The sequence below is a fragment of the Candidatus Zixiibacteriota bacterium genome (assembly GCA_034003725.1).
GTDB lineage: Bacteria > Zixibacteria > MSB-5A5 > GN15 > FEB-12 > WJMS01.
On record JAVEYB010000011.1, the window covers coordinates 1 to 115,343 of the forward strand.

A 115,343-nucleotide genomic window follows, 5' to 3' on the forward strand; every position below is an offset into this window, starting at 1 on the left:
TTCCATACACGACGCTCTTCCGATCTAACCAACCCCCCAAACACAAGAACCTCGTGCCCGTGACCTTGTTCACGGTGAACCAACCTCCCAAGCACAAGATCCTCGTGCCCGTGACCTTGGTCACGGTGAACCAACCTCCCAAACACAAGATCTTCGTGCCCGTGACCTTGGTCACGGCGAACCAACCCCCAAGCACAAGATCCTCGTGCCCGTGACCTTGGTCACGGTGAACCAACCTCCCAAGCACAAGATCCTCGTGCCCGTGACCTTGGTCACGGAGATCCAACCGTGACCAAGGTCACGGGCACAAGCACGAGCCACAACGAGACCGTCAGTCGCTACCCAGAATGTCCGGGCGAAATTCATCCAATATGACAGTACCGTTGCCCTTCCCGATACGTGCCGCGGCACTGGACCACGCCCATTCTGTGGGATTCGTGACCAATTGCCGTCTGACCGGGTTGTTCTCAATGTACTCGATTGTCCGGACTGCCGAATCGTAATCGGTGATATTGCGATCGAATCCTCCCCCCGCCTGCCAGAATCGTCGTACCGACCTCTCTCCGACTTGCACGCGGATGCTCGCAATCGTGTCGGGTTCAGTCTTCTCCCAGTGCGCATTCACCCGCCTGGCGAACGGCTCCTTGATGTGCCGGAGAATGTTTCCGATCGAATATACTTCGTTGATCGGATGGACCATCAAATGAACGTGCTCCGGCATGAACACGTATGCATACACGCGAATCAAACTCATCGTCCGACACCGATTGAGCCCGTCGGCCAGCCATCGGCACAGCAACGGATCGACCAGCAACTGTCTTCGCTGAAAACACGAGAAAGTGAGAAAATGCAAGTGCCCTTGGATGTTGTAGTACTTTCGCTTCATCTCCTTCCACCGATTACACGCTTGCTCATGAAAACTCAATCACATGCACATCGCAAATCGCCGAACGATTGACTACTGCCAAGTCTGCACAGTCCCCTCGTTCCTCGTGCCCGTGACCTTGGTCACGGTGAACCAACCTCCCAAACACAAGATCCTCGTGCCCGTGACCTTGGTCACGGCGAACCAACCCCCCAAACACAAGATCCTCGTGCCCGTGACCTTGGTCACGGCGAACCAACCTCCCAAGCACAAGATCCTCGTGCCCGTGACCTTGGTCACGGCGAACCCACCTCCCAAACACAAGATCCTCGTGCCCGTGACCTTGGTCACGGCGAACCAACCCCTCCCCCACACTTTCCCTACCACTTCGATGGAAAAAATGCCCGGCCCCCCTTGGTAAAGACTCCTCTCACACGAGGCGCAAAAACGATGGCACTTGTGTATCGCGACAGATCGTCAAATACCCGCTCAAACATGGGTTATTCCCCTGCCGGATATCAAGATTGGAGGAAAAGAAAAAAAATGGGTCCCTATAAAAATGACAAAACAAACCCATTTCCCCGTAACTCACACGCGGTCAGGCTTGTACGATGAAAAACCTGTCTGGGACCGTTCTGTCGGATGCTTTCCGCCAGAGGCGGATACATCCGACAGTGGCTTCAGCCTGGGAAAAGCTCCTCACCCCATCCGCGACATCAGGTACGCCGCGTCTTCGGCCCGATAGTCGAAATCCTCTTCCTTGATCGCATCCGGCGGACTCACGCGCTCCCATTCGACCGTGCGACACAATGCCTCCGCGCGGTCGATCGGCTCCGTATAGCCGAGTTCCTGTCTGATGCGACTGCTGTCGGCGTCCAGATGATGCCGATAATCGAGCGGCTGTTTGAGATGTCGTGGGAGATGCTCTTCGGGTACACCGACAATCTCGCCGTTCCATCCGGCGGCGCGGCCGATCGCCTTGATCCAGTCGCGTTCGGTGAGCGCTTCCGGCTCGCCGACATTGTAGACACGTCCGGTCGCGCGATCATCGGTGACCGCAAGCACGATCCCCTGCGCGACATTCTCGACATACCCGCGTATCCAGCGCGCGCGTACCTGCCGTTCGTCGAGCAGGATAAACGGCCGACGGTCGTCCATGCGCTTGAGGTAGTCGAACAATCGGTGCTGACGGTCGCTCGGACCGTACACCATCGGCAAACGGAGAACCGTCCAGCTCAGCCGGTCCTGTCCGGTCACGACGCGCTCCACGAGGATCTTGTCGTAGTCATACATCCGGTCGGACTTGTCTCTGACGTCGGCGCGATACGGATAATAATTCCGGCGAAGCGGCGAATCCTCGGTCAGTCTCCCGGCGACGACCGGGCCTTCGTCTTTCATGCGGAGAAGGTCCATGTTGCGATAGACGTCGACACTGCTGACGACCACGTAGCGGTCGGTTCGGCCGCTCAGCGCGTTGACCGTGCGCACCGCCTCCGCCTCGGTCAACAGGATCATGTCGAGCACGACATCGGGAGCGAATCGCCCGATCTCGGACACATGCTCGCCGATTCTGCTGCGGTCGGCGTGTATGTGTTCGACACCCTCGGGCAGCCTGGTGCGGGATTCGCCCCGGTGATAGACCATGACCCGGTGCCCCTGGGCGTGCAGTATCCGGATAACGTGCGGCCCCATGAACCGGGTGCCGCCGATCACGAAGACATTCATGGCGGAGTCCGTCCCGGGAAGCTAAGACGACGACAGCGCCGCCTCGCGCGCGAGCGCTTTCTGCCGGACATACGCGTAGGCCGGACCCATCGTCTCGTTGAAGTGCGCGGCCTTATGATACCACGACCGCGCCTCGAGCATGTTGCCCAGTCCTTCGTACGCCTGCCCGAGACGGTAAAGATTGTATGGACTATAGAGGTTCGCCTGTTTCAGGTCGGTTATCGCCGCCTCATACCGCCCTTCGGCCAGCGCGATGATGGCGGACAACTCGTGCGATATCCTCGCCAGTCCGGGGTTCTGCGTCCGACGCGTCCACGTGGCGTACTCCCCCTGGAGCCTGCGGGCAGTGTCGAAGTCGCCGCGCCCGACCGCGATCCGTGCGCCGAAATAGTATCCGTTAAGCGCGCTGTTCTCCTTGACCTGGTCGGAAACGTCGGCGTTGCGAATACACTCCCCTGCCGTCTCCAGCAGCCGCGCCGCCGTGTCAAAATCGCCCATCTCGATATGCACACTGGTCAGAAGAAGCAGATCGCCCGCCATGGCGCTGGAATCGTGACTGGCTCTGCCGAGCTCGAGCTGTCGATCGAGATAGACCAGCGCGGAATCGAAATTGCCTTCGTCAATGAAGCTCGCCGCCAGCGCGGTCAGCGCCTGGCGACGACGACCGTCGTTGGCCGATGCTTCCAGCATCGTGCGCAGTTGCTGCCGGGCCGAGTCCGCGTGCCCCTGCAGCAGCAGCGCGCTCGCAATCCCCAGATGCGAGAATACGAACTCAGGACTGATCTCGAGCGCCTTGCGATACGTCTCGATCGCCCTGTCGAACTTGCCCGACTTCAACAGCAACTCGGCGTACGAATCGTACGGATTCGGATCGTCGGGAATAAGCGATGTGTACCGCTGAAAAGCCTCTTCCGCCTTGTCGTATTGCCCGAGGTAGCGGTAGGCGTAGCCCATCTGGTTGAAAATCGGCGAGTACTCCGGGTCGATCTGCTCGGCCTTCTGGTACTCCGCGACCGCACGCTCATAATCCTGCTGCCCGAAGTAGTAGTTGCCCAGAAGCGCCGCCACCCGAACGTCACGCGGATACAGCTCCACCAGGCGTTCGAACAGCTCCTTCTGTTTGCGGGAATCGCCGTTCACCCCCGCCTGCGTCGCGAGAATCACCAGTTGCTCGCCCTTACTCACGTTGTCCAGCAGCGACACCGCGCGATTAAAACTGGCGAAGAATTCCTTTGGGGTCTGCTGCGCGTTCGCGAGCATCAAATGCGCCATCGCGAATCCGGGATCGGCCTTCACGGCACGTTCAAGGTGCGGAATCGCCTCCTGCGCTCGGAGCTTCTCCAGGAGCGCACGGCCCTCGATATACTCCCGACGGGCTGCATCCGAAGACGTCGTGATCGGCATGGTGCCGTCGTCGCGGCCCCCGCATCCCAACACCCCCAGCGTCAGACAAATGCCGATGACGACAATCAAGGTACGCTGTGGTCGCATTCTATCATCCCTTTCCAGACGTCCCGACAGCTGCCGGTTCCCGCCGCAACGATCCAGTCCGGATCGCGGGCAACCGTCGTCGTCGGTCGTTCGGTGCGCCCCAACATAGAACGCTGCCCCGGAATATACAAGAGCAACCTGAGCGCGCTGCTGACACAGCAACACGAAGCTATCCTATGTGGACCACACAATACAACATTAATACGGGCAATCACCTCCATGAGTTGCAATGGATTAGCCCCGGGCGAGTTCAACCGGCGATCCGAATGTCATGGCAATGTCATCGAATCCGTGCCCGCCTACTCTGTCACCGAAACCGAGATCGGGAAGTGATCGCTGTAACCATCGGGATTGTAACCCGACGACGGTCTTCCGAATCGAATCGGCGAAGGATAAGCGCCGCTTGCTGTCATCTCCGGAAATCGCTCGATGGCAACCGGATAAGAACCGTCAACCGATGCGCGAACGGTCAGGCCGCTGCCCCCGGTCAGCAACCCTTTCGAGACAAGGACCTGATCGAGCACATTCGGAAAGTTTTCAAAATAGTGCGTGCCGATCGCCTCTCCGAGAAACGGCCACATCAGATTCAGGAAACGGGGCGTTCGCGCCATCGTGACTTTTGTTCGAATGTTGCCCGAGAGCGCATAGTTCGTCATCGAACGGTTGAACGGTTCATCGTTGAAATCGCCCATGACCAGTACGGAAGCGTCGGTGCCGACAATCTCGGTAATCCGCTCGTGCCAGTACGCGAGCGTTTCGGCCGCCATGATGCGGTACGGCTCGGATTCCCACTCCCCGCCCGATCGCGACGGCCAGTGGTTGCCGATCGCGATCAGCAGATTGCCGGCCGTCGTGCGAAAATTCACCTGGTAGAGGTCACGGGTCGCGGTGCGTTTCTGGATGACGTGAAAAAACTCCTCTTCGGCGGTAAACAACGCGCTGTCGTAAATGAAGCCGACGTCGATACCACGCAGGTCCGATGCGTCGTGGTGCGCAACACGGTAGGCGCGCCCCAGCGGGCCCAGCGACTGGACCAGCAGTTCCATCACCGTCTTGTTTTCGACCTCGCAGACGCCCAGCAGGTCCGGCCCCACGCCCCCGTTCAATCGGCAGATGATGCTCGACAGTTGACGGATTTTTCGATCCCGCACGGTCTTGGTCCACCCCTGGAGTTCGCGGTTGAGTTCCGCCTGCAGCCACGCCGGGCGGTCGGGCGCATTGTTGACGTCGAACAGGTTCTCCAGATTCCACCATGCGACGTAATAGGTGCTCATAACTCACCTCGTATGAGTCTGTCGCCACCCCAACCCGAACGCGGAATTATCCGCAAGTGGCGTGTGATTGATGCGTGCGATGTCCTTCGGATGTTGTCCCCCGCGAAAAGCAACCTACGAGATCGTGCCGGTGGAGTCAAGTGCGGCACGAGGAGAAATCAGGTGCGAGGACAAAAAGGAATGCCCGTGGCGATTACCACGGGCATTCCCTCCAAAGAATATCGATTGTGGCGGAGTCTACATCGACTCCTTCTGTATCGCGCGGATCATACCGAGAAACTGCGACGTCATCATCGCCGCGGTCCTGTCGGGACCGGTCAGCTTGAAGAAGACGTTCCCCTGCGGACCCTCGAGCACGACACCGGTCATCCGGTAGTTCGGCTTTGCCACGGTGTTGCCGGACATCGGACCGCCCATCGACGCGTTGTACGAGCCGATCGCCTGCACGACATGAGCGGTCATACCGTCGACCTCCAGCGTACTCATCGAAGGTTCGCTCCTGTCGGCGAGCTCCATCTGCCCTACCCACCGCGCGATGTTGTCCTGTACGCCGCCGCCCTGATCCGGTCCGAAATAAAACACGTTCACGGTCGCCGAGTCCATCTCACCGTCGACTGCGCTCAGGCAGAAATCCGCCGCGCGCATACCGGACGGACCGAGGTCGGTCCAAGTCTGGTCCGGATAAAACGTAACCCCGGCCACCGTCGTGCCGGTTGCGGCAGCAACGTACGCCGTGGTATCAGCAGCCGACGCCGCCGACTGCGATGCCGGCTTGTCGGCCGTGTTGTCCGAAGTGCAGCCGGCCAGAAACAATGCTGCGATTGCCCCGATGGCGAGCAACCGCGAGGTCACCGTGTTGTTCATCTTCGTCCTCTCTGTTTTCGCTCCCTCCAGAACAGACATCGCAAACACTATAAGATAGTCGGCGTGCGGCGGGGCGCAAGCATCGAGTCTGATGGTCCACATTAAAGACACCGGCGCAAACACGAAAAAGGATTAATAAAAAACGTCCCGAGCCGGGGGGGAGGGGAACGGCACGGGACGGAAGAGCAGCCAGTTGTCGGATCCCGATGCAGTGCCGGCTGCTACTTACGGTAACCAAGATAATGAGAAAGAAGTTTCAAGTCCAGACGGATTCTTCATCTTTTTTTCCGAAACTCGCTGTTTTTGCGAATAGTTCGTGAGACAACCAGTTATCAAAGACTTACTGGACCATTTCACTACGCTTTTGTCTAACTTCCGCATAGCTTGCGGAAGGATTTGTTCAAGCGCGATGCCCGAGCGGAAACGTTTCTGCGACGATTTCTGACGACGCGGGTTTTTTGGGGTTTTCCTGAATCGGATTGGCTATAATGAAATCAAATGAGTGAAATTGAAATTGTCAGGCGGGCTCAGGCCGGAGACTTTGAGGCGTTTACTGAACTGGTCAACGCGCACAAAGACAAATTGTACGCGTTCGTTCGAAAGTTGACCGGCGACCCCGAGGATACGAACGACATCGTACAGGAGACCTTTCTCAAGGCGATTGACAAGATCGACCAGTTTCGAGGTGAGGCGTCATTTGGTACCTGGTTGACCAGTATTGCGTTAAATCAGGCACGGGCGATGTTTGCGAAACGGCGACAGGCCGACCTGAGACCGCTTGAGGAGTACCTCCCGGCAGGCACATCGAGCGGGCCGAACCCGCTGGAGAATGCAGCGTTGTTCGACTGGCGTGATCCGCATACGGAGCTCGAAGCGGCGGAGATCACCCGCCTGGTCGAAGAGGGTCTGGCAGAGATACCGTTCGTGTATCGAGAGGCATTTTTACTGCGTTATGTCGAAGAGATGTCAGTCAAAGAGGTTGCGGCCGCCATCGGCCAGTCCGAAGCCGCCACCAAGTCCCGTATCCTACGGGCTCGACTGGCGCTCCGCGACTTCCTCTCCAAACGGTTCGAGGCGAATTATGGCGAGAAAGTGCGAAAATTTCATTAGCGGCTTGGCTGATTTTATCGACGGTGAGATGCCGTCGGAGCTTTGTGACGAGATCGAGAAGCATATCGGTCAGTGCAACAACTGCAGGATTATGGTCGACACGATGCGGCAGACGGTGCACCTTTGCCGCGAAGGGAAAGAAGAGAAGCTTCCCCCAGCCATCGAGGCAAAGCTGATTGGCCTCCTTAAGGCTCGATGGGACAAGAAGTTCGGCCACTCCTGAGCTGTTTTTAACTCCCATTCGCATCCCGTCCCCTTCTTTTCAGCCTTGCGCCGAAGCGCGATCCCCGGTATGGAATTCGGGTTCAGGTCACTCTACGTATAGATGGCCTGGATCATGGCCGAAGTCCCGGGCGACAAATCCTGAATCATTTTCCCGCTCGGCCTGTCTAAGTCGGCAAATGCTGGAACAAATCAGGTGAAAGGTTTCCCGAATGAGACAGGCGCTCACTGAGTTTTCAATCAAACGTCCCTGGATTGTCATCGGACTCGCCGTCATCGTCACGGCGTTTTTCGCGATGCAGTTCCCCAATATCAAGATTGACACTGATCCTGAGAACATGCTTCCGACCGAAGAGCCGGTGCGCGTGTTTTATCAGAACGTGAAGGCTGATTTCGCCCTGTACGACTTCATTGCGGTGGGCGTGGTAGCGCCAGGCGGCGCGTTCACTCCGGACCTGCTCAATCGCATTTACAGAATCACCGCAGAAATCGAAGATATCGACGGCGTGATTACGCGCGACATCATGGCGCCATCGACGGTTGACGATATCAGGCAGGGCGAAGGCGGCGTATTGATCATAGAGCCGTTGATGGGTGAGGAAATCGAAACCCAGGCGGCCGCCGATTACATTTTCTCTCGCATTCAAGACAACCCGATCCTTCGCGGTAAGCTGGCGTCCGATGACGGCAAGGCGATAGCCATATTTGTACCTATAGAATCAAAAGACATCAGCTACCGCGTGGCGGGCCAGATCACGGAGATTACGGGGCGTCTCGGCGGCAACTACACCTATCACATCGCCGGCCTTCCGGTCGCCCAGGATTCGTTCGGAGCCGAGATGTTCTCCCAGATGGCGTACTCGGCCCCGGCCGCCATGATCATCATCATGCTGCTGTTGTTCATCTTCTTCAGAAAACTGAAGATCATCATTGCGCCGATGATCGTGGCGATCATGTCGGTGGTGTGGGCGATGGGACTGCTCATCCTCAACGGAAACACCGTGCATATCATGTCGTCGATGATCCCGATCTTTCTGATTCCAATCTCGGTGCTCAACTCGATTCACATCATTTCCGAGTTTCACGACCATTACAAGCGCTACAAACACAAGGACGCAACCATCCGGCATTCGATCGGCGAGTTGTTCATGCCGATGCTGTTCACGTCCTTGACGACTGTTGCCGGGTTCGCATCGCTTGCGCTCACGCCGATTCCCCCCGTGCAGGTGTTTGGCATCTATGTCGCCTTCGGCATCATCGTCGCCTGGTTCCTCTCGCTCACGTTGAACCCGGCGATCGCCATGCTCATTTCAACGAAAACCCTGCGCAACTTCGGAGCAGTCGACGATGAACACGGGGTGCTGTCGAGGATCATGCACGGCTTCCGAGGGTTTGCGCGCAGCCACTACCGGGCGGTAGTCGCCGGCTCGGCTGTCGTCATCATTCTGGCGGCCATCGGCTTGAATATGATCGTCGTCAACGACAACCCGGTCAAGTGGTTCAAGCAGTCGCATCCGATTCGCCAGGCCGACGTGGCCATGAACGAACACCTTGCCGGTACCTACATGAACTTTCTCGTCTTTACGGCAGACGACGACGACCGGATGAAAGACCCGGAAGTCGAACGGTACATTGAAAACATCCAGCGTGATCTCGAGAAGGAAGAGATAGTCGGCGCAACCACCGGCCTGCCGGACATCATCAAGAAGGTCCGTTACGAGTTGTATGGTGCTGACTCTTCGAAGCTCTCCTTGCCCGACAATTCCGACGAGATCGCACAGTTGCTGTTCCTGTTCGAGATGTCGGGCGGCGACCCGGACGACCTGTTCAAGTTCGTCACGCCCGAGTACAACAAAGCCAACCTCTGGGTGCAGATGTCCGACGGTGACAACCAGGCGGTTTCGAAGGTCGTTAGGCGCGCCAACGATTACATCGCATCCAACCCGCCGCCGCCCGGCGTGGAGGTCCAATGGAGCGGCCTGCCGTATATCAACATCTTCTGGCAGGAGAAGATGGTTCACGGCATGGGTTCGTCGCTGGCCAGTTCGTTCCTGGTAGTGCTCATCATGATGATCTTCCTTTTCCGTTCCATCAAGTGGGGATTCATCTCGATGCTGCCGTTGACCATCACGATCATGGCTATCTACGCCTTTATCGGCTACATCGGAAAGCCCTACGACATGCCGGTCGCCGTGCTATCGGCGTTGACGCTGGGGCTGTCAATCGACTTTGCCATTCATTTCATCCAGCGAATGCGGATGATATACGAACGAACCAACGATTTCGACCAGTCTTATCACGAGATCTTTGAGGGTGCGGGACGGGCGATCAGCCGCAACGTGCTGGTCATCGCAATCGGATTCGTACCCATGCTTTTCTCCGATCTCGTCCCCTATATCACGGTCGGCAGCTTCTTCCTGGCCATCATGCTCGTTTCAGGATTGGTCACGATGCTGCTGCTGCCGTCGATTACCCTGACCTTCAAGAAGGGTCTCTTTAAACCGGGGAAGGGCTCGCCTGCCCATACGCACGCGGACACCTCGGCCCAGGTAAGCTGAAAACGTGAATACGAATAGAAAGGAACCAACGATGAAAGGCATGACAAAATCCATAGTCCTCGTGATGGCTGGACTCTTCTGGCTGGGATCAACCGCCTCGGCGCAGCATACCGCCGATGACATCATGAAGAAGTCCCACATGGCATATTACTATGCCGGCGATGACGGTGTTGCCGAGGTCACCATGACCCTGGTCAGCAAGTCGGGTAAAGAACGCGAGCGCGAATTCACCATGCTTCGTCTCGACAACGAGGATGGCGGTAATCAGATGTATTACACATACTTCAAAAAGCCGTCGGATGTCGCGCGCACAACTTTCATGGTGCACAAGAATGCCGAAGGTAACGATCTGCGCTGGATCTACGTTCCGACGGTGGACCTGGGGCGTCCGATTTCCGCCGATGACAAGAGTTCAAGTTTCGTCGGGTCTGACTTCTCCTATGAGGACGTGTCCGGGCGTCACTGGAGCGTCGACACCCACACGCTGACCGGCGAGAGCGAACTTGACGGCAAGAAGGTCTGGGTCGTGGAATCGGTTCCAAAACAGGAGGACAGTTTCTCCAAGAAAGTATCTTACATCGATCAAGCTACCTACCTTCCGCTGCAGGAGGAATACTTCAGTAAGAAGGCAGAGTTGGTTCGCCGTTTCACCTCCGTCGCAATTGAAGAGGTCGACGGATTCACGACCATGACGACGCGCAAAATGGAGAACCTCGAAAAGGGAAGCCATACTATCGTAACGTTTTCGTCAATTGACTACAACGTCGGGTTGAACGCGGACCTGTTTACCGAACGTTACCTGAAGAACCCTCCGCGCGAGTTTATCAAGTAGTTTGCCGGGGAGGGTACTCATGAAACGTATCGTGAAGACTACGGCATTCGGGCTGCTGCTGCTCGCAGCGGCAGCCTCCCCGGGGCAGGCCGACGTCAGCCTGCACGGATTCCTGCAGGGACTGTGGGGTGGACGACTCGATCAGAACAATCCGACCGCCACGGAGCAAACCGCCTCGGAGACCCGAATGCAACTCCGGGTCGAGCATTTCGGTGACAACGCCGAGGTTTTCGGGCGATTGGATTTTTTCTGGGATGGCGCCGATACGGCCGACTACGATTGGGAACTCCGTGAAGGCTACCTCAAATTCCGTATCGGCAGCAATATCGACGTCAAGGCGGGCCGCCAGATCCTGACCTGGGGGACCGGCGACCTCATTTTTATCAACGACGTCTTCGCCAAGGACTACCGGTCATTTTTTGTGGGCCGTGACGACCAGTATCTCAAGGCGCCTCAGAACGCCTTGCGCGCGGAATACTACAATTCTCTGGGCAGTTTCTCGGTCGTGTGGACTCCACGCTTCGAGCCGAACCGGCTGCCGACCGGAGACCGTTTGAGCTACTACAGCCCGTTTGACCGGAGAATCGTCGGCACCGGATTGAGCCCGGCCTACTATTTCGACCCGCCGACTCCGGAGCCGAAGTTCGAAAACGGCGAGATTGCGACCCGATTCCAGCGCACCATGGGCCCGTTTTCGGCAGCCCTGTACTTCTACAAGGGCTTCTATAAGAACCCGCTCGGAGTACGGATGGTGATGATTGATACTACCGTATTCCCCATGCCCGTCTATCCAAAGTTGAATCTCTGGGGAGCGTCGCTCCGGGGCACCGCCATAGGCGGTATCCTCTGGGTCGAAGCCGGATACTATGATTCGCGGCAGGACAAGGACGACGACAATCCGCTGATGCCAAATTCGTCGGTTGTTGGCCTGGCCGGGTATGAACGACAGGTAGCCACGAACCTGACAATCAACCTGCAGTGGCAGGTCGACTACATGTTCGACTATGACAAGTACCTCGACGGGTTCAGGGACCAGTCGAGCGGCGAAGTCATTGGCTGGGTACGCGATGAAGCGCGGCACCTGTTGACCACCCGTATTCGCAAACTGGTAAACTCCGAACTGATATTGCTGGAAGCGTTTTTGTTCTACTCGCCCACCGACGAAGATGCGTACCTGCGGCTGCTGACTGAATACAAATACACGGACGAAGTGACGTTGGCGATAGGCGCGAATATCTTTGATGGACAGTATGAAGCCAGCGAATTCGGTCAGTTCCAGCGAAACGACAACATATATGCCAAATTGACGTACGGATTCTAACGTGAAACCGAAGGAAAGCCTGTATATGTCGCTCGAAAACTCTATTCGCCTCTTGGCAGGCACGCTGGTGTTGCTCTCATTGGCGCTGTACTACTTTGTTTCCCCCTGGTGGCTTCTGCTGACAGCATTCGTCGGATTCAATCTGGTGCAGTCGTCGCTGACGGGGTTCTGTCCGGCCGAAATCATCCTGAAGAAGCTGTTTTTCGGGTCGAATCGCGGGACTGGTTCCAAGTCCAGTCCCGAGCCGAGCCGATAACGGCGGCAAGCAGCACGAATCTTGTATGGTCCCGGCCGATTCGTAGAGGAACCGCCGGAAACCTGTAAATCGGAGGCCTTGTTTATCCGATACAGGGAATATGGTTACAAGTTCCATTATGAAACGGTCGGCCGGCCTTCTTCTGTTGGCGGCGCTGACCATCTTATCCGGCTGTAACAGCCGGGGTACGGGGCCGACGATCAGTGCGTATCGGCTCACCGGTGCCATGGTGGTCGACCTCGACCGCGACTCTACGATTGTCGTCGTGCGCATCGAGCGCAACGACAGCATCTACACCGGCGCAACGATAAAAATCGATAACACGACGCTGCCCTACGCCGACATGAGTCTCGGCCTGGACTCCATTTATTCGTTTGTCGACGACACCGTGCAGGGGTACGTCAACGAGGTGCTGTCGGTCATTCTTCAGGATAGCAGCGCGTTTGCAGATACGCTGCTGGTGCAGTCGGCAGACAGTTTCTCGATCCTGATTACGGACCCGGCGCTTCGGCTGCTGCAACCGATCGGTAACGTGCAGCTCGAATGGACAGGCGCCGCCAATGCCGGTGGGTACGTTCTTTCGGCGGTTCATCGCGATTCCACCTACGCCGGATGGGGATACAGCATCCTGGCGGCCAGCGCGCAGGCAAACGCCGGGACTATACCTTCCGAGGCGTTTGTGCTCAGTGATGGTCTTAACCCGGACACCGGCTGGTATCACCTGTTCGTGTATGCGATGACCGGTTCGCCGGATTCGGCGCTCACGTCGGCGCTGCTGCCGGCTCCGATTCCTTCCCAGTTCGGCGACAATATCGCGGTCAGCGATGATCTTACCGGCCGGTTTGGCGTGCTGATTGTCAGCCGGCGCGATAGCGTGCGGTCCGCAGTCCAGCCGTAACGGAAACGAATGCGTGAAAAGGCCCATCCGCGGCACGACGCGGGTGGGTTTTTTGTTGGCTGAATCGCGGCGAGTATCTAGTTTCCCTCTATGTCTGATTTCGAAAAACTGATCGAACATCTCGGCCGTCTATCCACCGAGCAGTCCAATCCGATGACGGTCGATATCGATACTCTCTCGGCCCAACAGATCGTCAGGATAATCAACGACGAAGACAAAAAAGTCGCGGGCATCGTGGAGCAGGCACTTCCGAGTATCGCCCGGGCGGCGGAGCTTTTCGCCGAAACTCTCAGCCGAGGCGGACGCGTCATCTATATCGGCGCAGGAACATCGGGTCGGCTGGGCGTTCTCGACGCCGCCGAGTGTCCCCCCACGTTCGGCACCGATCCATCGCAGATTATGGGCATAATCTCCGGAGGATACTCGACTCTGGTGCTGTCGATGGAAGGTGTGGAGGACCGGCAGGATGCCGCCGTACTCGACCTGCAGCAAAACCGTCTGGGGTCACAAGATTTCGTCATCGGACTGGCGGCCTCCTCGCGCACACCATATACGCTGGCAGGGCTGGCGTACGCGAAGGAGATCGGATGCCGGACGGCATTCATTATCTGCAACAAAAGCGAACGGTTGGAGATTACGCCTGACGTTCTGATCGAACTGCCGGTCGGCCCCGAAGTCATAACCGGATCGACTAGAATGAAGTCGGGGACGGCCCAGAAGATGGCGCTCAACATGATCTCTACCACCGCGATGGTCCTGCTGGGGAAAACCCTCGGCAACCTGATGGTCGATTTGCAGGTGCGGTCGGAAAAACTCGCCGCCCGGTCCCGAAAGATACTGATGGATTTATTCGACATCTCGCTCCCTGATGCCAACGACCTTCTGGCGCAGGCGGGGGGATCGGTCAAAACCGCGATAGTGATGAAGCAATACGGTTGCGCCAAAGAGGTCGCGGAGCGTAAGCTTTCCGATGCGGGTGGTTTCGTCCGTCGCGTTTCGCGGTAACAACATGACATAAAAGAGGCGGCTGTTCCCTGGCACAGAACAGCCGCCCCATCGCACACGACTTCCTCTTGCCGTGTCAATAACACTGCACGCCCGGCCCGCCAAGGAACAGGTGATTCACGAAGTGCGTGAGGTCCGACAGGTCAATCGCCTGATCCGGCGATCCGTTGACGTTGGCTGCCCATGCCGAATGCGGCGGATCGCCGCTGAGAAACAGAAATCCCACGAGAGCGATGAGATCCGAGAGATCGACCAGGTCATCTCCGTTGATGTCGCCGCACGGCAACTCGTCAACATCGATATTCCCGCCTGCGATGTGAACTTCGGAGGTGTCGAGTACGCTGGTGATGCGGTCCACGTATTCAACCGAATCGTACGGCGGAAGCGAGACCTGCTGCCAGTCAACACACTCGTCGCCGTCCCAGACAGTGCACCGGTAGAGATTCGAATCCGGAACTGTGTCGTGAGTTACCCCTATGGATTGACCCGTCTGATCCCAGACCCCGAACCACTGCGAGAAAGAAGAGATCAACTCGACATCCACGTTGTCAAGCTGGAAGAAGAGCGATGGTTCCTTCACGTCAAACACAAGATACACGAGCGGGGCGCCCTGGCTCTGCGGCGCAATCCCGTTTTCGAATCCCATCGGAGCAGACGTGCCACTGACCCGGACGTCGGTTCCATTTCCGACCACGCTCTGACACGTCAGCGCCGGCCAGGATTCGACGAGCGTGCCAAGCGACACGACTTCCGTTCTGAGCGAACAAAGATCCGGACTGGCGAGCCGGAACCAAAACGTAAATCCTGCAACCGTATCCTCGAAATTGTCCAGATACACAGGTAGCAGCACGCTGGTCTGACCGATATCGGCAATCACGGAATCGACGCGAATATCGAGCCTGAGCGTTTGAGAAGTCGGGCTCGCGACAAAGACGACAAAACACGCGATCACGATCACGCCGATGCGCAAGAAGGCATATGAACCCATACGCAGATTCCCCTTACGATAAGCGGTTGTGCTCGATTCAGAGACTCGTGAGCGAGAGTCGTATACGCAGAGGCTCCAATTAGGATAAGTACATAGATTCGGCGAGAAGTCGTCCTCGTGGGATTCATAACAATATACGGCGTTACGATCTGCTGTCAAGGCCGGTACCCGCTTTCAGATGTTCCCACCGGTCCACAGTGTACCAAATCGTACGTTTTCCCCCGTGTTCGAACCGTTATAGAGACTCTGTATTCAGCTGAACAACAGGGAGTTATGGCGATTTCGCGCCCTTGGCACGGGGATTGATCTCTCCATCCCGTGACCGATACTTCGATCCTGATATCAAAAACCGGAGAAGCTGAAGGAGAGATATGATGGTCCGCAAAGTCCTGTTCCCGCTGTTTGCCGCATTCCTGCTTGTCTGGGCCATAGGTTGTTCGGAGAAAGGCACCGACTCCGAAGCCGCCCCGACCACCAGCATAGATGAAGACTTCGGAGGCTTCACCGCGACGTCTGAATCGCCCGCTTTTGGAGATCCCGCCCTGATGGCGAGTGAGACCGAAGAGCAGGAGATCGACGATGCGCTGGCGTACAGCCCCGAGGTGCGAGCGCTCGAGTCCGACCCCTCGGCCGGCGTATTTCGTTTTCGCGCCGTCTGGGGCCATCTCCGGCTCGATACTTCGGAGACGGACATGACAGACTGGACGGGCTCCCTCACGATCTCGCGGGGCGCCGTGCTGATCCGGCGCGCGATCCGCTTTGAGCTTGCCCAGGACTATATTGTCCCGCGCACCGACCGCACATTACTCGAGTGGGTGTCCATGACGACCGTACACAATGACGGTATCGACGCTGATCTGCTGGTCCCACGACTGTCCCCGGTGATTGATACCACGATTGACTACGTAGTTGACACGTTGGGAGATACGACCGAGGTCATAGTGATCGATACGATTATGCCCGATCCGGAACCGGTAACGGTCACATTCACGACCGGCCCGTACAGCCGGACGTTTACGCTTAACGAACTTGTGGCGCTCGATACGGTGGTTGACCTCGACGACGGCAATCAGGTCGCATTCAGCGCCTTCCGGTACGAATGGTGCCCCAAGGGAGCGCTGGCCGGCGTGTGGGGGCACGATGACCAGGGCAACGGCGTTTTCCGCGGTCGCTGGATCTCGCAGGCCGGCCGTGTGGTGGGCTGGCTCAACGGCATGTACGGTGTGAATGCCAATGGTGAGCGGGTCTTCTACGGCAAATGGATAAGCCGTGACGGTTCCTTTGAAGGGCTCCTGGCCGGCACCTATCAGCCGCACCCCAATGAAAATGCGTCTGATGTAGCTCGCGGGCGCGCCGGAGGAAAATTCGAGGGCACTATATACTCCGCCGGACAAGTCCCTATCGGCGAGCTGAAAGGTCACTACAAAAGCTCTCAGCGTCTCGACGGAGGCTGGTTCCAGGGACGCTGGAAACTCGACTGTCGGGATGATGGCAGCGACGACGGGTCCGACGATGACGACGACGAGTAAGATAACCTGACATTGTCCGCTCAGATCCCATGGCCCACGCCAGTATCCGGTTCATCACCCGCGGCTCGAACCGGATATGCCAAAGGCCGATCATCTTCGGATGATCGGCCTGCATATTTCGTGGAGAATTGCCGTCAATTGGACAATGAGTCAACCCGGCGTTTTGTCAATGCGATCAGGGAATCGACAGGGTACGCACCGGCAACGAGCGATTGGACCGATTCGTACAGACGCAGGGCCTCCTGCTGCTTCTGGAGGTTTATCTGCTGTGAAAGCATGTTGGCCAGATTGATTTTCAGATCAACAGAAGCCGTATCCTCCGCAACGAGTCGCCTGAGAATCCGCTCTGCCCGGTTATACTGGCCCCCTGCGCCATACAACACGGCCTTGGCCGCAAGCAGTATCGGCCGGTCGCCGAATCGCGCAATAGCAGTGTCCAGATAGCGCTGGCCCACGTCAAGCGAGTCTACGGTCACGGCTACGTTGGCGAACGGTATATACTGCATGGAATCCTCGGGGTGTGAATCAAGGTACAGCTTGAGGAAGAGATACTCGTTGATGGGCCACCCTTCGTTTCGCCATAACTGCGCCTGCGTGAGATAGTGCTGTTCCGGTGGGTCGCCGGTATCAATCAGGGTCCGTGTGCATGAAAGTGCGATATCCCACAATTCCAGCGCCATCGCCACCTCAAGGCGCTGCTTCGCCACTTCGCGATCCCCTTGGTGCAGCACGGCGGCACGGTTCAAGTACACCAGTGCGGAATCATAGCGGAAATCCCGCTTGAACGCGGCCCCGGTGAAATACAGCAGGTCACGATCTGACGGCGCCCGCTGCAGGCCACGCTGAAGATACTCTCTGGCCTGAGCATAGTCGCCCTGCACGAAGGCGTCGATGCCCTTTTGTTTGAGGTCGGCGACCGAATCCGGTCCACCGCCGCATGCGGTCATCAGAACAGAAAGCAGCAAGCCCCCCAGAAACAGGCGTAGTGTCATCGTATCATGCATCTCCCTTCACCGGCGAAGTATACACTCAACTCGCTGGAAAACCAAGCGTCCGGCGACGAGTCTGCCCGCAGCGGGACTACTTGACAGACTCCGGGGCATCCGTACATTGCGTCATGCCAACTATTAGCGAGTACTCCCCCCGGGTCCATCTCGTGGCCCTGTGCACGCTGACAGGAGTCAGCCCGCGCCTGTTCGAATTGCTGTTCGCCCGGTTCGGCGATACCGAACGGATACTGAGGGCCGATGTTTCGGCCCTGACGGCGATAGGCGGAATGAGCGCTCCCCAGATCAAACGCATCGCCTCCGCCCGTGACCGGCTCGAAGACGCCCAGCGGTTCGTCAATCGATTGACCGAGCGGGAAATCCGCGTGATCTCATTCTTCGACGATGATTACGGCGAGTTGCTGACGGAACTGAACGACCCGCCTCCGATTCTCTACATACGGGGCGTTATGCCGGATCGCAGCCGAAAATCCGTAACGGTCGCAGGCGCGCACAACGCCACCGCAGAGGGGATCGAACTAACGACCAATCTCGCCCGCCGGTTCGGTCAGGCCGGGGTGCAGGTGATATCCAGTCTTCGGGGCGGGATCGACTCTGCGGCGCATCTCGGCGCCAAATCCGGCGGCGCCCCTTCGTTTGCCGTGATCGACACCGGCTTCGACCAGTTGACTGCACCATCGGCCATGCCGCTCGCCATTGACATCGTCGAACACGGCGGGGTGATCAGCGAGTACGCCCCGGAACAGATTTCCACGCACGAGACGCTGGAGCAGTCCAATCGGCTTCTGGCGGGCCTGGCGCAGGCGGTTGTCGTGACCGAGGTGTACTCGGATTCGGAAGCTACGCTCGATTTGCTGGCGTTCTGCAGGATGATCGGCAAGCTCGTGTTTGTCATGGCTGATCCTCACAAGGGCGCGCTGGCCGATGAGTCCGCGATGGCAAAAGCGCTCGAGGCGGGGGCTATTCCGATGAAAGGGCTGGAACACACCGACGATATCGTGCGTGCTCTCGTGTGAGGGTATCGCGACGTGGTTGATACATACCAAACCATAGCGCGCGAAGCACGCATCGAGTTCAAGGTCAAAGGCTCGCGGTTTATCGGAGAGTCTCGACTGACCGATGACGTAGAAGATGCGATTGGAAAGCTCGACGCCATCCGTCGGCGTGAGTTCGCCGCCACCCACCATTGCTGGGCTTATCGAATCGGCGCCGACGGCACGCCCGTTTTCAAGTACTCCGACGACGGCGAGCCGGGCGGCACGGCGGGCAGACCGATTTTCGATGCGCTGGAGGGTAATGCGATCACCAACTGCCTGCTTGTGGTTACACGGTACTTCGGTGGAACGAAACTGGGAACCGGGGGCCTCGCGCGAGCCTACAGCGAAACCGCCCGCCAGACATTGGATGCATCGGGCGTCAAGACCTGCTACCATGCCGTAGACTACGAACTGGCAATGGAGTTCCCTTTCTACAATCCGGTTCACCAACTGCTCGCCCGACTGCAGGCGGAGATTACTGAGTCGCACTTCACCGACCGCGTTCGGCTCAGAATCGCGGTGCGCCGCTCACTCGCAGAGAGACTGGAACAGGAGTATGCCGAGTCAACACAGGGCAAAGCCACGATCATCCGCCTCGGCCCGACCAGCGCGGGTTGACTGCCTTGGCCTGGGTATCATGCCGCTCGATCTGCTGATGGAGGTTCCCAGCTACCCCAGAGCCGGCAGCAAGCTCAACGCGATGCGCATGATCATACAGGGAGGCGGCCCGGCCCCAAACTGTATGGCCGGTCTGAAACGGCTTGGGCTCCGCGCGGCAATCGTCGCTGCGGTCGGCAACGACGTTATTGCCCGGCTTACGCGCGAAGAACTTCAGCGTGACGGTATCAGCGATCGATACCTGGTCGTCAGGAAATCCTCCTCCGATCTTGCCGTGGGCTTCATCGAACACACTACCGGTGATCGCACCCTCGTTTTGCACCGTGGCGTATCATTGCAGCCGCGCGACATCAACACCGCCAGACTCCCGATTCCCAAAGTTGTTCATCTCGATGGCCGCGATCTGCCGGCGTGTATCAAACTGGCCAGATGGGCCAGGAGAATAGGGGCACAGGTCTCGTTTGACATAGGATCATTGCGAAATGATGTCTCGGCCATATTTCCGCTGGTCGATCACCTGGTTGTCGCTGACGCCTTTGCGTTACCCTTCACGAAAAGCCGATCGATAAGCGCCGCGTGCCGCAAGCTGGCGGAGCGCTGCCCCGGCACCATCGTCGTGACTAACGGCATTCACGGTCAGATGGCGTATGAAAACGGCAGCGTTCACCGGCAGCGCGCTTTCGTGGTGAAGGCTGTCGATACGACCGGAGCGGGCGACGCGTTTCATGCCGGATATCTCTACGGGCTAATCAGAGGGGAATCACTGCCGGTTCGGCTGCTGTTGGGATCGGCGGTCGCGGCGCTGAATTGCACAAAACTCGGCGCCCGCGAGGGGTTGCCGACTCGGGCTCAACTGCGGAAGTTCCTGACGGGAAAGCCGAGGCTGTATGCTTGAGTGGCTTATCGAGATCGACCGTGCGGTGTTCTTTTTCCTGAACGTCACGATCGCCAATCCGGTGACCGATGCCGTCATGCCGATTGTCACCAGCGATAACATCCTGCGAATCTTGTACGGATTGGCCATGTTGTTGTGTCTGTGGCGCGGCGATGCGCGCTTGCGATGGCTGGTGCTGTTTTCCGGGATCGCGCTGGCTCTCACCGACCAATCGGCGGCCAACTTCCTCAAACACGCGATCGAACGACCCCGCCCGTGCCACGACGGCCAGTTTCTGACACCCATAAACCTGCTGGTGCACTGCGGTGGTGGTTATTCGATGCCGTCGGCACACGCCGCTAATTCGTTTGGTCAGGCGCTCCTGTTCGGGCTTGCATATCATCGCGTCAGGTGGTATCTGATCGGCTTCGCCGCTATCGTCTCGCTGAGCCGGGTGTCGGTCGGCGTTCACTATCCGGGTGATGTCCTGGTCGGCGCCGCTGTCGGCTCGCTTGTGGGGTCGGTCGTATTCGTCGTTTTTCAGCGGGTGCGCCCATTTCTTCCGCCCCGTTCGCGGGTCGTCGAATCGTCGTTACCACACGAGAGAGGAGACTCCTGATGGCCGTCATTCTGGAGGTGGTCCGAGGGGACATTACATCAACGAACACCGATGCAATTGTCAACGCCGCCAACAATGAGTTCTGGATGGGCTCAGGAGTCGCCGGAGCCATCAAGAAAGCCGGTGGTGAGGTCATCGAACAGGAGGCCATGGCCAAAGGTCCGGTAATCCCGGGGGAAGCGGTGTTTACGAGCGCTGGCCGTCTGCGCTTTCGCTACGTTATCCATGCGGCGGTCATGGGGCAGAACCTCCGCACGAGCGACAAGCTGATCAGGCAGAGTACGATTGCGGCGCTGCGACTGGCGGACGAACTGAAATGCGAGTCGATTGCCCTGCCGGCCTTTGGAACCGGCGTGGGAGGTTTCCCGATGAAAGCCTGCGCTAACATCATGGTCACCTCCGCCCGGGCGTTCGGTGACCGTGCGACTCACCTGGCACGAGTCCAGTTCTGCCTGTTCGATGATGTCGGGTATAAGCTGTTTCGCGATGCAGTGGGATGATCAGTATATCCGCGCCCGAAACTCGCCGTCATATGAAACGTGTGAACCGGCGCGATTAGTGAACAGGCCCCGCAGGGTCGCATACAGGTAGCCATCCGCCAGAGAATCAACAATCAGCCGCCCGGTCTCATCGGCCAGAAATACCTTATCTTCCACGCTCAGTTCATACCGACCGCGAATTTGAACCATGCCGTTTCCCTCAAGCACGATCGTATCGGCCCTCGGAACCGCCGGCAGTTGCAGGTAGATCTGGCACATGAGGTTCTCGTCGAATTGCACGAATTCCTGCAGAAACCTGGTATTTACCGTTTTCCCCCGTGTCTGAGTCGTTAATACCAGGCAGCTGCCCGCTCCGGGCGATACCTTGGGATCGCCGTAAGGGTTGTCCAGTCGCACGCCCTGCAGATACTCGGTTGTGACGACCTTGACTTTGCGACGGTCCTCCCCGCTGGTGAAATACAGATCTTTGCGGTAACGGCTGGTGCAGCCGATCGTCACGCAAAGGGCGAGGAACATGGTAACCACGATCAAAACAATACGGCTCATACTGGAAGATACGACCGGACAGCGGTATTTGTCCAATATCAAACGGTGTGGCGGTGTGCGGAGGGGCAATCAGATGGGCATTTCTACGATACGATAGCGCTTATAAACCTGGGCGCCCATTTGCGTAACGGCGCTGATAACCAGGTGGTTAGACTCCAGAATCCAGGACAGCTCGGCCCATGTATAGCCTTTCTCGACGCCCTTCTTGAACATTGCAACGTACATCATGGAGTCAATCGCGCGCTTCTGGAATTCGGGGACGACTCCCATGGTGATCATGCGCAATCCGGTGATCTTATTGCGTATCTTGGTATGCCAGAGAAGCTTGATCAGTCCCAGCGGAAACAGATGGCCGTTGAGATGGATCAGCGCCTGGTTGATATCGGGCAGGGCAAGCAGGAAGGCGACCGGGCGGCCGTTATGCTCGGCCATGAACACCAGATCGGGATCTACGATCTGCTTCATGTTACGTGCAATATACGAGAATTCATCGTCCTCCAGCGGCACGAAGCCCCAATTGTACTGCCAGGCCTGATTGTACACGTCTTTGACCAACCTGATTTCGTTTTCGAAATCGTTCATCCGTATGTTGCGAAGGGTGATACTCGACCGCTTTTGCAGTTTATCCACGACCCGAACCACGCGCGGTGCGAGATCGGCTTCCTTCACCAGCTTGAACGCCAGAAGGTCCATGACCTTTTTCATTCCAAACTGCTCGGCGAGGCGCGGTTGGTACGGATGGTTATAGGGCATCATAACAACCGGCGGCAAATCAAACCCGTCGATCAAGAACCCGATCTCGTGGTTCGTGGAGAAATTCATCGGACCGCGCATTTTCTCCATACCGGCCTTCTTCAACGTGATCATGGCCACCTTGAGCAGCGGGCGGGCCACTTCCATGTCGTCGATGGTGTCGAAGAAACCGAAGAAACCGGTTTTCTCCATGTGGAAGTTGTTATGAGCGAAGTTGATACAGGTGGCACAGCGTCCCACCACCTCCCCCTCTCTCAGGGCCAAAAACAGTGTGGCGGTAGCGCTCTTATAGAATGGATTCTTGTCTCTATCAAAAAAATCGAGACGTTCGGATACCAACGGCGCAACGTAATTCCGTTCGTTTGCATACAAACGATTGGGAAGGGTGATGAATTGCTTAAGCTGAGCCCGCGACTCAACTTCGATGACGTCCACCGCTGCCATGTGTTATGAGATCAGACCTTTTTCGCGCGCGACCGTACCAACGACCTCAACCACCCGATCGAGCTGCTGATCGGTCATAGTCGCAGTGTACGATGTGCGGATCATGGCCCGCCCCGGCTGGACTGCCGGCGAGATCACCGGATTGGTAAACACACCGCGATCATAGAGGGCCTTCCAGAATGCGAAGCACTCCAGGTCCTGTCCCACAACAATAGGTACGATCGGCGTCTCGGTCTCCCCGATGTCGAGACCGAGCGCCCGGAATTCGCGTTGCATTCGTCGAGCGTTTCGCCACAGGTGATCGCGGCGCTCGGGCTCCGCCTCGATGATCTCGAGTGCGGCCAGCACGGCGGCTGCCGACGACGGCGTGATGGAGGCGGAGAAAATGAGAGACCGCGCGGTGTGCTGAATGTATTCGATGACATCGGCGTCCCCGGCCACAAAGCCGCCCAGGGCGGCAAACGACTTCGAGAACGTACCGACAATGAGATCAGTCTGTTCTGTCACTCCGAAATGTTCGGCGGTTCCGGCGCCGGTTTTCCCCAGGACCCCTACCGCATGCGCATCATCAACCATCACTCGCGCGTTGAACTTGCGCGCCAGCTTGATCAATTCCGGAAGCTTGCAGATGTCGCCTTCCATTGAAAAAACGCCGTCGACCACGACCAGCAGCCCGCCGCGAAGGCCGTTGTTGCGGATATTGGTAAGCACTCGCTCCAGGTCGGCCATATCATTGTGTGCGAATTTGTGCAACTTGCCGTACGACAGCCGGGCGCCGTCGACAATACACGCGTGGTCCTGCCGGTCGATGAGAACGGCATCGTTCTTGCCAACGAGGCAGGAAATCGTCCCCAGGTTGGTTTGGAAACCGGTCGAAAAGACCAACGCGCGCTCCTTGCCGATAAAACGCGCGAGGCGGTGTTCAAGCTCCAGGTGCAAATCGAGCGTGCCGTTGAGGAAGCGGGATCCGGTACAGCCGGATCCGAATTCCATCGCGGCCTTTGCGGCCGCCTCTTTTACTTTCGGGTGGTTGACCAGACCCAGGTAGTTATTTGATCCGGCCATGATGCAGGGCTTCCCGTCGACCACAACTTCATCGCCCGGCGCCGATTGTATCGGGTGGAAGTAGGGATAAATCCCCATGGCTCGAACATCGCGCGGCGCGGTATACGACCGGCACTTCTCGAGCAGGTCAACGAACGTGACCTCAGCATTGTCTTTGGCCTGCAAAGTGGCTCCTCTTAAACGGGGTCCGATTTCATCCAAACGCTCAGTGAACACTCCCCGGCCCATTTTGTCAAGAAATTCGCCGTAAGTCCAACGAAAAATATCAGGTTCCGGGAGGCGGATAGCTCGCTGACTAAGGGCACTCGCTATGTCGGGAACTCCGGGCCGCCGGGCCGCGGTGTTAAGACGCTCGAAGATAACGGGCTTCACCGCTGAAAACAACTATTATGTCGTTTCCTGTCACCGGGATATCGAGCGCCCTTCCCGAAAAAAAACCGGCGTCACACACCCGCGACGCCGGTTGCCATATGGAATTTGCGGCCTAGTTCTTCTTCCTGAACGCGTCCATAAAGGCGGCCAGCTTCTCGGCCCCCTCCAAAGGCAGCGCGTTGTACAGAGACACCCGGACTCCTCCCACCGATCGGTGACCCTTCAGGCCGACAAAGCCGGCTTCCTTGGCCTCGGCGATGAACTTCTTCTCGAGGTCCTCACTCGGCAGGCGCAACGTGATGTTCATCCACGAGCGGCTGTCCTTGTCGACTGTACCCCGGTAGTAGTCCGGGAACAGATCCATCATCTGGTAGATCCGTTCCTTCTTGGCGGTATTGAGCTTGTCCATGCCGGCCAGCCCGCCATTGCGCTTGATCCACTCCAGGATCAGCTTCATGACGTATATGCCGAACGCCGGTGGCGTGTTATACAGCGACTTCTCCTTCGCGTGCGTTTTGTAGCTGAGCATGGTCGGCAAACCGTCCTTGCACTGCTGCAACATGTCGTCGTGCATACACACGAGAGTGACGCCTGACGGTCCGAGGTTTTTCTGGGCCCCGGCGTAAAACATCACAAACTGGGTGTAGTCGAGTTTGCGGGACGCGATATCGGACGACATGTCGGCCACCAGCGGCACCTGACCCGTCTTCGGAAACGTGTGGTACTGCGTTCCCTTGATCGTGTTATTCGTGGTGATATGCAGGTAGCGCGAGTTGGTGGTGAATTTGATGTCGCTCATCTTCGGGATGAACCGGTAGTTCTCGTCCTTTGATGATGCGGCAAGATTCACCTCCCCAAACAGCTTTGCCTCTTTGATCGCCTTCGACGACCAGGCGCCGGTATCGACATAGGCGACCACGTCGCCGGGATTCAGCAGGTTCATCGGCAGCATAAAAAACTGCGACGATGCCCCGCCGGTCAGAAACAACACGTGATATTTGTCCGACAGTCCGAACAGCTCGCGCACCAGCGCTATGGTCGTGTCGTTGATCTCCTCGAATTCCTTCGATCGATGCGAGCTTTCCATGATAGACATGCCGGTGCCCCGGTAGTCGAGCAGTTCGTTCTGCACCTGCTGCAGGACCTCGAGCGGCAGGATCGACGGCCCGGGATTGAAATTGAATACGCGTTTAGCCATGATATGCCTCTTCGTACGGCAGCCTGCGGACCCGATGGTCCGCATCGGCCGGTTATCTATTCTCGACGTAGTCGGCGATCAGACGTTCCACGATGATGCCGATACGAGTCATGTTCTCCTTGGTCGAAGCGCCGATATGCGGCAGGAACAGCGTATTGGGAGCGTCGAACAGCGGAGACTTCTCGGGCGGGTCCGAATACCAGACGTCGGTCGCGAACCCGGCGAGTTTGCCGCTCTTGAGCGCTTCCGCCACATCCTCCTCGACACAGATCTGACCGCGGGCCGTATTCACCAAATACGCACCGTCCCTGAACTGCTTGAGCGTCTCCTTGTTGATCATACCCCGGGTGTCAGGTAACAGCGGCATGTGCAGCGATACATAGTCCGACTGCCGCAAAACGTCTTCAACCGAGTCGCATATCTCTGCCCAATCCGTGAAGTAGACGTCGGGATGCCATCCCAGGACGCGCATCCTGAACGCCTGCGCCCGGTAGGCAAGCGCCAATCCGATACGACCCAGTCCCAGAATACCCAGCGTTTTGCCATGGAGTTCGGTGCGCTCCAATTCCTTCTTGAGCCACTTGCCTTCGCGCATCGATGAGTCCGCCGGTGCCACGTTACACGCGAGTGAGATCATCATCGCAAACGCCAATTCCGCGACCGCCGTGGTCGACGCATCCGCCGTGTTGCGCACCATGATTCCCTTCTCCTGGGCATAGATGCGGTCGATATTGTCCAGACCGACCCCGCCCCGGATGACCAGCTTCATCTTCTTGGCAAGATCGATATACTCGCGGTTGACTTTGGTCTTGGAGCGAACAACAACGATCTCCGCTTCGCCCATCCGGCCCTTGTCATCGGTCACGTCGCCGTATCTGGCCAACTTCTTGGGAAGTTCGGCGTCGAACGCATCGGAAATCAAAATTAACATGTCACCATCTCCACTCGGTTAATCAGTTAGCAGACTCACGACCAAGCCGCTGAACAATTTCGGCTCGAACCAGGTCGACTTGGGCGGCATTACTTCGCCGGCATCGGCCACAGCCAGTAATTGTTGAACAGAGGTCGGATATAGTGAGAATGCGGCCTTGTACTTGCCTGAATCCACCAGCCTCACCAGCTCTCCAGTACCCCGGATGCCGCCGACGAAGTCAATCCGCTTGTCGGTCTTTGGGTCCGTAATCCCCAGCAGCGGCGCGAGGAAGTTGTCCGCCAGTACCGACGCATCGATCGACTTCGTGGGACTGGCTGCATCGAAACTCCCGTTTCTGGCCCTCAGCAGATACCAGGACCCGCCACTGTAGAGCCCGAATTCATGGGCACGCTGCGGGGCGATCTCTCCCCCGTGCCGGCTGACCTCGAACTTCGCCGAGGCCTGTTCCAGCAACGTTTCGAGCGTGTGTCCGTTGAGATCCTTCACGACCCGATTGTACGGCAGGATGCGGAGTTCCTCAGCCGGGAACAGAACATTCAGAAAGAAATTGAACGGCTCGTTGCCGGTGTAGCCCGGGGTCTTTTCACGCATGCGACGGCAGACCTCCGACGCGGCGGCCGAGCGATGGTGTCCGTCCGCGATATAGAGCACCGGCAGCTTCGCGAACGCATCGACAAGCATGGTGATATCGTCTTCACGGCTGACCACCCACAACTCCTGACGAACGCTGCCGGGCGTCTCAAAATCGACAACGGGAGGTGTCGACGTAACCTTTTTGATCGCCGCCGAAGTCGCGGCGGACGCCTTGTAGGTGGAGAACACCAGCCCGACCTGCGCCTCAAGTGTCATGATATGGTTGGCGCGGTCGACCATCTTCTCCGGGCGGATATGCTCGTGTTTCCTGATCAATCCCCGGTCGTACTCATCGACTGAGGACAAGGCGGCAAGTCCCGTCTGGCTTCGCCCCTGCCAGCTCAGCCGGTAGATATAGAAGCACGGTGTCGGGTCCTGAATCAGCACACCCTCACGGAACAACTTGAACAGGTTGTCTCGTCCGCGTTTGTACACGTCCCGGGAGTACGGATCAAAATCGGGTGGAAACTCAAGTTCTGCCTTGTCGACGCGCAGAAACGTGATGGGGTTTCCCTCGGCCATGGCCCGGGCTTCTTCGCTGCTGAGCACATCGTAAGGGGGGCAAGCCACCTTCGCGGCCCTGTCTGGGGTCGGCCGCAGGCCACGGAACGGTCGAACGATCGCCACAATTCACCTCGCTAGTACAATCGGCCATTGTGAACCATTTCACAGGTGCGCCAATATACTAGACCTCCCCCGAAACACAACCGAAAACGGACTCGGCCTGCCGTTCACAGGCGTCGCCCGGCACCGGGTTCAGTTTGACGCGTCTAGCGAAAGTCCAAGCGCCTTAAACAGAAAGCACCATTCATCGACGGTTTCCTCTATCTGCCGACTGATCGGCTTTCCCTGCCCGTGACCCGCTTTAGACTCAATCCTCAGAAGCACGGGCGTGTCCGGACCGACTGCCGCCTGCATCCTCGCTGCAAATTTCCGCGCGTGCAGCGGGTCAACCCGGGAGTCCGATTCGGCGGCCGTGAGCAGGAGCGCGGGGTAGTTCTCCCCCGGTCTGATGTGATGATACGGCGAATAGCGATGGAGGAAGGCGAATTGCGCGGAGTCCTCGGCCGAACCGTACTCCGGCACCCAGAGCCGCGCGATAAGAAACAGGTGGTAGCGGAGCATGTCCAGCAGCGGCACGCCGCAGATCGCGGCGCGGCACAAATCGGGGCGCTGCGTAATCACCGCCCCGATCAGCAGACCGCCATTGGATCCGCCCTCGATCGCGAGGCGCTCCGGTGATGTCAACCCCTCGCGGAACAGATACTCGGCGGCCGCGATGAAATCGTCGAACGTGTTTTGCTTTTGCTCGAGCATTCCGGCCCGGTGCCATCGTTCTCCATACTCACCCCCGCCACGGAGGTGGGGGTATGCAAACAGTCCGCCGCGTTTGAACCACAGGGAGAGAGTCTTGGAGAAATACGGTTTCTGGGAAACGTTGAAGCCGCCGTATCCGTAGAGGAGGACCGGATTGGCGCTGTCGCGCGGCGCATCACGCCGCCCAACCAGAAACATGGAGATTGGCGTCTTATCGAGTGACTCGTACCAGACCATCCGAACGTCGATATCGCTCAAATCGATGTCGATATCGAGCCGATCGTAGAGGCTCAGCAGTTTGGCGGCAAACTCGTAGCGAAACACGGTGGGTGGAAAGTTGAACGATTCGAACAGAAAAAACATCTCGGAGCCGCCAGGCTCGCCGTATATCGATGTGACTGAGCCCAATGTTGGAAGAGTAATGCTCTCCTCCAGAATACCATCATACGAATAGATGTCGAGCCGGCCGGCAGCGTTCTCAAGTGAGTGGACCACCAGACGATGGGCGATAACCTGCACCGACTGGATCGTCCGGTTCTCTTCCGGAATGATCTCCGCCCACGCCGTCCGTTCGGGATGATCATAGGAGCCGGAAAGCACCCGGTTACCCGGTGCATCAAGATCAGTCAATACGAAGAAACGACCGTCATCGGGAATAATCTCGAAATACGCATCGGCGTCTTCGGTCAGCAGTCGGATGCCGTTCTCGTCCCGGTAATAAAGATCCGTTTGTCGGGAACCGGTATACGCGCCAAAAAACACATGGTCGCCGTTTGGCGACATCGTCACCCACGGCCAGTCCGTCTTGGTCAATTGATCGCCAAACACGAGTGGGTCATTCCGCCAGTCCGAGCCGAGTTCGTGGTAGTAGACGCGACGATAGTAATTCTCATCGCCGGACGGCACCGTCCCGGGTTCGGGGAATCGGGTGTAGTAAAAGCCGGCATTGTCGGCTTCCCACGCGAGTGCAGCCGCCCGGGTGAAGGGAATGGAATCGGGCAGCAACGTCAGGGACTTCGTTTCCAATACGTACAGTGTCGAGAGTTCCGACCCGGATGATGATAGACCATAGGCGATCAGCGCGCCGTCGGGTGAGACAAAATACCAGTCGAGCGCTACCGTGTTGTCGCCCGTGATGGCGTTCGGATCCATGAGCTTTTCCCGCGACCCGGCCGGGCCGCGCTTCATGTACAGCACCGCATGGTCCTGACCGGCCTCACGTTCGGTCCAGAAGTACATATCCCCGCAGGGTTGAGGCGGGGTGATGGCGCCGACATGCATCAGGTCGCGGATCTCCCCTTCCAGAGTCTCGCGGCCCGGATACGAGTCCACATAGTCTCTGAAGTGCCGATACTGGGCTTCGGTCCAGGCATGAACCTGGGGATCACCGCCGTCCTCGAGCCACCGATAGGGATCGGCGACAGCGACGCCGAAGAGGGTGTCCGTCACCGTATCAACTGGAGTCGGCGGAGGGGCCGTGAGGACTGTCGTGCAGAGACACATAGGGGCCAGGACACCGGCCATGGCCATAGGGACGAGGGATCGCCAACGGATCATCAATACACCTCCTGGAGCGCACGCGCGCGTCTTTCGGCGAATATATGGCCCGGGCGAGTGGACGCAAAGCAATAGAAAACGGGCCGCCCGAAAGAGCGGCCCGTCGAGAAGTCACTGACGTCTGGAAGGACTACTTCATGTGCTTGCTGACCAGCTTGGTCATCTCGAACATGGAGACCTTCTTCTTGCCGCCGAAGACCGCTTTGAGCTTGTCGTCGGCGTTGATCATCCGCTTGTTAACCGAATCCTGCAGGCCGTTCTTCTTGATGTAGGCCCAGAGCTTCTTGGTCACCTCAGTACGCGGCATGGCCTTCCCGCCGACCACAGCACTCAGGTCGGTCGAGAGTTCCATCGGGCGCATGAAGGCAGGATTCGGTTTCCGCTTAGCGGCTTTTTTCTTCGGCGCCTTCTTAGCGGCTTTCTTTTTGGCTGTTTTCTTTTTGGCGGTTTTCTTCTTCGCCGGCTTCTTAGTCGCTTTCTTCTTTGCGGTTTTCTTCTTCGCCGGCTTCTTCGTCGCCTTCTTCGCGACTTTCTTCTTCGTGGCCTTCTTCGTCGCTTTCTTCTTCGTTGCCTTCTTCGCGACTTTCTTCGCCGGCTTCTTTGCGGTTTTCTTCTTTGCGACTGCCATGTGTTGCTCCTTCAGCATTGAGGGTTGCTTATGAACATTGCGTCAGTGTTGCTTCCTCACCGACGGACGGTACCGACTGCACTGGTTGTCGCGGTTGTCTCGGTAACATCCAAGCGAAAAGTACCATAGTGCTAAAAATTTTTGCAAGGAAAAATATGAGGGGGGAAGAAAAAAGTTGACTGCGTTTCACCGCACACGTGACCCCATTCCGAGCCCGGCGCGCGTCGGAATCATCACGCGCGGGTCAGTTCGATCACCGGCGCCTCCGGTGGACACCCCAGTCGAAAGGGGAACCAGTGTCCCACACCGGACGACGTATACAACTGAGAACCGTTCTTGCGATAGTGCCCCCAGAGATACCGGTCGGGCCAGTAGGGCTCGAACAGCGATCGACCAAACAGTCCGATCTGCCCCCCATGAGTGTGACCGGCCAGAGTCAATTCTATCCCGCGCCGGGCCGCGTGGTCGAACGCGTCGGGGCGATGACTCATCAGAACGGTGAACGCCTGCCCCGAGGAGCGCTCCAGAGTTGTGTCGATGGCGCGCTCGAAGAAGGTTGTTTGTTTCGTTCCCATGCGACGCGGGTCGTCGATCCCCGCTACCCGCAGGCTGGCCGTACCCGTGGCAATCGTCACGGCGCGATCGACCAGCAGAGGAACGGTTGAGGCGTCGTGGATGCGCCGCACGGCGTCGACGCCCCGGAAGTACTCGTGATTACCGAGCGACGCAAACGCCCCGTACGGAGCGCGAAGCTCGTCGATAAGGCGCAGGGCGTCTGGGAGCTGCCGCAGATCATCGGCCACATCGCCCGTCACCAGCACCAGGTCCGGACGAAGTGACTCTGCTTTCGTCAGGACGTCCTCCAGATCGGCCACCGTGACGTACTCCCTGAGATGAAGATCCGACAGATGCAGGATCCGGAAGCCTTCCAGCTCCGTCGGCAGCGACGAAAAGCGAAATCGTTGGAGTTCCACGTTCACGCCGCTGAACGACCGAGCCATCCCGGAGACCCCCATCGACGCGACAATCACGGGGGCTGCAGCGGCGGCGCGCTTGAGTAGCAGGCGACGCTCAGGCTGGGGCGGTTCGTCGCGCGGGTGCAGCAGACGACGAATGTACCTGATCAGCCGGGCAGTCAAAAACACGACGCCCGAGACGAAGAGCGCCAGAACCATACCCACCTCGAGAACAAACACGAGTGACGTGAAAAGGGCGAAGGCGTAGGAGAGACGATCGATACCTGCCCACTCTGCAGCGCCCCAGAACAGCAGTAGAACGATCCCCGTAACGGGCAGGGACCAGGCCAGACGTCTGATCCAGCGATATGCCCACCACTCCCGGTTAAGCAGCCGGAGCAATAGCATATCGAGTAACCCGAAAAAGCCGATGACGAGGGTGAGAAATATGCCGAAGTAAAGGACTCTGCTCATGGGCGTACACAATCCGGTTTCACGAGGTTATACGCAGGCCACTGCCGGACGGTCACTATTTTGCTAACGGATATTCGGTGATATGGTTCCGTAGCGACGCACTCCGACTCGGGGTCTCCAGAGCTACTTCCGCCAGACAGACGGGCGCAGACACACCAGAACAGTGAAGATCTCAAGCCTTCCGAGGAGCATGGATGCGACCAGGATCCACTTCCCCGGTACCGGAATCCAGCCGTAATGCTCGATGACCCCGATCCCGGCGAGACCCGGTCCGACATTTCCGATCGTCGCGATTGATACGGAAATGGCTGTGACAAAATCAGGAACGAAAAGCGTCATGAGAAGGGCAGTCAGCACGAAGAGGCTGGTAAAAAGCGCAAAAAAGGCAAGGACGCTGTTGACCTGAGCCTCGTCCACCACCTGCTTGCCGACCTTCACCGGCATCACCAGTCGCGGCTGAGTCCGTTTCCGGATGGCATTGTAACTCGCCTTGGCGGCAATCATGATTCGTACCATTTTCATGCCGCCTGCGGTCGATCCCGCGCAGCCCCCGAAAAACATGAGCAAGAGAAGCGAGAAGCGGAGAAAGTCGGGCCACAGGTCGAAGTCAGCGGTGACGAAACCGGTCGTCGTCACGATCGAAACCGTTTGGAATGCCGCCATGCGAAAACAGCGATACAGAGACGTGACATAGTCGGCTTGCTGGGCATAATGGGCCGCAAAGGAAGCTTCCGACGGCTGGCTGTGCCGCCACGATCGCATGGCGTCATCAAGCGGCGCGAGCCCCTTCAGGTACAACAGCGCCGTGCCCACGATGACGGCCGCGATAATCACCCCGTTGTAGAACTTGAACTCCGGGTCGCGGAACACCGGGCCAAGCTTGCCCCGGAGCGCTCGATAATGCAGAAGGAAATTGACGCCCCCAAGCCACATGAAGACAATGATCACCCACCGTATAAAATCGGAATCGTAGGCGGCGATAGATGAATTCTGGGTGGAAAAACCGCCGGTAGCAAGCGTCGCAAACGCGTGGCAAACGGCCTCGAACAGCGACATCCCTCCCAGCCAGAGCGCCGCTGTCAGAATACCGGTCAACAGGCCGTAAACACTCCAGAGGATCGTGGTCGTTTGCGAGAGACGAGGCGACAACTTATCCTTGCTGGGACCGGGAACTTCGCTTTTGAACATCTGGTAAGCCGTCACACCCAGACCCGGGAAGACCACGATAGCCAGGGTGATTATCCCCATGCCGCCGAGCCATTGCGTGAGTGCCCTTAGAAAGAGAATACTGCGGGGGGCAGCTTCGATATCCGCCAGTATGGTCGCCCCGGTGGTAGTGAATCCGGACATTATCTCGAAATAAGCGTCTGTAAAGGCGGCAAACCAGGTATACGACGGCGTGCCCCCGCCGAATTTCAGCCAGATGAACATCGGGAGGCAACTGAAAAGTGTCAGGATAACCCAGCCGATACAGACGATCGCCAGGCCCTCCTTGATCCCCTGCAGACTGCGTCCTCCCCGGAACAGACGGACGGCAATCGAGCCGAGACCAACCAGCAGCACTACCGCGAGAACGAACCCGTATACGTCGGGGTGGCCCGCTGCGGCGAACCAGCCGCCGGCCCGATTATCGTACACACCGATCGCCAGCGGCGCCAGCAGCGCCAGCCCCATGATTTGCATGAGCTTGCCGACTGAAAACGCTATCGCGGTTTTATGCATCGGAACTCCTACCCGAACAAACCGCGCGGCTTGAACAATTTGGCGAAGGTCGGCAGGTGACGGTGGTGCGTGATAACGATGATGTGGTCGCCCGTCTGGATCTCCGTCTCACCGTCGGGCAGAACAATGCGCTCGTCGCGGACGATTATCCCGATGATCGCCCCCGCTTTGAACTGCCGAGCGATGCGCTTGACTTTCTGACCGGCAATTTCGCTCTCCGGTTCGACGATATATCGCGCAGCCTCGATATCGATATTCGATAGCTCGACTACCGCCCCGATGTGCCCACGCGCGATGATATCGAGGATCGCCCGGGCTGCGGTCAGACGAGGATTGATGACATGGTCGATTCCGATCGAATTGAACAGGCGGTCGTGCCTCGTCTCGGTCGAAGTCGCCACGACCTCGTGCGCCCCCTCCGCCTTGGCGAGCAATGTCGAGAGGATATTGTAGTCCGAGGAGTCGGACACGGATATGAAAAAGGACGCCGAGTTGACGTTAAGTTCGCGCAGCAGATCGGCGTTGGTGCAATCCCCGTGGATAACGCTGATCTTGTCGTACCGACCGGCTATGGTCTCGGCAAGGCTGTAATTCGGGGTTATCAGCGTAGAGTGGTGTTCCGCCCGGCTCAACGCCCATCCCATTTGCTCGAATGCAAATGAATCCCCGCTCACCAGAATCTTGCGGTTCTTCTTTCGCTCGATCCCTACCAGGTCCAGAAAGACGTCGAGCGACTCACGAGGGAACAGCGTGTAGACGATGTCTCCCGGTTCGAAGCGTGTGTTACCGGTCGGAATCATTCCCTTGCCGCCGCGGCTGATGGCGGCAAAGAGGACCACTGACGGGCTGATTTCCTGCCTGACCTCCATCGGAGTCTTCCCCGCCAGCTTCATATTGTCGCGGAGCCGGTATCCGCGCAGCAGGATTCGTCCCTCCTCGAAGTTCGCCGCGTCGATCGCATGGGGCGTCTCGACATACTGCATGACTTGATCGACGATTACCTGTTCGGGATGGATCACCGAAGTAATGCCCAGCCGGCCGAGATCGACTATTGATTGCGCACTGATGAACTCAGGAGAGCGAAGCCGTGCGATGCGGCGTTTCACTTCGTATTGCGACGCCAGGGCACAGACAACCATGTTGACTTCGTCGATCGGCGTTACCGCCAGGACCATATCGGCCTCGTCGATGCCGGCCCGACGAAGCATCTCGGGCGAGGAACCCGAGCCCTGGATAATCTGCACATCGAGCTTCTGTGCGATTGACTCGCACAAGTCGGCGTTCAATTCGATTACCGACAGCTGATGTTTCTCTTTCAGCAGGTGCTCGGCCAGCGACGAGCCGACCACGCCGCCGCCGACTATAACAATACGCATAATGGAGTCTGCCTCTAAGTACTCGTCGGCCTCTTGTTCCACCGACCCGCCTGAAACAGGTCGGACGCGCTGGTCGTGCTAAATGACGGCCCTCATACAGACGAGCGCAAACTAATATTTCGACCGACCGGGCGGGAACCGACGGCGGCGATCGGCGCTTTCACAAATAGCGCGCTGCGCACAACGACAATGAAGGAAATCATGACCGATCAGACGTTTGACCACTCCGTATCGCCCGACAGCGGCAAGCCGACTGAGACCGTTGCGGCCACCCCACAGACTCCCGCAGCCGGCAAGCGGAAGGGATTTCTGAAGTTTCCCCGAAGCTGGCGGGAGGTGAAGCAACTGGGCTGGAAGTTTGTTGTCGGGTTCATCCTGTTCTACCTCGTCCGCGACCTGATCCTGTACGTGCTCATTCCGTACCTGATTATCAAAGGCGTTATCAGCCTGTAGTCATCGGCACATCTCGTGGACTCCGGGAGCCGCATAAAGGAAAAAAACCGGCTCCGTTGAGCCGGTTTTTTCACGCCCGATGACCCGAAGGTCAGAGCCCGTAAATCTCGCCGTACTTGGCTTTCATGTACGACATGAGGGGCTCATGCGAGAGCGGTTTGCCGGTGACTTTTTCGCACAGCACGTTGGCCCGGTATCGCTGGCCGTGCCGGTGAATGTTTTTGCGCAACCAGCCGAGCAGTCTGCTGAAATCTCCCCGCCGGAAGTCATCTTCGAGACCCGGCATATCGGCTTTCGCCTTCGCGAAGAACTGGGCGGAATACAGATTGCCGAGGGCGTAGGTCGGGAAGTACCCGATCAGTCCCGATGACCAGTGCACGTCCTGCAGGCAGCCGTTGGCGTCCTTGTCGACCTCGATACCGAGGTATTCCTTGAACCGCTTGTTCCACTCCCCGTTCATGTCTTTTGGCCTGATCTCGCGTTTCGTCATGGCGCGTTCCAGTTCGAACCGCAGCATGATGTGCAGGTTGTAGGTGGCTTCGTCGGCCTCAACGCGTATGTACGACGGTTTCACGAAGTTCACGGCCCCGTAGAAATCGTCGAGCGAAACGTCGGCCAGCGAATCCCTGAAGATCCGTTTGGCCTGCGGCAGGAAGTACTCCCAGAAGGCTTTCGAGCGTCCCACCTGGTTCTCCCACATCCGCGATTGCGACTCGTGTATACCCAGCGAGCAGGACTCGCCCATCGGGGTACCGAAGTGCTTCTGCTTTTCGAGGCCCATCTCGTAGAGGGCGTGGCCGGCCTCATGCATGGTGCCGAACAGGGCGTCGTTCAGGCGGTTGGGATTGTAGCGGGTCAGGATACGGGTGTCGCCGGGGCCGATCCCGGTACAAAACGGGTGCGTGGTGATATCCAGGCGACCGGCCTGGAAGTCGTACCCCATGGCGGCAGCCACGGACTCTCCGAAGATTCTTTGTTTGTCGACATCGTAGGCCCGGTGGACGATCGATTCGTCGGGTTTCTTCTTCGCCGATTTGATCGCCCCCACCAGCGGTACGAGCTCCTTGCGGAGCCCGGCAAAAGCCGACTCCACCTGTGCGACGGTGGCACCCGGCTCGTATCCGTCGAGCAACGCGTTGTACGGCTCTCCCTCATACCCGAATGCCTCGGCCTTCTTCAGAATCAGATCGAGGACCTTTTCGAGCCAGGGGACGAACATGGCAAAGTCGGATTTCTTCCGGGCTTCGGCCCACACCGGAGTGGCCTGCGCCGTGGTTTTGGCCAGCGCCTCCACCAGGTCATTGGGCAGTTTGGTCTGTTTATCGTACTCGTGGCGAAGCTCGCGGAGGTTCGCGGCCGCTTCCGACTCGGGGTCTTTGACGAGGTCGGAGCTTTCGGCGGTTGCGATCAACTCGCCAATTCTGGGATTAACAAACTGTTCGTGGCACATGCGCGCTATCAAACCGATTTGTTCGGAGCGGTGCGCCACGCCGTTTTTCGGCATGTAGGTTTCCTGATCCCAGTGTAGAACCGACACGGTCGACGCCAGTGTCGATATCTCTTTGCATTTCCTGAGAAGCTCGTCGTATGCAGTCTGTGGTGTCATGACTATCTCCTTCGCCCCAGCGGGCGCATCTGCGGACCTGACGTGAGTGTGCAAAGTACGTAAAACGTCCGGGTTCCGCCAGTATTTCCGGGATTTCCACCCCGGTATGAGCCGTGCCGTGCCGTCACCGCGTGATGCCGTAGATCGGTTCGTACTTCGCGTAGAGGTAGTCGATCAGCGGCCGGTGCGACAGCGGCTGCCCGGTCACTTCCTTCACCAGTTCGGTCGCGCGGTAGCGGCGTCCCTGCCGGTGGATGTTTTTCCGAAGCCACTCCAGCAGCCCGGAGAAGTCTCCACGGGCGAAGTCATCCTGCAGGCCGGGCATCGCCTTGTTCGCCGCAGCGTAGAACTGCGCGGCGTAGAGGTTGCCCAGCGCATAGGTCGGGAAATAGCCCATGTAGCCGGCCGACCAGTGCACATCCTGCAGGCAGCCGTTGGAGTCCCTGTCGACCTCGATACCGAGGTAGTCTTTGAACCGCTTGTTCCACTCACCCGCGACGTCTTTCGCTTTCAACTCGCCGTGCACCAGAGCGACCTCGAGTTCAAACCGAAGCATGATGTGCAGGTTGTACGTGGCTTCGTCGGCTTCGACGCGAATATACGACGGGGTCACGTAGTTCATGGCAGCATACATGTCATCGAGCGAGACGTCGCTCATTTCGTCGTGGAAGACGCCTTTCGCGATCGGGAAGAAATATTCCCAGAAACCCCGGGAGCGGCCGACCTGGTTTTCCCACATCCGCGACTGCGATTCGTGAATCCCCGATGAGACCGAGTCTCCCATCGGCGTACCGTAGTGGTCGCGGTCGAGGCCCATGTCGTAGAGGGCGTGGCCGGTTTCGTGCGTCGTGCCGGTGAGTCCTTCGGCGAGATCGTCGGGATACCAGCGGGTGCAGATGCGGGTATCGCTGGGGCCGAGTCCGGCGCAGAACGGGTGGGTCGTGATATCGAGCCGACCCGAGTTGAAGTCATAGCCGATTCGCTGCGAGACCATCTCGGCGAAGATGGCCTGCTTTTTGACGTCGTACGGGCGCTTGATGACGCCGATATCGGGGCGGCGCGGGGCATCCTTGAGTTTCGCGACTAGCGGGACGAGGTCCTTGCGGAGGCCTTCGAATACTTTCACAACTTCGGCGGTTTTGGCGTGCGGCTCGAAGCCGTCGAGGAGGGCGTCGTAGCGCTCGCCATCGTAGCCGAGGGCGTCGGCTTTGCGAAGGTTCAACTCGACGTTTTTCTCGAGCCAGGGAGCGAACATGGCGAAGTCGGATTTCTTGCGGGCCTCCATCCACACCTGCCGCGCTTTGGTGGTGGTGCGGATGATTTCCTCGACCAGTTCGGAGGGCAGTTTGGTTTCGAGGTCGTACATGCGCCGCCATTCGCGGACGTTGACCGCCTCGACCGAGAGCGGGTTTTTGACGAGCTCGGAGCTTTCGCAGGCCGAGAGCCAGTCGTTGATGCGCGGGTCGGTGTCGCGTTCGTGGACCATGCGACCGATCAGCGACATCTGTTCCGAGCGATGGTCGACGCCGGCGCCTGGCATGTAGGTATCCTGATCCCATTCGAGGACCGAGTTGACGGAGGCGAGGGTGGTGTTTTCTTTGAAGTGGTTGATCAGGTTTCTGTACGCGTCTTGGGCGGTCATATCTTATCCCCTTTGGACACAGTATGTTTCGTCGTACGGTGGTCTAATAAACGGTAGTACGAGGCGAAACGCAACGGGTTGCGGGTCGGGGACGGAGTTGGACCGCACGGTGGCGCTAGTTTGTCATGCTGTGGACCTCACAAAAACAAAAAAGTCGTTGTACAAGTGTGTGTGCGAGCCGGTTATCGAGAAATAGGTTCGTTTTGTCATTTTAAGGGGGCCCCCATTTTTTCTTCTCCCCTTCTGAGGGGACGTAGCGCGCTGACAGGGAGGATTTTGGCGAAACGCGACGGGATGGAAAGCGGTCGATGTTCGGGTGCGATTTCGGCATGTCTGGAGGCTCCTTTGTTTACTTCTGTGTACTAAAGGGGCCGGCTCCGTTTTTTCCATCGAGTTGGTGGGGAAAGTGAAGAGGAAGAACTGGAGGCAAAGCCAGCCATCAGTACAGAGGCACCCTCCAGCAGCTTTCATGGTTTGAAGATGAGTTCTTCGGGTTTGCCCGGAACCACCCGGCGCACCTCCAAGACGAAATCCAGTATGTCCGATACACCGTATTTGACGGCTACCTCTCCGAGCTGTATCCTCACGGAACCATCTCTTCGGCGTGAGACATGCGGATACTGGAAGAGTGTACTAAAAGTGGTTGATCCCCTTGGAGTTGGACCGTAGGGAATTGCACCAGAGTTGATCTTCGAAAGGCGGATGCTGTCCTGGTACCTCTCTATTAGCTTCTGCGAATCCACAACAATGACACAATGCGCTCGCTTCTTATAGGCTCTTCCAGAAAGCAGGCGCTGAAGTCTATCTGCTGACGGCCAGAAGAAGACCATGCCGTTTAGCAGACGATACCACTCCTGCGGACTCATATCTGTCAGACTCGCAGAGAGCTTCTTCTCGTTGAGAGGCTTCTGGTCGCGAATGACAGCGTAACCGAGCTCGGGATGTTCGATTCTGACCGATTCTGGTCGACGATTTGACTCTATAGAGTGGCGTTGGTTCCCTACTATCTCAAACTTGTCCAAAAGCGCAGTTGTGCTAAGAAGTCCGTACTCGCGAATGTTGTCCCAAGAAGAGAGCTCTGCCATATGGAACAATCGAGGGAACTCTTGCACGAAAGCGTCCACCGTCATTACTGGCTTACCACGCACGTCTGTCTATGATACTCCTCTCGTGGAATCTGGTGGATATTAGTGTAACTGGCGCACAGGCGACACGCTCAATCTCCTCTATGAATCGGATGGTATCAGATTTTAGCTGTTCGAATCGCCTTGCCCTTTTGTTCGTACCGGCCAAATAATCGACAAAGGTGAGGGCAATGTCCGTAGGCGCGTTCAGCGATGCTGCTTTGCGCAAGAGATACCAGTCAAACTCAGCAACGCGCCTCTGCCTCCCAGTAGTTGAGGTGACTTCTGCTTTTTTCAGTTCGTCTTCAGGAATACCGCTTCTTTCGGCGACAGTTGCCCAGGTAACTTCGCGGCTCATCGGTCCCGAGGTCAGGCCATCCGCAGCCGGGTCCTGAACACGAATTGGGTAGCTGCGACAAACCATGACGACCTTTCTCACGCGACTGGAAGAGATACCTGATTCAGCCAGACAGCCCGTCACTGTAGTATCGCGAGATGTCACATGAGGGTATTGCCCGTGAAATAGGCTCAACCCTGTCCCCTGGGTGCCTTCAAGAAAAATACTATCCCCCCTCGCGTAGGCGTCGTCCAGAACCGCGCAGCTCTCTTTGATGAAAGGTCTCAGAGCCTTCTCGTCTTTGGCCAATTTGACACTCTTGGATCGGCCCATGATTCTCCTAGCCTGAGCAGCGCCTGCTCCCGAAGCTGTGCTGGCTATGGTATCACGCAGGACCGACTCCTTGCGTATGTCTTGGTTCGTAATCAACATCACCTGTGGATCAATCGACAGTCGGTTCTTGTCGACGTGGCAATCAGCAATCTCCCTGAGCAACGTTGGAACAAAAACCACTGCTCCCGGACCGATCAACAAACGAGAAGATGGTGAACATCCGGTACCGGACGGGAGCGAGTGAAACGTATATCTCGGGCTGTACACAGTATGCCCCGCGTTTGGTCCACCGACGCGTATTAGGAGCTGATACTCGGGAGCTAGGTAGTGTGCAATGTGTCCCTTGCCCTCACTCCCATATTGTCCGCCGACGAGCACGTCTACTGAACGTTGGAAATTTCGACCGTAGAAACCAATGTGGGCTGCGGCCCGTACGAACACATCGGCCGGACTACACATGTTCGTGTCAATCACGACGTCTGCATTCTGGGCAAGCTTGCTTATGTTTCGCTCTGTCTTGTTGGCTTGTAGCTGGTCGTAGTGCCGCACTTCCCGATAACGCGCGGAAGCCCGAGTTTGATACCTCGAAGCGAGGACTTCTTTGGGGGCTGAAAGGTGGATATGTATAACGCGCCTGCCGTAGGCGTTTCGAATCTCGTCTATTTGTCGCTGGATTCTCACAGAATCCACAACGATAATGCAGCCGTCCGGCGCATTTCTCTCAACCTTCTCCAAATCGGCGAGCACCCAATTTACGCCCTTACGTCGGTCGAGCCTATCTCCTAGCTTCTGATACTCCTCACGGACGCGATTAGCCTTAGGAAATCGCTGCCGGATTCCTTCGCCCGTGATCACGGGAAACACGTCAAAACGTTCCTTGAGTGACTGCCTTAGACTGGTTTTGCCTGAAGCGATAGGACCCGAAAGCAGCACCACTTTCTCTACCATTATCTCCCCCTATCCTCCAAATAGACTTCCTTGTGTAGGCTGACGTGGCCGCGTTCTTTCGGGCAAGTCGTAGATTGTTACGGAAATGCCTCTCTTGCAGAGGGCTTCTTCAACCAGTTCCGAGATGATCTGCCAGTCTCCACCACCTTCACCGCACCCGATTCTCGGCATATGTACGGACGCACTCAATTTAAGTGCTGATGCAGACAAGTTATCTAAGCATTTTAGGAGCGCTCCGTATCGGACACGCGTCCGACGTTCCGGGCCATAGCCCTTCTGAGCGATCAACTGCGCCACATGGAGTGAATCACTAACCTTCGTCAATCTTGTGTTCCCCAATTGCAGTTCGGACCTGTTTGACATCACCCAGTCTCGAAAAGACGCGTGGACATCTGGAAATGTCTGCTGTATTGAGCGACCAAAACCCGCTCCCCAATTGAGTGCCTTATCGTTGACAACGTGAGCGATTACTCGAACACCTTGTCCCCTCGGCTTGAGTGCATTCCCCACAAGGTAGTTGATACCCCAAGAGGCTTTTGGCCTTTGAGACGGTGAAGAGACGATTCCTACGACTCTTGGGAGAGAGTCTCCGGGATAAGACGGAATCGCCGTGCACTCCACATGCAAAGTAGGTGCGGACTTCAGCCAGCGTTCGTCTCCTTTCGCCGTATAGCCAATGGCTGTACACTCTGCAACGATACTACTGGAAGGCAGTTGAAGCCCCTGGGGAATCGATAAAGAGAAGGCCCTCGACGGACGCGAGTAGTCCAAAGCATAACGGTATCCCTTCTCACTGTGAATTCTCGGCGAGGCACAGAATACAGCACAGGAAGCATGACTTATTCTCGAAACTCTGAGAAGGATCGACTCCATCGACACATCGAACCGACGTCGAACATCTAGCAGACTATCGATGGAAGTATCCTTATCCAAGAGATTCCTGAAGCTGCCTACCGGCATAAGTAGTTCCGCAGCTCCGATGTTGCAGAGCATCTCCAGTTGCCAGTCATCTCCACTCATTTCCTCTTTGTGCAGTCGATTCCTTCGGTGCTCGCGAAAATCAGGGAAGAGAGTATGTGCCAGTTCGTGCGCGATCGAGTATTTTATTCTCGAAGCGGGTCTATTGGGATTGAATTGAATCTCAGCGCCTTTCTCGCCTAGCGAAATCAAACACGCATCCATGACGTCTTCGGAAGGTCGCAAGGTAACTCCCAAGATTCCTGCCAACTCAAACGGATCATAGGGTGGTCCAGTCCACCCTTTTTGAATCGCTGTTAGAACAAGTGATCGTGCCTTGGCCTCTACCAGAGCGCTAGGATCGCCCAACTTGCCAAGTTCCTTCACAGAAGGGTGTGTCCAATGGAACATAGTTCATTCCCCCGCTTCATTCTTCCAGACTGACATATATGATACCTATTCGAAATTGTGAAGACAACCTAGATAAACTGACTCGATTGACACATGTCAAACACTTCTTTGAGCACTTTCTCCCCTTGCCCCTCCCCTCCGCACGCCCTATATTCTCAGCCACACCAGAAGCACAAAGGAATTACCCCGCATGGCGCATGTGTCTGTCCCCGAAGCGGATGCCATTCTCGATAAGCAGTTCGACGTCCTCGATCACGGGTTCGTGCGACTGATCGATTACATGGGTTCCGATGAGTCGATCGTCCAGGCCGCACGCGTCTCCTACGGCAAAGGCACCAAGAAGGTCTCCGAGGACCGGGGATTGATCCGCTATCTCATGCGCCACCACCACACCACGCCGTTCGAGATGGTGGAGTTGAAATTTCATGTCAAGCTGCCGATTTTTGTCGCCCGGCAGTGGATCCGTCACCGCACGGCCAACGTCAACGAGTACTCCGGCCGCTATTCCGTCATGAAAGAAGAATTCTACCTTCCGCCGCCCGACGCGCTCCAATACCAGTCCACGGTGAACAAGCAGGGACGCGAGGAGGAGAAAGAACTGCCCGATGCGGTCAAGGATGCGTTCCGGGAGCATGCGGAGTCCACGCAGAAGGCTCTGTATGAGCGGTACGTTCAGTTCGTGGACGAGGGTCTCGCACGGGAGCTGGCGCGGATCAATCTTCCCCTCTCGCTGTACACCGAGTGGTACTGGAAGATCGATCTGCATAACCTCTTTCATTTCCTTCGGTTACGGCTCGATCCACACGCCCAGAAGGAGATCAGGGCGTATGCGGCGGTGATGGCCGAGATCACGCGTGCGGTGTGTCCGATGGCGTATGAGGCGTTTGAGGACTATGCGCTGAACGCCCTGTACTTCTCCGGCCCGGAGCTCAGAGTGATCGGTCACCTGCTGGAAAAATTTTCCGACACGGCAGAGACGCTGGTGGAAAAGGGTCTTTCGAAGCGCGAGGCCCGGGAGTTTTTGTCTAAGTTGGCGGCGATCAGGAAATTAGAATCCTGATCGAGGTGTAAACAGTCCATAAACAGTCATTCGAAATCGTCATAAGTGACGGTCCTGATTACACTTTCGCGATCTTTTCCCTTGACAATTCCGCATCTATCCTCTAATGTGTGATTGTCGGGTTGTCACACCGCCCGGCAGGACGACATTCAAGGTAATTTTCAGAGGGTAACGCGCCGATGGACGATTGCTCAAGGTTATCCTTCCATTTCATTTCCTATTGTTCGACTGTGCCTCAAGGTACAATCCACACCTGTGCCCGTTCGTTATTGGCGCATGAACCCTCGTTACCTGCACTGAGGTTTTATCGCACCATTAACTAACGGGGTCGGGAGATGAAGCAGCTTCGCGTGGGGCGCGCCATGGCAATGGCGCTCACATTCGCCCTGTGTCTTTCAGCCACCGCTCAGGCCGACGAGTGGTGGGCCGATTCACTCGCTACGTACAAACTCACCAAGGCTCCACAGGAGCGCTCGCTGCAGTTCCTGCTCGATTCGCTGGGGTACGAGATCGACGTTGACGACGACGAACTCGGGGTAGAGGTTTTGTGCGGTCAGCCGGGGACGAACACCGCGACCTTGACGCTGGAAGTGGCCGGTTCGGCGGTCTACGCGACATCGGGCTTCTACGAGGCCGGGGACACATCGGTCTTCTACCAGTTGTTCGGACCGTCCAATGTGCCGGGTGATTCCGTGCAGTTTACGGTTGGTTCGTTCGACGCGGTGGGGTTCTGGATGCGGCCGAATCTGTCGGGCAACAACGCGCGGTGGCTCACGGAGCAGGACTTCAACGAAGACGATTTCGACCACGCATGGATATTCGCGACCGGCAATCCCCACGAGTACCTGATCGCGTTCGAGGATCTGCCTGACGGCGGCGACGCCGACTACCAGGACCTGGTTATCAAGGTGCGGTTCGCCAACGACGTGCCGTACCTGACGCTTCCGGGCGACACGACGATCGTACAATGCGGGAGCGACTCGATTTGTTTTGCGGTCGGCGCGTACGACGACAACTGCCAGGGGGATTCGATCTGGCTGACGATGCTTTCGGGCGACGGTGTGTTTACGCCCGAAGCGGGGGTGTCGTCGATTTCATCGCAGCACTGTTTTCTGCCGGTCGGCCCCGGCACGTACGAGTTTATTTTCGAGGTGGAAGACATCCTTGGTGCGATAGATGTCGACACCCTGACAATCACGGTGGCGGCCGGATCCTCGCCGCTGGTTTCGGTGCCCGACACGACGGTGGACTGGTGCGATCTGCAGACCATATGTCTTCCGTTGTCGATACTGGATCCCGACTGTGATGTGGTGTCGGTGACGACCAGTCTGGGCAGCTACGGCGGCAACGCCCTGAGTTTCGATCAGATCATGCGATATACGGAGTTGGGGGCGACGATTACGCAGGTTGGCGGCGGGGCGCCGGGGACGCTTCTGACGGAGTCATCGGATTTCGTGGGGCCGGTCAACTCGCAGTCGGGGGTGAGTTTCTCGCTGCCGAATTTCGCGTTTGCGACGATCGTCCATTCGACCGGCTCGTTCCCGGTCGGGCCGGGCCTGTACAATTCATCGGACAACCTGCTGGGCGCGCCGACCGATTTGACCTTTACGCTTCCGGGCCCGGGCGGTCCGGATGGCGGGGCCGGGGACGGGTCGATTGACTTTTCTTCGGGCAACAATGTCACGATTGGATTCGGGCAGGATATCACGTCGTGTAACGGCGCGGAAGTGGATTTCATATTGTTCACCAACACGGCGTCGGCCGGCAACGGCACGATCCGGTTCCGCGACGGCGGGACGACGGTATACACGTATACCGGGCCGATCCCGGGCGCATCGGCAGGTACCGGCACCGGCGGGTTGACGATCGATTTGCCGGACGGGGTCACGTTCGACCGGGTGCGGATATCGAACAACAGCGGCAGTTTCGAAGTTGACGCCGTTGCGGCCCGCACCGCGGCATCGCCCAGTGCAACGGATATCTGCTTCACACCCGACACGGCGGGCGTCTACGAAGTGATCGTGACGGCCACGGACGCGTGCGGGAATATCGGGCAGGATATCGCGTACGTGACGGTGAATCTCAACGAGGCTCCCGTGGCCGATGCGGGGCCCAACCAATCGGTGTTCCAGTGCGCGCCGGCACAGATCTGTTTGCCGGTCGGTTTTACCGATCCCGACAATAATCTCGAGATTACGGAGCTTGTCCAGGGACCCGGCACGCTGGCCGGCAACCAGATCTGCTTCACCCCCGCTTCGTCGGGGACGTTCACCTTCGTCATTCGTGCTGTTGATTCGTGCGGGGTGTCGGATCGGGATACGGTTGTCGTTTCCGTGACGCGCAACGCGTCGCCGGTGGCGGCGCAGCCGGCGGGAGTCAGCCTGTTTTTGTGCGGTCCCCAGCAGGTTTGTCAGACGTTCACCGCAACCGATCCCAACGGCGGTTCGTTGACCTGGACGCTGCTGAGCGGACCGGGGTCGATCTCCGCAGCGGGAGAGTATTGTTTCACGCCGACGACGGGCGGCGTGTTTGACGCGTCGGCGGTGGTCGCCGACTCATGCGGCGCTGCCGATACGGTCACGGCGAGTTTTACGATCACGATGAATGCCGCGCCGGTGGCGGACGACCCGACGTCGCCGGTTGATGTCGCGCAGTGCGACCCGCAGGAAATATGTTACCAGTTTACTGCGACCGACGCCGACGGCGGCCCGCTTGCCTGGACGATGTTGTCGGGGGACGGCGCGCTATCGGCATCGGGCGAGTGGTGCTTCACGCCGGCCGGCAGCGGGAGCTACACGGCTCAGGCGGTGGTTGCCGATACGTGCGGTGCGGCCGATACGACGACGCTGACGTACGACGTGACGGTGAACGAAGCGCCATCGATCGCGCTCGGCCCGGATACGTCGCTGAGCCTCTGCGCGCCGCAGCCGATTTGCCTGTCGTATGTCGTTGACGACGCCCAGGGAGCGGCGGGGCTGATCGAGGCGATGGTATCGGGTTTTGGGACGCTCGACACAGCGGCGAACCAGATCTGTTTTACCCCGGTGTCGTCCGGAAGCTACGAATTCATAGTGAGTGTGACCGACCCGTGTGGGGCAGTTGATCGTGACACTATTGAGGTAAGTGTTGCGTTTGGCGTGAGCGCAGCCATAGGCTGCCCGACCGGGTCCATAGATGTGTTTTTGTGCGGACCCGATTCCATCCATTACATGCTCGATATCACACCGGCTTCGGCTGCGGTGACGGTCATGGGTGGCAAGTACGAAAACGACAAGCTCGATATCTATGCGGATACGTCCGGTACTTACATCGTCCAGGTCATCGCCACGGAGGCCTGCGGCGCCGACACGTGTCAGCTGGTATTTGAAGTCGAGATCGGCGAGTCGCCGCAGATCACCTGTCCGCCGCAGGCGTCGCAGTTTATCTGTGACGCCGGCGCCAGCGTGTGCGTGCCGGTGGGTATCGTGGGAGCCGACACGAATGTGACGGTCAGTCCGATCGGGAGCTACTCCGGCGGGAATGTTTGCTTCACGGCGGATACGTCGGGTCTCTACACGCTCACGATGGTGGCGGCGACGCCGTGCGGCAGCGACACGTGTGAGTTGCTGGTCGATGTGTCGGTCAACAGCGCGCCGGTTGCGGTCGACCCGGCCACGCCGGTCGACACGTTCCTGTGCGCCCCGGACGCCATTTGTTATGATTTCGCGGCGTCCGACGCCGACAGCCAGACCCTGACGTGGGCCAAGCTGTCGGGCGACGGGTCCGTGAGCGCATCGGGCCAGTGGTGCTTCACGGCCTCGGCCTCGGGCACCTATACGGTGGTGGTGGTCGTAAGCGATCCGTGCGGGGATGCGGATACGACCACGCTGACGTACACGGTGACGCTCAATGGCCCGCCGACGGTCACGCTGGGTACGGACAAGTCGCTGGTTGTGTGCGCGGGTCAGCAGGCGTGTTTCCCGTATACGGTGAGCGACCCCGACAACAACCTGGCGTCGGTCGCACTCACGTCCGGTCCGGGCACGCTCGACGAAATGGCCCAGACCGTGTGCGTGACGCCGGCGACATCGGGAACGTATCAGTTTGTCATTACCGCTACGGACAGCTGCGGCCTGCAGGATGTCGACACCCTCCGGATAACGATCCAGGTCAATCGTCCGCCGGTGGCGAATGCGGGTCCGGACCAGACGGTCGGGCAGTGCTCGGTGGGCCAGATTTGTCTGCCGGCGACATGCACTGATCCCGACGGTAATCTGGTGACGTGCGAGCTCGTGACCGGGCCCCCGGGGGCCGGTTACGACGGCACCACCATTTGTTTCACACCTACCGGCACCTGGGATTACGAATTTGTACTCAAGGCGACGGACGCGTGCGGATCGGTTGATTACGATACAGTCGTAGTCTACTACACGCTTAATTCGGCGCCGGTGGCCGATGCGGGCGCCGACCAGGCGGTGTTCCAGTGCGCGCCGCAGCAGATATGCTGGCCGGCGGGTTGCAGCGATCCGAACGGGCCGGCCGACCTCGCTGAGTGCAATCTGATCAGCGGTCCCGGCACGTATGACGGCGCCAAGATATGCTTCACGCCGTCCGGTACGGGCGTGTACGAGTTCGTACTCGAGGCGGTCGACAACTGCGGGCGGACCGATCGGGACACGGTGACGATCGACGTCACGATAAACTCGGCCCCCGTGTGCGAGATTCCCAACGATACAACCATATTCCAGTGCACGCCGACCCAGGTGTGCCTCCCCGCGTTCTCGACCGATGTCGACGGCAATCTCGATAATTGCCAGGTGAATGTGGGGACGCTGGTCGGTTCCACCTGGTGCTACACACCGTCGTCGAGCCAGACCGTCACGGTCACGATGACGTGTGTCGACGAGTGCGGCGCGCAGTGCCAGTCGCAGTTCGCGGTGGAATTTCTGATCAACGGTGATCCGACGATTGCATTCGGCGCCGACACGAGTCTCTTCCTCTGTTCGATGGAGGAGGTGTGTCTGCCGTACATAGCCGACGATCCCAACGATCCTCGGCCGACGACGGTCACGCTGGTTTCCGGACCGGGCACGCTTGACGAGATCAACTCGCAGGTGTGTTTCACGCCGTCGGGCGCCGGTGTATTCGAGTTTGTCATTCGTATCGAGGACGAATGCGGCAAATTCGATCAGGATACAATAAACGTAACGGCTGGACTCAATTCGACGCCGGTCGCCGATGCCGGGGCCGACCAGACGTTGTTCCTCTGTGATATCGGACAGCCAATGTGCTGGCCGGTGTCGTGCAGTGACGTCGACGGCAATCTGAGTGATTGCCTGTTCAACGGACCGGGCACGTACGACGGCTCGACAATTTGCTTCACCCCCGCCGGTCCCGGGGTGTTTACGTTCACCCTCCGTGCCGAAGATGACTGCGGCGCCGCGATGGTCGATACGGTTGTCGTCAGTGTCGCGGTCAACAGCGCGCCGGTGGTGACGCTCCCGGATGATTTCCCGGTCTTCCAGTGCACGCCGGAGGAGATCTGCGTGGATTACACGGTTGCGGACGCGGACGGCCTGTCGCTGATCATCGAGAGCATGTCTTCGGGATACGGCACCATAGACACTTCGGCCAACCAAATCTGCTTTACGCCTGGCGCCGCCGGCGCGTACGAGATTATCGTGAGTGCGGTTGATTCCTGCGGCGCGGCGGGCGCGGACACCGTGACGGTTACGGTCTCGTTCGGCCAGTTTGCCCTCATAAGTTGTCCGGCTGCTCCTATAGACGTATTCCTTTGCGGCCCCGATTCGATCTGCCAGAGCATGAGCATCACGCCGTCCGACGCGAGCGTAACGGTCTCGCAGGGCGTGTACGACGGCGGCCAGCTGTGCTTCTATGCCGACACGGCGGGCACATACGTGATTGACGTGATAGCCGAGTCCAGCTGCGGCGCGGACACCTGTCAGCTGGTGTTCAATGTCGATATCGGCCAGGCGCCGCAGATCGCCTGTCCTGACCCGGTGGTGCGGTTTGTCTGCGACGCCGGATCATCGGTGTGTATCCCGGTCGGCGTCATGGGAGGGGGCGCGACGGTGACGGTATCGCCGTTTGCCACGTACTCGGGCGGTTCGGTTTGTTTCAACGCGGATACATCGGGTCATTACGAAATCACCATGATTGCCGCGACCGCATGCGGCAGCGATACCTGCCTGATCGTCGCCGACATCACGTTGAACGGCGCGCCGGTCGCCGACGATCCGGCCGGCCCGGTGGACACGGCGCTGTGCGATCCGGGACAGATCTGTTACCAGTTTACTGCTGTGGACCCTGACGGAGGGGCGCTCATCTGGACCAAAACAACGGGGAACGGTTCAGTGTCGGCCGCTGGCCTCTGGTGCTTCAGCGCCACCGCCAGCGGCAGCTACTCCGTAACGGCCACGGTCAGTGATTCCTGTGGAGCATCGGATCAGGTCACCCTGACGTACAATGTCGATCTGAACGATGCCCCCGTGGTCAGTCTGGGGCCGGATGTCACGCGGTTCGTGTGCGCGAGCGAGCAGATCTGCCTGCCGTACACGGTCACCGACAGCGACAACAATGTCGAGCTCGAGACGCTGGTTTCCGGCGCCGGTTTGCTCGACACGGCAGCCAACGAGTTGTGTTTCGCCGCCGATACCGCCGGTGTTTATCGTTTCATCGTACAGGTGACGGACGCCTGCGGCGACAACGACAGCGATACGATTAATGTCACGGTCGGAATCAACAGACCGCCGGTTGCAGGCGCGGGCGCCGACCAGACCATATTCCAGTGCGCGCCGGTCCAGGTCTGCTGGAGCGCGACAGCGACCGATCCCGACGCCAACCTCGACAGCGCCTATGTGGCAGACGGGCCGGGGACGTTCGCGAGCGGCCAGATCTGCTTCACGCCGGATACGGCCGGCGTGTACCGGTTCATCCTGAGAGCGGTTGATGACTGCGGCGTGAGCGATCAGGATACGGTGCTGATAACGATCGACTTGAATGCCGGACCGGTGTGCAGCGTCCCGGCCGATACAAGCGTGTTCCAGTGCACGCCGACGCAGATATCGCTGCCGGTGGGCGCGGCCGATCCGGACGGCAATTTCGATCATTGCGAGATTGTCTCCGGTCCCGGTTCACTGGTGGGCGGCAACTGGGTCTTTACTCCGTCCGGGGATCAGAGTGTCACCGTTGCGGTCATGTGTATCGACCAGTGCGGCGCGACGTGCACCGACACGTTCCACGTGACGATCGACATCAACAACCGACCGGTCGTCAGCGCGGGTGCGGACAGCACGGTAATCACCTGCGACGGCGGCACGATCTGCCGGACGATCGTGTCCAGTGATCCAAACGGCAATCTGGATTCGGTGTGGATCGCCTCGGGGGCGGGACATTATAACGCCGTCACCGGCCAGTACTGCGTGACGGTCCCGTACGGCGACGGCAACGATCGCCAGTACACGACCATCTTCGCCGCCGTGGATTCGTGCGGGCTGGAATCCCGCGATACGCTCCGCATCACGATCGACTTCAACGAGCCGCCGGTGATCGAGCTGCCGCCTGATTTTGTGGCGTATCTCGATCAGGTCGGTGAACTCTGTATCGATGTCGAGATCAGCGACGCCGACGACAATCTCGCCGGCTACAGTGTCGCGCCGATCGGCGACTGGGATCCGTTTACCGGGGAGTTGTGTTTCGACGCCGATACCGCCGGCACGTACGAGATTATCGTCACCGCCTTTGATATGTGCGGCGACTCGACATCGGACACGGTGGAGATCGAGGTACAGGTCGACGAGTGCATCCATGTCCAGATCGAACAGCGAACCAACGTGTTCCAGGGGCAGGTAACCACGCTCGACATCCTGCTTACCGGTTCCGGCAAGGAACTGGGCGGGTTTGACCTGTTGATCCAGTACGATGCCAGCGCGCTGACGGCGACGGCTGCGCACCTCGGCGCTCTGCCGCTCAACTGCGGCTGGGAGTACTTCCAGTACCGTCACGGAGCGTCCGGCAACTGCGGCAGCGGCTGTCCGTCGGGGCTGATCCAGCTGGTCGCGATTGCCGAGACCAATAACGGCGCCTATCATCCCGGCTGTTATCTCGACGCGGATGTCGGCGTTTTGGCGTCGATAGATTTCCTGGTCACGAATGACCGGACGCTCGAGTGTCTCTGGATCCCGGTGAACTTCTTCTGGGTCTCGTGCGCGGACAACTCGTTCTCGTCACGGGGCGGCGACACACTCTGGGTCGCCCGCAGCATTTTCGATCCGGGTTATAACAACATCACCAACCACAATTTCGGTCTGCCGGGTGCGCTGGGGCTTCCGGATTACTGTCTGGAGGGACAGGGTCCCGACAAGCCGCGGCCGATTCGCTGTGTCGATTTCACGAACGGCGGGATCAAGATCATCTGCGCGGACGAGATCGACGATCGCGGCGATATCAACCTTGACGGTCTGGCGTACACGATCGCCGACGTGGTGATGTTCACCAACTACTTCATCTACGGAACGTCGGCGTTCGGTTCGGGTCTGGCGGTTGAGGCGGCGACGGCGGCGTCGGACGTTAACGTCGACGGCCTGCCGTTGACGGTCGCGGACCTCGTTTACCTGATCCGTGTGGTGGTCGGCGACGCATCGCCGGTTCCGAAGCCGAATCCGGACGCCGCGTACGAGGCTGATATCGCATTGCGCGAGGGCGTGGTGACGATCGAGCACGCGGGCGCCAGGATCGGCGCCATGTACGTGGTGCTCGAGGGCGAGGTCGAGCCGGAGTTACACCCGAACGCGGCGGACATGCAGATCGAGTTCAACTACGACGGCATGTACACGCGGGTGCTGGTGTTCACGAACGACGCATCGGCCTCGCTGGAAACCGGCGAAGTGCTTCTGGTCGGCACGAAGACGTCGATCAAAGAAATCGAGCTCGGATCGTATGATGGCTTAGTGATGGCGGCGAATATGCAGGTGCTGCCGACAACCTATTCTCTGTCGCAGAACTATCCGAATCCGTTCAACCCGAACACGACAATCGAGTTCTCTCTCCCGGTGAAGTCGGAGTACCGATTGACCATTTACAACATTCTCGGTCAGCAGGTCGAGCAGTTCTCCGATGAGCTTGACGCCGGGTACCACAAGATAGAGTGGGATGCCGGTAGATACGCTTCAGGTGTCTACTTCTATCGTCTGACGGCTGGTGAATTCAGCGCCACCAAGAAGATGGTTTTGCTGAAGTAACGCCATCGTCCTTCAAGTGAAAGGCCCCGGGCAACCGGGGCCTTTTGCGTTTCTGGTTGTGGGTGATGCGCTCACGGGGAAGATCGGGCTAGTCGGCAGGCTTCAGGTCCACGACCGTCGCTCCCCATGAGCCGCCGGAGCCGCCTTCATGCCGGTATGAGACGACATCCGGATGTTCGGCCAGAAGGGACTGCACGATTCGCCGCTGAACGCCCTTGCCTTTGCCGTGTACGATGCGGAGTTGGTGGATTCCCCGATCGCGGCAGACCCGAATGTATTCGGTCACTACTTCGCGGGTTTCGTCGGGGGCAAACTGGTGCAGATCGAGCGTACCGTCGATAGGATAGTCGATCGGCGCATCTTCGTTTTCGGGTCGGGTCACGTTCCATTCCCTTTGCAGGCAGGCTGTTAGCAGTGTCACAATATAGCCGGTCCGGGCTTGCCTGAAACCGGATTTTTGCCTATTTTGCGCCACTGTTCCATAACCTACCACCAAGAAAGCGGAGTCAGTAAATGACTACTACCACCACACAAATGCCGCCCGCCCCGACCTGGGATCTCGACAGCATTTTCCCCGGCGGCTCGTCATCGGCCGAGCTTGCGGCGTACCGTGACAAAGTCAAAAAAGACTTCATGTCGTTCGAGAAAGATATCAAGAACCTTCCGGTTACGCTCGATGACAGCACGGCGCCGGTGTGGAGCAGGACAATTCTGGCACTGGCCGATCTTGTAGACCGCCTGGGCCTGATCTCATCATTTTCGCACTGCCTCGTGTCACAAAACGTCAAAGACAGCAAGGCGCATGCGATCGAGGGGGAGTCGGACGCTCTGATCGCCGAGTGGCAGAAGTGCAAGACGATTCTGCAGATCATGGCCGGCAAGCAGTCTGACGCCGCGTGGGAGAAGCTGGTCAGTTCCGATGCGCTCAAAGAACAGCGCTTTTATCTGGACGAGATGCGCAACCAGGCCAAAGAGAAGATGTCGCCCGAGATGGAGTCGTTGGCGCTGGAACTGGCGGTGAACGGCTACCATGCCTGGAACAAGCTGTATGACAAGATGGCCGGCGATTTGTCGGTCGAATTCGAGCAGAACGGCTCGACCCGGACGATTTCACTGGGGCAGCTTGCCACGAAGATGGCCGATCCGGACCGCGCCATTCGCAAGCAGGCATTCGCAAAACTGACCGCAGCGTGGGAGTCACGCGAGGAGCTCGCGGCCATGACCTTAAACGCCCTCGGCGGGTTCCGGCTGTCGGTCTACAAAAACCGCGGCTGGGAGAACAACCTGCACGAGGCGCTGCAGATGGCGCGGATCAAGCAGCGCACGCTCGACGCCATGTGGGCGGTCGTGGCGCGCGAAAAGGACCGTCTCATCCCCTATGTCGATGCCAAGAAGAAGCTGCTCGGGATAGAGAAGTACGCCTGGTACGATCAGTTTGCCCCGTGTGGTGCGGTCGACAAGCTGTACAGCTACGATCAGGCGGCGGAGTTCATCTACAAAAACGAACGAGACTTCTCGAAGGACATGGCCGAGTTCGCGAAGATGGCGGTGGAGAAGCGGTGGATCGAGGCCGAGGATCGGGGCGGCAAGGCCGGCGGCGGTTATTGCACGCGGTTCGGTCCGTTCAAGCAGTCCCGGATATTCATGACCTACGCCAACACGTATGAAAACCTGCTGACGCTGGCGCACGAGCTTGGACACGCCTATCACGGCTGGGTGCTCAGAGACAAGCCGATATTCGCGCAGGACTACCCGATGACGCTTGCGGAGACGGCGTCGATATTCGCCGAGCTTCTGGTTACCGATGCGGCGCTGCAGGCATGCGACGATCCGCAGGAGAAACTGATGCTGCTCGACCAGAAGCTGCAGCAACCGTACACGCTTTTCTGCGACATCCGCACCCGCTTCCTGTTTGAGACGTCGTATTACGCCGAACGCAGGAACGGCATAGTCGGCGCCGAGCGGCTTCGCGAGTTGATGATCGCGGCGCAGAAGGAGGCGTTTGGTCCGATGCTGGATCAGTCGGGATACCATCCGTTATTCTGGTGCTCGAAGCTGCACTTTTACATCAGCGACGTGCCGTTTTACAACTTCCCGTATACGTTCGGATTTTTGTTTGCGATCGGCGTCTACGACCGGGCGAAAAAGGAAGGGTCGGCGTTCGCGGACAAGTACCGCGCCCTGCTGGCCGACACCGGTTCGATGACGACCGAGCAGGTCGCCATGAAGCATCTCGGAGTCGATTTGACGAAGGAAGACTTCTGGACGGACGCGGCACGGCGCGCGACTGCCGATGTCGACGAGTTTGTCCGGCTGGCGGCGGGGAAGTAGACGATGCCGTCGGGCGAAGCGATCCGGCCCGAAGGCGGGCTGTGGAAGGACTCGCTGGGTGAGCGGGCGGTTGTCGAGCTCGGGCTGGCAATCGCCCGGGTACACAAGCGATTCGACGCGGAGGGGTTTGCCCTGCGGGTAATCGGGGACGATTACCTCGGTCGCGAACTCAAAGACCGCACGCGCACGATTGCGCGCCACCTTCGGGACTTCCTTCCGAAGGACTACGCCCGGGCGGTGGGTGTGCTGGTCAAGACGGCGCCGCATGTCGACACGTTCCAAAACTGGGCGCTGACGTCATACGTCGAGCAGTTCGGACTGGACTACTTCGAGGAGTCCGTGGCCGCGATGAAGGCGCTGACCCCGTTTTCCACCTGCGAATTTGCGATTCGTCCTTACATGAATCGGTACACGGAGAGGATGCTTCCCGTGCTGCACGACTGGGCGGCCGACACGAACGAGCACGTACGGCGACTGGCGGCCGAGGGCTCTCGACCGCGCGGCGTCTGGACCGAACATATCACGGCATTTCGAAAGAACCCCGGACCCGTACTGGAGCTTCTGGAAAAGCTGAAAGCGGACCCGTCGCTGTACGTGCGCAAAGCGGTCGCCAACAATCTCAACGACATTTCGAAGGACCATCCGGATCTCGTCATAAAAACGGCGCTTCGCTGGCAAAAAGACAAACACAAGGACACCAACTGGATTGTCCGACACGCCTGCCGTTCGCTGATCAGACGGGGACACCCGGAGGTCTTCCCCGTGTTTGGATTCAGTTATCCTCCGAAGGTCGAGGTGCGGAACCTGACGATTACTCCGAAGCGGGTGAAAGTCGGTGGGGAGATGGCATTCAGTTTTGTCGTGAAGGCGGCCGGGTCGAAAAGCCAGAAGCTGGCGATTGACTATTCCGTCCATTACGTGAAGGCCAACGGCAAGACAGCGCCGAAGCTGTTCAAACTGACGGAGAAATCGCTCAAACCGGGCGAGGCGATCGAGGTGCGTTCCAGGCATTCATTTCTCGATCGTTCCACCCGCACGCATCGGCCGGGCGGGCACGCGATCGACATTATCATTAATGGTATCCGGCAGGCCGGCGGCACTTTCACGGTGACCGAATAGGGCCGCCGCGTCACCCGATAACCTTCCGTTTTTTAAGGCGTTACCGGCTCGGTTCGACTCTTCGGAGGTGGCCGTCGGCGCCGGTCATGCCTGTTCACCGATCTCCTATCTATTTAGGAATCGCGTGAAACAATAACTTCGTCCATCCCGTAGACTTCTGTAGCCAACAGCAGATTCGTCTTAAACAGCAGATTCACACTGGTCGGGAGAGCAGTCTTACATGAAGAAAATCATTCTGATCGCTATTGTACTGGTCGTGGTGGTGGCGGCCGTGGCGTTTTTCGCCAATGACGGGTCGGCCAAGAAAGAGGACGAAGTCAAGACGGTCGAGGTGACCCGCGGGTCGATCGTAGACAAGGCCCTCGCGATCGGGCAGATCGAGCCGGAGTACGAAATTGCGGTGAAGTCCAAGGTGGCCGGAATAGTCCGGACCGTCTATGTCGAGATCGGCGACCAGGTCAAGGTGGGGGATCCGCTGTTCGACGTCAAGCCGGATCCGACGCCGGTGGAATATGCGAATGCCAAGCGTGAAGTGGAGCTGTTCCAGGTCGCTTTCGATCAGACCGCCCGCGAGCACGACCGCGCTTCACAGCTCCGCGACAAACAGTTGATCTCGAAGCAGGAATTCGAAACCAGCCTCGCTGCCTACGAGGACGCGGAACTTCGACTCAAACTATCCCGTGAAAAGCTCGCCCTGATCGAGTCGGGCAGTACGGAAATCGCCGATCGCACCATCGACAACATCATCAAGTCTCCGATCACCGGAACGGTGTTGTCGCTGCTGGTTGAGGAGGGGGATCCCGTCGTCCCGTTGACGTCGTATCAGGCCGGAACGGAGCTCGCGACGCTGGCGAAGATGGACGATCTCATTTTCAAGGGTACGGTGGACGAGATCGATGTCGGCAAGCTGCGCGAGGGGATGAGGGTTGACGTTGAGATCGGCGCCCTGCCAAACGAGAAGTTGACGGGCGTGTTGGAGAAGATTTCGCCGAAAGCGCGCAAGGCCGACGGCGCGACGCTGTTTGACGTGGAGATCGTGTTCGATGAAGTCAGCCGCGGGTTCCTTCGCGCCGGCTACAGCGCCAACGCCGACGTCATTATCAACAAGGCCGAGGATATCCTTCTGGTACCGGAGCGGCTGGTTGCGTTCACGGACTCGGTTCCGTCGGTGGAGGTACGCGACACGCTCGGCAACATCGAAAAGCGGGACATCGAGACCGGTCTTTCCGACGGCATCAATATCCAGGTCGTTGCCGGACTCTCCGAGGGCGAGCTGGTGGTGGAACGTCCGCCCAAAGAAATCAAGCCCTGGGATTAATCTCGAGTCCGAATCGAAGCCGCTATGTTGCCACTTATCACACTCAAGCAATTCTGGAACGACCTTCGTCGGCAGAAGCTTCGCAGCGCCCTGACCATGTTCGGCATTTTCTGGGGCACGTGTTCGATCGTCCTGCTGTTCGCGTTCGGCAAGGGGATCGGAGACGCGCAGCTCAAGAGTCAGAAGGGGATGGGCGACAATATCGCCATTTTCTGGCCGGGCATTACGGCCAAGGAGTTTCGCGGGTTGCCGAAGGGACGGCATATCCAGCCGACCGAGGACGACGTTACGTTGATCAGGGAGAAGTCGGTGACGATCGGCCGGATATCGCCGGAGTTTCGCCGCTGGAACCAGACGATCAAGCGCGGCCGCAACTCCAGCCTTCGCATGCTGGTCGGATGCTGGCCCGAATTCGGCGATATGCGCAACCTGATCCCGCAGGCCGGGTCGCGATTTATTAATGAAATGGACCTGAAGGAACGGCGCCGGGTCGTTTTTATCGGCAATCTGCTGAAGGAGGACCTGTTCGGCCAGAACGAGGCGGTCGGCGAGCAGATCGAGATCAACGGCATGCCGTTTACGGTTATCGGGGTCATGAAGGACAAAAAGCAGAATTCCTCGTACGGCAGTCGAGACAGCCGGGTGGCGTTTATCCCGGCGTCGACATTCGGCACGATGTACTCCGCGCGCTGGATGAGCAATTTCGTGGTCCAGGCCAAAAAAGAGTACAGCATGGCGCAGGCCCGGCAGGAGATCTACGACATACTCGGCGCCCGGTACAAGTTTGATCCCGAGGACCGCGAGGCGCTCGCGGTCTGGGATACCACGCGCGGATTCGAATTCCTCAAGACATTCTTCACAGCCTTCCAGTGGTTTCTGGTCGGTATCGGGATCTCCACGCTCATCACCGGCGGGATCGGCGTATCGAACATCATGAATGTCGTACTGGAGGAGCGCACGAAAGAGATCGGAATCAAGATGGCGCTGGGCGCCCGCAAGGGATACATCCTGCTGCAGTTCGTGCTCGAGACCCTGTTGATTACGGCGGTCGGGGGCGTTTTGGGGTTTCTGTTCGCGTGGCTGCTGGTCTCCCTTGTTCCGAGTTTCGGATTAACGGATTTCATCGGCGTTCCCCAGGTTAATCTCAACATCGGCGTGCTGGTGATCCTGCTGCTTGGAGTGGTGGGCTTTTTTGCGGGGATTTTCCCGGCCCGCCGCGCCGCGAACCTCCAGCCGGTACAGGCTCTCAAGCTTTTCTAGGTGGCGCATGAATTTCACGATGATGTACAACCTGTTCGTCCGCGACTTCCGCAAGCAAAAGAAGCGCATCACGCTGACCCTGGTGGCGCTCGCCTGGGGGACGATGTCGATCATGTTGCTGTTGGCGTTCGGCGAGGGGCTGCACCGGCAGATGGCGCTCAACGAGCGCGGTCTCGGCAACAATATCGGTGTGTTGTGGGGCGGTCAGACGACAAAAGCATTCAAGGGGCTGGGCAAGGGTCGGCCGATCCGATTTGTCGCTGAAGACCCGGAGTACATTGCCGCTCGTATCCCGGAGATCAAGCAGATTGCGGGAGAGTATCACCGGTGGGGCGTGCAGATCCGTCACGGCGAGATGATCGTCAGCGAACACATCACGGGAATCCACCCGAGTTACGAAGACATGCGTTTTCATATCCCGCAGTCCGGGGGTCGCATGATCAATCAGATCGACATGGACAAACGTCGTCGCGTGGCGTTCCTCGGTTGGGATCTGAAGGAGCGGTTGTTCGGGGAGAGCGACGCTATCGGCAAACAGATACTGGTCAACTCCATTCCGTTCACCGTGATCGGGGTCATGGCGGAGAAGATGCAGATGAGCAGCTACGAAGGAATGGATGAAGACTTGCTCGCGATGCCGTCGACCACGTTCAAGGCGATTTTCGGCGATCCGTGGCTGGACAATATCGTCTACCAGCCGCACGATCCCGGCGACATGCCGGCGATCGAGAAGAAACTTTACGAGATACTCGGCGCCAAATACAAGTTCGACCCGACCGACGATCGCGCGCTCTCTATCTGGGACGTGGTTGCGGGACAGCAGGAGTTTGCAAACATCATGATCGGCATCAAGATGTTTCTTGGGATAATCGGATCGCTGACGCTGCTCATCGCCGGCGTCGGGGTGGCCAATATCATGTATGTATCGATCAAAGAGCGCACGCGCGAGATCGGCATCAAGATGGCGGTCGGCGCCAAGAGGAAGCTCATCCTGTCGCAATTCCTGACTGAAGCCGTGATGATTACGTTCACCGGGGGAGCGGTCGGCATGACGATCAGCTACCTGCTGACGGAGGGTTTCAAGCGCGTGCCGCTCGGTCCGGAGGCGGCCGATGTGATAGATTTTATGGGTCGGCCGACCGTATCGTTCGAAATCGGCCTGATCGTTGTGGGGATACTCGGTCTTATGGGGCTTTTGTCGGGCCTGTTCCCCGCCATGCGAGCGGCGTCGGTGAACCCGGTGGAGTCGCTTCGTTATGAGTAATAGTATGTCAACCCGTTACGTCGAAAACGCCACAGGGGTAAATGAGACCATGACTGAGACGATTATCGATATGCGCAGCGTGCGCAAAGCATACAAGACGGGCCGGGTGACGTTCGAGGCCCTCAAGGGTGTTGACTGTCACATCAAGCGGGGCGAGTTTGTCGGCGTGGTCGGCCCATCGGGTTCGGGCAAATCGACGCTGATGAACATTATGGGATGTCTTGATGTCCCGACCGACGGCGAGTACCGTCTCGAGGGACAGATGGTCAATACCATGTCGGCGAACCAGCTGGCCGACATCCGCAACCGCACGGTCGGGTTTGTTTTTCAGGCCTTCAACCTGTTGCCATACGCAACGGCGTTCGAGAATGTCGAAGTCCCGCTGCTCTTCGCCAAAGTGGGCGGAAGAAAACGTCGCGAGCGCGTGGTGGAGCTGCTGTCTCGTGTCGGCCTCGCCGACAAGCTCAGCAACCGGCCGACCGAGATGTCGGGCGGTGAGATGCAGCGGGTGGCTATCGCCCGTGCGCTTGCCAACGAGCCGGACATCATTCTCGCCGACGAGCCGACGGGGAATCTGGATTCTAAATCCGGGGAAGCGATCGTCAGGTTGTTCGATGAACTTCACGAGTCGGGGAAGACAATCGTCATCATCACGCACGACGCCAATATCGCCAAACACGGTCAGCGGATAATCCGCATCAAAGACGGCCTGATCGAAACCAACGGCAATCTGAAGTAAGCTGCGCGGGCCGGCGTTCGGCGGGCTGCCGGTGGCTAGTCCGGCTGCGGTTTGAAGCGATAGAGTTTGCCGTCGAATGCCAGAACGTACAACTCGTTGTTCTGGTCGGTTCCAAACGACGATATTGACAGGCCGGAATCCAGCAATCGAGTCACGCTCGCGTTCCCGGATTCGTAGGAGAGTCCCCACATCCGCCCGGAGAGAAAGTCCGCGTAAATATAGATGCCTGCCAGCGACCCAACGAGGTTCCCTCGATACACGTACCCGCCGGTGATGGATTTGCCTTCGTTGTGGGAGTATTCGGCTATCGGAAGGATCAGCCCGGCGGTATCGCATTCTTGAGCATTGTAGCACCGGGATCCTTCCATGATGTTCCAGCCGTAGTTGCCTCCGGCGACGATAAGGTCCACTTCCTCGATCTGGTTCTGCCCGACATCGGCCGCCCACAGTTGCCCGGTGGGCGGGTCAAACGAGAACCTCCAGGGGTTACGCAGCCCCCACGCATAGATTTCCTCGGCAAAGCCTTCGGTATTTCCCGCATACGGATTGTCCCGAGGAATGCCGTACGCTTTTCCGCCTGACGGGTTGTCGATATCGATGCGGAGAATGCTACCAAGCAGGGTTCGCCGGTCCTGACCGTTGTCCTGCGGGTCCCCGGCGCTGCCGCCGTCGCCGACGCCGATGTAGAGGTATCCGTCGGGCCCGAACTTGAGGCAACCGCCGTTGTGATTGGAATAGGGTTGCCGAAAGGAGAGAATCTCAAACTCGCTGGCGGCATCGGCGCTGTCGGGATTGGAGGCGCTGACCGAAAAGCGGCTGATCACGGTACGGTCCGGGCCGGCGGCAGTATAGTTCACGTAGAAATAACCGTTGGCGGCATACTCGGGATGAAACGCGAGTCCCAGCAGCCCCTCCTCCCAGCCCGCATCGTCGACCCGCGACGTAATGTCAAGAAAGAGCGTTCGCACGTTCGTTGCGGAGTCGTTTTCAATCACCCAGATTCGTCCGGGCTGCTCGACGACGAAGAGACGGTTCGTACCGTCATCGGGCCACGCCAGATCCAAAGGCTGCTCGAACGTCAGGTTGGGGAAAGCGGGTTCCAGCCGCACGGCGGCTGTGATGTGTGTGCCGTTCTCGGTAGTGCTTTCGGACGAGCAGCCGGCGAACAGGACCACAGACCACAACATCAGGCATATCTTCCGAATCATATTGTCCTCGCGGGTGCAGAATGACCGATCCGTTTTCCGTACAACACTACCGGTGCGTGGCCGGTTCGGCAGTTTCGGAACGGGAGGTCCAGCTGATTGCCCGGAAGCCGCCCGTGACGGTATAGGCGAGGATAATGATCGATATCCATCGGATAGCGCCGGAGCGTACGTCGAAGCGGTGCAGGAGAAACTGCGTGAGGGTGACGGAGCCGGTCTGACGCGAATGCTTTCGCAGCCGTTCGGCGAGAACGAACCAGTTGAACAGGTATCCGGCGGCGATACCGGGCACGATCCAGAAGGCGGCCATGCCCGTGGCAAACGCCTCACCCACCAGTCCCAGCATGACCCAGCCGGATTCCGACGATGCCGACGCCGAAAGGGCGGCCGCCCAGGGGCCGAGTTCGCGGTTGGCCAGGACAAAGTCGTCCTCGGTTTTCTTGCGCAGCCTGGTGGAATACAGCCCCACCCCGATGAAAAACAGGGAGTACACGACGAACGATGCGATGAGTAAGGTCTGATTGTCCACAGCGGTCCCTCCTTCGCTCACCCGATCCGGTCGACCGGGGCGTGCGCGTTCCGACAAATTCCGGAGCATGTCGGTGGCGGTCAACTATTTTCTGAGATTGACGACTGTATCGATCTATGCCATCGTATTCAGTGGCCGGGCGGAGTGTTATTCTGCATCCGTGTGAATAGAGGATACGAAATCTCCGTGAATGGGAAAAACTTTCCGGATGTTTCGTTGACAAAACCGAAAAATGGTGTATCTTGTCCTCGCTCACATCATTTCCCCCCTGGAAACCCTGTCTGTCAACCCCTCCTTGTGTGCTCAAACCCCAGACAGGGTTTCTGCTGTCTGGAACGGTCGCGAGAGTGACGCTGCAGTCTGAGCGAGCCCGGAGGTGAACGGATTGCCCACGGAGGGCCGTTATCCGGCATTACCGGAGGGCTGTCGGTCAGCCAGCAACACCTCCGTGCAGGATTCCCTTGAGAGTACAGGACCAAGCACAGGGAGCTCTCACATGCGACACGCCTGTTTTCGGTTTTTCATTGCCGCACTGTGTGGATGCGTCGCCACCGCGAACGCAACCAGCAGTTATCCGCCGCCCACCACCATCCAGGTCACTGCTTTTCTGGAATTGAACAACGAGGAGCAATCGTTTATGTTTCCGGTTGACAGTTCGGTGGTGGTCGCAAATTGGCGGGACTTTCGATTAGGCTACCGCCAGATTGGTGTCGGTCGCTCTGTCGACGGCGGCGAGACCTTCGCCAGCAACTATCGCATTACCTTCAGCTCAATGTCGCCGAACTATTTGAAGAACAGCGAACCGGGGCAACCCCTCGCGTGGCTTGACCCCGACACGGTCTCAGGGGGAATCTTGTATCCGCAAACGGCCGATTCGCGCGCCGGTTTACTTGGCGAGCATATTGCGGTGAGCGCCTGTTATGACAAGATCAGCGCCGTCTGGACAGATTCCCGCCCCGGCGACGCCGCAATTGGTCACTCCCGAAAACGGTCAGTTCACATCGAACAATCAGCCGACTTTTGCGTGGCTGGAATCTTCGGAAAACTATCGCCTGGAGATATCGCCGGTGAACTGGATCTATCCGACCTGTTCGCCCTCGTCAATTTCCTCTTCCTCGGAGGCGCCTCCCCGGCCGACTGTCTCTGACAGCGCCAATCACGACGATGCTATGCGGTTTGCGAGCGGGTCGTTTATCATAGAAATGCGGAGCCGGTCATCGCAATCGGCTCCGCATTTTTGGCGCAGAGCGCCTCTGATCAAGGCTTGGCGGGGTCGGTCACTCGCTTGACTGCATCTCGATCTGGATAGTGGTCTGGTCGCCGTCACGCGTCACGGTGAGGCCATCCAATTCGAATCCCTGGGCGGCAAGCTGTTCACGAATCTCAGCTTCGATATCAGCCTCGCTCAGCCCTGGGCCTACGGTGATAGTCACCTGACGGAAGTGCTCCTGAACCTGCGCCAACAGTGAACCGGAGGTGTTGGCGACGATCGGTTCGATCGCCGGCTCTGCGTCCGATCCGGTGATTGTCCGGAACAGAACGGCAACTTCCGAGGCCGCCATTCGATCCGGAAGACCCGTCAGGCCATAGGTGAACGTCTCTCCCGTCTGGCTGAAGTTCATAGAAGCCTCGGAATAGCCGAGAGCCCTGACAGCCCTGGTGACGTTGTTTGCCATGGTCACGGTCTCCGGCGACAGGCCGCTGTAGGTGACGGAGTATCCGGTAACCACGCTGTAGGAAAATGGGACGAGGGCAACAAACAGAAATGCGCAGATCGCCACCGCCAGCGAGACACTGGTTTTTGGGTGTGAACGGATGGTACGGAATACGGTTGTCATGATGGAAGTCTCCTTCGCTTCCTGCCCGGCCGCCTGCGCCTCGATCCGAGCCTTCAGAAAGGCCAGGGGAGTGGGCTCTCCCGTTGATTCCGTGCGCGCCGCCTTCAGTGACGCGCTGAGAATCCGTTCGGATTGACTGGCGTCATTCGGGGGGTCGTTCGCTTCCGGGTAACGCATACGCGGCTCCATCGGTAACAGGGTGTTCGGGTTGAGTCAGACAGCGCTCGATCGCTCGGCGCATTTTCTCGCGGGACCGGGCGAGCCGTGCCTTGATGGTGCCCTCGGGACGGCCGGCCATCGCTGCCAGATCGGCAACCGACCATCCTTCGAGTTCATACAGGCACACCAGCGCTCTATCTTCGGCGGAGAGAACAGCCAGACCGCGCTGGAGCCAGCGGCGGGCGGCATGCGCCTCGGCAGGATCAGGGCCCGCAGAGGGTTCGATTGCGTGACCGGTCAGGGACACCCGGCGACGCCACCAGGGGGTGCGGTTCCGGTTCCGGTAGGTATTCACCAGGATCCGGTACAGCCACGGTCGGAACGAGCCGGGGTCGCGAAGCGAATCGAACTTGCGCAGGGCCGTCAGCAGACCTTCCTGATACAGGTCGTCGCCGTCGTCCGAGCCACGGGCGAGCCGTCGGCAAAACGCCTCGGCGCGCCGGTGTTCGGGCTCCAGCAGCCGCCAGAACAGGTCGTGCGCGTTGTGCTGGTCTGTTCGTCTCATACCTTCGTACGTAAGACACGCGGAGCGCGGGAACGGTTGCAGGAAGCGAAGAGAAATAAAGGGAGCCGGCCGGGCATTCGTGCTGTCCCGCCGGTGCACACCCAAAACGCGTGCGGCCGGGCCTGACTGCCCGACCGCACTACCGGTCGAATGTACCGATCTGAATCTTCGTCGACGGTGGCGTCCCGCCTCGGATCACTTTCCCGGAGATGTCCAGCGCTTCTGCCGGTATTTTTCGTACAGCTCCCTGTGCCGGTTGTTCAAATCGACCGTGCGTCCCTCGATGAACATCATCTCGACGCCGTGCGAGATCATATCCAGAATATCACCGCGCGTAACGATAAGGGTGGCCTTTTTGCCGACCTCGAGAGAACCGAGCGCCGAATCGACACCGAGTATCTGCGCCGGGCCCAGTGTTATCGAGCGGATCGCATCGGCCTCGGATAATCCGAATGCTTTCGCCATCCCGGCCTGAAACGGGAGATTCCGGGATCCCCAGGAAGCGAAACTGGCGATCGCGAAGGGCACCCCGGCTTCCTGCAACTGCCGTGGCAGCGTAAACGCGGCGTCGTACGCATCGTCCTGTTTGGGCGGAAGATCGAGCACGCGCTGAATGATAACGGGCACGTCGTGTTGCTTGAGCAGGTCGAGTGCGCGGAACGCCTCGTTGCCGCCTGCGATGACGCACCGAAGCTTCCACTTCTCGGCAAAGGCCACCGCCTGCTCGATCTGGCGGTAGTCGTTGGCGAAAATGATTACCGGCAGTCGCCGGTCAAACACCGGGATCATCGCTTCCCATCGGAGGTCGCGCGGTATCGACGGATCGGCCTTCCTTGCGTCGTAGTAGGCCCGTGCGTCGGCAAACGCATCATCCAGCTCGGCGCGGTTTTTTGCATTTTCTTTTTGCTGCTCTTCGGCCGACTGCTGCATCCACCAGGCGTTGACGATCCGCGTGCGCGGCCACGCGATATGCACTGCCGCGACCGGAAGCTCGGCGGCATCCTCGCGCGTCCAGCCATCGAGATTCATAAGGCTGGACCGTCCCTGGATCAGCGAACCGCCGGGAACCACGAGGGCGGTCGTAATCCCGTTTGACCGCACCGTGGGCAGTATTTCCGAGTCGGGGTTGTAGGCGGTCTGGGCGAGTACCTCGGGAGCGATCCGTTCGCGCTCGGCCTGGTCATTGGTCGCCCGCGCGGCTTCGATTTCGATCAGTCCGAGCGATGTTGCGGCATCGATCAATCCCGGATAGATCCGTTTGCCGCTGCAGTCGATGACGATCGTGTTGTCCGGAGCTGCGATATCCACGCCGATCTGCGTGATCCGCCCGTTTTCGAAGAGCAGGTCGGTTGTCGCTAATACGCCGTTCGTAACGGTGTACAGGTCTCCACCCTTCAACAGAATGGGTTGAGTTTGCGGTCCGCCGGGAACGTAGTCATGCGCACCGACGGTGGCGGCGAGACAGACGGCCGCGATGAGCGATTTTACGATCACGGACTTATTCATGGCGGTACCCTCCCGTTCCGGCGCCGTGGAGTGCATCAGCTTCGTACGGCGACTGCGATACGCGGGGTCGCCGTCCACCCGGTTTGCTTTTGCCCTCGGCGGGGCCGGTGGTCTCCGACGTGAGTATCTTTTGAACGAGTTCGCGTTTCTCCGTGTCGACACGCTCACGGAGTGTCCGGTCGTACTCGATGTCAAAGTACTTCCGTCCGTCGATCCAGGTTTGCTGTGCGACCGCGTACATCGACAGCGGGTTATCCGACCAAATCACGAAATCGGCGTCTTTGCCCACCGCCAGCGAGCCGACGTATGTATCGACGCCCAGCTGTTTGGCCGGATTGATGGTGACCATCCTCAGCGCCTCTTCGGGGTCCATACCCGCGTACATGATCGACTTGGCTGCTTCCTGATTGAGACGGCGTCCGGTTTCCGGGCTGTCCGAGTTGATCGATACCAGCACGCCGCGTTCGGCCATCAGCGCCGGGCTGTACGGGATGGCATCGTAGACTTCGAATTTGTACGCCCACCAATCGGAGAACGAGCCGCCTCCCACGCCGTGCGCCGCCATCTCGTCGGCTACTTTGTAACCTTCGAGCACGTGCTCGAATGTTGCCAGACGGAAGCCGAATTCTTCGGCGAGCCGCATCAGCATGAGCATTTCGCTTTGCACGTACGCGTGGCAGTGGACGGCCATTCGGGAGTTGATCACGGCAGCGAGCGCCTCCAGTTGCAGGTCCCGTCGTGGCGGGCACGTGCGTTCGCGCTCGTTTTTGCCGAGCGAGTTATACTGCGCATGGGCGCGTTCGTACTCGCGGGCCGCCTGGAAGGCGTCGTGGATGATCGTCTCCACGCCCATTCGTGTCTGCGGGTAGCGGATCGTGTTTTGATCGCCCCAGTTGGATTGTTTGACGTTTTCGCCGAGCGCGAACTTGATCGAGGGCGGGGCCACCGCCATTTTCATGGCTTCCGGTCCGGCGCTCCAGCGGAGTTTGACCAGCTGCGCCTGCCCGCCGATCGGATTCGCCGACCCGTGCAGCAGCTGCGCCATTGTCGTTCCGCCCGCCAGCGCCCGATAGATGTTGATGTCCCCGGGATCTACCACGTCGGCGATTCGGACTTCCGCCGTCACCGCGTGCGTTCCCTCGTTGACATCACCCGCAATGGCGATATGTGAATGCTCGTCGATGATGCCGGGCGTCACGTGCATGCCGGAAGCGTCGATGACGACCGCCGCCACAGGGGCGGTCAGATCACGGCCGATGGCCGTGATTTTGCCGTTTTCACACAACAAGTCCGCGTCCTGCAGAACTCCCGCCTCGTCGCTGGTCCAGATAGTCGCATTGGTGACGAGCACCGTGTGCTGCTCGGGGAGCCTGTCATAACCATAGGCGATATTGGGCGACGTGAGCCGCGAGATTCTGGTCGGTTTCTTATCCTCCGGAGGGGGATTCCCGGAGTCGTCTCTGGAGACGGCGCTGTCCGGGGCTTCAACGCGCGTCGCCGTCCACGGCCGGTCCTCCCCGGCAGCCGTCAGATACACGCCGGAGAGACCTTCGTCACTCATCCGTGCGTCGAATCGCGTGATCCCCGGCACTCCGAGCGTGTCCAGACCGGCGGAGAAACGAAGTCTGTCGGGTTCTACCGTGACTGGGGCCAACGGCACCGACAGCGCGGAGTCGATTTCAAGCGAGCCGGTGACCCTGGTGATCTCCCCTGTCAGCTTCAACGTGAGGGAGCGTTCGGCTAAGGGCATCGTATAGGTGCCTCGGAAGTCGACCTGGGCGAGGCTGATTGCTTCGTATCGTTTCACACCCGTTACCCACACGGAGAAGATCCGGGCATCCTTATCGAAAATATCGCGGTCGACCACGATGAAGTTGGCCAGCTTGTTGCGGTCGAGTGTCCCAACCAGGTCATCCACTCCCGCGATGCGTGCCGGCACCACCGTCAGGGCAGCCAGCGCCGACTGAACGGGCAAACCGCATGACACCGCGGTACGGAGGTTCTTCCAGAAGTCCTTTTTGTTTTTCAGGTGATAGGTCGTAAAAGCGAACTCTATCCCTGCGGAATCGACGAGGAAGGCGTTGAACGGCGCCCATTCCCAATGGCGGAGATCGCCGAGGGTGACATCGAGTTCATCGCCGATCGAGCCCACCGCGGGCGCTTCCGGGAAAGCCAGCGGCAACACTATGTCGGCGCCGGTCGCTTTGAGTGACGGTAGGTGCGTGTATTCATTGCCGCTGCCGACATAAATCATCGGCACCGAGAACTCTTTGGCGATGCGGTCCGCACGGAGAAGCGAAAGCGCATCTGCTGTTTCAAACACGAGGCCGTCGGTTCGAATGCCCTGCAGGGCTTCCAGCGCCCGGTTAATCTCCGGCGCTTTTTGAGCGGGGTTGCGGCTGAAGGCGCTGTGGGCTCGGTCATACCAATCCGCATCCAACAGCGACTGGCGAATCAGGGCGATCGACCCCATGAGCGAACTTGGGTACTCCTGTGTCGATGACCCCTTGTCGAACGAGCCGAATTGCCGCCCGTACGCCCGCAGCACCAGATCGTTGGGCAGACCCTCTCCCAAGGTTACGACGACAGACCGTCCTCGGAAGATACCGTCCATGCCGGCGGACTGAACGGCAGCGAAGCCGAGCGACAGCAGCTCCTCCGCCTCTTTGGGGTCCGGCTTGAATTCGTCCACCCAGTTTCGTTCCGGGTGAAGTGCATCGTTCCACGCGTCGGCTCCCGACCGTTCGGCTTCGTACTGGGGAGGCCCTCCCCAGCGTCGTTTCGGTCGCTCAGCCCTGGGTATGCCGTATTCGGCGACAGGGTCAACAAATGCCGGGTAGATGTATTTCCCGGCGAGGTCGACAACGGTGGCGCCCTGCGGAACGGCAACCGCGGCGCCGACGGCAACTATGCGGCCGTCCGTGACGACTAGAATGCCATTCTCGATCGTCTGTGCCGGCGACATCACTATCCGTGCGTTGGTGAACGCCATCGTAGTCGGCGTTTTGTCGCGAATACCACGTTCGGGAGTGCTCTGGGCCAGACCGGTTGAGACAACGGCAAGCAAGGTTAGAATTGTGCGGGTTATCATGCGGCCAAGATACCACACGGTGACGCGCCCGGCAATATCCTTGCGTGGGTCCGGAGGTAATCGAATCCGGATAGGTCCGTTTACTCGGCCACTACCGAAATGGATTCTGCCGTGTGGGTCACCGCCGCGCCGGTGGTGTGGGCCGGGGACAGTCGCCGAACTGGAATCGGCACCCTTCCGCCCGGTGGTCGATCAGGCTATCGAGAGTGCGACCGGGTGTTAACCGTGCGGGCGTGTGTGCCGATACTTGAGAAAAACACCTTTCCAGGAGGATCAACACCCTATGGACCTGCGCGATCTTGTCGCCTTCGTCCGGAAATACCGCCCGCGCCTGCGAGCCGGGTTTCGCCCCACGGCGGCAATGGTGTACACCGGGACATTTCTTCTTTCAGTCCTGTCCCTTTTTACGACGTATTACGGCCTGACGATTATTCTGCCGTCGTCGCTGGCGTTTATCGGCTCGCTTGGTCTTCAGTCGGCCATGCTGGGTATCGCCTGGAACCTCATGAAGGTCAGAAGCAATCGTATTCCGTACCTTGTCGTTTTTTCGCTCGCCGCGGCGTTTTCGATCTTCTTTTCGTACGCCAATTTCAATTCCGGCCTGAAAGCACATACGCGCGCCGAGCGGGCCCGTGGCGCGTATGCCGAGGCCGCGCGACCGGTCCTCAGCAGCTATGCATCGGAAGCCAAGAAGGCGCTCGCGCGCGGGGAGTACCAGATTCAACGACTCGGCCAGTTGTTTGATATCGAGCAGACCAAAGGGTGGGCAACCATGGTTGACGAGGGTTCCAACGATCCGGTTGTCCAGAACGTCATTGATGGCGCCCGACGCACCGTGGACTCCTGGCGGGCGTACCAGGGGACCGACTACCGGCAGGGCGCCGGGGCGGGGATTATCGCCAACTACATTTCCACATGGAAACGCACGGCCGAGCGCAACGTGGAATTTGTCAGCGGGTATGCCCGCCACGTGGACTCGCTGGCGATGTCGCTCAGCCCGGCCGATCCGGTTGCCGAACAGGCCCGGATCGTGACCGATGCCATGGTTGCCTTTCCGCGCGCCTCGGTTTCGATGATCCAGGGCGGGGTCGAACCGCTGCTTATGGATCCACCCGTTCCGGCTCTTTATCCCGAGACCCCGGCCAGCAGCCAGCACGCCCTGATGCTGGTGCTGGGCGACCTGCTGGAAATGGATCACCTCACCATGTTCTCGCTGCTGTTCGCGTTCGTGATTGACTTTATCGTCATTATCATGGCGCTGGCGGGGTCGCTCATGAGCGACAGTGTCGACTTCGTCATGAACCGTGTCGAGCGCGATGGAATCCGTCGCCTGCGTCGCCTGCGCATCAACGATTCAGACGAACTGCGGCAATCGCTCGAGCAGAATCTCGAACGGGTGAGAGTTGCGGGTCGCTACGGCATCGACCTGCAGAACGCGATCAACGACTTCGCGCTGAGAAAGCGCCGGGTCGAACTTCGCCGCGGACCGGAATCCGTGAACATGCCCGAGATGGACAACTTCCCATCGGCCGGTTTTGAGTCATCGGAGGATGTGACGCTCGAACGGGAGACCTCAAGCCGCTCATAGACAAATCGAGGGTCCGTACGGCCGAGCCTCGCGGTCGAGGGTCAGGCAGACACGGCCGTTTGATATCGGCCGGGCGCCGCGGGCGCCCGGCTTTCTGTTTCTCCGCTCAAAACGCGAACCCGATCATCCAGTTGAACGTGTCGGTGTCATACTTCGAGACCTGCCAGGTGAAGAAGACCCCCATATTGAACGGTGCGAGATGCGGCGTCAGGTTTCCCAGACCGAACCCGGCTTCGGCATACGGGCCGGCGGTTGTGTTGATGAGCTCATCGCCTGCAACGGTCTTGTGATCCCGGAACTCGCTCCAGAAGGCGCCACTGAACACCTGCAACGTAAAAGGCACATCTTTGATGAGCGGTAAGCCGCTCTTCCGGAAGAGCAGGCGGTCGAAATCATGGTTGAGATACACGGCCGCGACCCGATTGCCTGCAAAGTTGTTCTGGTTCAAGGTCGAGAACTCACCGTTGCCGTACAAGATCCCGTTGCCGTGGTCGACCGTGAAGTAGCGCTGCGGCGGCAGATCACCATCCGATGCGCCGAGAAACGCGTTAAGTGTCGTTACACCCATACCGAGTGACCGCTGCCGGTGAAACAGGCGGGCGAAATATCTCCGGTATTCGAAGTCGTTATCGATCAGATCAGGCGAGGCATACTCGATCCCGACCGTCAGCATGGTGCGTTCGATATCGTCGATTCGAATCACCCGGTTCTTGCTTCGCATGAGAGGTCGGGAGTCATAGGTGAGCGAAGCGTTGAATGCCCGAAGCCGCCCGTCGATAATGGCCGGGTTGTCGCGGATGATGGGATCGGAGTCCTCGAAAATCGAATGATCGTTCGTCAGCGGCGCGCTGGTCTGGCGCACGTCGATATAACCGAGACGGCCGTCGACGAAATTCACAAGTTTGCTTTCCGCATAGAGCTCAAAACCGCGCTCGTGGTAATAATCGAACGGATCGAGTTTCCATCCCAGGGCCGCAAAGGTCGGGTTGTAGGTCAGCTCGCTGACAATGGTCGGCCGCTTGACGATGTCATCACGCCAGTACCCGCCCACCCAGAGGCGTTGGCTTCGGCTCACTCGGTAAGCGGCGCCGTACTCGTGTTGCCACTTCTCACGATCGAAGGCGTAGCCGGACTTGAGCCGCAGGTTCAGATCCGGCGAGAAGGGACTGACCCGCCCGCCGATGCCCAGGTAGTATCCTTCGACCCGGTTAAAATGGAACAGGTCCGGATAACCGACCGTCGCAAGGTAGACGCTCGCAAGAAGGGCGGACATCGCAACCTCTCCGGGAGAGGGCGGCAGCGACTCCAGTGAATCTATCAGGTGGTAGGCTGCGAGTTCTATGGTTGTCAGGGGAATCGTCTGGCGAACCGCCCAGGTCGAGCTATCAATATCGTCGGCGCCGTCCTGCACCTCGATGATGAACTCGTCGAACCGATCCTTATCATGGCCCTGCTCGAAGCTGTAGCTGTACAGAGAGGCCGATTGGGCGAACCCGAGGTCTTTTGGAATGCCGGGGAACTTGATACCGAGGTGCACCTGTCCGGTGAGACGAATATCCACCGGCATCCAGAACCCGTCACTGAAGTGGGCGAATCGCTGGCTGTAGCGAAGGCTGTCGACGAACGGCAGCCGGACGGCGTCGTTCACGCCGACATCAACCGCGACCACATCGAAGGTGGAATCGGCGATGTCGATGGTTCCGACGAACAGGGGCTCGGCGACGCTTTTGGGCTCGATCTCCAGACGGAAGACGGGACGATTATCGAGGAACACGGTGTCGATCAGATAGTAATTGTAACTCGACAGCGCGTCGGTGGCGGTGGGCGTGACGATTGAAAATCGGCCGATCTCGATACGGTTGGCGTTGAAATTCAGGATCTGCCCGACCGTCACGAGGTTGTTTTCGGCATCGATATTTCCCGACTGGCGTCGGGCGGTGATGATCTCCTTGTACTTGTCGGGACGTTCCCAGAAGGCCGTCGTCTGTGATTCCGCGATCAGGAATATCGACTCGGCTCCGTCTTTGGCGAGGTCGGTAACGATGAACTTCGTGTAGGCGTCATACTGGTAATCGGCAAGCTGACTGAGAATGTCCTTCTTTCGCCGGATCGCTTCCAGAATAATACGCTGGGCGGCGTCGTATTGGCGCGAATACACCGTGGCCCCCGGCAATTCGTACACGGCCCGCTCCAGGGTGACGTCGAGCAGATTGGTTTCCCGGTCCGCGACGATTTGAATCGCTCGATGTTTGAAGGCGACATGACTGAAATGAAGTCTCCAGGTTCCGGGAGCCAGAAGCAGCCGGTACTTCCCTTCGGAATTGGTCAGCGTCGAGACGCCTGACCCCTCGACCCGGACGGTCACTCGATCGAGCGGCGATGCGTCTGTACTGTCGGTGACGGTGCCCTCGACGACGACGTACTCCACGGGCTGCTGCGGAGGCTGGGCAAGTACGCCGGTTACCGAGCACACTATGAGGCACAAGACAATAGCGAAGTTGTTCATAATTCCCCGTACGTGTGGATCGCTGTGTTTGCCGACGTACATATCAACTTTAATGCCGGATGTGTTCGAGTGGCGCCGCAAGGGTTTTCGGCTCGGACCGGGGGCGCAGCGTGTTGTCCGCACACGGCATAACACATATTCTGTGCAGGCCGGTTCGCTGTCGGGCGGCTCACAGGCGGTACAACATCAGGTAAATTACGACCCCCGTGACAGAGACAAACATCCAGACGGGCCACACCCATCGCGCGAGTCGTTTGTGCCGATCGAATTGCTCCCGTATCGCAAGTGTCACGAGTACGATGATGAACGGCGCCATGACAGCGGCGAGGATAACGTGAGGAATGAGAATTGCAAAGTAGAGCGGCCGGGTCCAGTCGTGGTAAGGGTAAGGTACCGAGCCCGCGGTGTAGTGGTAGATTACGTACGAAACGAGAAAGGCCGCCGAGACAATCAGCGCCGACACCATGCACCGTTTGTGGGCCGCGATCCGTCCTTTGCGGATATTGAGGTAGCCGAACAGAAGCAGGACGGTTGCCGTGAGATTGAGCACGGCGTTGAGGGTGGGCAGAACGCTGGACGGCTGACTCACCGCGCGATCCTCGCCAGCGCTACGATATCCCGGTCGAGCCGGATCCGGTCGCTGTCGGAGTCGTACCGATAAAAGCCGCGGATTCGCCCCATCCGGTCGATGAGCACGAAGCTGTTGGTCCCCGCGATATCGTCACGGTCGGCCAGGCGAAAGACCTCGCGATAGAGCACCTCGGTCGTATCCTTCGGCCCGGTCACGACCAGCCAGCGGTTGTCGGTGAGAGCGAGTGAATCGATATACGCCGGGAGACTGACCGGACTCGTATCGACCTGCTTCAGGACGGTCACCAGCGCGAGACGTTCGGAGTGCGCGTAACGATCGTAGACATCGCGAAAGGCGACTTTCATGCCGACCGAATTTGGAGAGGTCGCCGACTCAAACATGAGCAGACTGACCTGCCCTTTCATGTCGATCAGGGAGTAGTTGCGGCTGTCTTCCTGCGTCAGAGTGAACTCGGGCAGTTTGCCCAGAACCGGCAGGGCATTTCGTGACAGTTCGGCTTCCTTGATAACGGCAAAACCGCTGGCGGTCAGAATCGCGGCCAGCACCAGACCGGCGACGATCACCTTGCCGACCGACTTCTGGAATCGGGCGGGCAGTTCCCGGGCGTGTGACACGACCGAGTACAGGACGAGCAGCACGCCGAGGAAGATGGTGGCCAGCCAGAGGTGAAAAAGCTGGACGATTGCCGGCAGACCAAACGAGATGAACACGATCCCGCCGACCAGCTGCAGCGCGACCAGCGCCACCATCAGCCACACGGCCTGCTTCACCAGGACGGCCGATTTGTCGGACAGGCGGATCAGCCCGTAGGCGACGAAAAACGCGAAGAGGGCGGTGAGAACGCCGACGATCAGGTGCGCGTCCATGCCGGCCCCCACCCGGGAGAGCCATTCGAGATCCGATGCCAGGGGGTACGCGGCGGAGATATCCTCGAGTCTGCCCCGCACCTGCGTCCCCAGGATAACCTGGAACAACGTCATCATCCCGAGGCCGACGATCCAGTTGCGGGCGGAGACCGGGTAGGTCAATTCGGAGACCATCGCTTCGGACTCGACGTAGTAGCTCTGCAGGAGCACATGCAGCAGGAGCAAAGCGGTCGCGATTGCCAGAATCAGGTGTGCCGAAACGAGATACGGGTGCAATTCGCTGGTGACGACGACGCCGCCGAGCCATCCCTGGAGAGCAACGAGGAAGGCGGTCGCCAGCGAGGGCCACAGGATTCTCGGCTGGGAGCGATAATAGCGAATAGCCAGCACGGCGGTCAGCACGATGAGCAAGCCCACGGTCACGCCGACGAGGCGATTGCCGTACTCGATCCAGGCGAGCGTGATGTTAAACTGCGAGGGGTCGATTTCCGGGGGAAGCTGGCTCAGGGAGGTCGGTGGAATCCATCGTCCGAAACATTTCGGCCAGTCGGGACAGCCCAGACCGGCGCCGGACACTCTGACCAGACCGCCGATGAAGATCAGCATGTAGGTTGCGACCAGAGACAGCAGCGCCGAGTAGCGAAACGACTTCATAACCGGATGTTCCTTCCCAGCCCGGAAGCCCACGCCGCAGGGGTGAGCCCTGTTATGCGTTACGGTTGCCCGTCACCCGGTCACGGGCGGTCAGACAACCGTCAGTGTCCGGCGGGCGGTGTTGTCGCGGACGATGGCGCGGAGGTGCTGCCGGATACCCCTGATGCACTGTCCGCGGCGACCCCGTCGAGAGCTCCTGCTGCGGCAGGGGCATCAATCGATCGCGACCCGTCGCGATAGATGACGGCCTCCTCGACAATCGGGCGCTCACGAATCGGGTCGATTTCTCCCCGGGTCTCCGTGTCCGCCATGGAAAGTATAATGAACAGCCCGAGAAATGCAAGTGAACCTACAAAGACGACCGAATACAATTTGCTGTCGTACTTCAGGTGCATGAAGAACAATGCGACCAGCGACGCCTTGGCGACGGCGATGACCATGGCGAGAATCGTATTAAACACGCCGAGGTCCATTCGCGCGACGACAACTGTCAGGACCGTTAGTGTCAGCAGCGCCGCCCCGACGTTCAAATAAAGGCTCAGCGGCAGGATATGGTGCTTTTTTTCGCTGTGTGACGACATGATTACCGCCTTGTCCTATCCGATCAGGTACAACATGGGGAACAGGAAAATCCAGACCAGGTCAACCAGGTGCCAGTACAGCCCGGTCAGTTCTATGGGCGTATAGTATTCAGCCGAGAACTCGTCGCGGCTCACCCGGTACATCATCCAGCTAATGGCGATGATACCGGCCACGACATGCACCCCGTGCAACCCGGTCAGCATGAAATAGACGGAGAAGAAGATGTGGGGGTTGGTGCCCTCGATGCCGGTATAGGTATACAGATTGCCGGGGAGCTGCCCGAGGTGGATCTTGTGCGAATACTCGAAGTACTTGACTACCAGGAACACGGCGGCGAGCAGTACGGTGGCGAGCAACAGGCGGAACGTAGCCTTTTTCCGTCCGAGCTGCATGCTGCGGATGGCGAGTGCAATCGTTACCGAACTGGTGATAAGCACGATGGTATTGACCGCGCCGAGCTGCCACGACAGCGACTTGTGGGCGTTGACGAACGTCTCCGGGTACCAGGCGTTAAAAACCGCGTAGGCGCAGAACAGACCGCCGAAAAACAGGACCTCGGTCAGCAGGAAGACCCACATGCCGAGCTTGGATGATTCTTCCTGCTGGACGGCCGTTCCGAAATGGTGCTGCAGATACTTCGGGTGGGATCCGGCGTGCGTGCTGGACATAGTTCAGACCTTCTCTGCCACGGTTGGTTTGTCTCCCCTGCTCCGGTAATACTCGCCGACCACGCTGACCTTGTCGTAGTCGTACGGGCCGTGCGCCAGGACCGGATCGGTCAGGAAATTGTGCTGCGGGGGCGGCGAGCTCGTCTCCCACTCATAGGTCAGCCCGCCCCACGGATTGGCGCCCACCGGACGCTTGTTGAAAAACGACGCGATCAAGTAGATCGCCATAATCAAAAAGCCCAACCCGAGCACCCAGGCGCCGACGGATGAAAACCCGTGCAGCGGCTGGTACTGGTCGAGGTACGTGTAATACCGGCGAGGCATGCCCTTGGCGCCCAGAATGAACTGGGTGAAAAAGGTCATGTTGAACCCCACGAAAACGATGATCGCCACGATCTTCGCCCACGCTTCACTGTACATCTTGCCGAACATTTTCGGCCACCAGTAATGGAGGCCGGCGAGAAAGGCCATGACCGTGCCGCCCATCATCACATAATGGAAATGTGCCACGACGAAATAGGTGTCGTGCAGATGAACGTCGAGCGCCAGCGCGCCGAGCATGATACCCGTGAAGCCCCCGATCATAAACAGAAACAGGAACATCAGCGCGTAGATCATCGGCGTTTCGAGACTCACCGAACCCTTGTACAGGGTGGCCACCCAGTTGAACACCTTGATACCGGACGGAATGCCGACAAAAAAGGTGAGAAACGAGAAGATCATCGCCGCGATCTCGGACTGGCCCGACGTAAACATGTGGTGACCCCAGACCAGGAAACTAACGAACGCGATGCCAAGCGATGAATACGCGATCGGCCGGTAGCCGAAAATCTTGCGGTGCGAGAAGGTGGCGATCACTTCAGAGATGATGCCCATGCCGGGCAGGATCATGATATAAACCGCCGGGTGCGAATAGAACCAGAAGAAGTGCTGGAACAGCACCGGGTCGCCGCCCATGGCCGGGTCGAAAATGCCGATCCCCAGTACGCGCTCCATGATCAACAGGACAAGCGTGATCGCCAGCACGGGCGTCGCCAAAACCTGGATGATCGCGGTCGCGTACAAGCCCCAGACCATCAGCGGCATCTTGAACCACGTCATGCCGGGCATGCGGAGTTTGTGGATGGTGACGATGAAGTTGAGCCCGGTGAAAATCGAGGAGAATCCGAGGATAAAGACCCCGAGCGTCATCGAGATGACGGACGTCGAGGTGGTCGTGCTGTACGGCGCGTAAAACGTCCAGCCCGTATCGACACCGCCGCTGACGATGGAATACAGGCAGAACAGCGCGCCGAAAACATATACGTACCAGCTCGCGAGGTTCAGCCTCGGGAACGCGACATCCTTGGCGCCGATCATCAGCGGCAGCAGGAAATTGCCCAGCGCGGCGGGAATCGACGGAATGATGAACAAAAAGATCATGATCGCGCCGTGAAGGGTGAAAAACTGGTTGTACGTATCGGCGTCCATCAGAATTCGCTCCGGCCTGAACAGCTCGGTGCGGAGGACGACCGCGAGCGCCCCGCCCACGAAAAAGAAAAACATGATCGCGGTCAGGTACATGATGCCGATTCGTTTATGATCTACCGTCAGCAGCCAGCTTTTGAGCCCTTTCGGCTCTTTGAGATAGCTGAGGACGGCGGTAGAATCGTGACTCATACCGATTCCCTATTCCTTGAGTGACTTGATATAGGCGATCAGCGCGTCGATCTGCTGGTCTTTCAGGACGCCCTGGTACGAGGGCATCACCGGATCGTATCCGGCCACCAGCTTGGCCTGCGGATTGAGGATCGACTCGCGCAGGTAATTCTCATCGGCCATGGTCGGCGGGCCGTTCGTGAGCATCTGCTGTGTATTGTACAGGTTCAGGAAACTGGGGCCGACCAGCTTGCTGCCGTCGATCGAGTGGCACGTGTTGCAGGCTTTGTTTTTGTACAGCTGCGCTCCGTATTCGGCCGGAGTCATCCCTTCACCCATGCCGCCGGCCGACTCCAGCCACTCGGCGTACTCGCGCTCGCCGAGCACCCGCACCTTGCCGATCATCTCCGAATGTCCCGTTCCGCAGTACTCGGTGCACATCAGATCGTATTCGCCGACCGCGGTCGCCTCGAACCACAACTGCGTGTATCGGTTGGGCAGTACGTCCATCTTGACGCGGAAATTGGGGACGAAAAAGCTGTGAATGACGTCGACCGACGACATCAGCAGTTTGACCGGCTTATCCACCGGCACGACCAGCTCATTGACCGTGCTCGCGCCTTCGGCATACTGGAAGCTCCAGAACCATTTTTGTCCGGTCACCTTGATTTCCATCGCGTCGCCGGGGGCAATATGCAGCTTCAGGTAGCTTTTGAAGCCCCAGACGAAGACGAAGAAAATGAGGATGGTCGGAATGAGCGTCCAGGTTATTTCCAGCGGCATGTTGTGCGCCAGGCCGGTGGTTAACTCGCCCTGCCGCCGCCGGCGATACCGGAAAACGAAATAAACGATCGCCGCGCCGAGTACGATGAAGAAGACGGCGCTGGCCCAATAGATGAAGTCCCACAGAAAGTCGATCTCGGCCGCCATGGTCGAGTTCTGCGGCGGCATAAAAAGTGACCCGGTCGTATCCATGTCTGCCTTATTGCATCAGAAGCCGATAGTATCCATCAGTGCCGGACCGCATGCGGCATCTGTTCGAGCCGGCGGCTCTTCCGCCGATCCCCAAACCACAAAACGCCGATCATACCGCCCAGGACCAGAACCGTCGCCACGCCCCCGAGGCGCATCACGTTGCCGGCAAATACCACATAGCCGCGCGCGTCGGGGTCATAGTGAAAACAGTACAAAAGCAATTTGTCGATTGTCGTGCCGATCTTCCCCTCCGCCGCCTCCAGCAGGGCCAGCCGAACGTCGCGGGGCTGAAAAGCGATACCGTACAAGTACCGCGACAGCCGCCCGTCCTCGGTCAGCACAAACACCGCGGACGGGTGCGCATATTCCTGCCGCTCGTCGTCCCAGTAGTACTGAAAGCCGACCGCATCGGCGAGTCGCTTCACCTGATCATCGGGCGAAACGTGAAACGCCCAGCCGCGGTCCACTTCGGGACGGCCGAGCTCGTTGAGGTAGTTGGCGCGCTTGGCCGACGCCAGTTCGGCCGTCTCCAGCGGATTAAAACTTATCGTAACCACCTGGTACTCGTTGCCTGCGACAAAATCCACGCCCTTCATGCCGTCGCTGAGCCCGTTCAGGATCAGGTTGCACAGCATCGGGCAATTGTAATACACCAGTGACAGGATCACGGGCTTACCCTGATGGAAGTAATCGCCCAATCGCACCTGCCGACCGAGATCGTCGATAAAGGTCAGATCGAGGGGAATCGTATCGCCCAGACGCTCTTCGACTCCCATTCCGTCGAACGCGGCGGGACTCTCCTGCACCACCTGCGCGCCGGGCGCCGTCGCGAGACCCATCAGGATCGCCCACAATATAGATATACCGGGGCTAAGAAGTCCATTTTTGCGCCGTTTGTCAAGCATAGTGTTTTTTACAACACCGTATTATTCGCATTGGTTCGCGATTATCCGCACACTTTCAGGGGAACAAATAAGACTAAAATTACTATATTCATCTATCTTTGAGCCGGCGCTCATGGGCCTCGCCAGCCTGCAGTTCCATCGCCCGGTCGATCGGAATCTGATAAGCGCCCGCGGCGGAATCGAGCACCTTGTACGAATGCAGTTCCTCATCCTCGCGGGCGCGAAGCTCGCGCAGTGCGGCCGAGGGGGTCGACAGGACCGTGTCGTACACCAGCCGCTCCTTGGTCACGAGAAAGTACTCGTTGAGGATAACGATAAATACCACGATAACGCCGATCACGATCAGGGCGATGGTGGTGATCCACGGAACGCTGACATCGCTTTTCTCGTATCCTGTTCCGGTCGGATCGACGCCGTGTGTGTGCTGGGAATCGCTCACAGTATCACCCTAGTAGTTTACATGGCTCAGGGATTGCGGAAGTTTGGGATCGCCCACCGGCACCAGGGGGCCCCGGCTGAAGCGGCTCCAGAACGACCACAGGTAGAACCCGCCGATCGCAAGCATGGCGCTGAGGTCCATCCAATGGAACGAGGCGTTATCGGTCGCTCCGGGCCAGGTGGGAAACACCAGCCAGTAGAGATCCACCCAGTGCATGACGAGCAGCCACGCCACCATCACGCCGAGCGGCGCGAGGGCACGTTTGGTCCCGCGGAAAATCATAATCAGAAACGGAATCGCGAAGTAGCCGAGGACCAGTAGCAGCGACACGGCCTTCCACGACCCTTCCCATCGGGCCAGGTACCAGACCGTCTCCTCCGGTATGTTCGCGTACCAGATGAGCATGTACTGGGAGAAACCGATATATCCCCAGAAGATGATGAACCCGAACACCAGTTTTCCGAGGTCGTGGTAATGTTCGTGGGTGATCGCCTTATCCAGGACGCCGCGGCGGCGCAGCGCCAGCGCGGTGAGTGTAATCAGACACATGGCGGAGAGCAGGCCGCCGGAGAAGATATACACGCCGAAAATCGTGGAATACCATTCCGGCGCCATGGACATGAGCCAGTCGAACCCGGCGTACGTGATCGTTACGGCGAACAGGATCATGCCCCACGCCGACGTGCTTCGCATTTTGGCGAGGATGTCGGCTGAATGCCCCTGGTCCTGCCTCCGAGACAGTGACACCAGGCGCATGGACAAGAAGATCCAGACGGCGAAATAGACGACCGCGCGGATGATGAAAAACGTCTGGTTCAGATACGGTTGTTTCAATTGCAGCAGGTGGCTGTGGGCCACCGCGTCCTCGTGCGTCCAGTGATACAAATCGTGCATTCCGAGTATGATCGGGATGAAAAAGACGGCCAGAAGCGGGAACGGCGCCAGCAGTGATTCGGCCAGGCGACGAATGACCGTCGACCACTGCGCCCCGGTCAGATGGTGCAGCATCGTAAAAAACAGGGCGCCGAGGGATACGGTGATCCAGAACGCGAATGCCGTCAGCCAGGCGTGGTAGAAGCGGGCGGAATCGAGAAACCAGGCCAGAACGGTCACCAGCAACCCGACCGCTCCGGCGATCATCGCCTTGTTTGCAAATCCACCCCGGTCCGTCAGGGTGTAGGTGTCAGCCTGAAAGTTCATCGTCTCCGTCACTGCCTTACTGTTTTCCGGATGTCTTCCGGGATATCTTCGATCGTGGCGTTTTTGCTTCGCTGCAGCGCCCGCACGTAGGCGATAATGGCCCAGCGATCTTCAACGGTTATCTGGTACTGGTACGCGGGCATATTGCGCACGCCGTGCGTGATCACGTCGAAGAAGTAACCGTCGGTCGTGTCACGCAGCCGCTGTTCGTGGAACGACGGCGGCGGGATATATCCCCGCTGAATCATGATACCGCGCCCGTCGCCGACCCGGCTGTGGCACGGACTGCAGAAAATATCGTAGCGCTGCTGCCCGCGTTTGAGCATTGCCATATCGGCCGGTACGGGAGAGTCTTTGACGAATGCGCCGCGGGCGTCCTTGCCGGTGTACAAAACCGGATCGTCGCGAAGCCACCCGCGTGCGACAGTCCCGGCGACGGGCGCCCGCATCGCCTTGCCGTCGGCGAAAAACTCGCTCGGCGCCTGCGGATCATAACGCGGCTGTGAATCCATGTTCGGGTTCGGATGGATCGGCGGTTTCTCCGACGGTCTCTGCCGCGTGCATCCGGACGCGACCAGCACCAGCAGTGCCAGCAGGATCGTTGCCTGTTTCATTCTCCCTCCAGCACTTCGGGCTCGCTGCCGCCGATCGATGTCAAAAACGTGACGGTCGCCCGGCGGTCGTATTTCGGGTCGTGCCTGTCGACGCTGACGAAGAAGGCGTCGTCACTGAATCGCGCGAAGGCGTCGGAGTGAAACACGCCGTGAAACAACTGCGGCAGACGATTGACGTGAAACATGCCCAGCACGGCTCCGAGCGCGCCGAACAGCACGGTCAAACCGAACGTCACCGGGACAAAAGCCTGGTAGCTGAACAGCGGTTTCCCGGCGATAACCAGGGGGTAGTCGACAGCCGAGGTCCACCACTGCAGTGCCAGGCCCACGACAAATCCGATGGCCGCACCGGCGCCCGAGATCAGCCCGACCTTCGACTCCTTCAGCCCCATCGCCTTATCCATCCCGTGAATCGGGAACGGCGAGTGGCAGTCGAATTTCGTGTAGCCGGCGTCGCGCAGCTTCTCGGCCGCGTGCAGCAGCGCGCCGGGGTCGGCGAACCGCGCGATGACGCCGTATTCCGTTTTTGCCGTCACCGTGTTCTCACTCATCAGTGCTTACCCCCGTGATGCGGGTCTGCCTGCGGCAGAACCGCCTTTACTTCGGTCATCGAGATCATCGGCACAAACCGGAGGAACAGCAGGAACAGCGTGAAAAACAGCCCGAATGAGCCAACGAAGGTCAGAATGTCCCAGATCGTCGGGCTGTAGTAGTCCCAGCTCGAGGGCAAAAAGTCGCGTGCCAGAGACATCACGATCACGAACCGCTCGAACCACATGCCGATATTGATAAAAATAGTCGCGACAAACATGACCGGCACGCTGCGGCGGAATTTCCTGAACCAGAAGATCTGAGGTACCACGACGTTGCAGCCGATCATGATCCAGTACGCCCAGGCGTACGGCCCGAACGCCCGGTTGATGAACGTAAACGCCTCGTAGACGTTGCCGGAGTACCAGGCGATGAAGAACTCACAACTATAGGCGTAGCCGACCATCATGCCGGTGAGCAGCATGATCTTGTTCATTCTCTCGAGGTGGTTTATGGTGATGAAGTGCTCGAGATGGAAAACTTTTCGCACGATAATACCCAGCGTCATCACCATCGCAAAGCCGGAGAAAATGGCGCCGGCCACGAAGTACGGCGGGAATATCGTCGTGTGCCATCCGGGGATCATGCTCACCGCGAAGTCGGTCGACACCACCGAGTGCACCGACAGGACGAGCGGCGTGGACAGCCCCGCCAGCACGAGATACGCGCGTTCGTAATTGATCCACTGCCGGTTTCCGCCGCGCCAGCCGAGCGAAAGGATACCGAGCACGATCTTTCGAATTTTCGTCTTGGCCCGGTCGCGAAGGGTCGCGAGGTCCGGGATCAATCCCACATACCAGAACAAAAGCGACACGGTGAAGTACGTGCTCACGGCGAACACGTCCCACAGAAGCGGCGAGCGGAACTGCGGCCACATCTGCATCTGGTTCGGCACGGGAAACATCCAGTATGCCACCCAGATACGACCCACGTGTATGCCGGGGAAAATAAGGGCGCAGATCACCGCGAACAACGTCATAGCCTCGGCAAAGCGGTTAATCGACGTGCGCCATCGCTGGCGGAAGAGGTGGAGAATCGCGGAAATCAGGGTTCCGGCGTGTCCGATACCAACCCAGAACACGAAATTGACGATCGCCCATCCCCATGCGACGGGGATATTCAATCCCCAGATGCCGGTCCCTTCCCAGACGAGGTAGCCAATCGACCCCAGCAGGACCAGCGCAAGCGACCCGGCGAATCCGAACAGCGCCAGCCACGTGATGGTCGTCTTCCGTTCCGCTATTCGGCTGATGGTATCGGTGACCGTGTGGAACGTCTGATTGCCGGTAATCAGCGGTTCTTCGACCATCACGACCGGGTCTGCTTTCGGGGTTACACTCACAGTTTGTCTGTCGCCTTCCCTAATGGGTGGAATGTTCGGTCTTGCCGGTCGGCCGGGCCGATGCCAGTTCGGGGTGCGGGTTGCGCAGTCGCGCCAGATACGACGTGCGCGGCTTCACGTTGAATTCCTCGAGCACCCTGTAGTCACGATTTATCTTTTTCATCTTCGAGACGGCGCTGTTCGGATCATTGATATTGCCGAACGTGATCGCCTGCGCCGGGCAGGCCTGCTGGCAGGCCGTCTGCAGGTCGGCATCGGCAACCGTGCGCCCGTCGGCTTTCGCCGCGATTTTGGCGGCGCTGATTCGCTGAACGCAATACGTACACTTCTCCATCACACCGCGCGACCGAACCGTGACGTCCGGGTTCTGCGACATCTTATGAATCTCGGGATAGTCCTTGGTGTAATTGAAGAAATTGAACCGGCGAACCTTGTACGGACAGTTGTTCGAGCAGTAACGTGTCCCGATGCACCGGTTGTATACCATGACGTTGAGGCCTTCCTTATCGTGCACCGTGGCCGCCACCGGGCACACCGACTCGCACGGGGCGTTCTCGCAGTGCTGACAGGCCATCGGCTGGAAGACGACCTCCGGCTCGTCGAGTCCGTTCGGATCACCTGTCGCGTTTGCGTAGTACCGATCCAGACGAATCCAGTGCATTTCGCGGCCGTTGCGCACCTGCTGCTTGCCGACAATCGGAATGTTGTTCTCGCTCTGGCACGCGACCGTGCAGGCGTTGCAGCCGATGCACGAGTTCAGGTCAATGACCATGCCCCACTGGTAGCCGTCGGCATAGGAGTGCTCGTCCCACAGGGGGACAAGAGGCGGATGGTGCGGTCCCTCGGGATAGAAGGTCGGATCGTCCGATGTGCGGTATTCGGCGAGCGTCGACTCGCGAACAATAGGCCGCCCTTCCATGCTGCCGTGATCCTGCGTATTGGCCAGTTCCCAGGTTCCGCCCGTGCGCTGCACCGAACCGCCGCCTGCAATGCAGGGGTGGTCGAACGTGCGAAGGGTATACGTGTTGAATCCGACGCCGTCTGCGACGCGCCCCAGATTCTGCCGTCCGTAACCGAGAAGCAGGGTGACGGAATCGTCGGCGTGGCCGGGTGAGATCCACACGGGCAGTTCCAGCGACCGGCCGCCGAGATCGACCCTCACCATATCTTCGTTTTGTACTCCGAACTTTCCGGCCGTGCTCTGGCTTATCAAAGCGGCATTGTCCCACGCGAGCTTGGTGATGGCATCGGGAAGCTCCTGCAGCCAGCCGTTATTGGCATATCGTCCATCGAATACGTTAGACGACCGAAAGACGATTTCCAATCCGGAGGCGCGTTCCGACGGCCGCATGGCGGCGGCCATAGCGCCAACCCGCACCCGCGGCGACACGGACGGCGCGGCCGAGTCCCTCAGCAATCCGTCATGCAGCACCGACCGCCAGGCCCGTTCGAAATCACCGCCGCGTAGAAGCGGCTGCCACGTTTCCCGAACCGCCTCATAGCCGGTCTGCATCGTGCCGGTTATGAGCAACGAAAGCAGCTCGATATCGCTGCGCGAGTCAAACAGCGGCTCGATGAGCGGCTGTACGACACCCAACGTGCCGTCGATGGATCGTGCGTCCCCCCAGCTTTCCAGGAAATGGGAGCGCGGCACATGCCAGGTGCACAGCCGGGAGGTATCATCATAGTATGCGGACAGGTGTATTGAGTGCTTCACTTTGGCCAGCGCCGACGCAATCGACAGATCAACCGGCGCATTGTAGACCGGATCGCCGCCGATGATAACCAGCGTTTCGACCGCGCCGCCGTTTATGGCATCGACCAGGTGCTTGAGGTCGGCGCGCCGCGGCCGCGATATGTCCTGCATTTCGTGGTACGTGACGGTCGTTCCGGTCGCTCCCAGGGCGGCATTGATCGCAAACACGAGCGCGTGGACCCATGCGGGCTGCCCGGAACCGGCGATCACGATCGCGCCGGCGCCGGCCAGACGAAGGTCCTCCGCGACAACACGAATCCATTTCGCGTCGAACGGTGAATCAAAAGCCGGTGCACCGGCAAGTCCCTCGACCGCCACGCCCTGCGCCTGCAACGCTCGCGCCACCGCCACTGCAAACGCGCCGACCTCGCCCGACTTCAGTCGATAACGATGGTCGGCCATGCTGCCCGTGATCGTATAGCAGCTTTCGGCCACATACAGACGGCTCATGTCATCCTGTCGGGACTCCACCTTCCGTGTCGCGGCGAAACCGCGCGCGTTCGTGACGGTGTTGCCCTCACGCCCCAGGAAGTCACTGTCCAGTGCGAGAATCGTCTTCGCCTTCTCGAAATGATACACCGGCTGGTAGGCCGCTCCGGTCGCGATTTCCAGTCCGTCGTAGACGTTTTCATCGGAAACCGGCTCATAGGTCGCCCACCGGGCGTTGGGAAACGTCTTTTCAAACGCGGCCCTGAGTCGGGCCATGGTCGGCGACGCATACGATTCGGCGAGAACGGCCAGACCCGCCCCCTTATTGGCGATATACAGTGCGTGCAGTTGACTGCGGTAATAATCGGTAAACGCATCCCAGTCGCGTTTGGCGCCTTTTTCAACGGGCTGTTGAGACCGATCGGGATCATACAACCCGAGAATCGCGGCCTGGATGAAGGCGTTGGAGCCGCCACGAGTCGATGGGTGGTCGGGGTTACCCTCGATTTTTGTCGGTCGCCCGTCGTTTGAACGAACCAGCACGCCATAGGCTCCGGTCCCGACGGGCATACTGGTGGCAAACGTCAGCGGCTCACCGGGTACGATCTCCTCCGGCCGCCGTACGTAGGGAACGATCTTCTCCACCGGGCGCCTGCACCCGGACAATCCGGCCAACGCGATCGACGCACCCATCAATGTCAGGAAGCTCCGGCGCGACCAGTCGTTGCCCATCTCGGAGGCTCCCTCCGGGAACTCACGATGAAGGAAGTCCTTGTAGGCGTCGGTCTCGGCCAGCTGGTCCAGCGAGCGCCAGTACTGCTTGCCGGTCGTGTGTATGGTCAACGGAATCCGCTTTTTCATCGATGACACCCCGAACAGTCGGTGGGCGGGTTGATGGTGCGCTCCTGCTTGATCCGACGCACGTACTCATCGTGGTCGGCGGGCGGCATCCACTCCATATTGGTGACTTCCTCGAGCGGACGGAGGAACGGGTCTGGATTGCGATGGCAGTCAAGGCACCAGCCCATCGACAGGGGTTCCTTCTGCTGCACGACTTCCATCGTGCGGACATTGCCGTGGCAGGAGACGCACCCTACGCCGGCGCGGACGTGAACGCCGTGATTGAAATAGGCGTAATCCGGGACCTTATGCACGCGTACCCATTCGATCGGTCGTCCGGTCGCAAAACTCTCGCGGACCGGCAGAAGCTTCTCGCTCTCGGGCAGGATAAGCGTGTGACAGTTCATGCACGTCGCCGTTGGCGGTACCGCCGCCCAGGCAGTCTGTTCAACGGTATTATGACAGTAGCGGCAATCCATGCCGAGATCACCCGCATGCAGCTTATGACTGAACGGCACCGGCTGACCCGGCCGATACCCGACATCGGTATACTCCGGAGAAAAATAGTACCACACGCCGCCCACGACGGCTGCTCCGCCGAAAACAACGACGACGGCAGCGATGATGGGAAGTCGATTGGTCCATTTGGGAAACAACTGCGCCACGGAAGAGTCCCTTGTTACTTAATTCACAAACCGTCCGCAATGGTCGTCCCCCGGTAGAATGGACAAACTGGAGGAATGTTCACCATGCTGAAAAAATCGTCTTCTCAATTTTGAGCCGCACAATAGCCAATGCCGTCTGATCTGTCAATGTTCTTTTTGCACGAAGTGAATCGTGACGCGCGACTGCAGCGAGAAAAATGTACCAAATCGTATACTCTTTTGGTCTTTGAATACACGCCGGAAAAAATCAGCCGTTCTGACCGCCGCGCCACCCGGTGCAAAGGCCCGCGACGCCGCTATGACAGCACGGTCGGCAGACCGGCGTAGCGCACCAGCAGCGAGTCGGCAATCATCGCCAGAAACAACGCGAACAAATACAAAATGGAATATCCGAACAAGGCGCGATACGCCGCCTCCTGTCGAATACGCCAGGCTCGCCGGGCCGCTGACCACAGCTTGACGCCCAGATACAAAGCCACCGGGAGATAAAGCCAGCCGGCTCCGTAAAGAACGGGTACCAGCGATACACCTATTAATAGCGCCGTATAGATCAGGATCTTTTTCAGGGTGGCGACCTCGCCCCGGACCACCGGCATCATGGGAAGGCGCGCGCGAACATAATCATCCTTGCAGTACAAGGCGAGCGCCCAAAAGTGCGGCGGAGTCCACAGGAACACGATCAGAAACATCACCCACGGCTCGACACCCATCGTGCCGGTCGCGGCGGTCCAGGCGCCTACCGGAGCCATGGCCCCGGCCGCACCACCGATGACGATGTTCTGGGGCGTGCGAGGCTTGAGATAAAGAGTATAGAAAAGACCATAAAAAAGAATGGTGGCTATGGACAGGGCGGCGGTCAGCCAGTTGAATATGGCCAGCAAAAGAGCCCCACCGATTACGCCGATCATGATCGAAAACCAGAGGGCCCGCCCGGCCGCTATACGTCCCTGGGGCAACGGTCGGCGATTGCTTGTGCGCGTCATGCGCGCGTCGATCTCTCGTTCGAAATACTGATTGAGAGCGTTCGCCGAACCGCCGGTCATAAACAAGCCCAGCAGAAAAAGCGCCGCGCGAGCCGGCTCGTGGATGAGGCTTCCCTCTATCAGCAGCGCCGCGGCGCCGGTGAAAATCACCAACAGCATGATGGTCGGCTTCGTCAGCGCCAGATAATCACGTATCACAATACTCCCTTTGCGTGCTCGGGTACGGGGCCCACAACATACAACATCGCGGGCCGCTGCACCACTGCGAAAGCGTTGCCTCGACCAACAGCGGACCGCACACGAAGGTTCCGTCTTAAAATCGGCCAATGTTCACCACGATCGGCCCGATGTGCGGGCGGCGGGTCGGCTCAACTCACTTGGCGAAGACCCGCTCTCGTGTTGTCGCATTCCTTTAAATGTGGCATCGCTCCACGATTCGCGACACCTGCGGAGAGTTCGCAAAACCGGCGGAGGCTTGATCTGCGCTATCAATGTCAGGGATCGTCGTGTGTGAAACACGCGGATAACATGTGGACAACCTGTGGTCATTGTGTGCAAAGCCCCGTAAGCTATTGTATAGAAGCGGATTCTGCTGGGCGCATTATAGATTACGTGAGGAGCGATAGAGCACTCTGAAACTTGCTGTCTATAATTTTCTTGTTAGTATAGAGTTAGCGAGTTTGATTTCTTTCGCATCGACTGTTGCCCCGGTTCTCCAAAAAAAGGCCAATCCCTTATGGATCGATAGGTTCTTGCCGGGCAATCGAGTAGAGAATCTTGAATTTTCATACAATTTTTAGTAGTCGGCCTCTCGTGGGCACAATATGTTGTGCCCACTTTGAGCGGCAGGGAATTCAAACGGTCAGTACATCGGCTGAGGCTCCATTTGATGATTCTGACAGCTTTGATGGCAACCAGGGACGGTTGCCCTGACCGTCTGTTCGTCGGCTCAAGGTGATTCCGGGAAATCGGAATTAGGACACCGTAGAACAAGCAGGAGGCTATCGTGAAGTTCAAGCGCTATTTCACTCGCGAAGGCGAGTCGCCTTACGCCCGCATAAATTTCGTTAAGCGCTCATCTGAAATAAAAAACCCCGACGGGTCGACCGTTTTCAAGCTCGATAATATCGATGTTCCGGAGGGCTGGTCCCAGGTTGCGGTAGACATTCTCGCGCAGAAGTACTTCCGCAAAGCCGGCGTGCCCCAGAGGGACGAACACGGCAATGTCGTGGTCGACGCGCACGGCGATCCGGTCACCGGATGGGAGACCGACGCCCGGCAGGTGTTTCATCGGTTGGCCGGCTGCTGGCGCTACTGGGGTGAGTCGCACGGGTATTTCTCGTCGGAGGCCGACGCCCAGACATTCTACGATGAGTTGTGTTACATGCTGGCGGCGCAAATCGCCGCCCCCAACAGCCCGCAGTGGTTTAACACGGGACTGCATTTCGCGTACGGTATTTCCGGCCATGCCCAGGGCCATTATTATGTGGACCCGATCACGCACACGATGACGCAGGCCAAAAACGCGTATGAGCACCCCCAGCCGCACGCGTGCTTCATTCAGTCGATCAGTGACGATCTGGTCAACGAAGGCGGGATCATGGATCTGTGGGTGCGCGAGGCGCGGCTGTTCAAGTACGGTTCCGGCACGGGCACCAACTTTTCCAACATTCGCGGCGCCGGCGAGCGCCTGTCCGGCGGCGGGCAGTCGTCCGGGTTGATGTCGTTTCTCAAGATCGGCGATCGGGCGGCGGGCGCCATCAAGTCCGGAGGAACAACCCGTCGCGCCGCCAAGATGGTCTGTCTCGATCTGGACCACCCCGATGTCGAATCGTTCATCAACTGGAAAGTCACGGAAGAACAAAAAGTCGCGGCGCTGGTCGCCGGCTCGCGGATCATCAAGCAGCAGCTCCGTGAGATATTCGATGCGGCGCGGATATCCGGCAGCAACGGCGACTCGGTTTTCGAAACCGACCCCAACAAAAATCCGAAGCTGAAGACCGCCCTGCGCCACGCCCGTCACCTGCACATCCCGCAGGAGTACGTCAAGAAGATCCTCGAGCTGGCGAACCAGGGCATCGATCATATCGACTTCATTGAACTCGACACCAACTGGGACAGCGAGTCGTACCTTACCGTCTCGGGCCAGAACTCCAATAACTCCGTGCGTATCCCCAACAGCTTCTTCAACGCGCTCAAGGACGACTCCGACTGGGAATTGAGACGGCGCACGGACAACTCCGTCTCGAAAAAAATCCCGGCGCGTGTGCTCTGGGAGCAGGTATGTCATGCAGCGTGGGCCTGCGCCGATCCGGGCGTGCAGTTCGACACCACCATCAATGAGTGGCATACCTGCCCGGAAGACGGCAAGATCAACGCCTCCAACCCGTGCTCGGAATACATGTTTCTCGACGATACGGCGTGCAACCTCGCGTCGCTGAATGTCGTCAAGTTCCTCCGAGCCGACGGCAGCTTCGATGTCGACGGTTATCTGCACGCCATACGGACATGGACGACCGTGCTGGAGATTTCGGTCTTGATGGCGTCCTTCCCGTCGCGCGCGATCGCCCAGAAAAGCTACGAGTTCCGCACGCTCGGCCTGGGCTATGCGAACATAGGAACGATGCTGATGCGCATGGGTATCCCGTACGACTCGCAGGAGGGCCTGGCCTGGACGGGCGCGATAACCGCCATTCTGACCGGGCAGGCCTACGCGACGTCGGCGGAGATGGCCAAGGAGCTCGGGGCATTTCCGGGCTTTTATCGCAACCGCGACCACATGCTGCGCGTCATGCGCAACCACCGTCGCGCCGCCCATAATGCCGATCGCGCGGAGTATGAAAACCTGACGGTCAAGCCCAAAGGAATCAACCCGAACTACCTGCCCGAGGAACTGGTAAGCGCTGCCCGGTCGGTCTGGGACAAGGCCGTGGAGATGGGCGAAGTGTATGGCTATCGCAACGCCCAGGCCACCGTGATCGCCCCGACCGGCACGATCGGACTCGTCATGGACTGCGACACGACCGGTATCGAGCCCGATTTCGCCCTCGTCAAATTCAAAAAACTCGCGGGCGGCGGTTACTTCAAAATCATCAACAACTCGGTGCCGATCGCGTTGCGAACGCTCGGTTACAACGACGAGCAGATTGCCGCTATCGTGACCTATGCGACCGGTCACCGCACGCTTCGCAAGGCGCCGTACATAAACCACGAGTCGCTCCGCGCGAAGGGCTTTACCAACGCCGAGCTGGAGGCCCTCGAAAAGGTCCTGGACAACGTCTTTGACATCACCTTCGCGTTCAACAAGTACACGCTGGGCGAAGAATTCCTGACTGAGACGCTCGGCTTCTCGATCGAACAATGTGACGCATGGGACTTCAACCTGCTTCGCGAGATCGGTTTCACGCGCGAGCAGATCGAACTTGCCAACGAGTACTGCTGCGGCACGATGACCATCGAGGGGGCGCCGCATCTGCAGGACAAGCATCTGCCCGTGTTCGACTGCGCCAACAAATGCGGCCGCAAAGGGCAGCGTTTCATTTCCTACGAGGCCCATATCCGCATGATGGCCGCGGCCCAGCCGTTCATCTCGGGCGCCATCTCCAAGACCATCAACATGCCGGCGGAAGCCACGATTGACGACGTCAAGAAGGCGTATCGGCTCGCCTGGGAGTCGATGAACAAAGCGGTCGCGCTCTACCGCGACGGTTCGAAGCTGAGCCAGCCGCTGTCGGCGACCGTTCTCGACGACGACCACAACGACGAAGGACTGACGGTGGAGCGCGCCGCCGAAAAAATGTCCGAACGGATCGTCTACCGGTACCTGGCCAAGCGGCGCAAACTGCCCAACCGGCGCGGCGGCTACACGCAGAAGGCGGTGGTGGGCAGCCACAAGATCTATCTTCGTACCGGCGAGTATTCCGACGGAACGCTCGGCGAAATCTTTCTCGACATGCATCGCGAAGGCGCGGCGTTCCGTTCGCTGATGAACTCGTTCGCAATCGCGGTCTCCCTCGGCCTCCAGCACGGCGTTCCGCTCGAGGAGTTCGTCGAGGCGTTTCTGTTCAGCCGGTTCGAACCCGCCGGCATCGTGCAGGGGAACAAACACATCAAAATGACCACGTCGATTATCGACTACATCTTCCGGGAATTGGCTATCACCTATCTCGGCCGCAACGATCTCGCCCATGTCTCCGAGGAGGACCTTCGCGGCGACACGGTGGGCGTACCGACCGAGGAATCGATAGAGTTCGAAGAGGAGGAACCGGCCAACCGTCAGGTGACGGGTCAGATCACCACGGCCAAGCGCAATGACGATGACATCCACACCTCGCATTTGCGCTTCGATCTGATCGGCTCCGGCAACGGCGGCAACGGCAACGGACATGGAGTCAAAGGAGGAAACGGACATGGTCACCCGGTGGAGAATCCGACTGCAACTGCAAAGAATGAAAAATCGTCGGCGGTTCCCGAGCTTGTCGCAGCGGCAGAGCCTGCTCCGTCGACCGGCGCCGGAATCGCCGTCAGCGCCAATCGCCTCCAATTCGAAATTCGGAATGCGCGGCTGAGAGGCTACGAAGGAGATATGTGTTCCGAATGCGGATCGTTCACGATGGTCCGCAACGGAACCTGTCTGAAATGCGAAACCTGCGGCGCCACCAGCGGCTGCAGCTGATCTCCTCTCGCACGTACATCGTCTCGGGACGGCGGGTGTCACACCCGCCGTCCTTCTTTTTTTTTGTCCGGTAAACCTCCCCGCGACTCTTCACAGAAGCTGTTGTCGTTGACTCCGTGGCCCTCGAGCCACGGGGTCGAACCGAAGGCAGTTATCGTTGGCGCGCGACGTGCGGCCTGCGAGTCGGACTGTAGGGGATTCGTTGCTCCCCGCAGATGTACGGTGTCTAGTCGGCAGCTCCGTTCCATGGCGGTGTATTCCGGGGCGGTTATCCACAAAGGCTGCGCCGAAACTACGATAAATTTACTCTACAAACTTGTGTCTCGGGGTGACCGAAAGATCAGTGGAGTCGCGTATCACTCTGTGCTGCAACTACATAACGGCTACGGGCACGGGACGGTCGTGAGCTCGCCACCCGGAAGTTTTTCCCCATTTTTCTCTTGACAATACTGAGAATTGTAGTATCATGCTTGTGCAATCGGAAAGTGTTACTCTTTCTGTGGATTACCTAATATCGTCCGCCCAGGTAGGTGAACCTCGCTTACCTGGGTTTTTTTTTGCGTCCCGTTCGCCGTTGCCCCCCTTTCTTGACGTAGTCCGCTTTGCGTGGTAGATTGCTGTCAGGACGATACCTCTTTCCCGGAATCGACATCCCAACGATCTCATTCGGGAGAAACTACCATGTACCCATCAGTATCTTTCCTCACCCGGCTGAGGGCGACCCGTTTCGTGGTTGTGCTCAGCCTGGCCGCAGCGTTCGTGCTTCCGTCAGCGCTTCTCAGCGCGGACAAAGCCATCTCGGGCGAGCCGCTTTGGATCTTCGACGCCAACCTCCAGATACAGCACCTTGACACCGCGTCGCTCAACGGCGACCTCGTCCCGGACATTATTGCAGCCGAACACGACAACAGCTACTACGGCGAACTCAGCCGGGTCTGGGCGATTGACGGCGCCACCGGTGACACGATCTGGCAGTATGTCGTCTGGGATGCCATTCGCGGCATGGCCGTAGGCGATATCGACGGTGACGGTGTAGCCGACGTTGCGGTCGCCGCCTCATACAACGCATCATCGACTCCTGACGGCCGCATTCATGCGATCAACGGCGCTACCGGAACGCCGTTCTGGACGTTTCCGACCGGCAACACCAATGAGTCGGTAACGATCGCCAACATCAACGGCGGCACACACCTCGATGTGGTCGCGTCGTCATTCGACGATTTCGTCTATGCTATCGACGGTCAGACCGGGGGGCTGATTTGGTCCGAGGATATCGGCAGCCTCTGGGTCAACAAGGTCGCAGCGGCCGACGTCAACGGAGACGGTACCGACGACGTCGCCTACGCGCACGAGTACCTTACCGGCTTCACGAATCGGCAGGGGATTATCGACGGCGCTACCGGCAATCCGATCTGGGACTCGGTCGTGACGTATGTCAATCTCGACGTGTTGATAGCGGATGTGGATGACGACGGTCAGCTCGAGGCGGTCTTCTCCGGTATCGGCGGTGACGACAAGGGCCGTTTGGTCGTGCGCACGGCGTTGACGGGCGCGCTCGAGTGGGAGTACTTCCTCGGCACGATTGACCACGTCAACGGAGAGATACCGCTGTACATCCGCGATGTAGACAACGACCTCGATCTGGATATCGTGATCGGCAACTACCTGGGCTGGTATCAGGTGATCGCGTTTGACGGTGAAGACGGCGCTCCCATTTTTATCTCCGATACGCTGGACGGTTTTCCGCGAGGGCTGGCGTTCGGCGACGTTACCGGCGAGGGCGATCTGGACATTGTCGCGGCTACCTATGACCGGGTGCAGGTGCTGTCGGCAATTGACGGCAGCAAGATCTGGTATTACTCAGTCGGGGGAACGATTGTCAAGACGGCGGTCGCCGACCTGGACGGCAATGATACGCTCGACGTAATCGCGGCCGGAGGCGCGGATTTCGCCGGTACTCCTCCCAACCCGGTGCGCTCGGTCTGGGCGCTCAAAACGTCGGTCTCCCCTGTCCTGTGGGAATTTCCGTTTGGCGAGTACGGAAACGCGGTGGCGGTCGGCGATCTCAACGGAGACGAGTTCGCTGATGTCGCGACGGTATGTTCGGTCGACGACAACGCGTGGGCGATCAACGGAAAGGACGGCTCGGAACTGTGGCACTGGACCGGAACCGAGAACCTGTACGCCGTCACGATCGGCGATTTCAACGACGACGGGTACGATGACGTGGCGGTCGGCGGCGCCGACGACATGGTCACGGCGCTTTCGGCGATCGACGGCTCGATACTGTGGCAGTTCACTACGCCCACAAATCAGATTTATCGGAACTGCCTTGCTTCAGCCGATCTCGACGGCGACGGCGCTATGGACGTGATCGCCGGCAGCGATGACTCGCGCGTGTATGCGATCAAGGGGACCAGCGGCGCGGAACTATGGAGCAGGGACGTCGGCACACAGGTGGGCGAAATCGAGCTGGCCGATATGAACGGCACCGGACCGATCGACGTTGTGGTCGCGGTGGAGTCGGGCACGGAGGGTGAGAAGATGGTTGTGCTCGACGGTTCCGACGGCTCCATCCTCTGGGACTACCCCGCCGGCGACGCCGTGCAACATGTCGAGGCGTTGGACGCCAACGGCGACGGCACGCTCGATGTGGCGCTCGGCCGCACACCGTACGCCCCGACCACGGTTATCGTTGTTGACGGTGTGACGCATACCGAGCTGTGGAGCGAGGCCATGCCGATACCATCCAACGTTCACGGATTCGGTCACGGCGATCTGGACGGTGACCTCAGCGAGGACCTGGTTGTGCCGGGCAACTCGACCGACCGGAAAGTATACGCAAAGCGCGGCTATGACGGTCATGAACTGTGGAGTTTTACGACCGGGGGCGAGGTGAACTGCCTGCTGGTCGAAGACATGAACAATGACGGCCAGCTTGACGTCATTGTCGGCTCCGACGATCAGTATGTGTATGTACTCGACGGTTCCGACGGGTCGGTCTGGTGGAGTTTCAGTACTGCCGACGATGTTATGCATCTCGCGATCGGCGACATCAGCGGCAATTACGCGCCGAATATCACGTGTGTGACGTTTGGATCAGACGGGGTCGTGTATGCGTTTGAGTCTTTTTACGACGGCGAACCCGGCTGCTGTATCGGGACCACCGGCAATGTCAACGATGACGCCGGCGGCGCTGTTGACTTGTCCGACTTGATTTACCTGGTCAATTTCCTGTTCTTGAGCGGCCCGCCGCCGGCCTGCCCCGCTGCGGCCAACATAAACGGCGACGCCGGTTGTGCTGTCGATTTGTCGGACCTGATCTATCTGGTGAATTTCCTGTTTCTCAGCGGACCCTCGCCGGCGGATTGTCTGCCGCAGTGCGAGTGACATAGATTCCGCAAAAGTCGGGCGGCGTACAAATCAGAGCGCGCCGCCCGACCCGCCGGAGACCGGGCCGGGTCGCCCGCCCGCTGCGGCCGTCAGGTCCGCCTGTGGCGGGCGGGCGGGCATGACAGGCTTCGTCTGTCTGTCTTCTGCAATTGGAACATCGCCTATGATTGAAGACAAGTCGCAGACTTGTCATTCCCACGAAAGTGGGAATCTATCCGGAAAGCGCTTGACGAATCATAGGGAATCATCAGAAACGTCGGGCGGGTCCGTCTTCGCGCCCGCCATCATCCCTCCGTGCGTGGCGTACGTCCTCGTGCCCCACGCGACCCACACTTTCCCTACCACCTCGATGGAAAAAATGCCCGGCCCCCCTTAGTAAACACTCCTCTCACACGAGGCGCGAAAACGATGGCACTTCTGTATCGCGACAGCATTCAGAAGCCTCTACTGTGGTATGTCGGCGACAAACGTCGAAGCTGTGAATGGTTATTACCTACATAGGGAATAATACCTTGACAAAGCAGACAATAAGAGCGTCCTTGTTAGCAATTGAGGGGAGTTATGAGAATCCTCCTTTTCCTGCTATCACTATCTGTATCTGTCTTCGTAATCCATGTTGACGATTTATGTGCTCAGCAGCCGGCACTGCTTGGCAGAATTACGTCCGATACGATGGGTGTTCTGTTTGGTCGCCAGATCATATCACTTGGGGATCAGAACGACGACGGTAGATCGGAGCTTCTAGTTGGTGACACGCGATTTAGCATGCATCTCTATTACGGGAGCGATGTCGTTGACTCCGTCGCGGATCTGACCTTTCCAAATACTGTGAATCCAGCGAACATAGGCGACGTAAACGGGGACGGAAAAGACGACTTCACGATGAGGCTTGGAGTATACGGTACGTATGTTCGGGCCGTCTATTTTGGCGGATCATCAATCGACACCATACCGGACCTGGTTTTTGGCTATCCCCAATACTATCCGTCCAGGTCAGTTGTTCGTGGAGATTTCAACAATGACGAAACGGACGAGATAGTCTCCCAGGGAAGCGACGGTTGGTCGATCTGTTTCTATGACTTACAGGCTGCAGCTGACTCTTTGCCCAACCTGAGAATGACACCCGCCAATATCCTTTACGATGGATATGCGTTCGGCGAATGCATTGTAACGGGGGATTTCAATGGTGACAACTTTCCTGACCTCGCCTGTAACTTGCGACGCAAACCGGCTGATACATCCAATGGGCAGGTGTACATCTACTGGGGCGGGCCGGACTTCGATACTATCCCGGACGTAGTAATTTCTCGGGGCGGTGATTGGTTGCCGGAAAGACAGTATTTCGGAGACGTGATGGTATCTCCAGGTGACTTTAATGGCGACGGTTTTGACGACTTGTACGTCTCGAGCCATGCGACCGAGGATACTTCCGCCTTTCTCTACTGGGGTGGACCGGATATTGACTCCTTTCCTGATCTAACGATACTGGGTTATCGTGATCGAGCCGCCCTTGCCGGCGACATCGACAACGATGGTTATCCCGACATCATCACTTCAATGCCCACGCAGTGGAGTGGTATCGGTTGGGTGTATCTGTACTATGGTGGTCCGGATGTTGATAGCCTTCCTGATTTCGAGTTGTATATCAATGACCTTCCCGGTTACAAGACACAGTTCGGGATGGACGTGGCAGGTATTGGGGACTTTAACGGCGATGGTATTGATGACTTCGCGTTTTCGTGTGTTCACGCGGGGAGTATCGGCACAGTCTACATTTATGCGGGGTTTGACGGTTCTACCAGCACTGGTGGCAGCGGAGGTGGGGGTGTTGTTCTTCCCGTAGACTTCGAGTTGTTTCAGAATTATCCGAACCCGTTCAATCCAACAACCACCATTGCTTTCCAGCTTCCCCTCAAGTCACATGTCGAAATCGATGTCTTCAACGTCCTCGGCCAGCTGGTTGCGACACTCGTGTCAGCCGAGTATCCGGCCGGGTCGCACTCGGTTGTATGGGATGGGACCGACGCTGCGGGTGATGAAGTTGCGAGCGGTGTCTATATGTACCGTCTGACGGCCGGGGATGTTGTCTTTTCGCGGAAGATGGTGCTGGCGCGGTAGGAAGAATTGAAGATGGATTCCTCGCCGCGGCCGTCAGGTCCGCCTGTGGCGGGCGGGCGGGCATGACAGGCTTCGTCTGTCTGTCTTCTGCAATTGGAACATCGACTATGATTGAAGACAAGTCGCAGACTTGTCATTCCCACGAAAGTGGGAATCTATCCGGAAAGCGCTTGACGAATCATAGGGAATCATCAGAAACGTCGGGCGGGTCCGTCTTCGCACCCGCCATCTTCCCTCCGTGCGTGGCGTACGTCCTCGTGCCCCACGCGACCCACACTTTCCCTACCACCTCGATGGAAAAAATGCCCGGCCCCCCTTAGTAAACACTCCTCTCACACGAGGCGCGAAAACGATGGCATTTCTGTATCGCGACAGTTCGTCAAGAACCTGCCCAAACAGCAGTTATTCCCCTGCCGGATATCATGATCGGGGGAAAAGAAAGAAATGGGGTCCCCATAAAAATAACAAAACAAACCCATTTCCCTGTAACGTGCAGGCAACCACACTTGTACAACGAAAAAGTTGTTCGCGCGGTCTGTGTAGGGCAGGTCTGTCTGTCTGTCTTCAGACCTGCCATCACGTTCATTGACGGGAGCCCGCCTGAAATGTGGGCCAACCGGGCCGAAGGATCGCACAAGTCGGTATTGCGGCGTCTCGAAACAGGAGCGTTATTGAATCATGCGCAGGAATGTGACGGCGATTTTGTTCGCGATTATTGCGACCGGAGCAGTCGCACAGGAGTCGACCAACGCAGGTATCGGCGCAAACATGCGGTTTGCCGCGGACTCGGCAGCCGGCTTCCACTGGCCGTACTATCTGTATGTCTCGCCCCCAGCCTTAAGCGGCGATCCCACGATCACGTTGCTGGTGGAGCCGAACAACACCGGCACCGGGAATGATTCCTTCATCGTTCACGACAGCGCGGCCGCCACGCTGCTCTCACGAGACATGTGGCTGGCCGACCGCCTCGGAGGCGCGCTGCTGGTGCCGGTCTTCCCTCGACCATACACGAACTGGCAGTTGTATGTGCAGGCGCTGGATCGCGACATACTGGCAACCGATGATTCGCTGCTGGTCAGGATCGATCTCCAGTTGCTGGCCATGATCGACCACGCGCGCGAGTTTTTGAAGCTCATGGGCCACGATAGCGATTCCGGCGTGTTCCTGTTCGGGTTCTCGGCTTCCGGTCAATTCGCCGATCGTTTCATGACGCTGCACCCCTCGCGGGTGAAAGCAGCCGCAATCGGCTCGCCCGGCGGGTGGCCGATAGCTCCGCTCGACACGTGGGACGGAAAGCAACTGCCCTACCCCGTGGGTATCGCCGATATACGAGAACTCACCGGGCAACCGTTCGACCGGGCTTCCTACCGGCAGACGCCGGTTTTCCTCTTTCTCGGAGATCGGGACACCAACGACGCGGTGATGTTTGAGGACGCCTTTTCGTCGGCCGATCGCGAGCTGGTCCTGTCGCTGTTCGGAGAATCGCCTGTCGCGCGATGGCCCGCGGTTGCGGCCGTTCGTGATTCGGGCGGTTGTGCGTGCGAATTACGACTGTACGAAAACGTCGGTCACACGATCACGCCCGCCATGTGGGAGGATATCGCAGACTTTTTCGAGCGGCATCGGTGACCGGATATCGTCCTGTCGGCTACTCGTGTTTGTGCCGCACCAGCTCGAGCTGCGATAGGGCCGCGGTCACGGCGTATTCAACTCGAAGCGTCCAGCGGCCGAGCGTACAGGGACGAAATCCGGCCCGCTCGATCGTATCGACTTCAAACGGCACCCACCCGCCCTCGGGACCGATCGCAATCGCAACGCGGCCGCACAGTCGATTGCACAAGTCGTGCAGTCCGGTCGATGATTCGGGGCTGGCCAGCACCTGCACGAGGTTGGTGCTGCCCGAGGCCGCTATCTGCGGCCAGTCGTCCTCGAAGAATACGCGGAACCGGTCGTGGATATGTACCGCCGGCATGCGCGTCAGCCTCCCCTGGCTGAGCCCTTCAAGCAGGTACGGACGATAGTGTTCGGGCTCCAGCAGTTTCGTTTCGAAGAAACTCTTCTCGACCCGGTTGGCGCGAACGAGGTGCAGCGCGTACACTCCCATCATCGCCGACACGTACAGCACCTTGCGGAGAATCTGCGGGCGAGGCAGCGCGCATATCAACGTTACCTCCGGGATCGGATGCCCGTCGAGTCGGAGCTGCTCGCACTCCAGAATCACTTCGTCGTCGTCGATCTTGTGTATGTACGCCTTGCCGTGCGGACCGTCAAGCAATCCCACGAGCACATGGTCCTCGTAGCCCAGCTTGAGAATTGAGCGGATGTGATCGGCGCGGTGGTCGGTCAGGCGGTACCGTCCGTCGCCGGTTTCATCGTCGTCAGTCAGAATGATGAAGTTCATCGAATCACTCGAATCGTTCGGCGCCGAAAACGGACTCGTGGAGCTTCTCGTAGACGGGTCCACGGGGCGTCAGGGTTGACTTGAACAGGACCAGTCGGTCCAGCGACACATCTATCGGAGCAAACGAATACGTACGGACCATTTCGCAGAGCCGCTGCAGACCATCGGGAAACTTGACACGCGCCAGTGTCAGGTGCGGCCTAAACGACTTGCTCTCCGGCTCAAATCCGAGTTGCCGCACGCCCAACTCGACCTTCTCGGCTGTCGACTGGAGAAATGTCAGCGGCGACGATTCGTCGAATCCGGCCCAGATCACGCGCGGCCGTTTGAGATTCGGAAATGCCCCCAGTCGGGCAAGTTTTGCATGGCACGGCGTCGCGTGCGCTGCTGCCTCGTTGATGAGGCGTTTGAGCGCGGGTATCAGCGACTCACCGGTGTCGCCGAGAAAACGGACCGTCACATGGATGTTGTGCGGATCGACCCACTTCACCTTCGCTGGAGTGGACGACAAGTCGCCGATGATCTCGCCGAGCGCCTGCTCGACCTCGCGTGACAGCGGGATCGCAATGAACAGGCGCAGATTTGTCCGGGGGTCGGTGGTCGTCATTTTATATCCAGTATCTCGCGGCGAAGCATCTCCAGCGCGCCGTACACCGAGCGCTCCCGTATCACCGCGCGCAGACCGCCGAGTTTCATGCGGTGGGCCCGTTTGTCTCTCACGGTGGCCAACCCGATCCACACCGTGCCGACCGGTTTCTCATCGCTGCCGCCGTCCGGCCCCGCAATTCCGGTCAGCGCCAGCGCGTAGTCCGTCTCGAACCGCTCGCGACACCCGGCGGCCATCGCCACCGCGCACTCTTCGGATACCGCGCCATGGCTCCCGATCACCTCCGGCGGCACTCCCAGTTGCCGTGTTTTGGCTGCGTCGGAGTATGCCAGGATACCGCCCCGGAAATAGGCCGATGAACCCGGGACGGACGTGACGGCGGCGCCCAGTAATCCGCCCGTGCAGGACTCGGCAACTGCGAGCGTGCGATCGTTGTCCCGAAGCAGTTGGCCGACCACCGACTCCAGCGTATCCTCGTCGTAGCCGTACACGTAGCGGCCGACTTTGTCCTCGAGATAGCGCACCAGGGCGCGCGCTTTTTCGTCGGCCTGATCCTGCGTCTCGGCGGAAGCGATGACGCGGAGGTCCACGCCGCGGTAGCCCGGCAGGTACGCAAGCCGGACACCGGTGTCGAGCTTGAGGTCCGGCACAATCATTTCCGCGATGCGTGACTCGACAATGCCCGTGGTTCTGACTCTCGTGACCTTGATCGCCTGGCGCGCGCCGAGGTTGCGAAGGTACGGGATCACGTAGTCATCGAGTATCTGCATCATTTCGAACGGCACGCCCGGCAAGGCGATAAACACCCGTCCGTGCTCGGCGATACAGATACCGACCGCCGAGCCGTTTTTGTTCGGGAAGAAGGTCGCTCCCTGCGGCAGCAACGCCTGGTTCTGATTGATGGCCGGCATTTCGATCCCGCGTTTGGAATAGCGCGCACGGATGTCTTCGAGAATGTCTTCATGGAAGATCAGATTCCGCTTGAAGACTTTCACGATCGATCGCTTGGTCACGTCGTCGTCGGTCGGTCCCAGGCCGCCGGTGACGATGACGATTTCAACGCGCTTGAGGGCCTGTCGAAACGCCTCCTCCATGTCCTCGGCGTTGTCTCCGACCGAGGTACGGTAGCGGACGATAAATCCGTTGTCCACCAGGCGCGACGCCATGTAGGCCGCGTTTGTATCAATGGTATGACCGGTGATGATTTCGTCACCGATCGTTATCAATTCGACTTCCATCTCGCCCTGCACGAAGTGAAAGGGTTGCTACAGCCACGCAATCAACTGGATTACGATATGGGTCGCAAGACATGCCTGCACCCCGGCCGCAATATCATCCATCGTTACGCCCCAGCCGCCGGGAAGACTCTCGAGCCGGCGCGCGGGCCACAGCTTGACGACATCGAAAAACCGAAAGGCGACAAAAGCGATCAGCACATGCTGCCAGGAGACCGGGACATACAGCATCGTGACAAACCATCCGGCCCACTCATCGATGACGATCTTTTTCGAGTCATGTCCGAATACCCGTTCGGCCTCGCCCGCCGCCCACACCGATACGGCAAATGTAACAACCGCCGCCAGCATCGCCAGGGGGAGGTTGTTGCCGATGAGCAGCAGCGAGATCAGCGCCGGCGGGATCGTACCGAATGTTCCCGCCCACATGGGCGTGTATCCGGAATAGGCGCCGGTCGCCACCGCAATGACGAGCGTGTTTCGCATCGACCGTCTCACTTGAGCGCCGTCTTGATCATATATGAGTATTTCACGATGTAATCGACTCCTGTCCACACGGTCCAGGCAGCGGTGAACCAGAGCAGGTAATTGAAGTACAGCCGATGATCCAACTGCAGCATCAACAACAACTCGGAATCGTAGTGCTTGAGTGTCGTCAGCAGGCAGATGTACGCCATTACCACTCCCACCACGGTCATTTGAAGAAAGGTTTTCACCTTGGCCGGCCAGCTCGGAGGTATCACAACGCCGCGGTAGGCGGCCAGAAGGCGAAGGCCCGTGATGAAAAACTCCCGGCCGATTATCAGCATGACCGGGATTGCGGAGACGAATCCGAGCGCAATAAACGACACCAGCGCGGAGCTGACCAGCACTTTGTCGGCGAGCGGATCCATAAATTTGCCGAACCCGGTGATGATACCGTACTTGCGGGCATAGTAGCCATCGGCCATGTCGGTCAGCGCGGCGATCACAAACAGCCCGAGGCCGATCAGGCGCATATAGAAGTTCTCGAACAGGAAGAATACCATGAAGATAGGGGCGAGAATAACCCGCAGGAGGGTGAGTTTGTTCGGCATATTCATGACAGGGGAATCTACACCCGCCCCAAAGCCCTGTCAAGAAAGGGGATTGCGAGGCAGCGAAGGGCTGTTCTCTAAGTCAGGTTGAACCCCTCATGTTGGCTCGACAAACCGGCGCCGACAGCACGGAAATCCTGTTCTCGCTCGAACTCGACGAAGAGATGTCCGTCGACAAGTAACCGGGGAGAAACGGCCAGTCGGTAAATCTCGTCATAGACGGGCCACGATTCCGGACCACGCTTGCGGCGGTTCTTGCGCCAGGTAAGCCAGCTCGAAACGAAGATGAACGGATACATCAGCGGAAACAAAACGACACACGTCTTCTTGGCGCGGGTGAATTCGATATGCCGGATTCTGAAGCCGGCCAGCCGCGCAAGCACTCGAAGTTTCTGGATGCCGATCAGGAAGATGTGACCGAAGTAGACCTCCGGGGTGATACTCTGGTCCGACATCCAAATACTGTCCAACTCATTAGGCGGCATCGCCGAATTGAATTTCTCCGATTCCATCAACAGATAGCTTAGCCGCGCCCGAAGATTGGAGTAGTTGGGAGTAGTAAGAATCAGCGATCCTCCCGGCAGAATGATCCGATTGAACTCACGCAGCGCCTGAAGTTGATCCGCGAAGTGCTCGATTCCTTCCTGACAGAGCACATGATCGACACTCTGATCCTCGAGCGGAATTCCTTCCGAAATCTCAGCTCGTCGACATGTCATGCCTGCCTCAGTGAAATACTCCGGAAAGAGATCGAACGGCATCGGTGTGGCCCCCAGATCGGCAAGAATGCGCGAGGAAACCCCATTGCCCGCCGGGGAGTCAACCACGACGTGTCCGGCAAAACGCGAAGCGTTCCGCTGCAGGTATCGCTTGACGTAGTATTTGATACTGACCGGGTTGTCTTCGTAGTTCACGCCGGTAACCCTCCCCTGAGAGCCAGAGACACGATGACGTTGAGTGGGATAGGTCGGTTGGGCACATTCATCACACGGGGAATGTACGCCTGCCCCGAATCGGTGTCAAGCAAGGGGATTGGGGGAAGAGCGAACCGGCGGACCGAAGCAAGCAGTCCCGACTAGACAGAACGCGATTTCGTCATTCCTCTGGAGCAAGAATCCATCGCGGTATTCGTCGATTGCGAAGCCCCCGCCTCTACTTCCCTTTGCGGAACCACTGGAACGGGCCCATGATGCGCGGGCGCCATCCTTTCTGCTTGCCCGCTGTCACGCGGCTGTTGCGCGCCGTGCGCACATCTTCGATCGTGTAAAACGCGTTGGGGTCGAACCTTTTGATCGTATCGATCACCCGCGACAACTGCGAGCGCGGGACGATCAGGAAGATAATGGTGACGGGGCCGAATCCCCCTTCGCCCGGGACGTGCGTGACCTGATGACCCTGCATGATAAGCCGCTGGAGCAGATCGTCGGCTTTTTTCGGCAGAATCACGCGCACCAGCTGCGTGCCGATTGCGAGTTTTCGTTCGATCGTCATGCCGACCCACGTACCCATCGCAAATCCCGCAGCATAGGCGATATAATTCTCCCAGCTGGTGAGATTCTGCATGATCTGGCTGATGGCAAGCAGCCAGATGAGTACTTCGAAGAAGCCCATGACACTGGCGACCGCGCGCATATCGCGGGCCACGAGGATGATGCGGATAGTCCCGATCGATACGTCGAGAATGCGAGCTAAAAAGATCAATACGGGCAGGATATACCAGGGGAGTTCGGGTATGGCGAATCCTGTCAAGCCAAGCATATGCACTTCTCTCACCGGAGGTCAGGTTTTCTGTCGGCGGTAAACTACGGACATTGGCGGCCAGTGCAAGGGAATAATGGTCCCGGTGCCCAGGCGGCCGGCGACGGTCGGCGGCGGGTGGAGCGGTGTCACGGGTGTGCAATCGAGCCTTGACGGTCGATAGGGTAGAATGTAGATTAGAGTATCGACATCGAATTGGGGGCTGTCTGTGAATCCATCGGATCGAATCAACACCAACCGACAACCCGCGACTATGTCTATGGGGGGGCATAATGGATGAGCGGCGGAAGCTGATCCGCAAGCCGACCGAGGAGTATTTCAAGGTACGGCGGCGGCGGCGTTGCGATTTTTTCGCGGTGTACAACGAGCGCGACAATGCACTGTTGGGGCACCTGGTTGACGTTACATCGGAAGGCATGATGATCGTGTCGGGTTCGCCGGTGGATGTCAGCGTGTTGTACGATATCCGGATCGATTTGCCGGAGAAAGTCGACGGGCGCGAGAGCATCAACGTGTATGCGCGTCCGATCTGGACCGGTCCGGCGCCGGAGGACGGCTTTCATCACACCGGGTTTCAGTTTGTGCGGATCAACCCGGCGGAGATAAAGATACTGGCCCGTCTGTTCGGCGAGTGAGACTGCGGGGGCGCGACAACCATCGGTGCAATCGCGTGTTGCGACCGATTGGCTGCACGTAAGCGGCGGCCCGTTGCCGTCAGGTAACGGGCCGTCGTGTTGTGTGTTTCTCGTACGCGCACGCCGGTCGGCCGCGCCGGGCGGGCATTCGGGGTGGGTGGCAAAAACACAAAAAGTCATCGTACAAGCTTCATCTCCAGCGCGTTACAAGGAAATGGGTTTGTTTTGTTATTTTTAGGGGGTCCCCATTTCTTCCCCTTCCCCTTATCAAGATATGCGGCATGGGAGTAACCCATGTTTGAGCAGGATTTCGACAATCTGTCGCGATACAGAAGTACCATCGTTTCTGCACCTCGTGTGAGTGGAGTCTTTACTAACGGGGGCCGGCCATTTTTTCCATCGAGGTGGTAGGGAAAGTGAGGATCGCGTGGTGCACGGGGACGGGCGCTATGCACCGATGGAAGATAGCGAGTTCGAAGACGGACCCGCCCTACGGGGGCTGGCAGAGTTAATCAATATATCGGAGAGGAACGTGGTATGCGTGTGAACCCACAGCCCGCCGCGGACGGGAACCCACCTGGAAGGTGGGCCACCCGGGGTAAACTCACGCCGGCGGACAAAGTAGATTACAGGAGGGTGCCGGGTCTAATCTCAACGCAGTAAATGTCAGCACCGTTTGCGAGCAGAGTCTTTTTCGAAATGGAAGGCTCGTGGATGTGCAAACGGAGCTGACCTACCGGTCAATGACGATTTGATTCCGATGCCCCACCCGACGTTCGCTGCGAGCGAAATCCGGGCGGGCCACAGGTAGAGAGCACGATGCGTGGGGAGATGTCGTGACCCGTGTGGTCTCTGCCGCTTTCCACGGGCGGGCGGGGGGCACGGTCGCAAAGAACTTGACAACATGGCCCTATTTAGTCTTTATTGGGCATAGTCATCGAACTGACGGCGCCCGATCAACTGTCTCTCAGTCCGAAGGGGGACGAATCTAAACACAACTTAATCCGGGGTGCGTGAGTGATCATACGTCATTCTGTATTCATCGTGGTGGTCGCCTCGGCGGTTGCCGGGGGGAGTCTTTTATCCTGCAATTCATCCGACAGCCCGTCCGGTCCTACCGACCAGTCGGGTGGCAACAACAACGCGCAGGGATCACTTTTGACGGGTGCCGACTCGGCGCCCGCCCTATCCGGGACGTCCGATATCGGGCCGTTTGTCGTGCCGGAATCCGAGGTAGCGGGCGACTTCATCACTTCCCGTCTGGAAGGGGTCATCAACCCAGCGGCGACTATCGGCGTGGTCAACGCTACGCTTGACAGCATCGGAGCCCTGATCAGCTGTATGCGCACCGGTCTGCCCAAGGTCGAGTTGGTTGTCGCACCGATTGCCGATTCAGCGGCGGCTGCCGCGGTTTGTTCGGTGCTGGTCGAGTCGGGTGGATTTCTCTCGGCTTATCCGTGCTGGATCCCTGTCGCGCCGGATGACGGCTACGCGACATGGGATGCTCCCATCGGCGGGGTGGCGACGTATCTGGAGGAGGCGCGGTTTCCTGCGGCCTGGAACGCGCGCGATCTTGCGGTTGCCAACGCATCGCCGGCCACAGTGCTGGTAGCCGATCACTTCGTGAACTTCACGGCCAATCAGGAGATCCCATCGCAGACCTTTATCGCCGGGGGCGGTACGCCCGAGACGGGAGTGGACACGTTAGGGTTGGCCGGCGGCAATCATGGCTTTGCGGTGGGAGGCGTAATCGGGGCCAACTTCGACGATGTCGGAGCGACGGGCGTATTCCCCGGTCCGAGCAATTTGCTGCGGCTGCCGTGTTTTTCGACGGTCGGATTCGGATCGATGACCGCGATCATGGCGGCATTGAGTTCGCATCTTCCCGCAACCGGCGATTTCGTGCTCAACACGAGCTTCGGTTTCAACGGAGATTTTCTGCGGTTCCCGAAGCAAAGGCGGATAGAGGACGCCTTCAGCTGGCGTTTTCTGGTAGCAACGAGACAAGACCGTTTTCTGCACACGCAGTCGGCCGGCAACGAGGGGGTTTGGTCCAGCGCCAATCCCAATGCGGACTACAACTCGCCGTTTACGCTGGCCTCGCGTTTTGACACTCCTGTCCAGATGCTGCAGGGAACGTCGATATCTTCGGCCGACAGCGCTCACCTTGACCTGGTCTATCAGGCGGGTGTCAACACCAACCCGCTGTTTGGTTCCAGACTGAAGAACGTGCTTTGTGTCGGGTCATCGAAATCGGACGGGGACATTTCCACATTTTCGAACGGGCCAAACGACTTCCGGATGATCGGTGAAGACGTGCAGATTCCATGTCAGGTGGTCGACAACCGTTGTTCCGCCGGCTCGGATGGAACAATCGGCGGCGTAGCCTCAGGGACATCGTTTGCGGCGCCGCAACTGGCCGGACTCGCCGCCTATATGTGGACTCTGGATCCGTCTCTGACGATCGAACAAATCCGGGAGATATTCCTGCACGCAAATGTCGGCGGCTGGGTCGATGCTTACAAAGCGGTCCTGTCAATCGACAACAGCCCGAGTGCCGGCGGCGCCCGCGTGCGGCTGGCGATTCTCGATATCGCTGACGGCTCCGGTCAGAAAGGCAGCAACGGCTCGTTTGACGAGCGCGACCTGATCATGTACCTCGACTCTATCACGTGGTACGAAGCCGAGGCAGTGGCGGCGCCGCCGCCGATTTCGAAGGATCACAGCATGTTCGATCTGAACGGGGACGGCTACACCGGCGATCGTGGCGGGACGCCGACGACGGCGGCGTTTGATCTGGATATCAACACGCCGCCTGCATACTCCGGCGTCATCCCTCCCGAATGTTCGGATACCTCTTTCGAAGAGTCGACGGTAACGGACAGGGATATTCTCTATTACTACGCCTATTCCGATTTGTATACCGGCGTGGACAATGTCCGGGACAGTCTCCTTCCGTGCGGCGTGAGGGTACTTGCGTTAGGCAGCGAATACGAGACGAACGTCGAGGTCTGGACCGAGACGGTCGTTTCCTGGGATCCAGTTATAGAAACGGAAATCGCAGAAAGCAATCACGAGGATCATGGTTTTACGGAGGGATCGGATCCGGTGTCGGCTTTCGGTTCAGCTTCAGAGATGTGTGGTATGTCGAACTTCTCAGGCACCGCGAACGCTCAGCTCGCGTATTTCGTGGCGTCGGGAGATTTGATTACCGGTCTAAGCGCATCGGTCCAGACGGAGGAAACGAACCAAACGCCGGATGATTCGACCTGCGCCTCAGGATATGCATCGGCGGACGCAAATATCAGTGCGGGTTTCCAGGTTGTCGGGAATCCGGTAGGATTTACCGCCTCGGTGTCCACGTCGTACGGCGGGTCGGGCCGTGCGAGCGCCGAGTTTTTCGGCCCGACTGCACTTATTGTCGGGGCCTACACCGGCGAGACTGGACAGGCATCGGGAGTGCTACAGCCGGGCAACTACGGAATATTCATTAGGGCCGACGGCAGTGGTAACTCGGCGACTGTCACGATAACGTTTTCCCCGGTCAGTGGTGGCGCCCGGGCATCGGTCGCCCCGTGAGAGGAGAATGGGTGGGGATTCGTATGGTGGTTCCCAACGTTGACGGGTGACGGGAACTCACGTGAACCTGTTACGTCGGGCGATCGTTTGTCGCAGAGGAACGACATTCGACGGAAGTCATTGAGTACAAATGGAGGTTTTGGCGAGTGCGGTCAGGCGGGGTCGCCTGACCGCACTCATATAGGCTTTTTCAGCATGCCCGGGACGCCAGCCCGCCGAGGCCGACCATTGCGCCCGTGGCGTGCGAGGGTCAGCCGCTCTCTGGCGGGTTCGAAGACGGACCCGTCCTACGGGAGCATTCGCGGGAAACCGACAGCCCGCCTGTTTACACCTCAAGTCAATCCCACCCGGGACGGGGTGGGCTACTCGGTTGTTACCCATGTTTCCGGTTCGAAGGAATCCCACCCGGAGACGGGTGGGCTACTCGGTGTGTGAGATACGGATGTGGCTGGTCGGGACCGGCAGGCATAGGGTGGGGCGGCCGGCCGGCGTCAGGCAGCCGACCGACCATGATTCAGACGAACGGTTGCGACTTGACAAAGAGGCCGTTAAAGTCTATTTTTAGATATAACAAATCCATTACACGTTCAGGCCGGGGGACCTTCATGAGTATCCAATCATCAAAGCTGTTGCTGCTGGCGACGGCGGTCATTCTGTTCAGTTTCGCATCCTCAACAGTCGCCGGTGACTGTGGCGACATCAACAACGACGGTACCGGGCCGGATTTGTCCGACCTGACATACCTGGTCGACTATCTGTTTCTCGGTGGTGCGACACCGCAGTTCTACACCGCCAATGTCAACGGTGATTCAGATCATGTCGTGGACCTGTCGGACATGATCTATCTGGTCAATTACGTCTTCCTGGGCGGTCCGGCGCCCGACTGTGCGTACGCTACCGGAACGGTTACCGACATCGACGGCAATGTCTATCAGACGATCAGGATCGGCGAGCAATGGTGGATGGCGGAGAATCTGAAAGTAACACGCTATCGCAACGGTGATCCGATCGAACATGTATCGGAGGCTTCCGCCTGGAGAGTGCTCAGCACGGGAGCCTATTGCGCGTGGGACAATGATCCCTCTCATGTTGAGACGTACGGTCTCTTGTACAACGGCTATGCGGCCAATGACATTCGCGGCATAGCTCCCGAGGGCTGGCACGTGCCGTCGGATGCCGAGTGGAAGCAACTGGAGATGTATCTGGGGATGAGCCAGGCGGACGCCGATTCCACCGGTTGGCGGGGCACGGGTGAAGGCGGCAAGCTCAAAGAAGCCGGCCTGGCGCATTGGTACAACCCGAATGCCGGCGGGCACAATGGAAGCGGATTTACCGCGCTGGCGGGCGGGTTTCGCTTCGGCACCGGTTTCTACGTCAACATGAAGCAGTCCGGTGAATTTTGGACGTCGACGATGGCCGATAGTAACACCGCGTGGCTTCGTTATCTATCCTGCAGCAAATCGGCTGTCTATCGTCAGAGCGACGAACCGCAATACGGCTTTTCGGTTCGTTGTGTGCGGGATTAGTCGATTGCGGGGCGGGGTCGTTATCGGAACCGCCTGATTCGTTGGGTAGTTCGCGTGGCGCGCGAGGACGGGGGCGACGCTCGGCCGTGCGGTGGCGGACTCGAAGATCGACGAGCCCTAAGGGGACTGCTCCATTGGCATCCCACCCGGGACGGGGTGGGCTACTCGGTTGTTACCCATGTTTCCGGTTCGAAGGAATCCCACCCGGAGACGGGTGGGCTACTCGGTTGTTACCTATGTTTCCGGTTCGAAGCAATCCTACCCGGAGACGGGTGGGCTACTCGGTGTGTGAGAAACGGATATGGCTGGTCGGGACCGGCAGGCATAGGGTGGGGCGGCCGGCCGGCGTCAGGCAGCCGACCGACCATGATTCAGACGAACGGTTGCGACTTGACAAAGAGGCCGTTAAAGTCTATTTTTAGATATAACAAATCCATTACACGTTCAGGCCGGGGGACCTTCATGAGTATCCAATCATCAAAGCTGTTGCTGCTGGCGACGGCGGTCATTCTGTTCAGTTTCGCATCCTCAACAGTCGCCGGTGACTGTGGCGACATCAACAACGACGGTACCGGGCCGGATTTGTCCGACCTGACATACCTGGTCGACTATCTGTTTCTCGGTGGTGCGACACCGCAGTTCTACACCGCCAATGTCAACGGTGATTCAGATCATGTCGTGGACCTGTCGGACATGATCTATCTGGTCAATTACGTCTTCCTGGGCGGTCCGGTGCCCGACTGTGCGTACGCTACCGGAACGGTTACCGACATCGACGGCAATGTCTATCAGACGATCAGGATCGGCGACCAATGGTGGATGGCTGAGAATCTGAAAGTGACCCACTATCGCAACGGCGATCCGATCGAACATGTATCGGAGGCTTCCGCCTGGAGAGTACTCAGCACAGGAGCCTATTGCGAATGGATTAATCCGATTGTTCCAGACTACGTCGAAACGTATGGCATTGTCTACAATGCCTACGCCGTTCATGACAGTCGCAATCTGGCTCCTGAGGGCTGGCACGTACCGTCGGATGCCGAGTGGAAGCAACTGGAGATGTATCTGGGGATGAGCCAGTCGGACGCCGATTCCACCGGTTGGCGTGGCACGGGTGAAGGTGGCAAGCTCAAAGAAGCCGGCCTGGCGCATTGGCACAAACCGAATGCCGGGGGGCACAATGGAAGCGGATTTACCGCGCTGGCGGGCGGGTTTCGCAACCGTAGAGGTATCTTCGAGAATTTTGGTGCCGATGCCATCTACTGGACGTCGACGAGACATGTTGGTGACACGACCTGGTTCCACGGCCTGAGTAACTTCCGTTCCAGTATTCGCCGATTGGCTTATGATCCTCGATACGGCTATTCAATGCGTTGTGTGCGGGACGAGTAGCGAGTAGCCCCCCACCTCGGGTCTCCCGTGTCGCAACATGGCGGGGCGCGTGGGGAACGGGGACGTACACCACGCACGATGTCGGCGCTCGGCGGTCAGGCGGGGGTCGCCTGACTGCACGGCATTGGTGGATTCCCAACCGCGGCGGGGAATGACAAGGAACGGCCGGGGCGGGAATAACAAAAATTTCTTCATTTTCACTGACTTCCCCTGTCAGTCAGCTCAATTACATTAAAATCGCAATAAGTGATGTACATCGGAATCGTCTTGTTTATATTGTTCAAATGGCGAAAAAACAGATGCAGTTACGGAAAGGGAACGAGTCTATGGCGAGTTCTTCGACAACGGCCCCCGACCGCAAGAAGGCGCTCGATGCGGCCCTGAGTCAGATCGAACGCTCGTTCGGCAAGGGCTCAATCATGCGGCTGGGCGAGGGAACGGTCATGGAAGTCGCAACCATTCCGACCGGCTCGCTGGCGCTGGATTTTGCGCTTGGTGTGTGGGGCATTCCCC

86 protein-coding genes (1 of these 86 running past the window's edge) are annotated in these 115,343 nt (G+C 58.7%); 34 read left to right on the forward strand and 52 right to left on the reverse strand.

The features are described 5' to 3' along the window. Positions 1-331 precede the first annotated feature (331 nt). The 5 genes from RBT76_12075 to RBT76_12095 form a co-directional block, all read right to left on the reverse strand. Positions 332-886: a transposase gene (locus RBT76_12075; GenBank protein MDX9858520.1), complete on the reverse strand. Its 555-nt coding sequence runs from the start codon at positions 884-886 to the stop codon at positions 332-334. A 678-nt stretch (positions 887-1,564) separates the two neighbouring features. Further along, positions 1,565-2,590: an NAD-dependent epimerase/dehydratase family protein gene (locus RBT76_12080; protein ID MDX9858521.1), complete on the reverse strand. Its 1,026-nt coding sequence runs from the start codon at positions 2,588-2,590 to the stop codon at positions 1,565-1,567. Between the two features lie 21 nt (positions 2,591-2,611). Further along, positions 2,612-4,081 (reverse strand): tetratricopeptide repeat protein, encoded by a 1,470-nt coding sequence (locus RBT76_12085; protein ID MDX9858522.1) that lies wholly within the window; start codon positions 4,079-4,081, stop codon positions 2,612-2,614. Between the two features lie 299 nt (positions 4,082-4,380). After that, the gene (locus RBT76_12090) at positions 4,381-5,355 is read right to left on the reverse strand and encodes an endonuclease/exonuclease/phosphatase (protein MDX9858523.1); all 975 of its coding nucleotides are present in this window, start codon (positions 5,353-5,355) and stop codon (positions 4,381-4,383) included. A gap of 237 nt (positions 5,356-5,592) precedes the next feature. Further along, positions 5,593-6,321: a hypothetical protein gene (locus RBT76_12095; protein ID MDX9858524.1), complete on the reverse strand. Its 729-nt coding sequence runs from the start codon at positions 6,319-6,321 to the stop codon at positions 5,593-5,595. A gap of 396 nt (positions 6,322-6,717) precedes the next feature. Here RBT76_12095 and RBT76_12100 point away from each other — a divergent pair, with 396 nt between their 5' ends. From RBT76_12100 to murQ, 8 genes are all read left to right on the forward strand, one after another. Further along, complete coding sequence (locus RBT76_12100) at positions 6,718-7,329, forward strand: sigma-70 family RNA polymerase sigma factor (protein ID MDX9858525.1); 612 nt, start codon at positions 6,718-6,720, stop codon at positions 7,327-7,329. Positions 7,330-7,333: 4 nt separating this feature from the next. Beyond that, positions 7,334-7,552, forward strand: coding sequence for a zf-HC2 domain-containing protein (locus RBT76_12105; GenBank protein MDX9858526.1), 219 nt, complete (start codon positions 7,334-7,336; stop codon positions 7,550-7,552). Positions 7,553-7,763: 211 nt separating this feature from the next. Next, on the forward strand, positions 7,764-10,109 hold the full coding sequence (locus tag RBT76_12110; protein ID MDX9858527.1) for an MMPL family transporter: 2,346 nt from the start codon (positions 7,764-7,766) through the stop codon (positions 10,107-10,109). Between the two features lie 40 nt (positions 10,110-10,149). Beyond that, positions 10,150-10,941 (forward strand): outer membrane lipoprotein-sorting protein, encoded by a 792-nt coding sequence (locus RBT76_12115; protein MDX9858528.1) that lies wholly within the window; start codon positions 10,150-10,152, stop codon positions 10,939-10,941. Positions 10,942-10,960: 19 nt separating this feature from the next. Beyond that, entirely contained in the window at positions 10,961-12,262 is a 1,302-nt protein-coding gene (locus RBT76_12120) for a hypothetical protein (GenBank protein MDX9858529.1), read from the forward strand. A gap of 25 nt (positions 12,263-12,287) precedes the next feature. Beyond that, a complete protein-coding gene (locus tag RBT76_12125) occupies positions 12,288-12,518 on the forward strand; it encodes a DUF2892 domain-containing protein (protein MDX9858530.1) in 231 nt (76 codons plus the stop codon). A gap of 118 nt (positions 12,519-12,636) precedes the next feature. Next, positions 12,637-13,416, forward strand: coding sequence for a hypothetical protein (locus RBT76_12130; GenBank protein ID MDX9858531.1), 780 nt, complete (start codon positions 12,637-12,639; stop codon positions 13,414-13,416). A gap of 90 nt (positions 13,417-13,506) precedes the next feature. After that, positions 13,507-14,421 (forward strand): N-acetylmuramic acid 6-phosphate etherase, encoded by a 915-nt coding sequence (gene murQ, locus RBT76_12135; GenBank protein ID MDX9858532.1) that lies wholly within the window; start codon positions 13,507-13,509, stop codon positions 14,419-14,421. 76 nt (positions 14,422-14,497) lie between these two features. On the opposite strand, the gene RBT76_12140 is transcribed toward murQ, so the two are convergent. Then, positions 14,498-15,409, reverse strand: a complete 912-nt coding sequence (locus tag RBT76_12140) for a hypothetical protein (GenBank protein ID MDX9858533.1) — start codon at positions 15,407-15,409, stop codon at positions 14,498-14,500. A 371-nt stretch (positions 15,410-15,780) separates the two neighbouring features. Between RBT76_12140 and RBT76_12145 the strand changes: the two genes are divergently transcribed. Next, positions 15,781-16,938 carry a hypothetical protein gene (locus RBT76_12145; protein ID MDX9858534.1) on the forward strand — a complete coding sequence of 386 codons (1,158 nt, stop codon included), beginning with the start codon at positions 15,781-15,783 and terminating at the stop codon, positions 16,936-16,938. A 134-nt stretch (positions 16,939-17,072) separates the two neighbouring features. On the opposite strand, the gene RBT76_12150 is transcribed toward RBT76_12145, so the two are convergent. Continuing rightward, a complete protein-coding gene (locus RBT76_12150; protein ID MDX9858535.1) occupies positions 17,073-17,930 on the reverse strand; it encodes a hypothetical protein in 858 nt (285 codons plus the stop codon). Between the two features lie 125 nt (positions 17,931-18,055). Here RBT76_12150 and RBT76_12155 point away from each other — a divergent pair, with 125 nt between their 5' ends. From RBT76_12155 to RBT76_12175, 5 genes are read left to right on the forward strand one after another with little or no spacing between them, the layout of a single operon-like run. After that, entirely contained in the window at positions 18,056-18,961 is a 906-nt protein-coding gene (locus RBT76_12155; GenBank protein ID MDX9858536.1) for a DNA-processing protein DprA, read from the forward strand. A gap of 12 nt (positions 18,962-18,973) precedes the next feature. Beyond that, on the forward strand, positions 18,974-19,600 hold the full coding sequence (locus tag RBT76_12160; GenBank protein MDX9858537.1) for a YigZ family protein: 627 nt from the start codon (positions 18,974-18,976) through the stop codon (positions 19,598-19,600). 19 nt (positions 19,601-19,619) lie between these two features. Beyond that, on the forward strand, positions 19,620-20,495 hold the full coding sequence (locus RBT76_12165; GenBank protein ID MDX9858538.1) for a PfkB family carbohydrate kinase: 876 nt from the start codon (positions 19,620-19,622) through the stop codon (positions 20,493-20,495). Next, positions 20,488-21,093, forward strand: a complete 606-nt coding sequence (locus RBT76_12170) for a phosphatase PAP2 family protein (GenBank protein MDX9858539.1) — start codon at positions 20,488-20,490, stop codon at positions 21,091-21,093. The genes RBT76_12165 and RBT76_12170 overlap by 8 nt, the downstream gene beginning before the upstream one ends. Further along, the gene (locus RBT76_12175) at positions 21,093-21,593 is read left to right on the forward strand and encodes a macro domain-containing protein (GenBank protein ID MDX9858540.1); all 501 of its coding nucleotides are present in this window, start codon (positions 21,093-21,095) and stop codon (positions 21,591-21,593) included. The genes RBT76_12170 and RBT76_12175 overlap by 1 nt, the downstream gene beginning before the upstream one ends. On the opposite strand, the gene RBT76_12180 is transcribed toward RBT76_12175, so the two are convergent. The 11 genes from RBT76_12180 to trkA form a co-directional block, all read right to left on the reverse strand. After that, positions 21,594-22,139: a hypothetical protein gene (locus RBT76_12180; protein ID MDX9858541.1), complete on the reverse strand. Its 546-nt coding sequence runs from the start codon at positions 22,137-22,139 to the stop codon at positions 21,594-21,596. It abuts the gene before it with no gap. A gap of 69 nt (positions 22,140-22,208) precedes the next feature. Continuing rightward, the gene (locus RBT76_12185) at positions 22,209-23,336 is read right to left on the reverse strand and encodes an N-acetyltransferase (protein MDX9858542.1); all 1,128 of its coding nucleotides are present in this window, start codon (positions 23,334-23,336) and stop codon (positions 22,209-22,211) included. A 3-nt stretch (positions 23,337-23,339) separates the two neighbouring features. Then, complete coding sequence (locus RBT76_12190) at positions 23,340-24,566, reverse strand: pyridoxal phosphate-dependent aminotransferase family protein (protein ID MDX9858543.1); 1,227 nt, start codon at positions 24,564-24,566, stop codon at positions 23,340-23,342. Between the two features lie 319 nt (positions 24,567-24,885). Next, the gene (serC, locus tag RBT76_12195) at positions 24,886-25,971 is read right to left on the reverse strand and encodes a 3-phosphoserine/phosphohydroxythreonine transaminase (GenBank protein MDX9858544.1); all 1,086 of its coding nucleotides are present in this window, start codon (positions 25,969-25,971) and stop codon (positions 24,886-24,888) included. A 52-nt stretch (positions 25,972-26,023) separates the two neighbouring features. Beyond that, entirely contained in the window at positions 26,024-26,902 is an 879-nt protein-coding gene (locus RBT76_12200) for a hydroxyacid dehydrogenase (GenBank protein ID MDX9858545.1), read from the reverse strand. A gap of 18 nt (positions 26,903-26,920) precedes the next feature. Next, positions 26,921-28,165 carry a DUF1015 family protein gene (locus tag RBT76_12205; protein MDX9858546.1) on the reverse strand — a complete coding sequence of 415 codons (1,245 nt, stop codon included), beginning with the start codon at positions 28,163-28,165 and terminating at the stop codon, positions 26,921-26,923. Positions 28,166-28,294: 129 nt separating this feature from the next. After that, positions 28,295-30,412 carry a prolyl oligopeptidase family serine peptidase gene (locus RBT76_12210; GenBank protein MDX9858547.1) on the reverse strand — a complete coding sequence of 706 codons (2,118 nt, stop codon included), beginning with the start codon at positions 30,410-30,412 and terminating at the stop codon, positions 28,295-28,297. 130 nt (positions 30,413-30,542) lie between these two features. Further along, a complete protein-coding gene (locus RBT76_12215; protein MDX9858548.1) occupies positions 30,543-31,040 on the reverse strand; it encodes an SWIB/MDM2 domain-containing protein in 498 nt (165 codons plus the stop codon). Between the two features lie 233 nt (positions 31,041-31,273). Beyond that, positions 31,274-32,470 (reverse strand): metallophosphoesterase, encoded by a 1,197-nt coding sequence (locus tag RBT76_12220; protein ID MDX9858549.1) that lies wholly within the window; start codon positions 32,468-32,470, stop codon positions 31,274-31,276. 123 nt (positions 32,471-32,593) lie between these two features. Next, positions 32,594-34,192, reverse strand: a complete 1,599-nt coding sequence (locus tag RBT76_12225) for a TrkH family potassium uptake protein (GenBank protein ID MDX9858550.1) — start codon at positions 34,190-34,192, stop codon at positions 32,594-32,596. 8 nt (positions 34,193-34,200) lie between these two features. Further along, the gene (trkA, locus tag RBT76_12230) at positions 34,201-35,568 is read right to left on the reverse strand and encodes a Trk system potassium transporter TrkA (protein MDX9858551.1); all 1,368 of its coding nucleotides are present in this window, start codon (positions 35,566-35,568) and stop codon (positions 34,201-34,203) included. 201 nt (positions 35,569-35,769) lie between these two features. Here trkA and RBT76_12235 point away from each other — a divergent pair, with 201 nt between their 5' ends. Continuing rightward, entirely contained in the window at positions 35,770-36,021 is a 252-nt protein-coding gene (locus RBT76_12235; protein ID MDX9858552.1) for a hypothetical protein, read from the forward strand. A gap of 91 nt (positions 36,022-36,112) precedes the next feature. On the opposite strand, the gene RBT76_12240 is transcribed toward RBT76_12235, so the two are convergent. The 4 genes from RBT76_12240 to RBT76_12255 all read right to left on the reverse strand — a co-directional run bounded on the left by RBT76_12240 (position 36,113) and on the right by RBT76_12255 (position 42,011). Next, the gene (locus tag RBT76_12240; protein MDX9858553.1) at positions 36,113-37,627 is read right to left on the reverse strand and encodes a carboxypeptidase M32; all 1,515 of its coding nucleotides are present in this window, start codon (positions 37,625-37,627) and stop codon (positions 36,113-36,115) included. Between the two features lie 124 nt (positions 37,628-37,751). Further along, positions 37,752-39,269 carry a carboxypeptidase M32 gene (locus RBT76_12245; protein ID MDX9858554.1) on the reverse strand — a complete coding sequence of 506 codons (1,518 nt, stop codon included), beginning with the start codon at positions 39,267-39,269 and terminating at the stop codon, positions 37,752-37,754. A 467-nt stretch (positions 39,270-39,736) separates the two neighbouring features. Further along, on the reverse strand, positions 39,737-40,354 hold the full coding sequence (locus tag RBT76_12250) for a hypothetical protein (GenBank protein ID MDX9858555.1): 618 nt from the start codon (positions 40,352-40,354) through the stop codon (positions 39,737-39,739). A 52-nt stretch (positions 40,355-40,406) separates the two neighbouring features. Continuing rightward, a complete protein-coding gene (locus tag RBT76_12255) occupies positions 40,407-42,011 on the reverse strand; it encodes an adenylosuccinate synthetase (GenBank protein MDX9858556.1) in 1,605 nt (534 codons plus the stop codon). Positions 42,012-43,569: 1,558 nt separating this feature from the next. Between RBT76_12255 and thyX the strand changes: the two genes are divergently transcribed. Together thyX and RBT76_12265 are read left to right on the forward strand one after the other, a co-directional pair. Next, positions 43,570-44,439, forward strand: a complete 870-nt coding sequence (thyX, locus tag RBT76_12260) for an FAD-dependent thymidylate synthase (GenBank protein ID MDX9858557.1) — start codon at positions 43,570-43,572, stop codon at positions 44,437-44,439. Between the two features lie 335 nt (positions 44,440-44,774). Beyond that, the gene (locus tag RBT76_12265; GenBank protein ID MDX9858558.1) at positions 44,775-53,678 is read left to right on the forward strand and encodes a T9SS type A sorting domain-containing protein; all 8,904 of its coding nucleotides are present in this window, start codon (positions 44,775-44,777) and stop codon (positions 53,676-53,678) included. 88 nt (positions 53,679-53,766) lie between these two features. Here the strand turns inward: RBT76_12265 and RBT76_12270 are convergent, their stop codons facing one another. Further along, positions 53,767-54,060, reverse strand: a complete 294-nt coding sequence (locus tag RBT76_12270; protein MDX9858559.1) for a Smr/MutS family protein — start codon at positions 54,058-54,060, stop codon at positions 53,767-53,769. Positions 54,061-54,191: 131 nt separating this feature from the next. Here RBT76_12270 and RBT76_12275 point away from each other — a divergent pair, with 131 nt between their 5' ends. The 6 genes from RBT76_12275 to RBT76_12300 all read left to right on the forward strand — a co-directional run bounded on the left by RBT76_12275 (position 54,192) and on the right by RBT76_12300 (position 61,709). Further along, complete coding sequence (locus tag RBT76_12275) at positions 54,192-56,009, forward strand: M3 family oligoendopeptidase (GenBank protein ID MDX9858560.1); 1,818 nt, start codon at positions 54,192-54,194, stop codon at positions 56,007-56,009. Between the two features lie 3 nt (positions 56,010-56,012). Beyond that, positions 56,013-57,128, forward strand: coding sequence for a DNA alkylation repair protein (locus tag RBT76_12280; protein ID MDX9858561.1), 1,116 nt, complete (start codon positions 56,013-56,015; stop codon positions 57,126-57,128). Between the two features lie 220 nt (positions 57,129-57,348). Next, positions 57,349-58,446: an efflux RND transporter periplasmic adaptor subunit gene (locus RBT76_12285; GenBank protein MDX9858562.1), complete on the forward strand. Its 1,098-nt coding sequence runs from the start codon at positions 57,349-57,351 to the stop codon at positions 58,444-58,446. Between the two features lie 24 nt (positions 58,447-58,470). Continuing rightward, positions 58,471-59,706 carry an ABC transporter permease gene (locus tag RBT76_12290; protein ID MDX9858563.1) on the forward strand — a complete coding sequence of 412 codons (1,236 nt, stop codon included), beginning with the start codon at positions 58,471-58,473 and terminating at the stop codon, positions 59,704-59,706. A gap of 7 nt (positions 59,707-59,713) precedes the next feature. Continuing rightward, positions 59,714-60,970, forward strand: coding sequence for an ABC transporter permease (locus RBT76_12295; GenBank protein ID MDX9858564.1), 1,257 nt, complete (start codon positions 59,714-59,716; stop codon positions 60,968-60,970). Between the two features lie 4 nt (positions 60,971-60,974). After that, positions 60,975-61,709 (forward strand): ABC transporter ATP-binding protein, encoded by a 735-nt coding sequence (locus RBT76_12300; GenBank protein MDX9858565.1) that lies wholly within the window; start codon positions 60,975-60,977, stop codon positions 61,707-61,709. Between the two features lie 35 nt (positions 61,710-61,744). Here RBT76_12300 and RBT76_12305 read toward each other — a convergent pair whose 3' ends face one another. Then, on the reverse strand, positions 61,745-62,917 hold the full coding sequence (locus tag RBT76_12305) for a PQQ-dependent sugar dehydrogenase (protein MDX9858566.1): 1,173 nt from the start codon (positions 62,915-62,917) through the stop codon (positions 61,745-61,747). A 46-nt stretch (positions 62,918-62,963) separates the two neighbouring features. Continuing rightward, on the reverse strand, positions 62,964-63,443 hold the full coding sequence (locus RBT76_12310; GenBank protein ID MDX9858567.1) for a hypothetical protein: 480 nt from the start codon (positions 63,441-63,443) through the stop codon (positions 62,964-62,966). Between the two features lie 496 nt (positions 63,444-63,939). On the opposite strand from RBT76_12310, the gene RBT76_12315 reads away from it, so the two are divergent. Continuing rightward, a complete protein-coding gene (locus RBT76_12315; protein ID MDX9858568.1) occupies positions 63,940-64,590 on the forward strand; it encodes a hypothetical protein in 651 nt (216 codons plus the stop codon). A gap of 130 nt (positions 64,591-64,720) precedes the next feature. Here the strand turns inward: RBT76_12315 and RBT76_12320 are convergent, their stop codons facing one another. The 4 genes from RBT76_12320 to RBT76_12335 form a co-directional block, all read right to left on the reverse strand. After that, positions 64,721-65,458 carry a hypothetical protein gene (locus RBT76_12320; protein ID MDX9858569.1) on the reverse strand — a complete coding sequence of 246 codons (738 nt, stop codon included), beginning with the start codon at positions 65,456-65,458 and terminating at the stop codon, positions 64,721-64,723. Further along, entirely contained in the window at positions 65,424-66,005 is a 582-nt protein-coding gene (locus RBT76_12325; GenBank protein MDX9858570.1) for an RNA polymerase sigma factor, read from the reverse strand. Before RBT76_12325 ends, RBT76_12320 begins: the two co-directional genes overlap by 35 nt. A 195-nt stretch (positions 66,006-66,200) precedes the next feature. Further along, the gene (locus tag RBT76_12330) at positions 66,201-67,511 is read right to left on the reverse strand and encodes an amidohydrolase family protein (protein MDX9858571.1); all 1,311 of its coding nucleotides are present in this window, start codon (positions 67,509-67,511) and stop codon (positions 66,201-66,203) included. Beyond that, entirely contained in the window at positions 67,504-70,602 is a 3,099-nt protein-coding gene (locus tag RBT76_12335) for an amidohydrolase family protein (protein ID MDX9858572.1), read from the reverse strand. Before RBT76_12335 ends, RBT76_12330 begins: the two co-directional genes overlap by 8 nt. Positions 70,603-70,885: 283 nt before the next feature. Here RBT76_12335 and RBT76_12340 point away from each other — a divergent pair, with 283 nt between their 5' ends. Then, positions 70,886-72,190: a hypothetical protein gene (locus RBT76_12340; GenBank protein MDX9858573.1), complete on the forward strand. Its 1,305-nt coding sequence runs from the start codon at positions 70,886-70,888 to the stop codon at positions 72,188-72,190. Between the two features lie 106 nt (positions 72,191-72,296). Here RBT76_12340 and RBT76_12345 read toward each other — a convergent pair whose 3' ends face one another. From RBT76_12345 to RBT76_12420, 16 genes are all read right to left on the reverse strand, one after another. Continuing rightward, positions 72,297-74,696, reverse strand: coding sequence for a DUF5686 family protein (locus tag RBT76_12345; GenBank protein MDX9858574.1), 2,400 nt, complete (start codon positions 74,694-74,696; stop codon positions 72,297-72,299). Between the two features lie 169 nt (positions 74,697-74,865). Further along, on the reverse strand, positions 74,866-75,285 hold the full coding sequence (locus tag RBT76_12350; protein ID MDX9858575.1) for a DUF420 domain-containing protein: 420 nt from the start codon (positions 75,283-75,285) through the stop codon (positions 74,866-74,868). Continuing rightward, complete coding sequence (locus RBT76_12355) at positions 75,282-76,808, reverse strand: COX15/CtaA family protein (protein ID MDX9858576.1); 1,527 nt, start codon at positions 76,806-76,808, stop codon at positions 75,282-75,284. Before RBT76_12355 ends, RBT76_12350 begins: the two co-directional genes overlap by 4 nt. A 101-nt stretch (positions 76,809-76,909) precedes the next feature. Further along, positions 76,910-77,389 carry a cytochrome C oxidase subunit IV family protein gene (locus tag RBT76_12360; protein MDX9858577.1) on the reverse strand — a complete coding sequence of 160 codons (480 nt, stop codon included), beginning with the start codon at positions 77,387-77,389 and terminating at the stop codon, positions 76,910-76,912. Between the two features lie 15 nt (positions 77,390-77,404). Continuing rightward, positions 77,405-78,058, reverse strand: coding sequence for a cytochrome c oxidase subunit 3 family protein (locus tag RBT76_12365; protein MDX9858578.1), 654 nt, complete (start codon positions 78,056-78,058; stop codon positions 77,405-77,407). A 3-nt stretch (positions 78,059-78,061) separates the two neighbouring features. Further along, positions 78,062-79,717: a cytochrome c oxidase subunit I gene (gene ctaD / locus RBT76_12370; GenBank protein MDX9858579.1), complete on the reverse strand. Its 1,656-nt coding sequence runs from the start codon at positions 79,715-79,717 to the stop codon at positions 78,062-78,064. 9 nt (positions 79,718-79,726) lie between these two features. Beyond that, entirely contained in the window at positions 79,727-80,671 is a 945-nt protein-coding gene (gene coxB, locus RBT76_12375; GenBank protein ID MDX9858580.1) for a cytochrome c oxidase subunit II, read from the reverse strand. Between the two features lie 35 nt (positions 80,672-80,706). Beyond that, the gene (locus RBT76_12380; protein ID MDX9858581.1) at positions 80,707-81,510 is read right to left on the reverse strand and encodes an SCO family protein; all 804 of its coding nucleotides are present in this window, start codon (positions 81,508-81,510) and stop codon (positions 80,707-80,709) included. 154 nt (positions 81,511-81,664) lie between these two features. Then, positions 81,665-82,015 carry a hypothetical protein gene (locus RBT76_12385; GenBank protein MDX9858582.1) on the reverse strand — a complete coding sequence of 117 codons (351 nt, stop codon included), beginning with the start codon at positions 82,013-82,015 and terminating at the stop codon, positions 81,665-81,667. A 9-nt stretch (positions 82,016-82,024) separates the two neighbouring features. After that, positions 82,025-83,215 carry a hypothetical protein gene (locus RBT76_12390; protein MDX9858583.1) on the reverse strand — a complete coding sequence of 397 codons (1,191 nt, stop codon included), beginning with the start codon at positions 83,213-83,215 and terminating at the stop codon, positions 82,025-82,027. A gap of 8 nt (positions 83,216-83,223) precedes the next feature. Next, positions 83,224-83,829 carry a cytochrome c gene (locus tag RBT76_12395; protein MDX9858584.1) on the reverse strand — a complete coding sequence of 202 codons (606 nt, stop codon included), beginning with the start codon at positions 83,827-83,829 and terminating at the stop codon, positions 83,224-83,226. Further along, complete coding sequence (locus RBT76_12400; protein ID MDX9858585.1) at positions 83,826-84,380, reverse strand: DUF3341 domain-containing protein; 555 nt, start codon at positions 84,378-84,380, stop codon at positions 83,826-83,828. The genes RBT76_12395 and RBT76_12400 overlap by 4 nt, the downstream gene beginning before the upstream one ends. After that, positions 84,380-85,729, reverse strand: coding sequence for an NrfD/PsrC family molybdoenzyme membrane anchor subunit (gene nrfD, locus RBT76_12405; protein ID MDX9858586.1), 1,350 nt, complete (start codon positions 85,727-85,729; stop codon positions 84,380-84,382). The genes RBT76_12400 and nrfD overlap by 1 nt, the downstream gene beginning before the upstream one ends. 52 nt (positions 85,730-85,781) lie before the next feature. Beyond that, positions 85,782-88,808 (reverse strand): TAT-variant-translocated molybdopterin oxidoreductase, encoded by a 3,027-nt coding sequence (locus tag RBT76_12410; protein ID MDX9858587.1) that lies wholly within the window; start codon positions 88,806-88,808, stop codon positions 85,782-85,784. Beyond that, positions 88,805-89,452 carry a cytochrome c3 family protein gene (locus RBT76_12415; GenBank protein ID MDX9858588.1) on the reverse strand — a complete coding sequence of 216 codons (648 nt, stop codon included), beginning with the start codon at positions 89,450-89,452 and terminating at the stop codon, positions 88,805-88,807. The genes RBT76_12410 and RBT76_12415 overlap by 4 nt, the downstream gene beginning before the upstream one ends. Positions 89,453-89,748: 296 nt before the next feature. Next, positions 89,749-90,762, reverse strand: coding sequence for a heme o synthase (locus RBT76_12420; protein ID MDX9858589.1), 1,014 nt, complete (start codon positions 90,760-90,762; stop codon positions 89,749-89,751). A gap of 679 nt (positions 90,763-91,441) precedes the next feature. Here RBT76_12420 and RBT76_12425 point away from each other — a divergent pair. The 4 genes from RBT76_12425 (at position 91,442) to RBT76_12440 (ending at position 102,250) form a co-directional block, all read left to right on the forward strand. Next, the gene (locus tag RBT76_12425; protein ID MDX9858590.1) at positions 91,442-95,110 is read left to right on the forward strand and encodes a vitamin B12-dependent ribonucleotide reductase; all 3,669 of its coding nucleotides are present in this window, start codon (positions 91,442-91,444) and stop codon (positions 95,108-95,110) included. Positions 95,111-95,791: 681 nt separating this feature from the next. Continuing rightward, positions 95,792-98,500, forward strand: coding sequence for a PQQ-binding-like beta-propeller repeat protein (locus RBT76_12430; GenBank protein ID MDX9858591.1), 2,709 nt, complete (start codon positions 95,792-95,794; stop codon positions 98,498-98,500). Between the two features lie 552 nt (positions 98,501-99,052). Then, positions 99,053-100,621: an FG-GAP-like repeat-containing protein gene (locus RBT76_12435; GenBank protein ID MDX9858592.1), complete on the forward strand. Its 1,569-nt coding sequence runs from the start codon at positions 99,053-99,055 to the stop codon at positions 100,619-100,621. Positions 100,622-101,299: 678 nt separating this feature from the next. Beyond that, the gene (locus RBT76_12440; protein ID MDX9858593.1) at positions 101,300-102,250 is read left to right on the forward strand and encodes a hypothetical protein; all 951 of its coding nucleotides are present in this window, start codon (positions 101,300-101,302) and stop codon (positions 102,248-102,250) included. A gap of 19 nt (positions 102,251-102,269) precedes the next feature. Here RBT76_12440 and RBT76_12445 read toward each other — a convergent pair whose 3' ends face one another. The 7 genes from RBT76_12445 to RBT76_12475 all read right to left on the reverse strand — a co-directional run bounded on the left by RBT76_12445 (position 102,270) and on the right by RBT76_12475 (position 107,698). Further along, complete coding sequence (locus RBT76_12445) at positions 102,270-103,022, reverse strand: RsmE family RNA methyltransferase (protein ID MDX9858594.1); 753 nt, start codon at positions 103,020-103,022, stop codon at positions 102,270-102,272. A gap of 4 nt (positions 103,023-103,026) precedes the next feature. Beyond that, positions 103,027-103,629, reverse strand: a complete 603-nt coding sequence (gene thpR / locus RBT76_12450) for an RNA 2',3'-cyclic phosphodiesterase (GenBank protein MDX9858595.1) — start codon at positions 103,627-103,629, stop codon at positions 103,027-103,029. Beyond that, entirely contained in the window at positions 103,626-104,867 is a 1,242-nt protein-coding gene (locus RBT76_12455; GenBank protein MDX9858596.1) for a competence/damage-inducible protein A, read from the reverse strand. The genes thpR and RBT76_12455 overlap by 4 nt, the downstream gene beginning before the upstream one ends. Before the next feature lie 27 nt (positions 104,868-104,894). Then, positions 104,895-105,350, reverse strand: a complete 456-nt coding sequence (locus RBT76_12460; GenBank protein MDX9858597.1) for a phosphatidylglycerophosphatase A — start codon at positions 105,348-105,350, stop codon at positions 104,895-104,897. An 8-nt stretch (positions 105,351-105,358) separates the two neighbouring features. Continuing rightward, positions 105,359-105,946, reverse strand: a complete 588-nt coding sequence (gene pgsA, locus RBT76_12465) for a CDP-diacylglycerol--glycerol-3-phosphate 3-phosphatidyltransferase (GenBank protein MDX9858598.1) — start codon at positions 105,944-105,946, stop codon at positions 105,359-105,361. 71 nt (positions 105,947-106,017) lie between these two features. Then, on the reverse strand, positions 106,018-106,854 hold the full coding sequence (locus tag RBT76_12470) for a methyltransferase domain-containing protein (GenBank protein ID MDX9858599.1): 837 nt from the start codon (positions 106,852-106,854) through the stop codon (positions 106,018-106,020). A gap of 238 nt (positions 106,855-107,092) precedes the next feature. Next, positions 107,093-107,698, reverse strand: coding sequence for a DUF2179 domain-containing protein (locus tag RBT76_12475; protein ID MDX9858600.1), 606 nt, complete (start codon positions 107,696-107,698; stop codon positions 107,093-107,095). 272 nt (positions 107,699-107,970) lie between these two features. Here RBT76_12475 and RBT76_12480 point away from each other — a divergent pair, with 272 nt between their 5' ends. The 5 genes from RBT76_12480 to recA form a co-directional block, all read left to right on the forward strand. Beyond that, complete coding sequence (locus RBT76_12480; protein MDX9858601.1) at positions 107,971-108,333, forward strand: PilZ domain-containing protein; 363 nt, start codon at positions 107,971-107,973, stop codon at positions 108,331-108,333. Positions 108,334-109,350: 1,017 nt separating this feature from the next. Continuing rightward, positions 109,351-111,912 carry a S8/S53 family peptidase gene (locus RBT76_12485; GenBank protein MDX9858602.1) on the forward strand — a complete coding sequence of 854 codons (2,562 nt, stop codon included), beginning with the start codon at positions 109,351-109,353 and terminating at the stop codon, positions 111,910-111,912. Between the two features lie 605 nt (positions 111,913-112,517). After that, complete coding sequence (locus tag RBT76_12490; protein MDX9858603.1) at positions 112,518-113,438, forward strand: FISUMP domain-containing protein; 921 nt, start codon at positions 112,518-112,520, stop codon at positions 113,436-113,438. Between the two features lie 462 nt (positions 113,439-113,900). Then, on the forward strand, positions 113,901-114,830 hold the full coding sequence (locus RBT76_12495; GenBank protein MDX9858604.1) for an FISUMP domain-containing protein: 930 nt from the start codon (positions 113,901-113,903) through the stop codon (positions 114,828-114,830). A gap of 326 nt (positions 114,831-115,156) precedes the next feature. Next, positions 115,157-115,343 carry the 5' portion of a recombinase RecA gene (gene recA, locus RBT76_12500; protein ID MDX9858605.1) on the forward strand. It continues 881 nt past the right edge of the window, so the window shows 187 of its 1,068 coding nt (coding positions 1-187); it begins with the start codon at positions 115,157-115,159; its stop codon lies off the right edge, out of view.

Bases quoted from the DNA above. Each gene is read 5' to 3' on its own strand.
- RBT76_12365 (MDX9858578.1), bottom strand. From the start codon at position 78,058: ATGTCCAGCACGCACGCCGGATCCCACCCGAAGTATCTGCAGCACCAT.
- RBT76_12100 (MDX9858525.1), top strand. From the start codon at position 6,718: ATGAGTGAAATTGAAATTGTCAGGCGGGCTCAGGCCGGAGACTTTGAG.
- RBT76_12115 (MDX9858528.1), top strand. From the start codon at position 10,150: ATGACAAAATCCATAGTCCTCGTGATGGCTGGACTCTTCTGGCTGGGA.
- pgsA (MDX9858598.1), bottom strand. From the start codon at position 105,946: ATGAATATGCCGAACAAACTCACCCTCCTGCGGGTTATTCTCGCCCCT.
- ctaD (MDX9858579.1), bottom strand. From the start codon at position 79,717: ATGAGTCACGATTCTACCGCCGTCCTCAGCTATCTCAAAGAGCCGAAA.
- RBT76_12225 (MDX9858550.1), bottom strand. From the start codon at position 34,192: ATGCATAAAACCGCGATAGCGTTTTCAGTCGGCAAGCTCATGCAAATC.
- RBT76_12080 (MDX9858521.1), bottom strand. From the start codon at position 2,590: ATGAATGTCTTCGTGATCGGCGGCACCCGGTTCATGGGGCCGCACGTT.
- RBT76_12355 (MDX9858576.1), bottom strand. From the start codon at position 76,808: ATGAAGTCGTTTCGCTACTCGGCGCTGCTGTCTCTGGTCGCAACCTAC.
- RBT76_12180 (MDX9858541.1), bottom strand. From the start codon at position 22,139: ATGAGCCGTATTGTTTTGATCGTGGTTACCATGTTCCTCGCCCTTTGC.
- RBT76_12320 (MDX9858569.1), bottom strand. From the start codon at position 65,458: ATGCGTTACCCGGAAGCGAACGACCCCCCGAATGACGCCAGTCAATCC.
- serC (MDX9858544.1), bottom strand. From the start codon at position 25,971: ATGGCTAAACGCGTATTCAATTTCAATCCCGGGCCGTCGATCCTGCCG.
- RBT76_12110 (MDX9858527.1), top strand. From the start codon at position 7,764: ATGAGACAGGCGCTCACTGAGTTTTCAATCAAACGTCCCTGGATTGTC.
- RBT76_12130 (MDX9858531.1), top strand. From the start codon at position 12,637: ATGAAACGGTCGGCCGGCCTTCTTCTGTTGGCGGCGCTGACCATCTTA.
- coxB (MDX9858580.1), bottom strand. From the start codon at position 80,671: ATGGATACGACCGGGTCACTTTTTATGCCGCCGCAGAACTCGACCATG.
- RBT76_12250 (MDX9858555.1), bottom strand. From the start codon at position 40,354: ATGGCAGAGCTCTCTTCTTGGGACAACATTCGCGAGTACGGACTTCTT.
- murQ (MDX9858532.1), top strand. From the start codon at position 13,507: ATGTCTGATTTCGAAAAACTGATCGAACATCTCGGCCGTCTATCCACC.
- RBT76_12120 (MDX9858529.1), top strand. From the start codon at position 10,961: ATGAAACGTATCGTGAAGACTACGGCATTCGGGCTGCTGCTGCTCGCA.
- RBT76_12295 (MDX9858564.1), top strand. From the start codon at position 59,714: ATGAATTTCACGATGATGTACAACCTGTTCGTCCGCGACTTCCGCAAG.
- RBT76_12455 (MDX9858596.1), bottom strand. From the start codon at position 104,867: ATGGAAGTCGAATTGATAACGATCGGTGACGAAATCATCACCGGTCAT.
- RBT76_12200 (MDX9858545.1), bottom strand. From the start codon at position 26,902: ATGTTAATTTTGATTTCCGATGCGTTCGACGCCGAACTTCCCAAGAAG.
- RBT76_12265 (MDX9858558.1), top strand. From the start codon at position 44,775: ATGAAGCAGCTTCGCGTGGGGCGCGCCATGGCAATGGCGCTCACATTC.
- RBT76_12380 (MDX9858581.1), bottom strand. From the start codon at position 81,510: ATGGGTCTCGCGACGGCGCCCGGCGCGCAGGTGGTGCAGGAGAGTCCC.
- RBT76_12315 (MDX9858568.1), top strand. From the start codon at position 63,940: ATGCGACACGCCTGTTTTCGGTTTTTCATTGCCGCACTGTGTGGATGC.
- RBT76_12125 (MDX9858530.1), top strand. From the start codon at position 12,288: ATGTCGCTCGAAAACTCTATTCGCCTCTTGGCAGGCACGCTGGTGTTG.
- thpR (MDX9858595.1), bottom strand. From the start codon at position 103,629: ATGACGACCACCGACCCCCGGACAAATCTGCGCCTGTTCATTGCGATC.
- RBT76_12085 (MDX9858522.1), bottom strand. From the start codon at position 4,081: ATGCGACCACAGCGTACCTTGATTGTCGTCATCGGCATTTGTCTGACG.
- RBT76_12330 (MDX9858571.1), bottom strand. From the start codon at position 67,511: ATGAATAAGTCCGTGATCGTAAAATCGCTCATCGCGGCCGTCTGTCTC.
- RBT76_12220 (MDX9858549.1), bottom strand. From the start codon at position 32,470: ATGAGCAGAGTCCTTTACTTCGGCATATTTCTCACCCTCGTCATCGGC.
- RBT76_12430 (MDX9858591.1), top strand. From the start codon at position 95,792: ATGTACCCATCAGTATCTTTCCTCACCCGGCTGAGGGCGACCCGTTTC.
- RBT76_12075 (MDX9858520.1), bottom strand. From the start codon at position 886: ATGAAGCGAAAGTACTACAACATCCAAGGGCACTTGCATTTTCTCACT.
- RBT76_12345 (MDX9858574.1), bottom strand. From the start codon at position 74,696: ATGAACAACTTCGCTATTGTCTTGTGCCTCATAGTGTGCTCGGTAACC.
- RBT76_12410 (MDX9858587.1), bottom strand. From the start codon at position 88,808: ATGAAAAAGCGGATTCCGTTGACCATACACACGACCGGCAAGCAGTAC.
- RBT76_12140 (MDX9858533.1), bottom strand. From the start codon at position 15,409: ATGGGTTCATATGCCTTCTTGCGCATCGGCGTGATCGTGATCGCGTGT.
- RBT76_12245 (MDX9858554.1), bottom strand. From the start codon at position 39,269: ATGACCGCCCAAGACGCGTACAGAAACCTGATCAACCACTTCAAAGAA.
- RBT76_12210 (MDX9858547.1), bottom strand. From the start codon at position 30,412: ATGATCCGTTGGCGATCCCTCGTCCCTATGGCCATGGCCGGTGTCCTG.
- thyX (MDX9858557.1), top strand. From the start codon at position 43,570: ATGGCGCATGTGTCTGTCCCCGAAGCGGATGCCATTCTCGATAAGCAG.
- RBT76_12300 (MDX9858565.1), top strand. From the start codon at position 60,975: ATGTCAACCCGTTACGTCGAAAACGCCACAGGGGTAAATGAGACCATG.
- RBT76_12495 (MDX9858604.1), top strand. From the start codon at position 113,901: ATGAGTATCCAATCATCAAAGCTGTTGCTGCTGGCGACGGCGGTCATT.
- RBT76_12255 (MDX9858556.1), bottom strand. From the start codon at position 42,011: ATGGTAGAGAAAGTGGTGCTGCTTTCGGGTCCTATCGCTTCAGGCAAA.
- RBT76_12440 (MDX9858593.1), top strand. From the start codon at position 101,300: ATGCGCAGGAATGTGACGGCGATTTTGTTCGCGATTATTGCGACCGGA.
- RBT76_12460 (MDX9858597.1), bottom strand. From the start codon at position 105,350: ATGCGAAACACGCTCGTCATTGCGGTGGCGACCGGCGCCTATTCCGGA.
- RBT76_12335 (MDX9858572.1), bottom strand. From the start codon at position 70,602: ATGATAACCCGCACAATTCTAACCTTGCTTGCCGTTGTCTCAACCGGT.
- RBT76_12235 (MDX9858552.1), top strand. From the start codon at position 35,770: ATGACCGATCAGACGTTTGACCACTCCGTATCGCCCGACAGCGGCAAG.
- RBT76_12280 (MDX9858561.1), top strand. From the start codon at position 56,013: ATGCCGTCGGGCGAAGCGATCCGGCCCGAAGGCGGGCTGTGGAAGGAC.
- RBT76_12290 (MDX9858563.1), top strand. From the start codon at position 58,471: ATGTTGCCACTTATCACACTCAAGCAATTCTGGAACGACCTTCGTCGG.
- RBT76_12400 (MDX9858585.1), bottom strand. From the start codon at position 84,380: ATGAGTGAGAACACGGTGACGGCAAAAACGGAATACGGCGTCATCGCG.
- RBT76_12390 (MDX9858583.1), bottom strand. From the start codon at position 83,215: ATGAACTTTCAGGCTGACACCTACACCCTGACGGACCGGGGTGGATTT.
- RBT76_12150 (MDX9858535.1), bottom strand. From the start codon at position 17,930: ATGACACTACGCCTGTTTCTGGGGGGCTTGCTGCTTTCTGTTCTGATG.
- RBT76_12445 (MDX9858594.1), bottom strand. From the start codon at position 103,022: ATGAACTTCATCATTCTGACTGACGACGATGAAACCGGCGACGGACGG.
- RBT76_12285 (MDX9858562.1), top strand. From the start codon at position 57,349: ATGAAGAAAATCATTCTGATCGCTATTGTACTGGTCGTGGTGGTGGCG.
- RBT76_12170 (MDX9858539.1), top strand. From the start codon at position 20,488: ATGCTTGAGTGGCTTATCGAGATCGACCGTGCGGTGTTCTTTTTCCTG.
- nrfD (MDX9858586.1), bottom strand. From the start codon at position 85,729: ATGGTCGAAGAACCGCTGATTACCGGCAATCAGACGTTCCACACGGTC.
- RBT76_12490 (MDX9858603.1), top strand. From the start codon at position 112,518: ATGAGTATCCAATCATCAAAGCTGTTGCTGCTGGCGACGGCGGTCATT.
- RBT76_12175 (MDX9858540.1), top strand. From the start codon at position 21,093: ATGGCCGTCATTCTGGAGGTGGTCCGAGGGGACATTACATCAACGAAC.
- RBT76_12185 (MDX9858542.1), bottom strand. From the start codon at position 23,336: ATGGCAGCGGTGGACGTCATCGAAGTTGAGTCGCGGGCTCAGCTTAAG.
- RBT76_12475 (MDX9858600.1), bottom strand. From the start codon at position 107,698: ATGCTTGGCTTGACAGGATTCGCCATACCCGAACTCCCCTGGTATATC.
- RBT76_12095 (MDX9858524.1), bottom strand. From the start codon at position 6,321: ATGTGGACCATCAGACTCGATGCTTGCGCCCCGCCGCACGCCGACTAT.
- RBT76_12165 (MDX9858538.1), top strand. From the start codon at position 19,620: ATGCCGCTCGATCTGCTGATGGAGGTTCCCAGCTACCCCAGAGCCGGC.
- RBT76_12395 (MDX9858584.1), bottom strand. From the start codon at position 83,829: ATGAAACAGGCAACGATCCTGCTGGCACTGCTGGTGCTGGTCGCGTCC.
- RBT76_12340 (MDX9858573.1), top strand. From the start codon at position 70,886: ATGGACCTGCGCGATCTTGTCGCCTTCGTCCGGAAATACCGCCCGCGC.
- RBT76_12305 (MDX9858566.1), bottom strand. From the start codon at position 62,917: ATGATTCGGAAGATATGCCTGATGTTGTGGTCTGTGGTCCTGTTCGCC.
- RBT76_12155 (MDX9858536.1), top strand. From the start codon at position 18,056: ATGCCAACTATTAGCGAGTACTCCCCCCGGGTCCATCTCGTGGCCCTG.
- RBT76_12480 (MDX9858601.1), top strand. From the start codon at position 107,971: ATGGATGAGCGGCGGAAGCTGATCCGCAAGCCGACCGAGGAGTATTTC.
- RBT76_12215 (MDX9858548.1), bottom strand. From the start codon at position 31,040: ATGGCAGTCGCAAAGAAGAAAACCGCAAAGAAGCCGGCGAAGAAAGTC.
- RBT76_12240 (MDX9858553.1), bottom strand. From the start codon at position 37,627: ATGACACCACAGACTGCATACGACGAGCTTCTCAGGAAATGCAAAGAG.
- RBT76_12275 (MDX9858560.1), top strand. From the start codon at position 54,192: ATGACTACTACCACCACACAAATGCCGCCCGCCCCGACCTGGGATCTC.
- RBT76_12145 (MDX9858534.1), top strand. From the start codon at position 15,781: ATGATGGTCCGCAAAGTCCTGTTCCCGCTGTTTGCCGCATTCCTGCTT.
- RBT76_12090 (MDX9858523.1), bottom strand. From the start codon at position 5,355: ATGAGCACCTATTACGTCGCATGGTGGAATCTGGAGAACCTGTTCGAC.
- trkA (MDX9858551.1), bottom strand. From the start codon at position 35,568: ATGCGTATTGTTATAGTCGGCGGCGGCGTGGTCGGCTCGTCGCTGGCC.
- RBT76_12325 (MDX9858570.1), bottom strand. From the start codon at position 66,005: ATGAGACGAACAGACCAGCACAACGCGCACGACCTGTTCTGGCGGCTG.
- RBT76_12360 (MDX9858577.1), bottom strand. From the start codon at position 77,389: ATGTCGTCACACAGCGAAAAAAAGCACCATATCCTGCCGCTGAGCCTT.